This is a genomic window from Caballeronia glathei (assembly GCF_000698595.1).
GTDB classification, from domain to species: Bacteria; Pseudomonadota; Gammaproteobacteria; order Burkholderiales; family Burkholderiaceae; genus Caballeronia; species Caballeronia glathei.
Genome location: NZ_JFHC01000004.1, coordinates 113128 through 207202 on the forward strand (window position 1 = coordinate 113128; position 94075 = coordinate 207202).

The 94075-nt window shown below is 66.6% G+C and carries 88 protein-coding genes and 2 pseudogenes (1 of these 90 cut by a window edge); 38 read left to right on the forward strand and 52 right to left on the reverse strand.

Annotated elements, in window-relative coordinates:
- Nucleotides 1–1067, forward strand: the 3' end of a protein-coding gene (locus BG61_RS04960; protein ID WP_051672283.1) for a TonB-dependent receptor. 1255 nt of this gene lie to the left of the window's left edge; the window shows 1067 of its 2322 coding nt (coding positions 1256–2322); its start codon lies off the left edge, out of view; it ends in the stop codon at nt 1065–1067.
- A gap of 74 nt (nt 1068–1141) precedes the next feature.
- On the opposite strand, the gene BG61_RS04965 is transcribed toward BG61_RS04960, so the two are convergent.
- The 4 genes from BG61_RS04965 to BG61_RS04980 all read right to left on the reverse strand — a co-directional run bounded on the left by BG61_RS04965 (nt 1142) and on the right by BG61_RS04980 (nt 4244).
- The gene (locus BG61_RS04965; protein WP_035927075.1) at nt 1142–2191 is read right to left on the reverse strand and encodes a YVTN family beta-propeller repeat protein; all 1050 of its coding nucleotides are present in this window, start codon (nt 2189–2191) and stop codon (nt 1142–1144) included.
- A gap of 235 nt (nt 2192–2426) precedes the next feature.
- Entirely contained in the window at nt 2427–3014 is a 588-nt protein-coding gene (locus tag BG61_RS04970) for a DUF3280 domain-containing protein (protein ID WP_075584113.1), read from the reverse strand.
- 101 nt (nt 3015–3115) lie between these two features.
- A complete protein-coding gene (locus BG61_RS04975) occupies nt 3116–3883 on the reverse strand; it encodes a hypothetical protein (RefSeq protein WP_063740957.1) in 768 nt (255 codons plus the stop codon).
- A 67-nt stretch (nt 3884–3950) separates the two neighbouring features.
- A complete protein-coding gene (locus BG61_RS04980) occupies nt 3951–4244 on the reverse strand; it encodes a GYD domain-containing protein (protein WP_035927079.1) in 294 nt (97 codons plus the stop codon).
- 238 nt (nt 4245–4482) lie between these two features.
- On the opposite strand from BG61_RS04980, the gene BG61_RS04985 reads away from it, so the two are divergent.
- From BG61_RS04985 to BG61_RS43875, 4 genes are all read left to right on the forward strand, one after another.
- Nucleotides 4483–4962 carry an SRPBCC family protein gene (locus BG61_RS04985; RefSeq protein ID WP_035927082.1) on the forward strand — a complete coding sequence of 160 codons (480 nt, stop codon included), beginning with the start codon at nt 4483–4485 and terminating at the stop codon, nt 4960–4962.
- A 443-nt stretch (nt 4963–5405) separates the two neighbouring features.
- Nucleotides 5406–5726: a hypothetical protein gene (locus BG61_RS04990; protein WP_035927085.1), complete on the forward strand. Its 321-nt coding sequence runs from the start codon at nt 5406–5408 to the stop codon at nt 5724–5726.
- Nucleotides 5723–6088: a VOC family protein gene (locus BG61_RS04995; RefSeq protein WP_035927088.1), complete on the forward strand. Its 366-nt coding sequence runs from the start codon at nt 5723–5725 to the stop codon at nt 6086–6088. Before BG61_RS04990 ends, BG61_RS04995 begins: the two co-directional genes overlap by 4 nt.
- 372 nt (nt 6089–6460) lie before the next feature.
- Nucleotides 6461–6712 (forward strand): hypothetical protein, encoded by a 252-nt coding sequence (locus BG61_RS43875; protein ID WP_075584114.1) that lies wholly within the window; start codon nt 6461–6463, stop codon nt 6710–6712.
- 43 nt (nt 6713–6755) lie between these two features.
- On the opposite strand, the gene BG61_RS05000 is transcribed toward BG61_RS43875, so the two are convergent.
- Together BG61_RS05000 and BG61_RS05005 are read right to left on the reverse strand one after the other, a co-directional pair.
- Entirely contained in the window at nt 6756–7355 is a 600-nt protein-coding gene (locus BG61_RS05000) for a J domain-containing protein (RefSeq protein ID WP_035927239.1), read from the reverse strand.
- Nucleotides 7356–7479: 124 nt separating this feature from the next.
- Nucleotides 7480–7800 (reverse strand): hypothetical protein, encoded by a 321-nt coding sequence (locus BG61_RS05005; protein ID WP_035927091.1) that lies wholly within the window; start codon nt 7798–7800, stop codon nt 7480–7482.
- Nucleotides 7801–7950: 150 nt separating this feature from the next.
- On the opposite strand from BG61_RS05005, the gene BG61_RS05010 reads away from it, so the two are divergent.
- Nucleotides 7951–8508, forward strand: coding sequence for a phosphonate degradation HD-domain oxygenase (locus tag BG61_RS05010; RefSeq protein WP_035927094.1), 558 nt, complete (start codon nt 7951–7953; stop codon nt 8506–8508).
- A gap of 6 nt (nt 8509–8514) precedes the next feature.
- Here the strand turns inward: BG61_RS05010 and BG61_RS05015 are convergent, their stop codons facing one another.
- On the reverse strand, nt 8515–9408 hold the full coding sequence (locus BG61_RS05015; RefSeq protein WP_035927096.1) for a helix-turn-helix domain-containing protein: 894 nt from the start codon (nt 9406–9408) through the stop codon (nt 8515–8517).
- A gap of 137 nt (nt 9409–9545) precedes the next feature.
- On the opposite strand from BG61_RS05015, the gene BG61_RS05020 reads away from it, so the two are divergent.
- The 4 genes from BG61_RS05020 to BG61_RS05035 all read left to right on the forward strand — a co-directional run bounded on the left by BG61_RS05020 (nt 9546) and on the right by BG61_RS05035 (nt 14009).
- Nucleotides 9546–10376: an SDR family NAD(P)-dependent oxidoreductase gene (locus tag BG61_RS05020; protein WP_035927099.1), complete on the forward strand. Its 831-nt coding sequence runs from the start codon at nt 9546–9548 to the stop codon at nt 10374–10376.
- A gap of 65 nt (nt 10377–10441) precedes the next feature.
- Nucleotides 10442–12190, forward strand: a complete 1749-nt coding sequence (locus BG61_RS05025; RefSeq protein ID WP_035927101.1) for an FAD-dependent oxidoreductase — start codon at nt 10442–10444, stop codon at nt 12188–12190.
- Nucleotides 12187–12528, forward strand: a complete 342-nt coding sequence (locus tag BG61_RS05030) for an NIPSNAP family protein (protein WP_035927242.1) — start codon at nt 12187–12189, stop codon at nt 12526–12528. Before BG61_RS05025 ends, BG61_RS05030 begins: the two co-directional genes overlap by 4 nt.
- 113 nt (nt 12529–12641) lie before the next feature.
- The gene (locus tag BG61_RS05035) at nt 12642–14009 is read left to right on the forward strand and encodes an MFS transporter (RefSeq protein ID WP_035927103.1); all 1368 of its coding nucleotides are present in this window, start codon (nt 12642–12644) and stop codon (nt 14007–14009) included.
- Between the two features lie 91 nt (nt 14010–14100).
- Here BG61_RS05035 and BG61_RS05040 read toward each other — a convergent pair whose 3' ends face one another.
- Complete coding sequence (locus BG61_RS05040; protein WP_081867981.1) at nt 14101–15474, reverse strand: MFS transporter; 1374 nt, start codon at nt 15472–15474, stop codon at nt 14101–14103.
- A gap of 1012 nt (nt 15475–16486) precedes the next feature.
- Between BG61_RS05040 and BG61_RS05045 the strand changes: the two genes are divergently transcribed.
- Nucleotides 16487–18598 (forward strand): phosphocholine-specific phospholipase C, encoded by a 2112-nt coding sequence (locus BG61_RS05045; protein ID WP_035927107.1) that lies wholly within the window; start codon nt 16487–16489, stop codon nt 18596–18598.
- A 107-nt stretch (nt 18599–18705) separates the two neighbouring features.
- Here the strand turns inward: BG61_RS05045 and BG61_RS05050 are convergent, their stop codons facing one another.
- The 4 genes from BG61_RS05050 to BG61_RS05065 form a co-directional block, all read right to left on the reverse strand.
- Complete coding sequence (locus BG61_RS05050; protein WP_051672297.1) at nt 18706–19941, reverse strand: YbfB/YjiJ family MFS transporter; 1236 nt, start codon at nt 19939–19941, stop codon at nt 18706–18708.
- A 168-nt stretch (nt 19942–20109) separates the two neighbouring features.
- Nucleotides 20110–21369: a serine hydroxymethyltransferase gene (gene glyA, locus BG61_RS05055; protein ID WP_035927111.1), complete on the reverse strand. Its 1260-nt coding sequence runs from the start codon at nt 21367–21369 to the stop codon at nt 20110–20112.
- A 68-nt stretch (nt 21370–21437) separates the two neighbouring features.
- Complete coding sequence (locus BG61_RS05060) at nt 21438–22649, reverse strand: M24 family metallopeptidase (protein WP_035927113.1); 1212 nt, start codon at nt 22647–22649, stop codon at nt 21438–21440.
- A 138-nt stretch (nt 22650–22787) separates the two neighbouring features.
- Entirely contained in the window at nt 22788–23753 is a 966-nt protein-coding gene (locus BG61_RS05065) for a GlxA family transcriptional regulator (protein WP_035927248.1), read from the reverse strand.
- Between the two features lie 173 nt (nt 23754–23926).
- On the opposite strand from BG61_RS05065, the gene BG61_RS05070 reads away from it, so the two are divergent.
- The gene (locus tag BG61_RS05070) at nt 23927–25348 is read left to right on the forward strand and encodes an MFS transporter (protein WP_035927116.1); all 1422 of its coding nucleotides are present in this window, start codon (nt 23927–23929) and stop codon (nt 25346–25348) included.
- A 27-nt stretch (nt 25349–25375) separates the two neighbouring features.
- Here BG61_RS05070 and BG61_RS43205 read toward each other — a convergent pair whose 3' ends face one another.
- Nucleotides 25376–25645, reverse strand: a complete 270-nt coding sequence (locus BG61_RS43205) for a hypothetical protein (RefSeq protein ID WP_035927117.1) — start codon at nt 25643–25645, stop codon at nt 25376–25378.
- 183 nt (nt 25646–25828) lie between these two features.
- Here BG61_RS43205 and BG61_RS05080 point away from each other — a divergent pair, with 183 nt between their 5' ends.
- Nucleotides 25829–26380 carry a transglycosylase SLT domain-containing protein gene (locus tag BG61_RS05080; protein WP_035927121.1) on the forward strand — a complete coding sequence of 184 codons (552 nt, stop codon included), beginning with the start codon at nt 25829–25831 and terminating at the stop codon, nt 26378–26380.
- Nucleotides 26381–26518: 138 nt separating this feature from the next.
- Here BG61_RS05080 and BG61_RS05085 read toward each other — a convergent pair whose 3' ends face one another.
- The gene (locus BG61_RS05085; RefSeq protein ID WP_035927124.1) at nt 26519–26839 is read right to left on the reverse strand and encodes a hypothetical protein; all 321 of its coding nucleotides are present in this window, start codon (nt 26837–26839) and stop codon (nt 26519–26521) included.
- 205 nt (nt 26840–27044) lie between these two features.
- On the opposite strand from BG61_RS05085, the pseudogene BG61_RS05090 reads away from it, so the two are divergent.
- Nucleotides 27045–27590, forward strand: a pseudogene (locus BG61_RS05090) (flagellar basal body L-ring protein FlgH); the annotation flags it as partial.
- A gap of 15 nt (nt 27591–27605) precedes the next feature.
- Here the strand turns inward: BG61_RS05090 and BG61_RS05095 are convergent.
- A complete protein-coding gene (locus BG61_RS05095; protein WP_035927253.1) occupies nt 27606–28343 on the reverse strand; it encodes a response regulator in 738 nt (245 codons plus the stop codon).
- A 270-nt stretch (nt 28344–28613) separates the two neighbouring features.
- Between BG61_RS05095 and BG61_RS05100 the strand changes: the two genes are divergently transcribed.
- Genes BG61_RS05100 through BG61_RS05110 form a run of 3 tightly spaced genes read left to right on the forward strand, consistent with a single transcriptional unit; the run spans nt 28614 to nt 31056 of the window.
- Nucleotides 28614–29354: a response regulator gene (locus BG61_RS05100; protein WP_035927126.1), complete on the forward strand. Its 741-nt coding sequence runs from the start codon at nt 28614–28616 to the stop codon at nt 29352–29354.
- A complete protein-coding gene (locus tag BG61_RS05105; protein ID WP_035927129.1) occupies nt 29351–30676 on the forward strand; it encodes an ATP-binding protein in 1326 nt (441 codons plus the stop codon). Before BG61_RS05100 ends, BG61_RS05105 begins: the two co-directional genes overlap by 4 nt.
- A 29-nt stretch (nt 30677–30705) precedes the next feature.
- Entirely contained in the window at nt 30706–31056 is a 351-nt protein-coding gene (locus BG61_RS05110; protein ID WP_051672284.1) for a tyrosine-protein phosphatase, read from the forward strand.
- Between the two features lie 154 nt (nt 31057–31210).
- Here BG61_RS05110 and BG61_RS05115 read toward each other — a convergent pair.
- Nucleotides 31211–31531: pseudogene (locus BG61_RS05115) on the reverse strand (hypothetical protein); the annotation flags it as partial.
- Between the two features lie 303 nt (nt 31532–31834).
- On the opposite strand from BG61_RS05115, the gene BG61_RS05120 reads away from it, so the two are divergent.
- Nucleotides 31835–32308 (forward strand): hypothetical protein, encoded by a 474-nt coding sequence (locus BG61_RS05120; RefSeq protein WP_035927133.1) that lies wholly within the window; start codon nt 31835–31837, stop codon nt 32306–32308.
- Nucleotides 32309–32403: 95 nt separating this feature from the next.
- Here BG61_RS05120 and BG61_RS05125 read toward each other — a convergent pair whose 3' ends face one another.
- On the reverse strand, nt 32404–34581 hold the full coding sequence (locus BG61_RS05125) for a response regulator (RefSeq protein ID WP_051672285.1): 2178 nt from the start codon (nt 34579–34581) through the stop codon (nt 32404–32406).
- Nucleotides 34582–34836: 255 nt separating this feature from the next.
- A complete protein-coding gene (gene rarD, locus BG61_RS05130) occupies nt 34837–35811 on the reverse strand; it encodes an EamA family transporter RarD (RefSeq protein WP_035927135.1) in 975 nt (324 codons plus the stop codon).
- Nucleotides 35812–36129: 318 nt separating this feature from the next.
- Between rarD and egtD the strand changes: the two genes are divergently transcribed.
- Nucleotides 36130–37101, forward strand: coding sequence for an L-histidine N(alpha)-methyltransferase (egtD, locus tag BG61_RS05135; RefSeq protein ID WP_035927138.1), 972 nt, complete (start codon nt 36130–36132; stop codon nt 37099–37101).
- On the opposite strand, the gene BG61_RS05140 is transcribed toward egtD, so the two are convergent.
- The 5 genes from BG61_RS05140 to BG61_RS05160 all read right to left on the reverse strand — a co-directional run bounded on the left by BG61_RS05140 (nt 37102) and on the right by BG61_RS05160 (nt 44043).
- Nucleotides 37102–37398 carry an acylphosphatase gene (locus tag BG61_RS05140; protein ID WP_035927142.1) on the reverse strand — a complete coding sequence of 99 codons (297 nt, stop codon included), beginning with the start codon at nt 37396–37398 and terminating at the stop codon, nt 37102–37104.
- Nucleotides 37399–37510: 112 nt separating this feature from the next.
- Nucleotides 37511–38650 (reverse strand): hybrid sensor histidine kinase/response regulator, encoded by a 1140-nt coding sequence (locus BG61_RS05145; RefSeq protein ID WP_035927146.1) that lies wholly within the window; start codon nt 38648–38650, stop codon nt 37511–37513.
- Nucleotides 38650–39270 carry a chemotaxis protein CheB gene (locus BG61_RS05150; RefSeq protein WP_051672286.1) on the reverse strand — a complete coding sequence of 207 codons (621 nt, stop codon included), beginning with the start codon at nt 39268–39270 and terminating at the stop codon, nt 38650–38652. Before BG61_RS05150 ends, BG61_RS05145 begins: the two co-directional genes overlap by 1 nt.
- Before the next feature lie 2 nt (nt 39271–39272).
- On the reverse strand, nt 39273–40109 hold the full coding sequence (locus BG61_RS05155) for a CheR family methyltransferase (protein WP_035927149.1): 837 nt from the start codon (nt 40107–40109) through the stop codon (nt 39273–39275).
- Nucleotides 40110–40851: 742 nt separating this feature from the next.
- Complete coding sequence (locus BG61_RS05160) at nt 40852–44043, reverse strand: hybrid sensor histidine kinase/response regulator (protein WP_035929119.1); 3192 nt, start codon at nt 44041–44043, stop codon at nt 40852–40854.
- A 170-nt stretch (nt 44044–44213) separates the two neighbouring features.
- Here BG61_RS05160 and hpnA point away from each other — a divergent pair, with 170 nt between their 5' ends.
- Entirely contained in the window at nt 44214–45224 is a 1011-nt protein-coding gene (hpnA, locus tag BG61_RS05165) for a hopanoid-associated sugar epimerase (protein WP_035929122.1), read from the forward strand.
- 130 nt (nt 45225–45354) lie between these two features.
- On the forward strand, nt 45355–45834 hold the full coding sequence (locus BG61_RS05170) for a hypothetical protein (RefSeq protein WP_035929125.1): 480 nt from the start codon (nt 45355–45357) through the stop codon (nt 45832–45834).
- Nucleotides 45835–45907: 73 nt separating this feature from the next.
- Here BG61_RS05170 and BG61_RS05175 read toward each other — a convergent pair whose 3' ends face one another.
- The gene (locus tag BG61_RS05175; protein WP_035929127.1) at nt 45908–47110 is read right to left on the reverse strand and encodes a glycosyltransferase; all 1203 of its coding nucleotides are present in this window, start codon (nt 47108–47110) and stop codon (nt 45908–45910) included.
- Nucleotides 47111–47552: 442 nt separating this feature from the next.
- Between BG61_RS05175 and ispH the strand changes: the two genes are divergently transcribed.
- The 3 genes from ispH (at nt 47553) to BG61_RS05190 (ending at nt 50106) form a co-directional block, all read left to right on the forward strand.
- Nucleotides 47553–48524: a 4-hydroxy-3-methylbut-2-enyl diphosphate reductase gene (gene ispH, locus BG61_RS05180; RefSeq protein ID WP_035929130.1), complete on the forward strand. Its 972-nt coding sequence runs from the start codon at nt 47553–47555 to the stop codon at nt 48522–48524.
- A 14-nt stretch (nt 48525–48538) separates the two neighbouring features.
- A complete protein-coding gene (gene hpnH, locus BG61_RS05185; protein ID WP_035929132.1) occupies nt 48539–49699 on the forward strand; it encodes an adenosyl-hopene transferase HpnH in 1161 nt (386 codons plus the stop codon).
- A gap of 155 nt (nt 49700–49854) precedes the next feature.
- Nucleotides 49855–50106: a hypothetical protein gene (locus BG61_RS05190; protein WP_035929135.1), complete on the forward strand. Its 252-nt coding sequence runs from the start codon at nt 49855–49857 to the stop codon at nt 50104–50106.
- A 10-nt stretch (nt 50107–50116) separates the two neighbouring features.
- On the opposite strand, the gene BG61_RS05195 is transcribed toward BG61_RS05190, so the two are convergent.
- The 4 genes from BG61_RS05195 to BG61_RS05210 form a co-directional block, all read right to left on the reverse strand.
- On the reverse strand, nt 50117–50512 hold the full coding sequence (locus tag BG61_RS05195; RefSeq protein WP_035929138.1) for a type II toxin-antitoxin system VapC family toxin: 396 nt from the start codon (nt 50510–50512) through the stop codon (nt 50117–50119).
- A complete protein-coding gene (locus tag BG61_RS05200) occupies nt 50509–50748 on the reverse strand; it encodes a type II toxin-antitoxin system Phd/YefM family antitoxin (RefSeq protein WP_035929141.1) in 240 nt (79 codons plus the stop codon). Before BG61_RS05200 ends, BG61_RS05195 begins: the two co-directional genes overlap by 4 nt.
- Nucleotides 50749–50886: 138 nt before the next feature.
- On the reverse strand, nt 50887–51081 hold the full coding sequence (locus BG61_RS05205; protein ID WP_035929146.1) for a YbdD/YjiX family protein: 195 nt from the start codon (nt 51079–51081) through the stop codon (nt 50887–50889).
- Nucleotides 51082–51100: 19 nt separating this feature from the next.
- Nucleotides 51101–53191 carry a carbon starvation CstA family protein gene (locus BG61_RS05210; RefSeq protein WP_035929148.1) on the reverse strand — a complete coding sequence of 697 codons (2091 nt, stop codon included), beginning with the start codon at nt 53189–53191 and terminating at the stop codon, nt 51101–51103.
- 176 nt (nt 53192–53367) lie between these two features.
- On the opposite strand from BG61_RS05210, the gene BG61_RS05215 reads away from it, so the two are divergent.
- The gene (locus BG61_RS05215) at nt 53368–54786 is read left to right on the forward strand and encodes a cache domain-containing protein (protein WP_035929151.1); all 1419 of its coding nucleotides are present in this window, start codon (nt 53368–53370) and stop codon (nt 54784–54786) included.
- Complete coding sequence (locus BG61_RS05220) at nt 54776–55414, forward strand: response regulator (protein ID WP_035929153.1); 639 nt, start codon at nt 54776–54778, stop codon at nt 55412–55414. Before BG61_RS05215 ends, BG61_RS05220 begins: the two co-directional genes overlap by 11 nt.
- Nucleotides 55415–55417: 3 nt before the next feature.
- Here the strand turns inward: BG61_RS05220 and BG61_RS05225 are convergent, their stop codons facing one another.
- Complete coding sequence (locus BG61_RS05225; RefSeq protein ID WP_035929156.1) at nt 55418–56035, reverse strand: MlaC/ttg2D family ABC transporter substrate-binding protein; 618 nt, start codon at nt 56033–56035, stop codon at nt 55418–55420.
- Between the two features lie 198 nt (nt 56036–56233).
- Between BG61_RS05225 and hpnN the strand changes: the two genes are divergently transcribed.
- Together hpnN and BG61_RS05235 are read left to right on the forward strand one after the other, a co-directional pair.
- Nucleotides 56234–58900, forward strand: coding sequence for a hopanoid transporter HpnN (gene hpnN / locus BG61_RS05230; RefSeq protein ID WP_035929158.1), 2667 nt, complete (start codon nt 56234–56236; stop codon nt 58898–58900).
- A complete protein-coding gene (locus BG61_RS05235) occupies nt 58897–59859 on the forward strand; it encodes an MlaA family lipoprotein (protein WP_035929161.1) in 963 nt (320 codons plus the stop codon). The genes hpnN and BG61_RS05235 overlap by 4 nt, the downstream gene beginning before the upstream one ends.
- A 7-nt stretch (nt 59860–59866) precedes the next feature.
- Here the strand turns inward: BG61_RS05235 and BG61_RS05240 are convergent, their stop codons facing one another.
- The 9 genes from BG61_RS05240 to BG61_RS41755 form a co-directional block, all read right to left on the reverse strand.
- Entirely contained in the window at nt 59867–60577 is a 711-nt protein-coding gene (locus BG61_RS05240) for a phosphorylase (protein WP_035929162.1), read from the reverse strand.
- Entirely contained in the window at nt 60574–62553 is a 1980-nt protein-coding gene (gene shc, locus BG61_RS41745) for a squalene--hopene cyclase (protein ID WP_035929165.1), read from the reverse strand. Before shc ends, BG61_RS05240 begins: the two co-directional genes overlap by 4 nt.
- Nucleotides 62554–63825 (reverse strand): hydroxysqualene dehydroxylase HpnE, encoded by a 1272-nt coding sequence (gene hpnE, locus BG61_RS41750; RefSeq protein ID WP_035929168.1) that lies wholly within the window; start codon nt 63823–63825, stop codon nt 62554–62556.
- Entirely contained in the window at nt 63825–64673 is an 849-nt protein-coding gene (gene hpnD, locus BG61_RS05255; RefSeq protein ID WP_035929171.1) for a presqualene diphosphate synthase HpnD, read from the reverse strand. Before hpnD ends, hpnE begins: the two co-directional genes overlap by 1 nt.
- A gap of 238 nt (nt 64674–64911) precedes the next feature.
- Nucleotides 64912–65853: a sensor domain-containing diguanylate cyclase gene (locus tag BG61_RS05260; protein ID WP_035929174.1), complete on the reverse strand. Its 942-nt coding sequence runs from the start codon at nt 65851–65853 to the stop codon at nt 64912–64914.
- Nucleotides 65850–66473, reverse strand: coding sequence for a chemotaxis protein CheC (locus tag BG61_RS05265; RefSeq protein WP_035929178.1), 624 nt, complete (start codon nt 66471–66473; stop codon nt 65850–65852). The genes BG61_RS05260 and BG61_RS05265 overlap by 4 nt, the downstream gene beginning before the upstream one ends.
- Nucleotides 66466–66834 (reverse strand): response regulator, encoded by a 369-nt coding sequence (locus BG61_RS05270; RefSeq protein WP_035929182.1) that lies wholly within the window; start codon nt 66832–66834, stop codon nt 66466–66468. Before BG61_RS05270 ends, BG61_RS05265 begins: the two co-directional genes overlap by 8 nt.
- A gap of 125 nt (nt 66835–66959) precedes the next feature.
- On the reverse strand, nt 66960–67172 hold the full coding sequence (locus tag BG61_RS05275) for a hypothetical protein (RefSeq protein WP_035929185.1): 213 nt from the start codon (nt 67170–67172) through the stop codon (nt 66960–66962).
- Nucleotides 67173–67385: 213 nt separating this feature from the next.
- Nucleotides 67386–67727 carry a hypothetical protein gene (locus tag BG61_RS41755; RefSeq protein ID WP_129572102.1) on the reverse strand — a complete coding sequence of 114 codons (342 nt, stop codon included), beginning with the start codon at nt 67725–67727 and terminating at the stop codon, nt 67386–67388.
- Between the two features lie 3 nt (nt 67728–67730).
- On the opposite strand from BG61_RS41755, the gene BG61_RS05280 reads away from it, so the two are divergent.
- The gene (locus BG61_RS05280; RefSeq protein ID WP_051672287.1) at nt 67731–70037 is read left to right on the forward strand and encodes a hybrid sensor histidine kinase/response regulator; all 2307 of its coding nucleotides are present in this window, start codon (nt 67731–67733) and stop codon (nt 70035–70037) included.
- 208 nt (nt 70038–70245) lie between these two features.
- Nucleotides 70246–71577, forward strand: a complete 1332-nt coding sequence (locus BG61_RS05285) for a hypothetical protein (protein WP_035929187.1) — start codon at nt 70246–70248, stop codon at nt 71575–71577.
- A gap of 82 nt (nt 71578–71659) precedes the next feature.
- On the opposite strand, the gene BG61_RS05290 is transcribed toward BG61_RS05285, so the two are convergent.
- Nucleotides 71660–72214: an NADPH-dependent FMN reductase gene (locus tag BG61_RS05290; protein ID WP_035929190.1), complete on the reverse strand. Its 555-nt coding sequence runs from the start codon at nt 72212–72214 to the stop codon at nt 71660–71662.
- Between the two features lie 336 nt (nt 72215–72550).
- Nucleotides 72551–72685 carry a hypothetical protein gene (locus BG61_RS44620; RefSeq protein WP_267908556.1) on the reverse strand — a complete coding sequence of 45 codons (135 nt, stop codon included), beginning with the start codon at nt 72683–72685 and terminating at the stop codon, nt 72551–72553.
- A 348-nt stretch (nt 72686–73033) separates the two neighbouring features.
- Here BG61_RS44620 and BG61_RS05295 point away from each other — a divergent pair, with 348 nt between their 5' ends.
- Nucleotides 73034–73345, forward strand: a complete 312-nt coding sequence (locus BG61_RS05295; RefSeq protein ID WP_051672288.1) for a DUF4148 domain-containing protein — start codon at nt 73034–73036, stop codon at nt 73343–73345.
- 162 nt (nt 73346–73507) lie between these two features.
- Here BG61_RS05295 and BG61_RS05300 read toward each other — a convergent pair whose 3' ends face one another.
- Nucleotides 73508–74461 (reverse strand): AEC family transporter, encoded by a 954-nt coding sequence (locus BG61_RS05300; RefSeq protein WP_051672300.1) that lies wholly within the window; start codon nt 74459–74461, stop codon nt 73508–73510.
- A gap of 577 nt (nt 74462–75038) precedes the next feature.
- On the opposite strand from BG61_RS05300, the gene BG61_RS05305 reads away from it, so the two are divergent.
- Nucleotides 75039–75608: a lipocalin family protein gene (locus BG61_RS05305; RefSeq protein WP_035929193.1), complete on the forward strand. Its 570-nt coding sequence runs from the start codon at nt 75039–75041 to the stop codon at nt 75606–75608.
- 7 nt (nt 75609–75615) lie between these two features.
- Here BG61_RS05305 and BG61_RS05310 read toward each other — a convergent pair whose 3' ends face one another.
- From BG61_RS05310 to BG61_RS05325, 4 genes are all read right to left on the reverse strand, one after another.
- Nucleotides 75616–75909 carry an H-NS histone family protein gene (locus tag BG61_RS05310; RefSeq protein ID WP_035929196.1) on the reverse strand — a complete coding sequence of 98 codons (294 nt, stop codon included), beginning with the start codon at nt 75907–75909 and terminating at the stop codon, nt 75616–75618.
- 59 nt (nt 75910–75968) lie between these two features.
- Nucleotides 75969–77192 carry a serine hydrolase domain-containing protein gene (locus BG61_RS05315; protein ID WP_035929199.1) on the reverse strand — a complete coding sequence of 408 codons (1224 nt, stop codon included), beginning with the start codon at nt 77190–77192 and terminating at the stop codon, nt 75969–75971.
- Nucleotides 77193–77354: 162 nt separating this feature from the next.
- Nucleotides 77355–77612 carry a hypothetical protein gene (locus BG61_RS05320; RefSeq protein WP_051672289.1) on the reverse strand — a complete coding sequence of 86 codons (258 nt, stop codon included), beginning with the start codon at nt 77610–77612 and terminating at the stop codon, nt 77355–77357.
- A gap of 100 nt (nt 77613–77712) precedes the next feature.
- Nucleotides 77713–79161: a sigma-54 interaction domain-containing protein gene (locus tag BG61_RS05325; protein WP_035929202.1), complete on the reverse strand. Its 1449-nt coding sequence runs from the start codon at nt 79159–79161 to the stop codon at nt 77713–77715.
- A gap of 320 nt (nt 79162–79481) precedes the next feature.
- Between BG61_RS05325 and BG61_RS05330 the strand changes: the two genes are divergently transcribed.
- From BG61_RS05330 to BG61_RS05345, 4 genes are all read left to right on the forward strand, one after another.
- Entirely contained in the window at nt 79482–80882 is a 1401-nt protein-coding gene (locus tag BG61_RS05330; protein WP_035929204.1) for a GntP family permease, read from the forward strand.
- A 94-nt stretch (nt 80883–80976) separates the two neighbouring features.
- Nucleotides 80977–81768 (forward strand): 3-hydroxybutyrate dehydrogenase, encoded by a 792-nt coding sequence (locus BG61_RS05335; protein ID WP_035929207.1) that lies wholly within the window; start codon nt 80977–80979, stop codon nt 81766–81768.
- 165 nt (nt 81769–81933) lie between these two features.
- On the forward strand, nt 81934–83514 hold the full coding sequence (locus BG61_RS05340; RefSeq protein ID WP_035941589.1) for a methyl-accepting chemotaxis protein: 1581 nt from the start codon (nt 81934–81936) through the stop codon (nt 83512–83514).
- A 55-nt stretch (nt 83515–83569) separates the two neighbouring features.
- Nucleotides 83570–83803 (forward strand): hypothetical protein, encoded by a 234-nt coding sequence (locus tag BG61_RS05345; RefSeq protein ID WP_035929211.1) that lies wholly within the window; start codon nt 83570–83572, stop codon nt 83801–83803.
- 65 nt (nt 83804–83868) lie between these two features.
- Here the strand turns inward: BG61_RS05345 and BG61_RS05350 are convergent, their stop codons facing one another.
- Together BG61_RS05350 and BG61_RS05355 are read right to left on the reverse strand one after the other, a co-directional pair.
- Nucleotides 83869–85881 (reverse strand): AI-2E family transporter, encoded by a 2013-nt coding sequence (locus BG61_RS05350; RefSeq protein ID WP_081867983.1) that lies wholly within the window; start codon nt 85879–85881, stop codon nt 83869–83871.
- A gap of 187 nt (nt 85882–86068) precedes the next feature.
- Nucleotides 86069–88546, reverse strand: a complete 2478-nt coding sequence (locus BG61_RS05355) for a PAS domain-containing protein (RefSeq protein WP_051672290.1) — start codon at nt 88544–88546, stop codon at nt 86069–86071.
- Nucleotides 88547–88765: 219 nt separating this feature from the next.
- On the opposite strand from BG61_RS05355, the gene BG61_RS05360 reads away from it, so the two are divergent.
- Nucleotides 88766–88948 (forward strand): DUF1289 domain-containing protein, encoded by a 183-nt coding sequence (locus tag BG61_RS05360; RefSeq protein ID WP_035929214.1) that lies wholly within the window; start codon nt 88766–88768, stop codon nt 88946–88948.
- Nucleotides 88949–89097: 149 nt separating this feature from the next.
- Nucleotides 89098–89430: a hypothetical protein gene (locus BG61_RS05365; RefSeq protein ID WP_035929216.1), complete on the forward strand. Its 333-nt coding sequence runs from the start codon at nt 89098–89100 to the stop codon at nt 89428–89430.
- A gap of 9 nt (nt 89431–89439) precedes the next feature.
- On the opposite strand, the gene BG61_RS05370 is transcribed toward BG61_RS05365, so the two are convergent.
- The 5 genes from BG61_RS05370 to BG61_RS05390 all read right to left on the reverse strand — a co-directional run.
- Complete coding sequence (locus BG61_RS05370; RefSeq protein ID WP_035929219.1) at nt 89440–90327, reverse strand: LysR family transcriptional regulator; 888 nt, start codon at nt 90325–90327, stop codon at nt 89440–89442.
- A gap of 115 nt (nt 90328–90442) precedes the next feature.
- A complete protein-coding gene (locus tag BG61_RS05375; protein ID WP_035929222.1) occupies nt 90443–91249 on the reverse strand; it encodes an HpcH/HpaI aldolase/citrate lyase family protein in 807 nt (268 codons plus the stop codon).
- A complete protein-coding gene (locus tag BG61_RS05380; protein WP_035929225.1) occupies nt 91246–92619 on the reverse strand; it encodes an MmgE/PrpD family protein in 1374 nt (457 codons plus the stop codon). The genes BG61_RS05375 and BG61_RS05380 overlap by 4 nt, the downstream gene beginning before the upstream one ends.
- 13 nt (nt 92620–92632) lie before the next feature.
- Entirely contained in the window at nt 92633–93826 is a 1194-nt protein-coding gene (locus tag BG61_RS05385) for a CaiB/BaiF CoA transferase family protein (protein ID WP_035929228.1), read from the reverse strand.
- 8 nt (nt 93827–93834) lie between these two features.
- The coding region (locus BG61_RS05390; RefSeq protein WP_035941591.1) for an acyl-CoA dehydrogenase family protein at nt 93835–94075 on the reverse strand (241 nt) is incomplete at its 5' end.

Consider the following 94075-nt stretch of genomic DNA (forward strand, 5'->3'; position numbering starts at 1 on the left):
GCGCCTTCGAGCCTCAGACCGATGCGAAGACGCGCAACGAGAACTACGGCATCTACTTCGAAAACACGTTGTCGTTCAACGAGCAGTGGTCGATGACGCTCGCCGGCCGCTACAACTGGGCGAAGGCCGTGATCGGCGACGAGAGCGGCGTGCAGCCGCTTCTCGACGGCAACCACACCTTCTCGCGCTTCAATCCGGCGATCGGCTTCAACTGGAACCCGACGCCCGCCTTCACGGCCTACGCCACCTACAACGAGGGGATGCGCTCGCCGACCGCCATCGAACTCGCGTGCGCCGACCCGGCGGCGCCCTGCTCGCTGCCGAACGACTTCATCGCGGACCCGGACCTGAAGCCCGTGATCTCGAAGACGTTCGAAGTAGGCGCACGCGGGCGCGTCGGCAACTCCACGACATGGAGCGCCGCCGCCTACAGCACGACGCTCACCGACGACATCCAGTTCGTCAGCAGCCAGGGCGCGGCGAGCACGCTCGGCTACTTCCAGAACGTCGGCAAGACGCGCAGGCAGGGGTTCGAACTCGCCGGGCGCACGCAATACGGCCCGCTCGGCGTCGCTGCGAGCTACAGCTACGTGAACGCGACATACCGCTCGACGTGGACCGAGAGCAGCGCGAGCAACTCGAGCGCGGACGCGGACGGCAACATCACCGTGCATTCCGGCGACCGCATTCCGGGCATTCCGGCGAACACGGTCAAGGTGCGCCTCGACTACGCGGCGACGCCAAAGTGGAACATCGGCACGAACCTGACGTACCGGAGCAGCATCTTTGCCCGCGGCGACGAAGACAACCAGGACGACAACGGCAAGATCCCCGGCTACTTCCTGATCGACCTCGACACCACGTACAACGTGACGAAGCAGCTTCAGGTGTTCGCCACCATCAGGAACCTGCTGAACAAGAAGTACTCGACGTTCGGCATTCTCGGCGAGAACTTCTTCAACGGGCCGAATCACACGTTCAACGGCGCGGCTCCCGTCGACGAGCAGTTTCTGGGTCTGGGCGCGCCGCGCGGAGCGTGGGTAGGCGTGCGGTACGCGTGGAAGTAGCGGGACGGCGCGATGGTGCGATGAGGCCTTCGAAGCGAAGGCCCCCCGCGGTGCAGTCAGTAGCGTCGTTACGGTCAGCGCGCGCCGATCGATCCCGCGCTCGGCGGATAGGTCACGATGCCCCACGCGAGCGGCAAGTCGCCGATCTGCTTGATCGTCTGGTAGTTCGAGGCGTCGAGCACATAGACGGCGTTCGAGCGGCCGCACGCGAGCAACAGCTTCGAGCCGTCGGGCGTGAAGCTGAAGTGCCAGCAGCGCTGGCCGACGGGCACGTCGCTCACGTGCTCGTAGGTCGCGGCATCGAAGACTTGCAGTGTCTTGTCGCGCGAGGCCGCAACCAGCAGCCGCTTGCCGGTCGGATCGAACGCGATGCCATAGGGGCCCGTCTTCGTGTCGACGGTCTTCACCGTCTTCAGGGTGCCGCCGTCGAGCACGACGAACTTGTTCGCGTTCTCGAGCGTGACGACGTACTGCTTGCCGTCGGGCGAGACCTTGATGCCGCGCGGCCGCGACCCCTTCTCCAGCTTCACCGAGCGCACCGGCTTGCCCGTGCCCACGCGGTACACCGACACCGTATCGTCGCCCTCGTTGGTCACGAGCACGAGCTTGCCGTCCGGGGAGAACTCGACGCCTTCCGTCTCCTTCCCGCTCTTCACCGAGTGGATCACCTTGAGCGTCTTCAGGTCGACGATCGCAATCTCCGCAGGCGGCGCGTTCGGGTCCTCCTCTTCTTCCTGCTGTCCCGGCGGGCCGCCGGTTTCGCCCGGCTCGTAGGTCACGTACGCGTAGCCGCGATGCACGCGCACGAACTCCGGGTTCTTGCCGATCTTCGCCCGCCGCACGACCTTGCCGGTTGCGGTGTCGATTTCGGAGAGATCGGCGGTGCCCTTGTTCGCGACGAGCAGCCGCGTGCCGTCGGCGTTCAGGCTCAGGCCGCGCGGCCCGTCCTTGCCAAGCGGTATCGTTTTGACGAGCGTCATCTGGTCGAGGTCGATCACGCCGACGCCCGCTGTTTCGCTCGTCACGTAGGCGGTCGGCGCGGCGGCGTGCGCGGCGCCCGCGCCGAGCGCCGCCGTCAGCGCCGACAAGAGCGCGAGCCGCGCGGCCGTAGGTCTGCAATGCATGGTCGTCTCCAGCGTATTGTTCTCGGTCCTGATACTCCGTTCCGGGTTGCGATGCCCGGCGGGGAGCCGCGTGTTTCCCGGGACAATCGTGCCCCGACAGTCAACTTAGCCCATCAGGCGTTTGCTTGACAATGGAAGACGGCGGGAGAATTTCCCGAATTGGGGATGGGCGTCCAATTCAGACGCGGCTGCTGCGTTGCAGCACGCGGCGCGGGGCGCCATCTGCACGTAGCCTTTACTGGGTCGCAGCGGCGTCGGCGGCCACGAGGTCGACGAGCGAGCTCACGCCGCGGCGCCACGACTGGTCCGTGTTGCCGCGTATGTCGACGGAGCGTTGAAAGAGCGTCCTGCCGGTGCCGACGTCCTCGATGCGCAGGTTGATGTTGAGGATCAGATTGCTGATCTTCTGCACCCAGCACACGCCGACGCGCTCGACGCCCAGTTCGCGGCCGACCTGGCGCTCGCAGCCGTTGCACGCGTTCATGTCCTGCGTGGCCTGAAGCCGCGCGATCAGGCCTTGCGCGGGCGCCGTATCCGCGACACGAAAGAGCTGGCGCGTGCGCAACTGGCCGCGAAGTTCATCGCTGATCATGCCGGCGCGCGCGTTCTGGATGCGCGTCAGGTCGGCATCGTTGTAGGCGGCGTTATCGTCGATCAGCGTGCAGTCCACGACCGCGATCGACGTGTGCGGCGCGTGTCCGTGTGTTTGTGGCTGCGTTTGTTGCTGCGTCTGCGCGTGCACGCCGGCCGCCGCGAGGCAGACAGCAATGCCGCCGACGAACCCGGCAAACAGCCGGCGCTTCGCGATGCGTGTCGTCAGCATGGGCATGCCGTGTCCTTGTGGGTATGGGGCGCTTCGATGCGCGATCGCCTGCTCTGGACTGACAGCCGCTTGCGCCGCGTGGTTCCCTGACCCATGCGGCGTCATGGCGCCGGGGATGCCGGGGATGCATCAGCGTTAGCGCCGCAGAGCTCGCTGCGCGCGGCGTCGCGCGACACCGCCACGCAGAGCGACCGGTAGCTTTGCTGCAGCAGCAACTCGATGTGCCCCCACTCCGACTCCGACATCGCGTCGTGCTCGGCGCGCGCATCACGAATGAGCATGGCGTGCGCGCGCAGGCGCCCGTGCGCGAGCGTCGCCTCCACCGGCACGAGGTACACCGCCGATGCGGCCTCGGCGCACGCGCGGGCGAGCGTGTCCGCCGAATGGCGCTCGTGCTCGCGATGCACGACCCACCACGCGAGTTCGAGCGTCGCGGCGCGATCCGCGTCGAACTTCGGCGCGACCGTGTTGCGGATCATGCGGAAATACGTGCGCAGTTCGGGCAGCGCACGTTCGTAGTCGCTGCGTGATTTGCCGTCCTTGAATGTGAACGCCGCCGACGCCGCAAAATACGCACCCACGTACGAACGCAGGAACGGAAACCCGTACTGCGTGCGCAGCGTCTGGGCAAGGTCCGAGAAGAGCGCCAGCGGCTGGTGGTCGTAATACGAACGCCACATGCCTGCTTCGAGCGTGCCCATCGCGACGGGATCGAACCGGGACGCGTCGCGCTTCAACGGCCAGAAGATATCCGCGGCGGCGTAGGCGACAAGCAGGATGGCCACCAGAACCGCACGCCGCCAGCGCGCGGCTCTGCGTGGCGATGCATCGCTGCGCCCGGCGCCGCTTCCCCTGTTGGCGGTGTTCATGTCGGATGCCCGCGAAAGACGCCTTGTCAACGGCCAGGCCGCACACAACCAATGCCGGCCCCCCGGCTCACTTCAGTCCTCCGATGATGCGCGCCATTTCCTCCTCGCCGAACGCGCGCATGGTGGTCGTGCGAACATTGCCCTGCTGCGCGAGCATCAGCCCCATCCGTGTGACGGTTTCGTCGTCGGGCGCTTCGAGCGTCACGACGAGATCGTAGGTCCCGAGTGTCCATTTCACGCTGCTGACCGTGACGCCCATCGCCTGCGCCGCCTCGGCGAACGCCTTTGCCCGCTTGATCGTGTCCTTCGCGTTGCGCACGCCCTGATCCGTCCAGTTCACCAACTCGATGTACGTAGCCATCCTGTCCTCGTCTCTGGTAGACCTGATCCGTGCCATCGTCGCATGTTGCACGGGGGAAACCGCACTGCTGCGCCACATCCGCATGCGATCGGACCCAGCACCGTTCCTGGCTCGGCAGACTTAAAGTATAGGAAGCGGGCCTGCCGCGCGCTCCGGGATTCTCGCTCATGCTGCGGCGCGGCGCATGTACTGTTTCTGGTCAAGGGCTGGCGCGTCATGCCGGAGGTGGATCGTGCCGATGAGGGAATACCGTTTCTCGACTGTCTGGTGCATCGAGGCGCCCGTCCACGACGTCTGGGACGCGATCCATGATTCGGCGCGCTGGCCCGAGTGGTGGAAAAGCGTCGAGCGTGTGGTCGAACTGGATAGCGGCGACGGCGACGGCCTAGGCGCAGTCGTCCGATACATCTGGAAAGGCGTGCTGCCGTATCGCGTCGTTCTGGACATGCGCATCACGCGCATCGAACCACTGAAAACGCTGGAGGGCGTCGCGAGCGGGATGGTGGAAGGCATCGGGCGCTGGCATTTCTCGGCGCTCGGCGGCGCCACGGAAGTGCGCTACGACTGGCACGTGCGCACGACCCGGCCCTGGATGAACCTGCTCGCGCCCGTCGCGCGCCCGGTGTTCCGCTGGAATCACGATTCGGTCATGCGCGCAGGCGGCCTCGGACTCGCGCGCCTGCTCAATGCGCGGCTCATCCGCAGCGAGCATCGCTAGCGGCGGCGCGCGCTCCAGACGTCAGACGTGCCCTTGCGAGGAAACGATGCGGTCCGTGCGTCCGGTTGTGCTCGCATTGTGCTCGCGTCGCGCTTGGGCAATGCCTCGACATGTGCCCGTCACACTCCATTGCGTGCGCCCTGTGACCTTGCGCGAAGACGCGCACGAAGTCGTGTGGGCATTCGGCGCATGCGCAGCGACCGGCAGTGTGAAACAGAGCACGCCGCCGGAACGCGCCACGCTTTCTTTCGCGGCAAGTGTTGCGCAGCGAGCGCACAAGCGCATCGCGGCAGCGACGCGCGATGGATTCGAAGCCTCAACAGGAGTAACGTTGAATCACGGACAAACTCTCCGCAGCCGCGCGCGAGCGCGTGCGGCGATCGCCCGTCACGCGTTCGACACAGGCGTTGGATCCGCAAAAATCGACACGAAAGGAGGCCGCTATGCCCGACGAACCCGCTCAATGGCACGTGTTCGAATATGAAGGCTTCGAGATCCACGTGCTGCCGCAACTGAAGCCGATTCCGGAACATGCGCCGCCGCGCGCGAGCGACCAGTACGTGTATGTCGGACACGTCTGCCGTCACGGCGCGGATGCCGGCGCGCCGGGCGAAGCCGTGCACTTCCACGCCGACGGCGACGACGCATTCAGGACCGCCGCCGACGCCGTGCAGGATGCCCGGCATATCGGACGCAGCATCATCGACGGCACGCATCCGGATCTTTCCGTGCTGCCGCTCGTTTCGCACCATCATCCCGAATGACGGACGGGCCGACACTCGAAGGCCTCTCGGCCGTCACGTTCTCGACGCACGACATGGCCCGCGCCGTGCGCTTCTATCGAGCGCTCGGCTTCCCGCTGCTGTACGGCGGCGAGAGCGAAGCGTTCACATCATTCGCGCTCGGCGGCTCGTACCTCAACCTCACCACGGAAACACACGGACCGATCGCGTGGTGGGGCCGCGTGGTGATCTACGTTTCGGACGTCGACGCGATGTACCGCAAGGCACTTGCGGCGGGCATCGCGCCATCGTCCGAGCCGCGCGATGCCCCCTGGAACGAACGCTACTTTCACGTCAGCGATCCGGACGGACACGAACTGAGCTTTGCCCGACCGCTTGCCTGAATGCACTCTCCTCGACCTCTTGAAGAAAGGCATCCGAAGCCTCGCGCGCATCGGCACGAGTTTCGCTTGGTTCTCGTTGCCGGCTTCTGTCTCGCAGCGAGTTCAATCATATGAACGTTGGCGTACAGACCCGTAACGCACCAGCGCCGATGCTTGGAACACGCGATGCAAAACGTGCCCTTGCATCCGGGACGAATCCCGCTGCTACCGAAATTGCTGCTGTTGCTATTTCGCAAAGAATGTGCAGCAGGCGGATTCCAGGCGTAGAGTTAAAGTGCTTTCTCAGGATTTTGGTGCGGCACGGCAGGTGGTTCATGCATCGGATGCGGCGCTACGTCGCAGGTGCACGAACTGGTGTGATGGAGAGCAGAAATGAAAAGCACGAATGAGCGGTCCCTTCGTTACCAGGTCGAAAAATGGCTGGCACCGGGTTCCGCAGCGCCGATCCATGTCACCGAGTTCAGTCGTACCCGCAGCGGTCGCAGGCGATATGTGTGCGTTTCGACTTCACAGGGAGCAGATTCCCGCGCGCTCTTTTTCTTCCGTCACGATGACGGCTTCTGGTGTGTATTTCCGCCCGCTCCCGACAGCGCGAGAATGCCCGGCCGGCGGCTTGCCGCATAGCTTCCGGCGCGTCACTGCCACGTCATTTCGAGGTCGGCATCGATCAAAAGCGCAGGCCGTTAAGGAACTGGAACCACAACGTGCCGAGATGATGAGGGGCCGCAGACGCTGATTCGTCGGGCTCCGGGCGCTTCGATCCTTCCTGCACCGTCTCTCCCTTGTCCTCATCCGCGTGCTTCGCCGCTTCCGCCTGACGTGACGCGTGCAGCGCGATCGCGCTGTCGGCGATGTGGCGTGCGGTAGGTTCATCGCACTGCTGTCCGAGCAGCACGCCGAAAACTACATCGCGGTTGTAGCCTTGGGTGGCAAAACGCATCGCGAGTGCGACCCGCTCCACATACAGCGTCTCTGCCGCGGCACGCGCGGCTCCCTCGCGCTCGGCCCGCTCCGCTTCTTCCTGCTTCCTGCGCGCTTCCCAGCGGCGCATCTCCTCGGCAAAGATGGAATCGTAGACATGCCGCTGCGCCGGGTCCGACAGGATGGCGTAGGCCTCCTTGATCTCAAGGAACGCGGCGCGTGCGGCCTCTTCCCGCCCGGCATTGCGGTCCGGGTGGCATCGCATCGCAGCCTTGCGGTAGGCGCGCTTGATTTCTTCGTCGGTGGCGTGCTCGTGCACGCCGAGCGTTTCGTATAGCGTTGCCATCGTGCATTCAGTCCGTATGGGCCAGTCGGTGTTGGCGTCGCGGTCCATCGTAACATGCGAAAAATGCGCTTCTGCGACACGGCCGCGCGATGACGTTTGCCGGCGCGGCGGCATGGCATGACACCTAGCGCCCCGTGATGCCGCGCACTCCTTCGCGCCCGAGCAGATCGAACACCACGCGCGCGGCGCGCAGATAGCGGCCGATGTGCACCCTGATGTTGACGACGGCGATCACGAACAGCACCGCGGTCACGACCAGATAGTCCCGCCCGCCGGGCAGCACCCCGAAGTGCGAATGCGCGAGCGCCACCGCAAGCCACACCACCGCAGGCAGATGCAGCCCCCAGTGCCGTTGAGCGAAATGCCAGGCAAGCCGTCGCACGGCCTGCTGCGCGTCGCGGTCCAGACCGGCCAGTTCGGGGCGGCTGCCCGTTCGGAAATGCATTGCGGCGTCCTCGTCGTCGTTGCGGCCAGCATAGCGGAACGTACGGCCGGTGTATTCAAGAAACCGTCACACTCCGGGCCGCCCTGATGTGGCAAAATCAGGCGATATGCCCGATCTGTTGGCATTTGCATTCGTTTACGGAAACAACACATGTCACTCTCGATTGCCGACATCCGGCATCTTTTCGACCAGTTCGGCGCCCGTGCCTACAGCGGCGAGCCCGTCACGCAACTTCAACACGCGCTGCAGGCGGCGACGCTCGCACAGGACTCGGGCGCGCATCCGGAACTCGTGGCGGCGTCACTGCTGCACGACCTCGGGCATCTGCTGAACCAGCAGGGAGAGACGCCGACCGCGCGCGGCATCGATGATCTGCATCAGTACTACGCCCTTCCGTTCCTGCGGCCGCTGCTCACGGATGCCGTACTGGAGCCGATTCGCCTGCACGTCGACGCCAAGCGCTGCCTGTGCGCGATCGACCCGGACTACCACGCGACGCTGTCGCCGGATTCGGTGCGAAGCCTGCGGCTTCAGGGCGGCGTCTTCAGCGATGAGGCCGCGCAGGCGTTCCTCGCGAAGCCGCATGCCGAAGACGCGCTCGCATTGCGCCGATGGGACGACCAGGCGAAGGTCGCCGGGCGCGTCACTCCTTCGCTCGACCATTTTCTCGGCGTCGTGGCGAGCGTCGCAGTAGCGGGCGCCGCGTGAAGCGCGCTACTCGATTGCGAGCGCCTTGTGCGCCTCGCCCTGGAATTCCGTCGGCGTGACGCCGGTCTGTTTGCGGAAGTAGCGGCTGAAGTACGCGATATCCGAGAAACCCAGCCCATGCGCGATCTGCTTGATCGACATGCCCGAATAGACCAGATCGCGCTGCGCCTCGCGCACGAGATGCTCGTTCACGATCGCAAGCGGCGAACTCGAAAGTTCCTCGCGACAGATCCGCCCGAGCTGCGCCACCGTCATGCCGAGCTTCTGCGCATAGAACTCGACCGGCTGATGCTCGCGAAAGTGAGCAGCCACGAGATTGCGAAATTGCCTGATCTGCAGCGCGCGGCGCTCGGTGCTCGCCACCGCGGGCGCGCTCGCGCGCTCGCTCAACCGCGCGACATGAACGAAAAGTGCAACGAGCAGCGACATGCCCGCTGCGATGTGCCCGCGGTCGCTCATGCGGAATTCCTTTTCGAGCAGGCCGAATAGCGGCATCAGCGCGTTGTCCTCGACCGCCTGCGCCGTCAGGGGAATCACGGCCGCGCGCTGCAGCACGGGGATGAGCCCGGGCGATACGACGCTCGATATCGATTCGAGCGAACGCTGCGCCGCCGTGATGACGAGGCCGTCGACGTCCGGCGAAAAGACGAAGCCATGCACCGTCTGCGCGGGCAGCAGGACGATGCAGGGCGGCTCGATCTGCGTCTTCGTGTTCTCGATCACGACCTGCCCGCTGCCGCTGCAGATGTACAAAAACTGCAACAGCGCGTCGTGCCTGTGCGCGTCGATGTGCCAGTCGTTCGGACGGCTGCGCTCGGGAATCCACTCGAAGTTGAACGCGTCGTACCACGGCGGGCGCGCGGATTCTCCATACAGGCTGTAGTTAGGGATTCTCCTCATGTCCTCTGCCCTCCTGCGTACAAATTGTCCTGTTGTCTGCGGTCTTTGTCCAATTTTTCGCATGACCCCGTCGATATACTTTTTTCACATCGAAGGCCGCCAGAGACCTTCGCATCGACGCAGATCAGGAGACAGGCATGACACACGACAGCACCCATCCTCAATGGCTCGAACTCGAAACGCGCGTCTGCGTGGTGACGGGCGCGGCGGGCGGCATCGGCCGCGCGATCGCTGAAACGCTCGCTCTCGCGGGCGCGCGGCTCGCGCTTCTCGACCGCGACGAAGCAGGCTGCAACGCGCTTTCGCAGACGTTGCGCACACGCGGCGCCGAAGCGCTCGCGCTCGCTTGCGACATCGGCGATCCGGCGAGCGTCAATCACGCGCTCGCGAAAGTCGAGCACAGGTACGGCCCCGCCGACGTGCTCGTCAACAACGCGGGGCTTCTGCGCGCGGGCGGCATCGAGGACATCGGCCTCGATGCCTGGAATGCGATGCTCGCCGTCAACCTCACCGGCTACATGCTCTGCGCGCAGGCGTTCGGCCGCGGCATGCTCGCGCGCGGCTCGGGCAGCATCGTGCACATCGCGTCGGTGGCGGCGCATCATCCGCAGACGTGGAGCGGCGCGTACAGCCCGAGCAAGGCCGCCATCGCGATGCTCTCGCGCCAGATCGCCGCCGAATGGGGCCCGCGCGGCGTGCGCAGCAATACCGTGTGCCCCGGCATGATCCGCACGCCGCTCTCGCAGGCGTTCTATGCGCAGGGCGATGTCGAAGCGCGCCGCAGCGCGATGACGGCGAGCCGCCGCATCGGCCGCCCGGACGATATCGCGAATGTCGTCGCGTTCCTCGCGAGCGGGCGCGCCGGGTACGTGAACGGCGCGGAGCTTGCCGTCGACGGCGGCCTCGAATGCATGCTGATGGATCTCGTGCCGCGGCCCGGATTCGAAGCGCCCGTCAGACCTTCATAAAGCCGCTTCTCTGCGGCAGGCGCGGGCAACGCGCGCCCTCTTCATTCACCCAAAGGATATTGACCATGACTACCGTAACGCGGTCGTCCGATCTCGCTTGCGACGTGCTCGTGATCGGCTCGGGCGCCGGCGGCCTTTCCACGGCCATCACAGCGAAGAAACAGGGGCTCGACGTGATCGTCGTCGAGAAGGAAGCGTGCTTCGGCGGCACCACCGCGTTTTCCGGCGGCGTGCTGTGGATTCCGGGCAACCGGCACGCGAAGGACGCGGGCATCGCCGATACGCGTGCCGCCGCGCGCACCTACATGCGCCACGAAACGGGCGCATTCTTCGACGAAGCCGCCGTCGATGCCTTTCTCGACGCCGGCCCGCGCATGATCGATTTCTTCGAGCGCGAGACAGAGGTCAAATTCCTGCCGACGCTCTACCCCGACTACCATCCGGACGCGCCCGGCGGCGTCGATGCGGGACGCTCCGTCGTCGCGGCGCCATTCGACGCGAGCGCGCTCGGCGCGGACCTCGCGCGCCTGCGCCCGCCGCTCGCGACCATCACGTTCATCGGCATGATGTTCAATTCGTCGAGCGCGGACCTGAAGCACTTCTTCAACGCGACGAAATCGCCCGCCTCCGCGTGGTATGTCGCAAAGCGGCTCGCGAGCCATCTGAAGGAACTCGCGCGCTACAGGCGCGGCGTGCAGGTGACGAGCGGCAACGCCCTCGCCGCGCGGCTCGCGAAGTCGGCGCTCGATCTCGGCATTCCGATCCGCACGAACACAGGCGCGAAGGAACTCATCGTGAAGCAGGGCCGCGTGTACGGCGCCGTGGTTCACGGCGACGAGGGCGAGCAGCGCATCACCGCGCGACGCGGCGTCGTGCTCGCGTGCGGCGGCTTTTCGCACGACGTGGCACGCATCGCAGCGGCGTATCCGCACGTGAAGCGCGCCGGCGCGCATTGCTCGCCGGTCCCCGCGGGCAACACCGGCGACGGCGCGAGAATGGCCGAGCGCGCCGGCGGCCGCGTGCCGATCCGCTATGCGCAGCCCGCCGCGTGGATGCCGGTATCGCGCGTGCCGCTCGGCGACGGCAGGTTCGGCGTGTTTCCGCATCTGCTCGACCGCTACAAGCCCGGCATCATCGGCGTGACGCGCAACGGCAGACGGTTCACCAACGAAGCGAATTCGTATCACGATGTCGGCGCCGCGATGATCGAAGCATGCAAGAGCGAGCGCGAGACGGCGATGTGGCTCGTGTGCGACCACGCGACGATCCGCAAGTACGGCCTCGGCTTCGCGAAGCCCGCGCCGCTGCCGCTCGGCCCGCACCTGAAGAGCGGCTATCTCGCGAAGGGGCGCACGCTCGCCGAGCTCGCGCGCAATGCGGGCATCGACGCCGCCGGGCTCGAACGGACGGTGCGCGAATACAACGCGGGCGCATCGCGCGGCGAAGACTGCGAGTTCGGCCGCGGCACCACGTCGTTCAATCGCTATCTCGGCGACGCGTCGCATGAGGCGAACCCCTGCGTCGCGCCGCTCGGCAACGGACCCTACTACGCGCTGAAGGTCGTGATGGGCGACCTCGGCACCTTCGACGGCATCGCGACGAACACCGTCGGCCAGGTGCTCGGGGGCGCCGACCCGATCCCGGGCCTCTACGCCGTCGGCAATGACCGCGCGAGCGTCATGGGCGGCAACTATCCGGGCGCGGGCATCACGCTCGGTCCGATCATGACCTTCGGCTATCTCACCGGCCTCCACATCGCCGGACAGGGCGAAGCGTGCGCCGGCGCAACCACGGCAATCAGGAGCGCAGCATGAACGCGTCGAAGCCTTTCATCGATCACCGCATCTACACGATCCGCCCGCGCGGCATGGCCGAATTCATCGACGTGTTCGACCGGCTCGCGATGCCGGTCCAGCTCAGGTATCTCGGCGCGCCCGTCGGGTTCTACATGAGCGATATCGGCGCGCTCAACCAGGTCGTGCATCTGTGGGGCTACGAGAGCATCGCGGACTACGACATGCGGCGCACCGCGCGCGACGCCGATCCCGAATGGCCCGCGTATCTGCAGGCGTCGGCGCATCTGATCGTCGCGCAGGAGAGCCGGATCATCCGCCGCGTCGCGTTCAGGAGCCTGTCCGCGGCCGTGCGCTAGACACGGCCCGTCGCACACATACCCATACACATGGAGACAACCGGCATGAAAGAGCACCGCATGGGCCTGACAGACGCATCCGCGCCGAGCGCAAACGCCAAAGGAGGCATGCAATGAGCCATTCGACCCGCACGATCGACGTCCAGCAGTACATCGACGATCAGCGCTTCTCGCCGTATCAGTGGACGATCCTGATCCTCTGTTTCCTCGTGGTCGCCGCCGACGGCTTCGATACCGCCGCGGTCGGCTTCATCGCGCCTTCGCTGATCGGCGACTGGGGGATCAGCCGCGCGGCGCTCGGACCGGTGATGAGCGCGGCGCTCGTCGGGCTCGGCGCCGGCGCGCTCGCGGCAGGGCCGGTCGCCGACCGCTTCGGGCGCAAGACGGTGCTCGTGCTGTCGGTGTTCTTCTTCGGCGCGTGGAGTCTCGCGTCGGCGCATGCGGGGTCGGTCGAATCGCTCACCGTGCTGCGCTTTCTCACCGGGCTCGGCCTCGGCGCGGCGATGCCGAACGCGGTCACGCTGATGTCGGAATATGCGCCCGCGCGCATTCGTTCGATCGCGGTCAACACGATGTTCTGCGGCTTTTCCGTCGGCCTGTCGGTCGGCGGCCTGTGCGCCGCGTGGATGATCCCGCACTTCGGCTGGCCGAGTGTGCTCGTCGCGGGCGGGGTCGGACCGCTCGTGCTGAGCGTGCTCCTGATCCTGCTCCTGCCGGAGTCGGCGCAGTTCATGGTGATCAAGAAGCGCCCGGCCGAGCGCGTGGCGCGCGTGCTGCGCCGTATCGCGGGGGACCGGCTTCCCGACGGCTGCGCGTTCACCGCGACCGATGCGCGCAGCAGCGCGGCCGGCAAGTCCGCGCTCGCCCTCGTGATATCGCGCCCTTACCGGTTCGGCACGGCGATGCTGTGGCTCGCGTACTTCATGGGCCTGATGATCTTCTACCTGCTCACGAACTGGCTGCCGACGCTCTTCAAGGACGCCGGCTTCAGCGCGGAGCGTGCGGCGCTCACGACGTCGCTGTTTCCGCTTGGCGGGATTCTCGGCAACCTGTGTCTCGGCTGGGTGATGGACCGCGCGAACGCGCGGCGCGTCAATGCCATGGCTTACGTGTTCGCGGCTGGGCTCGTGCTGACGATCGGACGCGGCGTCGCGGATCAGTTCTGGCTGAGCGTGCTGATCTTTCTGACGGGTACGGCGGTCACGAGCGCGGTGACGTCGATGTCCGCGCTCGCCGCCGCGTTCTATCCGACGCGCAGCCGGGCCACCGGGGTCGCGTGGATGCTCGGCATCGGGCGGATGGGCGCCGTGGCCGGCGCCATGACGGGCGGGTTGATGATGAGCATGGGGCTGCAGTTCGGCGCGGTGCTCACGCTGCTCGCGGCGCCGGCGTTCGTGGCCGCGTTCGCGCTCGGGGCGTTGAGCACGCGTGACGACGTGAGCCGGGGCCGCGTGGCGGAGGGCGTTTCTTCGGCGGAGTGACGCGGGCGCGCGGGGGGTTACCATCGGCGCCCCGCAGACCGGATTGGCGGCAAGGGCATCGACGGCCGCCAATCATCACCGCCCGAAAACCTCAACCATTATCAAGCGGCCCGCGCGACGTCTCCTTGCTCGCGAGCATCGCCACGAGCGCAACCGCGGATGCCCCCACGAGATACCACGCCGGCGCAAGCTTGTTGCCCGTCACGCTGATCAGCCACGTCGCGATGAACGGCGCCGTCCCGCCGAAGAGCGCGTTCGCCGCGTTGAAGCTGAACGCGAAGCCGCTGTAGCGCACGCGCGTCGGGAAGATCTCGGAGAGAAAGCACGGCAGCGTGCCGTCGTTCATCGTGAGGAGCGCGCCGAATGCAATCTGGATCATCACGATCGTCACGAAGCTCGCGCCGACCAGCCCCTTGAAGAGCGGAACCGTCAGCGCGGCGAAGAGGATGGATGCGCCGATCAGCATCGTCTTTCTGCCGACGCGATCCGACAGCGCGCCCATCACGAACACGAAGCCGATATACGCCGCAAGCGAAATGGTGGCGGCAATGAACGACGCCGTCTCGCTCACGCCCATCTCCGTCGACAGATACGTCGGCATGTAGCTCAGCACGAGGTAGAACGCCACCGCGTTCAGACACGTCACGCCGAACGCAATCAGCATCTTGCCGCGATGCATGCCGAGCAGTTCCCTCACCGGCGCACGGGCCACCTGATGCGAGGTTTCGAGCGCCTTGAACGTGGGCGTGTCTTCGAGACGAACCCGAATGTAGCGGCCGATCAGCCCGAACGGCGCGGCGAGCAGGAACGGCAGGCGCCAGCCGAACGACTGGATCTGGTCCGATGTCAGCACCGCATGCATCACCGCGACGAAGATCGAGCCGAACAGCAGGCCCGCCGCGGTGCTCGCGGGCACGATGCTCGTATAGATGCCGCGCTTGCCCGGCGGCGCGTATTCGGCGAGAAACGCCGACGCACCCGCATATTCGCCCGATGCGGAAAATCCCTGCACCAGCCGCACGACGAGCAGCAGGATCGGAGCGAGGATGCCGACCTGCGCGTAGGTCGGCAGGAACGCGATCAGGAATGTCGAGCACGACATGATGAGGATCGAGAGCGAAAGCGCCGAGCGCCGCCCGATCTTGTCGCCGAAATGCCCCCACACGATGCCGCCGAGCGGCCGCACGATGAACGAGATGGCGAACACGGCATACGCGGCGAGCAGTCCGCTCATCGCATCGGACTGAGGGAAGAAGACTACCGCGATGATCGTCGCAAGATAGCCGTACGACGCATAGTCGAACCACTCGACAAAGTTGCCGATGAAGCTCGCCACCGCCGCGCGCCGGAGCAGCCGCGGATCGGCGGCCGGCTGCGCGGGTGCGCTTGACGACGGCGCGATGCCGTCGTGCGCCACGATGCCAGCGCCCGAGGCGTGGCCGGAAACCGCTTTCGTTGAACTCATTCGTTCTCTCCAAACGTGAATCGTGAGACTGCCGTGCGATCGGCGGCGGCTCTCGGGCCGCTTCACCGGCGGGGTTGTGCGACGAATCAGGCGGCTAGGCACAACAGCCCGCGCCCGATCCTGCGCCGCGAAAACGGGACGCTCCAATGCGTTTCATGTGCTTGCTCCTTTGATGAACTCGACTTCGCTGGAGCAAATAGTAGAAGTTCACAAGATCGGAAAATTTTTGGAATCGACGCAAGACTTGCTGAAATCGTCGTGCCGGGTTTACCACGGGAGGCGCGCGACCAACGTGGGGCGGCGACAAACCGAGGTCGGCAAAAAGCACTGCGGTACGGGCCGCCACCGCGCGCAAGCGCCCGGATCGCGAGGGTTTCGTAGCGCCCTGCGCCCCGGCGTCCCCCGGCGTCCGTTGGGGAAAAAAATGCAGCCCCATTTCTCGCCCCGCTCGCGCGATTCGCATGAAGCGCAGGCGCCAGGTTCTCGAGCAGTCGCCAGCGAACCTCGAGCACGCCCAATGTCGCCGGGCTTCCCGCTGTGGGCGCCGCCCTAAACACATCTGACTCATTCGAGTCACATCCCTTACACATTGCGTACCTATCCTTTCAACCTCTTCAAGGAACGCGCGTCCAGAATGCCTGCCTACTTCTGCCGGAGAACCACCGTATTCCCCGCTCCAGCCACGCCCTCGCGCGCACGGCAGGAAAGGCAGCGCCGCTTGCGGACGCTTCTTTGCGTGGCCGCTTGCGCAATCGTTTGCGCGTGCTCGGATGCAGACCGGAGCGACCCCGCGCCGACACCGTCCGCCCATGCCGAAGACGCTGTGCCGCAGCAGCAGGAAGCCGTCAGCAGCCTGCAGAGCTGGGCGCAGCAAGCAACCGCCGGCGTGGCGCCTTCGCCGCAGCCTCCTGTGCAGTCGTTGGCGCAGCCGGCGTCCGACGCGCTCGCCCCGCCGGTCATCCATACCGTCGAATAGCCCCGTTTCCTCCCACCAGCCTCAAGTGCGAACAACATGACATCAAAAAATCGACGTGAATTCCTGCGCGCAGCCGCTCAGGCAGCAGGTGCTGCCACTGCGCTCAACGTACTGCCCCTTGGCATTCGCAACGCCCTTGCGATTCCCGCGCATAACCGGCATGGATCGATCGAGGACATCGAGCACATCGTCGTGCTCATGCAGGAGAACCGCTCGTTCGACCACTACTTCGGCACCTTGAGGGGTGTGCGGGGTTTCGGCGACACGCGCGCGGTCACCCTGCCGAACGGCAAATCCGTGTTCCACCAGCCGCTCGCCGCGGGAGCGGGCGAAGTGCTGCCGTTCCATCCGGGCGCGCCGAATCTCGGCCTGCAGTTTCTGGAGGACCTGCCGCACGACTGGTCGAGCGGCCTCGGCTCGTTCAACGGCGGACGCTATGACCAGTGGGTGCCGTACAAGAGCGCGACGACGATGGCCTACCTCACGCGCGACGACATCCCGTTCCACTACCAGCTGGCGGACGCCTTCACGATTTGCGACGCGTACCACTGCTCGTCCAATACCTCGACCGACCCGAACCGCTACTACCTGTGGACGGGCTATGTGGGCAACGACGGCACGGGCGGCGGCCCGGTCCTCGACAATGCGGAAGCGGGCTACGGATGGTCCACCTATCCGGAGGTGCTGGAGCGGGCGGGCATCTCGTGGAAGGTGTATCAGGACATCGGCACGGGGCTGGATGCCAAGGGCGGCTGGGGCTGGACGCAGGACCCGTACATCGGCAACTACGGCGACACGTCGCTGCTCTACTTCAAGCAGTACCAGAATGCGCAGCCGGGCAGCGCTCTGTACGAAAAGGCCCGTCGCGGAACCAACGCGGCCGCGGGCGAAGGCTACTTCGACATCCTCAGGCGTGACGTGCAGAACAACACGCTGCCGCAGGTGTCGTGGATCGTCGCGCCGGAAGCCTATTCTGAGCATCCGAACTGGCCCGCCAACTACGGCGCGTGGTACATCGATCAGGTGCTGCAGATCCTCACGTCGAATCCCGAAGTCTGGAGCAAGACGGCGCTCCTCATCAACTACGACGAGAACGACGGCTTCTTCGATCACCTGGTGCCGCCGTTCGCACCGGCGTCGAGCGCGAACGGACTGTCCACGGTCGATACCAGCGATGAGGTCTTCGCAGGCAATGCGAACTTCGCGCCCGGTCCTTATGGACTCGGCGCGCGCGTGCCGATGTTCGTCGTGTCGCCGTGGTCAAAGGGCGGCTGGGTCTGCTCGGAGACCTTCGATCACACGTCGGTGATTCAATTCATCGAGAAGCGTTTCGGTCACAGGAACAACATACGGGAAAAGAACATTTCGCAGTGGCGCCGCGCGATCTGCGGGGACCTCACCTCGGCGTTCAACTTCGCCAACCCCAACGAGGCGTTTCCTTCGCTCCCCTCGACGAGCGGCTACGTCCCGGCCGACAAGAAGCGTCACCCCGACTACGTGCCCCAGCCGCCGGCCTCGCAGGCCGTGCCGAAGCAGGAGCCGGGCGTGCGTCCGGCCCGCGCGCTGCCCTACGAGTTCTTCGTGCGCACGCATGCGGAGGAATCCGGCAAGCGCCTGTCGATCGAGTTCGTCAACACCGGCCGCGCGGGCGCAGTGTTTCTGCTCTACAAGGCGATGAGCACGGACGCGCCGCGCACCTATACCGTTGAAGCGGGCAAGCGTCTCTCGGACCGCCTGATGCTCGACGCCGACGGCACGTTCGATTTCACGATCCACGGTCCGAACGGCTTCTTGCGGCGCATTGCCGGCAAGCATTCCGAACGGCACGGGTGGGGCGCAGACGAGCGCGCCCAGCCGGAAGTCGCGGAAGGCTATGACGTCGCGAACGGCAATCTGCAGTTGCGCCTGAAGAACCTCGGCTCTGCGCGATGCGAGTTCACCGTGGTCGACGCCTACGACCCGCGCACCGTCATCAAGCGCCGTGTGCGGGGCGGCGACACGGTCGATCTGTACCTCGACCTGCGACATGCGCACGGCTGGTACGACGTACAGGTGACGGTGGATTCGGACCACGCCTTCAGCCGACGCCTCGCTGGTCACGTCGAAACGGGCCGCGACAGCAAGAGCGATCCGGCTCTCGGCGCCTGACTCGGCGCCTGAACGCGGAAGGCACGCGGGCAGCGGCTCTTTTCCGGGCTGCTGCCCGTTTTGCATTCGGCGCCCGCTCGGCTTCGGCAAACAAGGCGCTCCCGAGGCTAACCGCGCAAGGGCTTCTGAAGCACGGCGAGCACCGATCCCGCCGCGAGCAGGATGGCGGAGTAGACGAGCCCGCGCGCCAGTCCCGCGCCGTCGGAGACGAAGCCGATCGCCATCGGCCCCACGATCTGGCCGAAGGCGAACACGATCGTGAATGCGCTGATGCCCTGCGCCCAGCGCGCCGCGGGCAGGTTGTGGCGCACGAATGCGGTGGTCGATGCCACCGCCGAGAGGAACGTCGCGCCAAAAAGCGCACCGGAAACAAAAGCGACGGCCGCGGACGCGAACATCACCGGCATCAGCGTGGCAAGCGCGAGCAGCGCGTTGAGCACGGCGAGCGCCTGTCCGCCGCGCATCCGGTTCAGGAGCCCCGACCAGAGCTTCGCCGAGATCACGGTCGCCACGCCGAGCAGCACGTAGAAGCCCGTCACGACAGCCGCGCTCATGCCGGCGTCGCGCAGCAACGCGATGATGAACGTCATGTACCCGATATAGCCCACGCCGAAGAGAAAGTAGCCCCCGAGCATGAAGGCGAAGCGCGACGAGGCCGGCGCATCGGCGGACAGGCCGGATGCGGCGGCGGCTTCGTCCTTTGGCGCCTTCGCCGGTTCGCCGCGCCCGATCCTTCGCGCGGCGACGATGGCCGCGACCGACAGCAGCGCGCAGGCCGCCGCGAGCGCGAGCCACGCGGGCTGCCAGCCGTGCGGGCCGCTTCGTATCGTGAACGGAACGAGCAGCGCGGACGCGGCGATGCCCCATCCCGCGCCGCCGTAGTACAGGCCGAGGACGAGACCCGCATCGCGTGGATGCGAGGACGCGAGACGCGCAGCCAGCACGCCCCCGCCGACGAAGATGAACGCGCTGCTGATGCCAGTCGCGGTCCGCTGCGCTAGTAGCGCATTGGTGTCGGACACCACGCCGCTCACGATCATCAGCAGCGCGGTCGCGATGCAGCCGCCGGCGAAGCACGCGCTTGCCGTCCAGCGCCGCGAGCACAGCGGAAACACGAGCGCCCCGATCAGATAGCCCAGCGCGTTCGCCGTGTTCATCGCACCGGCCTGCGCGAAGTTCCACGCAAGATCGCCTTTCATCGAAGGCAGCAGCAGCGCGTACGAGAAGCGCGTGAGGCCGAGCGCGATCGCGCTGCCAAGCGAAAGACCCGCCGCGAGCGCAAGCGTTTGCGTGCGCGAGGGCGTCGCGCGATCAGGCGGTTCGTCCGCGAGATGACGTTTCATCGTCGCGGGTCGTGCTGCGCTGCTGCCTGTTTCGTGCGTCATCGCTTCCTGGGGTGGCGGTCGTCGGGCCCGCTCGCGTGCGCAAGCGGGACGTCGGCGTATGGTATCGCGCGCGGGCGCCGCCGTTAAGACCGCAGCAACCCTCGCGCGCCGCCCGGCCCGCCTGCCCTATAGTCCGGCGTACACCGGATAGCGCCGGCACAACGCGCCCACCCGCTCGCGCACGCGCGCCTCGACCTGCGCGTTGCCGATGTCGTCGAGCACGTCGCAGACGAGCGTCGCGGTGAGCGCGGCATCCGCTTGCCCGAAGCCGCGCGTCGTGATGGCAGGCGTGCCGATGCGGATGCCGCTCGTCACGAACGGCGACTGCGGATCGTTCGGCACCGCGTTCTTGTTGACCGTGATGTGCGAGCGTCCGAGCGCGGCATCCGCGTCCTTGCCCGTGATGCCGCGCGCGATCAGGCTCACGAGGAACAGATGGTCGTCGGTGCCGCCGGACACCACGTCGTAGCCGCGCTCCCTGAACACCGCGACCATCGCGCGCGCATTCGCCAGGGTCTGCCGCTGATACTCGACGAACTCCGCGCCGAGCGCCTCCCTGAACGCGACCGCCTTCGCCGCGATCACGTGCATGAGCGGCCCGCCCTGCGTGCCCGGGAAGACCATCGAGCTGAGCTTCTTTTCGATCTCCTCGTTCGCCTTCGCGAGAATCAGCCCGCCGCGCGGACCGCGCAGCGTCTTGTGCGTCGTGGTCGTGACGACGTCCGCGAAAGGCAGCGGATTCGGATAGAGCCCCGCTGCCACGAGCCCCGCGACATGCGCCATATCCACGAACAGGTACGCGCCGACGCGGTCCGCGATCGCGCGAAAACGCGCGAAGTCGAGCACGCGCGAATACGCCGAGAAGCCCGCGACGATCATCCTCGGCCGATGTTCGAGCGCGAGGCGCTCGAGTTCGTCGTAGTCGATCAGGCCGCTCGCCGTATCGACGCCATACTGCAACGCGCGATAGAGCTTCCCTGAGAACGACACCTTCGCGCCGTGCGTGAGATGGCCGCCGTGCGCGAGGCTCATGCCGAGAATCGTGTCGCCCGGCGAGAGCAGCGCCATGTAGACGGCCGCGTTCGCCTGCGATCCGCTGTGCGGCTGGACGTTCGCATAGCCGGCGCCAAAGAGGCGCTTCGCGCGTTCGATCGCAAGCGACTCCACCACGTCGACATGCTCGCACCCGCCGTAATAGCGCTTGCCCGGATAGCCTTCCGCGTACTTGTTGGTGAGCACCGAGCCCTGCGCCTCGAGCACGCGCGGGCTCGCATAGTTCTCGGACGCGATCAGCTCGATATGTTCTTCCTGACGCCGGCGCTCGCGACGCATCGCGTCGGCGAGATCCGGATCGAATCCTGCAATGGTTTGCTCCGCTGAAAACACTGGACCTCTCCTGCTTCGTTCATGCCTGATGCGTCGCGCGGCTGCCGCCGCACGACGGGCCGGACCGCTCACGCCGCGATGATGTTCTTCTCGGGGCCGTACGGAAAGCCGGTGATGTTGGTGGCGCCCTTCTCGCCGATCACGAGGATGTCGTGCTCGCGATAGCCGCCCGCGCCCGGCAGCCCTTGCGGGAGCATGATCATCGGTTCCATCGAGACGACCATGTTCGGCTCGAGCACCGTCTCGATGTCCTCGCGCAGTTCGAGCCCCGCTTCGCGCCCGTAGTAGTGCGACAGCACGCCGAACGAATGCCCGTAGCCGAACGTACGGTATTTCAGCAGGCCGTATTCGGCGTAGATCTTGTTCAGTTCATGCGCGATGTCGCAGCAGCGCGCACCCGGCTTGATGAGCGCAAGCCCCGCCTCGTGCACTTCGACGTTGACCTTCCAGAGGCGCAGGTGCTCGTCGGTGCAGTGATCGAAGAACATCGTGCGTTCGAGCGCCGTGTAGTAGCCCGCGATCATCGAAAAGCAGTTCAGGCTCAGGATGTCGCCCTTTTGCACCTTGCGCGTCGTGACCGGGTTGTGCGCGCCGTCCGTGTTGATGCCGGACTGGAACCACGTCCACGTGTCCATCAGTTCGGAATGCGGGTAGCGGCGCGCGATCTCGCGCACCATCGCCTCCGTGGAAGCCAGCGCGACTTCGTGTTCGGGCACGCCTTCATGCACGGCGGCCGCAAGCGCGGCGCCGCCGACGTCGCACACCGCCGCGCCGTTCGTGATGACCTCGATTTCCTCGGCGGACTTGATCATGCGCATGCGCATCGTCTGCGCGCTGATATCGACGAACTGCGCGTCGGGGAGCGCTGCCTTCAGCCTCGCGAGCGTCTCGACCGGCATCTGGTCGAACTCCACGCCCACGCGCCCGCGATTGCCGATCTCGCCCTGCACCGCGCGAAAGAAATTGTCGCGCTGCCAGTCCGTGTAGACGACGTTGTAGTCGCCTACCGTGCGGCGCCACGGCTGTCCGCCGTCGATGTTCGCGCTGATCGACACGACCTTCTTCGGCGTGACGACGAGCCCGTACTTGCGGCCGAACGAGCAGTACAGAAAGTCCGCGTAGTAGTTGATGTTGTGATACGAGGTGAACAGCACCGCATCGATGTTCTCGCGCGCCATCAGCTCGCGCAGCTTCGTCTGGCGGTTTGCGCATTCGGCGTCCGAGAACGTGTGCGGCACTTTCTCGCCGTTCTCGATGCGGATCAGGTTCTCCATTTTCATTCACTCGCTCCTTGGTGACAGGTGATTTCCCGTGAGCCAATGGTAGGAGTTCGGCGATTCTGAACATTTCCGCATTCGACGCCGCCCTTTGCAAATTCGACGGCAAGGGTTTTCACCGACACAGCGGAAAAAGGTCCGCTAGAGCGCGTTCTGATAGCGCCTGCGATCGGCGCTCGGGGAGATCTGGAACTGCGCCTTGTAGCGCGTGGCGAAGTGCGTGGTGGAAGCGAAGCCGGTGCGCGCGCAGACCTCCTCCAGCGGCTTGGACGTCCGGTAGAGCAGCTGGCGCGCGCGCAGCAGGCGAATCTCGATGTACGCCTGCGCGGGCGTCTTGCCGAGCCGCTCGTGAAACCAGCGTTCGAGCTGCCGCTGCGACACCTTGATGTACGCCGCAATCTCCGCCACCGAGAGCGCTTCCTCGACGTTGCTCTCCATGTACTGAAGCGCCTCTTCGAGTTTCGCGTGCTCGGCGCCCATGTACTGGCGCAGCGACGTGCGCTGGCGCTGCTCGTGGCTGCGCCGTTCCGCGACGAGCAGTTCGAGCACGCGCGCGGCAAGCGAGCGGCTGCCGGGCGCGGTGCCGAGCAGATGCACCATCAGGTCGAGCGGCGCGATGCCGCCGCTGCACGTATAGCGGTCGCGATCCACTTCATACAGGCGGTTGGAGACGGTCAGGCGCGGAAACTGCTCGACGAGCGTGTCCTGGTCCTCCCAGTGGATCGTGCATCGATAGCCGTTCAGGAGCCCCGCGCGCGCGAGAAAATAGCTGCCCGTGTCGAGGCCGCCGAGCGCCGTGCCCCGGCGCGCCTGCAGCCGCAGCCAGTCGAGCACCGCGCCGATGCCCTTGCGCGGAATCGGATTGGGACCGACGACGAAGACCGCGTCGAACGCGTCGCTGCCGGCCATCGCCGCATCGGGGACGACGCGGATGCCGTCGCTCGAACGCACGATTTCGCCGCCGGCGCCGAGCAGCTGATAGTCGTACACCCGCCGCCCGACGACCATGTTCGCGATGCGCAGCGGATCGACGGCCGCGCTGAGCGCGATCAGCGAGAAATCGTCGAGCAGCAGGAAGCCGTATTTCGTCACGCGCAGATCGTGCATGCCGTCGGTCGTCTGGATGTCGGGTGACTGTGACACGGTGAAAGCGCGCGAAGCGTGGGCGAAGGGTTCGTGCATTCTAGTACGGAGAAAGTGTAGCCGGCTCGCTCGCTCCAGTAGACTTGGCGGGTCATTCATCCAACGCGTGAAGCAGGGCATCGCCGTTTCGCAATCTCGTGAACTCAACCGGAAACTTTCGCATCACCGCAGCCGTCGTCGCCAGCGCCCTGTTCATGCAGAACATGGACGGCACGATCGTCGCAACCGCGCTTCCCGCGATGGCGCGCGACCTGGGCGTCGACCCCGTGCATCTGAGCAGCGCCATTACCGCGTATCTCGTCGCGCTGACGGTCTTCATTCCGGCGAGCGGCTGGGTAGCCGACCGCTTCGGCGCGCGGCGCGTGTTCATGTGGGCCATCGCCACGTTCACGCTGGCCTCCATCGCGTGCGCGGCCGCGACGAGCCTGCCCGAGCTGATCGCCGCGCGCATCGCGCAGGGACTCGGCGGCGCGATGATGGTGCCGGTCGGGCGCCTGATCCTCTTTCGGGGCGTGAAGCGCGAGGAATTGCTGCAGGCCACCACGTGGCTCACCATGCCCGCGCTGATCGGTCCGCTGCTGGGCCCGCCGCTCGGCGGCTTTCTCACCGACGCGCTCTCGTGGCGCAGCATCTTCTGGGTCAACGTGCCGGTGGGCGTCGCCGGTCTTGTGCTGACATGGCGGCTCCTGCCGCCGTCCCGGCCCGAAGCGCCCGCCCCGCCCGACGTGCGCGGCATGCTGCTCGTCGGCGGGTCGCTCACGCTCTTCATGATCGGCATCGAAAGCGCGGGGCGCGGCGTGCTGCCGGATGCGCTGCCGTGGGTATGCGCCGCGGCGGGCGTGCTGCTCTTCGGCGTCGCCGTGCGGCATTGCCTGCGCGTCGAGAATCCCGCCGTCGACTTCGCGCTGCTGTCGATTCCCACCTTCCACGCGGCGACCATCGCGGGCAGCCTCTTTCGCGCGGGCGCGGGTGCGCTGCCGTTCCTCGTGCCGCTCACGCTGCAGGCGGGGTTCGGCTATAGCGCATCGGCAAGCGGGCTCGTCACGTTCGCGAGCGCGCTCGGCTCGTTCTGCATGCGCCCGATGACGGCCCTCGCCCTGCGGCGCTTCTCCGTGCGAACGGTGCTGTGCGCGGGCAGCGTCTCGTTCGCGGTGGTGCTCGCGATCTGCTCGACGATGTCGCAGGCATGGCCCGCGAGCGCGATCTTCGTGCTGCTGCTCATCGGCGGACTGAGCCGCTCGCTCAGTTTCGCGACGATGGGCGCGCTCGCATTCGCCGACGTGCCCCGGCAGAAGCTGGCCGCGGCGACCTCGTTTCAGGGCACCGCGCAGCAGTTGATGAAGGCGGTCGGCGTCACGGTCGCGGCCGGCACGATCCAGGTCACGATGCTCATGTCCGGCAACGCGCACGCCGAGCGCTGGCAGCTCGCCTGCGCGTTTCTCGTGACCGCGCTGATAGTGATCGCGTCGTGGCCGATGTTCGCGCGGCTTTCGCAGGACGCGGGCGCTGGCATCTCGGCGTCGGGGCGCAAGCCGGCGAGCCATACGGAAGCGCGGTGACGGCTGCGCTGCCTCGTCGCCATCGGCTCAGACGAAGAGCGATTTGATCCCGCCGACCGTCGCCGCAGCCGCGACCCACTTGCCGGCCGTGTAGAAGCCGTCGGTGTTGGCCGCCGCTGCTTCGGGCCGCTCGAGGCCGAGCGTGCCGTAAGCGAACGACTTGAGCGCGGACGGTTCGGCGAATTGTTCGGTTGATTTTTGCGTGCCGCTGCCGCTATCCGGCGACTCCCTGGCCCGCGATGCGCCGTCACGCATCGCCGGTTGGCAGGCGGATGTCGTTGCGTTGCCGATCTGCATTGGACGTTTCCTCACCAGATTCAATCGACGGTAGTACGGCAAGCGCGCCGGCAAGCTTGACGCGCTCCCGCTTACCGAGTCTTGCATCGAGTGGATGCGTGCCGCCCGGAAGCTTACAACCGCATGATTTGCAAGGATTTTTTGTATCGGTATAATGCGAGCGTCTTCAGTTGCCTTATTGCCATGCGCCGATTACTGTTCCTGCTGGTTCTCTCGCTCAGCCTGACGCAAGCCGTCGGCGCGCAGGAGAACGCACAACAGGACCGGAAAGAAAGCACGGATCAACAGGACCAGACGGAACGGCAGGCGAGCCGTCAGATATCGCGGCTCATCTCCGAGAAGTTCGGTATCGCGCGTGTGAAGGCCGAGCAGATTTCAGCGTCCGTGATGTCCGCAGCATCGAAGTATTCCCTTCCTCCCGCGCTCCTCCTCGCGATCATCTCCATCGAGTCCCGCTTCAAGGAAAAAGCGCGAGGTGCGAACGGCGCCACCGGCCTGATGCAGGTCGTGCCGAGCGCGCACAAGCGGCTCGTGAGAAACGTCGATCTCACCGAGGCGGATGCCAACATCGAAGCGGGCTCCGCCATCCTGCACGGTTACATTCAGTCCGCACAGGGCGACGTCGGCGCCGCGCTCAAGAGCTATGGCGGATCGAAGGCCTACGCCGAAAAGGTCAGCCTGCGCGCGAAGAGCTTCGAACCCGCCGCCCCATCCCGCGACGACGCGGGCAAGTAAGCTCCCTCCTTCCTCCGCATCCGCGCCTGGCGCGCGAAGCTACATGCCGCACCCGGCGTCGCAAGCGACGTGCACTGCCGTTTCACATCTCGGCATGACACCGCGGCACGAGAGGCCAGGCCGCCACGCATGCGATGCTTACCACGCCGGCTGCGGATACGCGTACGGCTGAGCCGGACCGCACGGCACATACGCACGGCGGTAGTCATCGAAACAATAGCCCGCCGGCGGCGCGGGCTGCGCGTAGACCGGTTGTGCATACACGGGCTGGGAGTAGACGGGCGCCGCGTAGACCGGCGCCGCGTTCGCGACCGATCCCACCAGCGCACCCAGCACCGCTCCGCCGATCAGCGCACCGGCAATGGCGCCACCATCGCCACCGCCGTAACCGTGCGCGAAGGCCGGTCCCGCTACCGACAAACTGCCGATCATCAAAAAGGCTACTGCTGCGCGTTTCATGAGTTTCTCCAGATCCCGATCGTCGGGACGTGAAGGCATATTAAGTGGCTCGCGAAGAAATAACTGCTGCAGTTGGTAACCATAGATTTCAGCGGAAACATGCGCGGCGCTTCAAGGAGCGTGTATTCGCAAGCGCTCGCGTGCAGCGAGAGCGCGGAAGCACGAAGACACGCGTAACGCGTCGTAAGGACCCGCGGAAAGCGCCGTCAACACGCAAGGCGCGATCTTCCAGGCGGGCAATGCGCTCTCGCTCTACGAACCGCCGCGTGCACAGCGCGTCGGCGACGTGCTCACGATCCGCCTCGCAGAAACCTATCAGGGCAGCGATTCCGCGGACGCCGCCGCGAACCTCGCGAGCAGCATCAGCGCGGAGGCCGCCGACAAGTCGACGGGCGCCGCGGCCCGCCTCGCCCGCCTCTTCAACGTCGGCTCGGCAAGCACGAGCTTCAAGGACGAAGGCAATACGAAGAACGCGAGCGCGATGTCCGGCACGCTCGCGGCATCGGTGATCGGCACGCTTCCTTCGGTCAACCTGATCGTCGCGGGCGACAAGATGATCGCGATGAGCGGCAATCAGGACAGGCTGCGCCTTTCGGGCATCGTGAACCCGAAGGACATCGAGACGGGCAACTACGTGCCGTCGAACAAGGTGGCGAACGCGCGCATCGAACAGGCAGGCGTCGGCATGCTGGCCGACTCCACGACGATGGGCTGGCTGCAACGTCTCTTCATGAGCGTGCTGACTTTCTAGCACGCCCGTGTATTTCTACGCACACCATGCGGCGCGCTCGGCCGCGCCGGTCTCGCCCTGCGGCACGAAGATGTAGCCCTGCCCCCACACCGTCTGCACGTAGCGCGGCTCGGACGGATCGGTTTCGAGCAGCCTGCGCAGGCGCCAGATCGAGACGTCGAGACTGCGGTCGCGATACGTGCCCGCCTGCCCGCGCAGCTTCTCGTTGAGTTGCGAGCGCGTGAGCACCGTCATCTCGTTCTTCACGAAAATCTTGAGCGTAGCGAACTCGCCCGAACGCAGCGGCACGCGCTCGCCGTTGCGGCGCAGCTCGCGCGCGGCGAAATCGACTTCGAACGGACCGAACCGGTACGGCGGACGATTCTCCGGCGCGCCGGGAACGGCCGCGTCGCGCCGCCTGAGCACCGTGCGGATGCGCGCGACGAGTTCGCGCGGATCGAACGGCTTGGCGAGATAGTCGTCGGCGCCGAGGTCGAGGCCGATCACGCGATCGATCACGTCGGAGCGCGCGGTGAGAAAGATCACGGGAATGTCGTCGCCGGTGCCGCGCAGCTCACGCAGCGCGCTGATGCCGTCCTGCTCGGGCATCATCACGTCGAGCACCACGATCGAGGGGCGCTCGGCATCGAGCCGGCGTTTCAGGCTCGCGCCGTCGTGCAGCACGGAGACCGCGTATCCGTGGCCTTGAAGATATTCGCGAACGAGGTCGCGCACTACGGGGTCGTCGTCGACGATCAGGACATGATGAGTCATGCGATCGATTTTAAGATGCAGTGCCACTTTTTCGTGACACCGAATCCTTTCCCTATCTTTCCTTTTTCCACACTGCCGGGATGCATGCCTCCTTACGGCCGCCGCTCTCGCCGGTCATGCAAACCATCGTTTGAGCCTATAAATAAAGGGGCTTTCTGATGCGCCGCCGGGAACAACCGACGTTCGCCGCACAACACTTCGTAAGAAATGGTAACGCACGCGCGAGGGCCTGAAAGGAATAATTTCGCGATGCGCGACTAGAATTTCGGGATGACTACATCGGTACTGATCGTCGACGACGATCCAGTGGTGCGCGATCTGCTGTGCCGCTTTCTCAGAACCCGCGGGCTCGACGTCTCCGTGCTTCACGATGGCAGCGGCCTGCGGCGGCGGCTCGAACTCGAGCGGCCGTCGATCGTCGTGCTCGACATCATGATGCCGGACACGGACGGCCTGCGTGCGCTCGAACAATTGCGCGCGGCGGGCGACGATATCCCGGTGATCTTCGTGACCGCATGCGGCAGCGTGACGGACACGGTGACGGGCCTCGAAGCCGGCGCGGACGACTATCTCGCCAAGCCCTTCGACCCGCGCGAGCTGTTCGCGCGCATCGAAACGGTGCTGCGGCGGCGCGAACCGGCAGCGACGAGCAAACCGGAAGCACGCGCGCGGCAGCGCTTCGGGCGCTTCGAACTCGACTTCGTCACGCGCGCGCTCATCACCGACGACGAGCGCATGCCCTTGCGCGACAGCGAGTTCGCGCTGCTGAAGGTGTTCATCAAGCATCCGTACAAGGTGCTCTCGCGCGTGCTGATTCACGATCTGGTCCATCGCGACGACATCGCGTTCCGGGAGCGCAGTCTCGACGTGCCGATCTGGCGCCTGCGCCGCCTCATCGAAGACGATCCCTCGCATCCGCGCCATGTGCAGACGGTGCGCGGACAGGGCTATGTCTTCGTTCCCGATGCGAATGGCGCTGCCTTCGACGCAGCGGGCGCACAGCACCGATGAAGACGAAGAACGCGCGGCACAATCCGTTCAATTCGCTGTTCGGACGGATGGCGCTGATTTCGATGGCCGTGCTGCTCGTCGTTCAGGCGGGCTGGTTCACGGTGCTGACCATCCAGCGGCCGCATCACGACGCCGACGGCTACGCGCGCGGCCTGCTGCTCGTGATCGAGGCCGCGAACAGCGACGCATCGCACGGGGCGCGTCTCGCGCGCGCGATGCACGTGCATCTCGTGCCCGTCTGGAACATGCCGCCGGCCCTCACGCTGCGCGATCCCGCGAAGACGCGCCTCGGGCGTCTTGCGCGGCAGCTGTCCGAGGTTTTGCCCGCAGGCACGCAACTGGCTGTCGACGGCGAATCCAAGCACGCGCCGCGGCTCTGGGTCCGCTACCCCGCGAGCAGCAACTGGATCGTCACGCCGATCGACCTTCCACCGCCGCCGCCGCTCGTGATGGAATCGGTCGCAATGCTGATCGGCGCGGTGATCCTCTCGCTCGTCGCGGCGTGGCAGTTGCAGCGGCCGCTCTCGCGCGTCGCGCAGGTCGCGCGGCAGTTCGGCGGCGGCGAGCGGCCGGTGCCGGTCGCGGAACAGGGGCCGCGCGAGCTGCGCGACCTGATCGGCGCGTTCAATCAGATGATGCGGAGAATCAACGACGCCGACGACGAAAGGGCCGTGATGCTCGCCGGCATCGCGCACGACCTGAAGGCGCCGCTCACCCGGCTCAAGCTGCGCGCGAGCGTGCTGGTCGACGACGACACCGAGCGCGGCAACTTCATCCGTGACATCGATTCGCTCACGCGCATCGTGCAGCAGTTCCTGGAGTTCGCGGCGCGCGCGCCATCGACGGGACCGGAGGTCGGCGTGGACAGTTTTCTCGCCGAGCAGTTTTCGCTGCCCGAGGATGGCGACACGCCGCTTTTCGCGCTGTCGCTGGAAGCGGGCGACGCGTTTCGCCTGCCGCGCACGCTCATCGACCGGCTGGTGACGAATCTCGTCGACAACGCGCTCGAACACGGCGAACCGCCCGTCGAGATTCGCAGCGCGCGGCGCGGCGGCGAATGGATCGTCGAGGTGCGCGATCACGGCGGCGGCATTCCGGCGGAGCGTATCGAAGACGCGAAGCGGCCGTTCGTGCGGCTCGATCCCGCGCGCAGCGGCGACGGCCATTGCGGCCTCGGGCTCGCGATCGTCGATCGTCTCGCGCGCGACCACGGCGGCCGCTGCGACGTGACGAACGCGCCAGACGGCGGGCTCGTCGTGCGGATCTCGATACCCGCCGGCCAGCAGGCGCCGGCCTCCGCTCACGCGCAGCCGCTCGCTTGAACGCGTCAAGACAAAAACCAGACCACGAGATGTTTGCATCGACCATGCGCGCGGCGTGCCTGACGCGCCGCGCGTTTCTCCACGGCAGCGCACGCGCCGTGATCCTGTCCGGACTCGGTGCGAACCTGCTGTCGGCGTGCGACGTGATCATCGAGGACTATCTTCTGACGAACACCTTGTGCGGCCGCGGCGATCGAGGCGCGCATCGACCGCGCGGGCCAGCCCGCCGCCGCACCGCTCTTTCGCGCGGAAGGGGCACGCTGCAGGCCGCGTTCGATGAGATGCAGCAGCGCTTCGGCACCCTCGCCGACTATCTCGGCAAGGGGCTCGGCGTGATGCAGGACGACGCCGGGATGCTGCGCGCGAAGCTCGTCGCGTAGCCGGGGCGGGACGAAAAAGCGGCCCGCCGTGATGAAAGCGGGCGGGCCGAAGAGGGATCGGTGATCAACTCCGCCTGCAAAATAGCATCGCGCGGCGCTCCATTACGCGATGTGTAAGCGAAGGTAAGGAAGCAGCGCAACACGTACAACCGCGCTATTCGGCGTTCGCGACCACGGTCCGCCCGATCAGCGCGTCCACCTTCTGGCTCGCGCTCGCAAAGCGGTCGGCGTTCAGGCCGCGCGTCTCGTAGCGGGCCGTCACGAGAATGCGTCCGCGCTGCATCAGCGTCAGATCGATGGCGGAAAGATACGCGGTCCATTGGTCGCTGAATGCGCGGTGGTCCCAGTCCGTCGTCGCGCCGTAGACGAGCATCGCCTCGCAGCCGGGCGGCGAAGTGCCCGGGTTGTAGACCATCGAGTTCACGCCGCGCCGCTGCAACGCGAGCTGAAGCGCGGGCACGAAGTCGCCGGACGCACTTGTAGTGGGCTGGCATGGCGGATCAGGGGAGTCGGTAAGAGTGGCTTTCATCGCGCATGAAGCGTTTGCGCATCGCCATGTTCTGCCCGTTGCGCCCCGGCTCAAGCGTCGAAAGACACCGCAATCAGGTAACTCCTTTCCAGGTGTTATCGGGCGCCGGATCTTCTTACCGGCGCCGTTTCATTTGGTCGCCACTCGTTACCGTTTGTCACCCGAAAGCCGTCAACGACGCTCGCCCGCCCCACGTTGTTACGCTCAGCACCGAACGAATCCCGGTGCACTTTCAGAGGAGGTAAAACCATGAAGAAGATTGTCGCCGCTCTCGCATCCGCCCTGCTCGTCACGACCGCGTTCGCACAAACCGCCGCGACCGACGCAGGCAAGGCCCAACTGAAGGCAAACAGCGAAAAGACCGAAGCGCAGGCCACGGCCAACAAGAAGAAGGCCGAGGCACAGCACGATGCCGCGAAGGCGCAGGCATCGGCGAACGAGGACAAGGCATCGGCGCAGGCCGACGCCGACAAGGAAGCCGCGAAGTTAGCGAAGGCGACCACGCCGGAGGAAGCCTCCGACGCACGCGGCGATGCTGCGAAGGCGCAAGCCAAGGCGAACCAGAAGAAGCACACGGCCCAGACGAAGGCCGACAAGAAGAAGCACGAAGCCGCCAAGGATGCCAACGTGGCTCAAGCGAAGGCCGACAAGGAAAAAGTCGAGGCTCAAAGCGACGCGAACAAGGCGGCCGCCGATGCGAAGGTCGACGCAGCGAAAAAATAAAGGGGTGCGTCGCCCGGGCATCGCGCACATGGCGCCGTGATTGGTTCGCGGCGTCGATGTGCACTCGCCAAGGCGAGTCTTCGGACTCGCCTTTTTTATGCGCGCGCGCCCGGCGGGAACACGGCCTTTTCGAGCGCGTCGAGATCGAAGGGCTTCGGCAGCAGCGCGATACCCGTCATGTCCGCGCCCAGCTCCGACGAGATGCCCGCGCCATAGCCCGAGGCGAACACCACGCGCAGGCCCGGCTGCACGCGCCTTGCTTCGCGCGCGAGCTCGATGCCCGACATGCCGGGCATGCGCACGTCGGTCAGCAGCACGTCGAACGCATCGGCCCTGAAAAGCGCGAGCGCGGCGCGCGCGTTCGGCGCGTCGGTCACCTGCGCGCCCAGCAGTTGCAGCAGTTCGCGCGTGGCCTCGCGCGTGTTGACATCATCTTCGACGATGAGCACGCGCAGCGCCTTCGGCGCGTCTGCCTGAGATGGCGCCTTGCCGCGGAACATCGAGCGCACCTTGCGCGCGAGCGCGTCGCGTCGATACGGCTTACCGATCAGCGTGACGCCCGGGTCGAGCCGCCCGTCGTGCATGATGGCGCCCTCCGTGTAGCCCGAGGTGAACAGCACGCCGATGGCGGGCATCATCTCCTTCGCGCGGCGCGCGAGTTCGATGCTGCGCACCGGCCCCGGCATCACGACATCGGTGAACAGCAGGTCGATGTGCGCGCCGCTGTCGAGCACGGTCAGCGCGCTTTGCGCGTCTGCCGCCTTCAGCACGCGATACCCCAGTTGCGCGAGCATGTCGACCACGGTCGCGCGCACATCCGGATCGTCCTCGACGACGAGAATCGTCTCCGTGCCGCCCCTCACGGGCTCGTTCGCGGTGTCCTCGGGCTGCGCCTCTTCGTCCGTCGTGCGCGGCAGATAAAGCGTGACCGTCGTGCCGCGCCCCGCCTCGCTGTCGATGCGGACGTGGCCGCCCGTCTGCCGCAGAAAGCCGTAGGCCATGCTGAGGCCGAGCCCCGTGCCGCGTCCGTCGGACTTGGTCGTGAAGAACGGGTCGAACGCGTGCGCGAGCACGCCGGGCGTCATGCCGCGGCCGGTGTCGGACATCGCGATCGTCACGTACTGGCCGTCCGCGAGGTCTTCGCCAAGGTGCACGCCGCCGTCGACCTGAGCGTTGTCCACGCGGATGCTGAGCTTGCCCGCGCCTTCCATCGCATCGCGGGCATTGATGGCAAGACTCACGATCACGTTCTGCAGGCGATGCCGGTCCGCGAAAGTGTTCCAGAGCCCGCCCGCGATCACCGCTTCCAGCTCGATCGCTTCGCCCATCACGCGCCGCAGCGTCGGCTCGCAGGTGTGCACGAACCGGCCGATGTCGATCGCGACCGGCTCCAGCGGCTGGCGCCGTGCGAACGCGAGCAATTGCGACGCGAGGCCCGCGCCGCGCTCGACCGCTTCGTGCGCGCTTGCGAGGCGGCGCATGAGGACCTCGTCCATCGGCGCGTGCTGCGCCGCGAGCTGCAGATTGCCGCCGATCACCTGAAGCACGTTGTTGAAGTCGTGCGCGACGCCGCCCGTCAGCTTGCCGATCGCCTCCATCTTGTCCGCCCGCGCACTCATCGCCTGCGCCTCGCGCCGCTCGGCCTCGCCCGCGCTGAACGCGCCGGCGGCGTCGGCGATGCGTTCGTCGAAGGCCGCTTGCTGTGCCGCGAGCGCCTCGCGCAGCGCGGCGCCTTCGTGCAGCGCGGCATCGAGCGAGCGTTGCGCGAGCACGCGGCCGGTGACATCGCGCGCAATCGACACCATCCATTCGACGCCGGCGGCGCCCCCCGGCGCATCGGGCACCGGCGACACCGTGACTTCCCAGTGCTTCAGGTTGCCCCTGGCCGTCGGACACGCCGCTTCGAAGCGCGCGTGACTGCCCGCGAGCGCGGCGTCGATTGCGTTCTTCGCCTTCTCGCGCGCTTCGTCGGGCCATATCGACGCCCAGGGCTTGCCGCGCAGCGGCGCGAAGTCGTCGATTTCCAGCAGGCCGATGCCGTGGTCGTTGATGAATTCGCGCGTGCCGTCGCGGCGCAGGATCTCGATGCAGTCCAGGCTGCCGTTCAGCACGCTGCGAAAAAACGGCACTGAAACCGCCACGGATTCGAACGCGGGACCGGGCCTGCGAGCGGGCGCGAGCCCTGCCGCGGAGGACAACGCCGCCGGCACCGCCCCGTCCATGGCCGGCGGTGCGGGATACGCTGGCGAACCTGCGTCGTCGAGACGCGCCATCGCGGGTTCTGAAGTGGACCGGTCGATCATCGATCTTGGCTGACGAGGGTGGGCGACGGACGGTGGGCGGCGCTCGCGTGCCGCGAACGTGATCGGGCATTCAAGCAAACCCTGCGCCAGTGACCCGGCGCGCCCGTCCAGCGGCCTGCGCAGCCGCAGCGGCCCGCTTCCCGGTCCGCTGTCCCGCGCGAATGTCAGGCAAATGAGGGAAAGGAATGTAAAAAGCGCATACGTCGGTGCGCGGCCTCGTGCGCCTCAGTCCACCTTTTCCAGTTGCGCCGCGCCCGTCTCGTGTTCGACGCTCGCATGCTGCTCGGCGATCGGCAGCGCGCGGCGCTTCGCGCGCTCGTCGCGCAACAGGCGCCCGCTGTGCACGGCGGTGAGCGCAACCGCTATCCAGATGGGACCGTAGGTGCCCAGTTGCCCCGTTGAAAACGGCTCGCCGAGCAGCAGCACCGCGACGCCGACGAGCAGCACCGGCTCCACGTAGCCGAGGATGCCGAACAGCGCGAGCGGCAGGTAGCGGCTCGAGCGCAGGTAGGAACCCAGCGCGATCGTACTGAGCGCGCCGAGGCCGGGCAGCAGCAGCCACAGGACCGGCCTGGCCGCGACGACCTCGATCGAGCCGCCCGCCACCAGCATCGCGAAGGCGAACGGCGCGAGCAGCATCATCTCGACGGCAAAGGACACGAGGGGGTCGGCGTTCAGGCGCCGCCTCAGCATGAAGTACGGCGGATAACCGAGCGCCACCACGAGCGTCGGCCACGAAAAGGCCCGGGTCACGAAAAGTTCATGCGCGACACCGACAGTGGCGAAGGCGACGCCCGCCCACTGGAGGCCGTCGAGCGGCTCGCGGTAGTGGAAGCGGCCGATCAGCACCATCACGAGCGGAAGCAGGAAATAACCGAGCGACACTTCCAGCGCACGGCCATGCAGCGGCGCCCACAGAAAGATCCACAGCTGCACGCCGAGCTGCGCCGCGACGAGCATGAAGCCGGCGAGCGTCAGCGGCTCGCGAGCAAGCTTTGCGAGGAGCGCGCACAATTGCGGCCAGCGGTTTCTCAGCGCGACGAGCGCGAGCGCCCCCGGCAGCGTCCACATGATGCGCCACGCGAAGATGTCGAGTCCATTGAGCGGCGCGAGCCACTTCGTGTAGCCCGACATCAGCGCGAAAAGCGCGGACGCGGTCACCGACAACGCGATGCCACGCCCGAGTACATGTTGGTTCATCGGGGACCTGGAGAAAAACCGCAAAGGGCGCTAGGCGCGCAAGTGCGCCATTTTAAACGCTCTCTACACTGGGGCCTTGCAGTCGATACGCCGCGCTCGCGCGCTTCTTGCTTCACTATTTGCTTTTTGCCGCCGCGCAATCGGCTTTTGCCGCGGCGAACCCGGTTCTTACGGACGCTGTCAGCCGGTGTTCCGTACATGCGAGCGGTGCGCGATGGCGCGCCACCGCTTCAGGTCGTATCACCTCGCTTCACCAGCCGCTTCACACCGTGCCCGCCGTTGCGCACGAAAGAACAACGCTGTATCGATGGAGATGTCATGACCCAGCCCGCACTATCCCCGAGATTCGCCAACGCCTTTGCACAAGCCGTCCACGCCGGCCTCACTCACCATCCGCAGAAGGAACTGCCGTCGATGTATCTGTATGACGAAGTCGGCTCCGCGCTCTTCGAAGTCATCACCGCGCTGCCCGAATACGGCGTCACGCGCGCCGAGGAACGCGTGCTGAAGGCGCACGCCACGGACATCGTCGCGGCCCTGCCGAGGCACGTGAAAGTGGCCGAACTGGGCAGCGGCAGCGGCCGCAAGACGCGCCGCATTCTCGAGGCGCTTTGTAAAAAGCAACCCACCGATTACTACCCGATTGAAATTTCTCGCACCGCCTTGCAGCTCTGCCGCCGCGAACTCGGCGACATCGAACGCATTTCGATCGTCGGTTACGAGCGCGATTATCTGGCGGGCCTCTCGGAAGTCAGCGCGAACCGGCGCGACGGCGAAGTGCTGCTCGTGCTCTTTCTCGGCAGCACGATCGGCAATTTTTCGCGGCTCGCAGCCACGAAGTTCCTGCGCGCGATCCGCGGCATGCTCAAGCCCGGCGACGCGCTGCTCCTCGGCACCGACCTCATGAAGCCGCTGCCGACGCTCATCGCCGCCTACGATGACCCGATCGGCGTCACGGCCGCCTTCAACCTGAACCTGCTCGCGCGGATCAACCGCGAACTGGGCGGCGACTTTCCGCTCGATGCGTTCGCGCACGTCGCGCGCTTCAACCCGGACGCGCGCAGCATCGAGATGCATCTGCGCGCGAAGCGCGCGCTGACGGTGAACGTGCGCGCCGCCGGTCTGCGGGTGGAGTTCAGGGAAGGCGAGACGATCTGGACCGAGAGCAGCCACAAGTACGCGGCCGAGGAAGTCGCGCCGATCGCGGCCGATGCGGGCTTCGAGCGCACGCATCAATGGCGCGACGACGAGTGGGGATTCGCGGAAAGCCTGCTGGTGGCGCGCGCGTGATCAGTGCTGCTCGAAGCGCTCGAAGCGCTTTTCGATGAAGCGCTCCTCGCTGAAGAATTCGGTGACGCGGGCATGCGGCGGCCCGCGGCGCAGCCATTCGAGCATCAGATCGACCTGATTCGCCGAACCCTGGATCATCACTTCGACGGAGCCGTCGTCCAGATTCGCGACCCATCCGCGCACGCCGAGCGCGTGCGCGCGCCGCACGGTGTGGTGCCGGAAGCCGACGCCCTGCACGACGCCTCGCACGTGCACGTAGTAGGTTTCGATTCGTGAATCCAGATCGGGGCCGGGCATTTCGCATTCTCCTGAGTCATCGTGCATTCAGGCCGCATTTTAGACAACGTGTGCGCGCCGCGTGCAACCGGCTCGCGATCCCGGCCTCGCTCCGCCTTCGTTTCATCTGCTTTCAGCTGAGCCGGAACGGCTGCGCCGGCTCCGAACGGCCGCTGCCCGGGCGAGCCGTGCGCGGCAGCGTGACGTCGAACACCGTGCCGGCATCGGCGCTCGAACGCACCTGCACGCGGCCGCCGTGCATCTGCGCGATTTCGTGCGTGATGTAGAGCCCGAGGCCGAGCCCGCCCGATTCGTGCTGCGAACGCCCCGAACGGTACGGCGCGAAGATGGTCGGCAGTACGTCCGCGGGAATCTCGCCCGCGTTCTGCACCGTGACGACCACTTCGTGCGGCGCGCCGCCATCGAGCCGGACCTGGATCGCGGAGCCTTCGCGGCCGTGCTGCAGCGCATTTCCGATCAGGTTCGAGAACACCTGCGAGAGCAGGTCGCCGTCGCCCTGCAGCAGCGTGTCGCCCTCGCGCTGGAGGACGATGCGCCCCTTGCCCACGCGCGCCTCGTATTCGTCGACGATATTCTTCGCGAGCGTCATCAGATCCACCGAGCGCGGCTGCAGTGTCACGCGGCCGCCACGCAGGCGCGCGAGGTTCAGAAGCTGGTCGACCATGCGCACCATGCGCATGCCGCTCGACTTGATGCGCGTGCCGATGTTCGCGACGTTCTCGTCCTGCACGAAACGCGACAGATACTCCGCGGACGCGATCACCGCCGAGAGCGGCGTGCGCAGATCGTGGCCGAGCACGGCCATCAGCATTTCGTTGGCGTCGAGAAGCTGCTGCACGGTGGCGAGTTGCGTCGCGAGCTGCTGCTTCTGACGCTCGATCTGGATGAACACGTCCACCTTCGAGTTCAGGATGCGCGAATCGAACGGCTTGTAGAGGAAATCCACCGCGCCCGCTTCGTAGCCGCGGAAGGTACGGCCCGCGTCCTGCGCGGTTGCCGTGAGGAAGATGATCGGCACGTGCGCGGTGCGCGGGCTGCCGCGCATCAGTTCCGCGAGCTCGAAGCCGTCCATGCCAGGCATGTTGACATCGAGAATGGCGAGCGCCACTTCGTGCTTCAGCAGCAGTTCGAGCGCAGCCGGGCCCGATTCGGCCTTCAGCACCGACAGATCCGGCCGCGCGAGCGAGGCTTCGAGCGCGGTGATGTTGTTCCGGATGTCGTCGACGATCAGCACATGAATGGGTTGCGTCATCAGTTGGCTCCTTGTGCCTTGCTGCCGATGCCGGCGAAGAGGCGCGCCGCCATTTCATCGAGTGTCAGAATGTCGTGCGCCGCGCCGTTCGCGATCGCGGCGAGCGGCATCGCCGTCGCGCTCGCCGTCGCCGGGTCCTGCACCCAGCAGTGGCCGCCCGCCTCGCGGATCGCCTGCGCGCCGCGCGCGCCGTCGTCGTTCGCACCGGAGAGCACGATCGCGAGCAGTGCGTCGCCGTATGCATACGCGGCCGATTCGAACAGCACGTCCACCGACGGCCGCGAAAAACGCACGGGCGGATCGACCGAGAGCGCGATCGTGCGATCCGGCTCGACCAGCATGTGATACCCCGGCGGCGCGATGTAGATCGTGCCTCGCGCGATCTCGTCCTTGTCGTTCGGCTCGATCACGGGCAGCCGGCAGCGCGCCGCGAAGAGGTTCGGCAAGAGGCTCGGCATGTCCGGCCGCACGTGCACCACGACGAGCACGGCGGGCGCAAAACCGGCGGGCAGGCCGGGGAGCAGCCGGTTGAGCGCATCGATGCCGCCCGCGGACGCGCCGATCACGATCGCCTCGATCGCGGCCGGCTCGACAATGGCGGGTCCGGGTATGGAACTCATCGCTACACCTTCTGATAGAGACGTTCGCGCGGATTGAAGTCCGCGAAGCTGTCGGCGTGTTTCGAAAAGCGCAGGCTCTCCTTGCTGCCGAGCCCGAGAAAGCCGCGCCGCACGAGCGAGTCGCTGAAGAGCCCGAGCGCGCGGTCCTGCAGGGCACGGTCGAAGTAGATCAGCACGTTGCGGCACGACACCAGATGCGCTTCGAGAAACACGCTGTCGGTGGCGAGGCTGTGATCCGCGAACACCACGCGCGACTTGAGCGTCTGCGAGAACTTGGCGGCGCCGTAAGCCGCGTGATAGTAGTCGGACAACGAGCGCTTGCCGCCTGCCGCCAGATAGTTCTGGCTGAAGCTCGCCAGGCGTTCGAGCGAATAGATGCCGTTCTCGGCCTGGCGCAGCGCGTCGGCGTTGATGTCGGTTGCGTAGAGCACCGTGCGATCGGCGATCTTTTCTTCGGCGAACAGCACAGCGAGCGACCACAGTTCCTCGCCGCTGCTGCATCCGGCGACCCACACCTTGATCGACGGATATGTCTGCAGAATCGGCACGATTTCCTCGCGGATTGCGCGGAAGTACTGCGGATCGCGGAACATTTCGCTCACCTGTACCGTGAGGTACTGGAACAGGCGCGCAAAGAGCGCCGGATCGCGCAGGATGCGCTCCTGCAGTTGCGAGAGCGTCGCGAAGCCGAGATCGCTGAGCGCCTGCGTGAGCCGGCGCCGCAGCGAGCTTACCGAGTAATGCCGGAAGTCGTGCTGGTATCTAAGGTAGATCGCTTCCAGCACGAGCTTCAGTTCGATGTCGAACGCGGCCTCGTCGGGGGGGGTTCGTACGTTCATTTGCTTTTTGCTGGCGCTTGGATTAATCGTGGGCGGGTGGGTGGGTTGGGTTTACACCGTTTGATGCGCTTCGGCCTCTATGAAATTTGCTTGGTTCGCGGTCTATTAGCTCGCCCCTGTGCGGGGCGGCAGTCACTTTCTTTGCTGCTGCAAAGAAAGTAACCAAAGAAAGCAGCCGTTTCGCCCGCAATTCCTTTTGATCCCACCCACCAAGCTGGCACAGCCCCTAAGTGTCACCCCCACAAAACCACCCGGCTTGGCCCGCGGACCCACTGAGACAACGCACCCTCCAACTAAGCGGTAAGCACTTCGTTCCGCTCCCTCCTCGCTGCGCTCGGACTTCGGGTACATCACAAACCAGCGCTTCGCTCCAGTCTCGCGTTTAGCAACGCGCCACCGATTGCACCTGTCGTCAGAGCGAAGCGAAGACGGATGAATGACTGCCTTACCACTTCGTTCGAGGGTGCGGGGGCGCGGTGGGTCCGCGGACCTGTCCGCTCGACGGACCGAGGTGGACACTCCTGCGGTCGGGCCACTCTGAAAAACTCGAACGTGGTCACGTCCTAACGCCGCTGAGCCCATAGCTGCTTTCTTTGGTTACTTTCTTTGCAGCAGCAAAGAAAGTGACTGCCGCCCCGCACAGGGGCGAAGCTAATAAACCAATAGCAAAGCAAGTTTCATAGGAGCGCAAGCGTATCAAACGGTGTAAACAGCCCGTCCCCACAAGTGCGAGCAAAAAAAATCAGCGCTGCCGCAACCAAACCCGACATAAAGAAACAAGCTTGTCCACATCGATCGGCTTCGAAATATAGTCATCGGCGCCGGCCTCGAGACACTTCTGCCGATCCGAAGGCATTGCCTTCGCCGTCAGCGCGATGATCGGAAGCCGCGCATGCTCGGGCCGCTTGCGAATCTCCACCATCGCCGTAAGTCCGTCCATCTCCGGCATCATCACGTCCATCAGCACGAGATCGACGTCCGGATGGCGAGCGAGAGAATCGAGCGCCTCCCGTCCGTTGCGCGCGATCTCGAGCTTCGCCCCGAGCGGCTCGATCACATGCGACAGCGCGAAGATGTTGCGCACATCGTCCTCGGCGAGAAGAATCGTGCGGCCCTCGAACACGTCGTCGCGCTGGCGCGCCGCGCGCAGCATGCGCTGCTGCTCCGGCGGCAACGCGCTCTCGACGCTGTGCAGAAAAAGCGTCACTTCGTCGAGCAGCCGCTCCGGCGACTTCGCCCCCTTGATGATGATCGATTTCGAATAGCGCCGCAGACGCTGCTCCTCCTCCTGCGACAGCATCCTTCCGGTATAGACGATCACCGGCGGCGACGCGTGCTCGCCGCCCGTCGACACCCGCTCGAGCAATTCGTATCCCGAGCCGTCGGGCAGCGCGAGATCCATCACGATGCAGTCGAACGTGGCACGCGACATTTCATCCAGCGCGCCCGCGATCGTGCCCGCCTCGACGATCTCCACCGTCTCGCTCGCAAGCAGGGCGTGGATGCTCTCGCGCAGCACGGGGTCGTCCTCGACCACCAGCACCCGCCGCATGCCCTGCGCCGAACGCGCTTCGAGCTTGCGGATCGCGCCGGCCAGCGTCTCGCGCGCGCTCGGCTTGAGCGTGTAGCCGATCGCGCCGAGATGCAGCGCGACGTCGGCATGATCGGTCGACGACACGATGTGGATCGGAATGTGACGCGTGAGCGGGTCATGCTTCAGCCATTCGAGCACCGTCAGGCCCGACTGGTCCGGCAAGCCGATGTCGAGCAGGATGCCGTTCGGCTGAAGGTCGCGGGCAAGTTCGACGCCCTGCGTGGCCGTCGTCGCATGCACGAAGTCGAAGTCGAGTTCGTGCGCGAGATCGTAGAGGATATGAGCGAACGGCACGTCGTCCTCGATCGCCAGAATCAGGCGGTTCGGGCGCTTGCGCTCGATACGGTCGTCGGCGATCGGCGGCGGCACGGGCATGTTCGGCGCGGGCGGCACGGATCGCGCGGGCGGCGCGGAAGACGTCGTAACCGGTACTTGCGGTGCCTGCCGTACTTGCCGCGCGGCGGCCGCCGGCGCGGGCGTCTGCCCGGCGGCGGGCCGCGCCTCGCTCGCGCGGCCGGTCACGTCGATGTTCGACGTGACGGTGCCTTCGCGCGCGGCGAGCGGCAGCGTCACCGAAAACACGCTGCCCTTGCCGACTTCGCTCGACACGCTCACCGAGCCGCCCAGCAGCCGCGAGAATTCGCGCGAGATCGAAAGGCCGAGGCCGCTGCCGCCGTATTTGCGGCTCGTCGTGCCGTCGGCCTGCTGGAAAGCCTGGAAGATCAGGTCCTGCTTGTCGGGCGCGATGCCGATGCCGGTGTCGCGCACATCGAAGCGCAGCGCGTGCTCGCCCGCCGTCTGCACCGCCACCGTCACCCGCCCGCGCTCCGTGAACTTGAACGCATTCGACACCAGATTGCGCAGCACCTGCAGCAAACGCTGGTTGTCGGTGACGAAATACTGCGGCACGCCCTCACCATGCTCGGTGACGAGTTCCACACCCTTGCTCTGCGCGACCGGCATGAACGACTGCCGCAGCGACTGCAGGACCGAATCGACGGCGACCGGTGCGAACTGCACGTCCATTTGTCCGGCCTCGACCTTCGACAGATCCAGAATGTCGTTGATCAGTGCGAGCAGGTCGCTGTTCGACGAATGAATGGTCGCGGCATAGCGCACCTGTTCATCGGTGAGATTGCCGTGCTTGTTGTCCTGCAGGAGCTTGGCGAGGATCAGCGAGCTGTTGAGCGGCGTGCGCAGTTCGTGCGACATGTTCGCGAGGAACTCCGACTTGTACTGGCTCGCGCGTTCGAGCGACAGCGCGTTCGCCGCGAGTTCCTGCTGCGCGCGCAGCAATTCCGCCTTCTGGCGCTCGAGGTTCTGCGTGTGCTCCTCGAGCTGCACGTTGGTCTGCTCGAGCTCGGCCTGCTGCGTTTCGAGCCGCGCCTGCGAATCCATCAGCGCGCGGCCGCGCTCCTCCAGCTCCTCGTTCGACACGCGCAGCTCCTCCTGCTGCACCTGCAATTCCTCGCTCTGACGCTGCGTCTCTTCGAGCAGTTCGACGAGCCGGGTCCGGTAGCGCGCCGAGCGCAGCGCCATGCCCATGCCTTCGGAGGCGATGTCGAGCAGTTCGCGCGTGTCGTCGAAACGCCCCTCGCCGCCGACGAAGCCCACCTCGATCGCGCCCGCCAGATCGCCGTCCGCGAAGAGCGGCGCGATCACGACCTTCGACGCCACCGCCGAGCCGAGCGCCGACCCGGCTTTCAGATAGTGCGCCGGAGCGTCGCGCAGCTGGATCGGGCGCTTGTCCGCCAGCACTTGCCCGACGAGCCCCTCGCCCTCGCGGATCACGCGCGGCGCGACGTCTTCGCCGGGCAGCGCCCAGCTCGCGATGCGCGCGAACGCGTCGCCTTCGAGCGCGTAGACCACGCCGACTTTCGCGCTCACGTAGGGCACGAGTGAACGCAGGATGCTCGCGCCGATCGAAGCAGGCGACTGTTCGCCGCGCATCTGCAGGCCGATCTGCGCGACGCCCTGTTGCAGCCACGCGTTCCGTTGTACGTTCAGCCGCGATTTGATATACAGATGCGCCACGCCCGCGAGCACGAGCAGGACGAAAATGCCCATCGCCCGGTTGACCTGGAGCACGTCCTGGTTCACTGCGGAATCGGCGTTCGACAGGAAGTAGCCCGCAATCATCAGTATCGACGCCGTGACCGCCGTGACGACCGGAACGGCGGGCCGGTCGACCCAGAGGCAGAGCACCACCGGCAGCACGTAGAAGATCCAGATCGCAAGGCGCATCGGCTGCAGCACGTCGACGGCGAACACGGTGGCAAGCGAGATCGCGATGGCGAAGTACAGCCACGTGGAGAGATTCCGGGAGTCTTCTCTGGGCATTTGCGGATGTCTTTTGTTGGAATTTCGCAAGCCGCGCGAGCGCGGCAGGCACGGACCTTAGCACGACCCGCAAGTCCTTGTCACACATAGGTTAGCGGCCGGTTCAAGCCGCGCTTCGCGCGAGGCACAAGTTACCCGCGGCGACCCCGCAAGGCGTAAAAGAGGAAAAAATGACTGATTTTTCAAGTGGCCGGGTGCTCGTCACCGGGGCATCCGGTTTCGTCGGATCGGCGGTGGCGCGCATCGCGCTGGAACGCGGCTTCGACGTGCGCCTGCTCATGCGCGCGACGAGTTCACGCCGCAACATCGAGGCGCTCGACGCCGAAGTCGTGATCGGCGACATGCGCGACGAAGCGTCGATGCGCGCGGCGCTCAAGGGCGTGCGATTCCTGTTCCACGTCGCCGCCGACTACCGCATCTGGGCGCCGGACCCCGGCGAGATCGAGCGCTCGAACCTGCAGGGCACCGAGGCGACGATGCGCGCGGCGCTCGCCGAGGGCGTCGAGCGGATCGTCTACACGAGCAGCGTCGCCACGCTGAAGGTGACGAGCGCGGGCACGGTGGTCGACGAGACGAAGCCCGCCGATCCCGCCCAGACCATCGGCGCCTACAAGCGCAGCAAGGTGCTGGCCGAGCGTGCCGTCGAGCGGATGGTGGCGAACGACCGGCTGCCCGCGGTCATCGTGAATCCGTCGACGCCGATCGGACCGCGCGACGTCAAGCCGACGCCGACGGGGCGCATCATCGTCGAGGCGGCGACGGGCAAGATCCCGGCGTTCGTCGATACGGGCCTCAACCTGGTGCACGTCGACGACGTCGCCGCCGGCCATTTCCTCGCGCTCGAACGCGGCGCGATCGGCGAGCGCTACATCCTCGGCGGCGAGAACCTGCCGCTGCAGCAGATGCTCGCCGACATCGCCCTGCTGAGCGGCCGCAAGCCGCCCACCATCCGTCTTCCGCGCGGCCCGCTCTACCCGCTCGCGATCGGCGCGGAGTGGTTCGCGAAGTTCAGCGGACGCGAGCCGTTCGTCACCGTCGATGCCTTGCGGATGTCGAAGAACAAGATGTACTTCACCTCCGCGAAGGCCGAGCGGGAACTCGGGTACCGGGCGCGGCCGTATCGCGAGGGACTGCGCGATGCGCTCGACTGGTTCCGTGCCAACGGGTACCTGACGAAGTAGCGGCCGTGCACTGACGATTCAGCGCCCTGCACGCATTTTGTTACAACGTGTGCGGGCGACGCCGGAGTGCAGCGGGTAAAATCGCGGCCTCGATGCAAGGCGAGCAAGACGCAAGACACAGGGCAACCGCATGAACCTACAAGACCAGCTTGGCGCGCTGGAGTTGAGCCTCGACGAGCTCCTCCACGCCGCGCCCGAAAACGTGAGCGCCGGATCCGCCGCGGCCCCGGATGCAAGCGGCGACGCAACGCAGCCGTCCGCTCAGGCGGCCGCGCCCGAGGACGAAAAGCCCATGCTGAACGTATCGCGTCCCGGGCGCGACGCGATCGAAATGACGATCGGCGGGAAATCGGTGCTGCTCAATCCGCAGGGCGTGTCGCAGCTGATCGAGGAATTGTCGAATGCGCGGGCGTCGATGACGGCGGAACAGCCGGGCGGCCTGCCGCCGGGCTGGCGCTTCGCCGCGACGCGCAACCCGATGATGGCGACGCAGAAGCAATCGAACGGCGACCGCCTGCTCGTGCTGCGCCATACCGGGCACGGATGGGTGCCGTTCACGTTCTCGCCCGACACGGTGATCGAGATGTACGCGATGCTCACGCAGCGCTAGATGAACTGCGCGAGCTGCGCGAACTGAACGGCTGAGTCTCGTTCGAAACCCGGCCGTTCAGGAACCCGCCGTCCTACGATCCTTCCTGCGTCGGCGCCTGCACGCGCGCCTTCCACTGTCCGCCCTTCCCGCGCCAGTACCTCACCGCCGAACCGATCGTCGCGCTGACATAGAACAATGCGACCACCGGCAGGACCGGCGCCCAGAGGAGCGACCTGCGGTAGTAGCGCAGCATCGGCGCATAGGCGATGCACGTGAGCGCCCACGCAGCGCACGCCGGCCAGGCGCGGGCGCCGAAGCCGAGCGCGAACACCGGCGGCACGATATAGATCAGCAGCATCCCGACGAGCGTGCCCGCCAGCAGCAGCGGCGAGTAGCGCAGCTGCGTGAAGGCGGTGCGCGCGATCATGTTCCAGACGTCGCGCCAGTCCTCGTAAGGGCGCAGCGACTCGCTGCGCTCCGCCAGATCGAGCCGGATCGGCCGGGTGTGATTCCCTCCGTTGCGATGCTTGAGCCGCGCCGCGAGGCTGCAATCGTCGATCAGTTCGCCGCGGATCGACTCGATCCCGCCCGCCTCGACGAGCGCCGAGCGGCGCACCATCATGCAGCCGCCCGCCGCGCCCGCGGTCGGCTTCTTCACGTCGTTCACCCACGCGAACGGATACAGCTTCGCGAAAAAGAACACGAACGCCGGGATCAGCGCCTTCTCCCACGTCGAATCGCAGCGCAGGCGCACCATCAGCGAGACCAGGTCGCGATCTTCCAGAATCGCGCGCGCGACGAGCTGCGACGCGGCATCGGCGGGGTGGTGGATGTCGGCGTCGGTGAGAAAGAGGAAGTCGGCGGGCAGCCCGAGCGAATCGACGGCTCCGATCCCCTGCGACTGCGCCCACACCTTGCCCGACCAGCCGGACGGCAGCGGCGCGGCCGTGAGCACGGTCAGGCGGTCTTCGAGGCCGAGTTCCCGGGCGGCCGCCTGGGCGGCGTCGGCGGTGCCGTCGGTGCTGTGGTCGTCGACGACGATCACGTGGAACGCGCCGGCGTAGTCCTGCTTGAGCAGGGAACCCACGGCGCGGCCGATCACGTCCACTTCGTTGCGCGCCGGAACGACGGCCACGAGCGCCGGCCACGCGCCGCGCCGCGCGATTTCGGCGTTGCCGACGGCGTGCAGTGTCGTCGCGCTGAGGGAGGGAGCGGGCACGGCGCGCCAGAAGCCGCCGCGCGCGAAAAACAGGACCAGCCAGATGACAAGGGACAGCCAGGCAATCAGTAGCATAGATGGACTCGGGAATTCGAGGGTCGGGCACGATGCGACCTGCGCAACGGTCACGCCAATGCACGCCCATGCACGCCGCCGCTCCGTGGCGCGGGCTCACGGGGAGCCCGCGCGCGATGCGGTGAGGCTTCGCGCCGCGCATGAACAAAAGCAGACCGGCCGCAGCCGGAAGACCCGACAGTTTACTGGCTTACCGGTCTCGCCGTATTTGCACCCGTTTCTCCTTCGCCGGCGGGCTTTCCTGTACAACGAGCATCGAAAAAGCGAACGCGCTAGAATACGCGGTCAACTTCGACGCGAAGTTCAAGCGAAACGTTCCTTTTTACCGATCGTTTAAAAACTGGGTCCGCCAATCAGCATACAAATTGATCACGTGGACCCGACGCCAGGACCTTCGCGTCGGTTCCATTCGAAACCCGCGTCAGTCGGAGTTCGCCCGAATATGCGTATCATCCTTGCTCAACCCCGCGGCTTTTGTGCGGGTGTGGTCCGCGCGATCGAGATCGTCGATCGGGCCCTCGAACGACACGGCGCGCCCGTCTACGTGCGCCATGAGATCGTTCACAACCGGCACGTCGTCGACAACCTTCGCAGCAAGGGCGCGCGCTTCGTCGAGGAGCTCGACGAAGTGCCGCACGGCGCGGTCGCGATTTTCAGCGCGCACGGCGTCGCCCAGACCGTCGAAGCGGACGCGCAGGCGCGCGGCCTCGACGTGCTCGACGCCACCTGCCCGCTCGTCACGAAGGTTCACGTGCAGGGCCGGCAGTACGTCGCGCAGGGGCGCACGCTGATCCTGATCGGCCATGCGGGGCATCCGGAAGTGGAAGGCACGATCGGCCAGATTCCGGGCACCGTCGTCTTGGTGCAGAGCGAAGCGGAAGTCGCGACGCTCAATCTGCCCGTCGATACGCCGATGGCCTACGTGACGCAGACCACGTTGTCGGTGGACGACACACGCGGCATCATCGACGCGCTGCAGCGCCGCTTCACCGATATCGTCGGCCCCGACACGCGCGATATCTGCTACGCGACGCAGAACCGGCAGGCCGCCGTGCGTGAGCTGTCCACGCAGGTGGACGTGCTGCTCGTGGTGGGCGCCACCAATAGTTCGAACTCGAACCGCCTGCGCGAGATCGGTGCCGAAAGCGGCGTGCCGAGCTACCTCGTCGCGGACGGGTCGGAAGTGAAGCCGGAGTGGTTTGCGAATGCGCAGGCCGTCGGCATCACGGCGGGCGCCTCGGCGCCCGAGGAAATGGTCAGACACGTAATTGACGCGCTGCGCGCGCTCGGCCACGTCGAGGTTTCGACAATGGACGGCCGCGAAGAGAAAGTCGAATTCAAACTCCCCGCGAAGCTGACGCAACCGCTTGCCGCGGTCGCCGCGACGGCCACTCGTGAAGACTACGAAGATTAAGGAGAGGACGCAAATTGTCTATTCCGATGCTGCAAAAAGTCCGGGTTGGCGCGTACATCGCGCGCCAGCACTTCATGCGCAACAAGCGCTATCCGCTCGCGCTCATGCTCGAGCCGCTCTTTCGCTGCAATCTCGCCTGTAACGGCTGCGGCAAGATCGACTATCCGGACCCTATCCTGAACCAGCGCCTGTCGCTCGAAGAGTGCCTCGGCGCCGTCGACGAATGCGGCGCACCGGTCGTTTCCATCGCGGGCGGCGAGCCGCTGCTGCACAAGGAAATGCCGCAGGTCGTGAAGGGCATCATCGCGCGCAAGAAGTTCGTGTATCTCTGCACGAACGCGCTCCTGATGGAAAAGAAGATGGACGACTACGAGCCGAGCCCGTACTTCGTGTGGTCCGTCCACCTCGACGGCGACCAGGCGATGCACGATCACTCGGTGTCGCAGGACGGCGTCTACGACAAGGCCGTCAAGGCGATCAGGGAAGCGAAGCGCCGCGGCTTTCGCGTGAACATCAACTGCACGCTCTTCAACGACGCGAGCCCGGAACGCGTCGCCGCGTTCTTCGACACGCTCGGGCCGATGGGCGTGGACGGCATCACCGTGTCGCCGGGCTACGCGTACGAGCGCGCGCCGGACCAGCAGCACTTCCTGAACCGCGACAAGACCAAGACGCTGTTCCGCGAAATCTTCAGGCGCGGCAACAACGGCAAGAACTGGTCGTTCAGCCAGTCGGCGATGTTCCTCGATTTCCTGGCGGGCAACCAGACGTACCAGTGCACGCCCTGGGGCAACCCGGCGCGCACGGTGTTCGGCTGGCAGCGTCCGTGCTATCTGCTCGGCGAAGGGTATGCGAAGACCTTCAAGGAACTGATGGAAACCACCGAGTGGGAAAAGTACGGCACGGGCAACTATGAGAAGTGCGCGGACTGCATGGTCCACAGCGGCTTCGAAGCGACCGCGGTGATGGATACCGTCGCGCACCCGCTGAAGGCGCTGGGCGTGTCCTTGCGCGGCCCGCGTACGGAAGGCGCGTACGCGAAGGATCTGCCGATCGACAAGCAGCGTCCGGCGGAATACGTGTTCTCGAGGCACGTCGAGATCAAGCTGGAAGAGATCGGCCGCGCTAAGAAGAGCGTCAAGAAGGAATCGAAGCAGGCTGCGGCAGCTCACTAACGATCCGGCCACGCGGTGAACATGACGGGCAGATGAGGTCGCTTTTCGGGCGATTTCATCTGCCCGTCTGCTTTGGCGTTTTTTGTCGCCGCGCGCGAGTGGCGCGCGCCGGCCGCAGTACGATCGTCGCTCTTTGAAAGGACGCGCTGGAAGTCATGACCCAATACAACGTTTTGATCAACCTCGGCAAGGCCGATCTGGACGACTACACCCTGCTCGGACGAACGCTGCGCAAGCTCGGATTCGACGAGATGAAGGCCGCGCAGGTCGGCGGCGATTTCCGGCTCATGCCGGCGAGCTACCGGTATTCCAGCGATGTCGAGGATATGACGGCCGTGCGGGACAAGGCGTTGAGGTCCGCGAAGAGCGTGTCGGCGGGGGCGGTGGTGCTGGTTTCGAAGGTTTGAGGGTTTCGGGCTACCAGATCGTCTTGACGTGGGGATAAGCGCGAATTTTCTGGTCCTTCGTGATCAGCGGGGCCGCGAACATCCGCGCCGTGGCGACGATCATTCGGTCCGCCGGATCCTTGTGGAAGTCGCCGGGAAGTTTCACGGAACTGGTAGCGATCTCGTTGTCGACCGGCACGAACCTCACGGCTTCAACTTCATTGACGGCGGAAAGCCAAGCCGCCACATCCATCGAGAACGTCAGCTTCCCCCGCTCGACGAGTTGTGAAATCTCCCACACGCTGATCGACGAAACGATGATTTCGCCGCCGTCATGCTCGCGATCGATCGCAGCCCTGGCCTTTTTCCCCAGCAGGTCGTCGCCGTTGACCCACCACACCAGCGCGTGCGTATCCAGAACAATCACTGGCCCGCCTCCCATTCATCCTCGCCGACGGGCTCCAACGGATCGTCATAGCGCAGCACGGAACCGCGCAGCACATTCAGCGGATCACGCTTCGCCTCCGGCCGATACGGCCGCACCTCCAGGGTCGGCTTTCCGTGGTCGGTCACGATCAGACTTTCACCTGATGATTCGACTAGCCGGAAATATTCAAGCGCCTTCGCCTTGAATTCCGATTTGGAAACCTGCTTGTTCGGCATACTGCGCCCCTGGTCACATGACTATGGTCATTTTAACACCTGAAAGGGCCGGCTACGGATGAGTCAAAAACAAAAAAACGCGACGGCCTTCGCCGTCGCGCTTCTTCAAAACCATCCGCCCGAAGCCGGATCAGGCCGTCAGCAGCATTTCCCCGCGCCCGATCCGTACCGCGCTTCCTGCCGTTCGCGGAAAAACTCCTCATACGTCATGACCGGGCGGTCCGGATGCGTCGCCTGCATGTGCGAGACGTACACGTCGTAGTCGGGCAGCCCGACCATCAGGCGCATCGCCTGGCCGAGATAGCGCCCGGCCTGTCGAAGATCGGTGAACATGCTGTTCTCCAGTTGGACCTCAATGGCCGGAACGAACCGACGCGCCCACAGCCGTTGCCGCCGGCATCGCCTCGAACGGCGTTTCGCGCACCGTCGGCCTCGCTTCGCCGCGCGCGCGCATCACGGCCAGCACGCCGTAGATCACGATGCTCACCACCACGAAGATGAAGAGGCCCGCAAGCGCCGCATCGATGTAGTCGTTGAAGATGATCCGGCGCATCTCGTCGAGCGACTTCGCCGGCGCCATGACCTTGCCCGCCTCGAGCGCCTCGTTCAGCCGCGAGGCGTGCGCGAGGAAGCCCACCTTCGGGCTGGGGTCGAAAATCTTCTGCCAGCCGGCCGTCAGCGTGCAGATCAGCAGCCAGACCGTCGGCACGACCGTCACCCATGCGTAGCGCTCGCGCTTCATCTTGAACAGCACGACCGTACCGAGCGTGAGCGCGATACCGGCGAGCATCTGGTTCGAGATGCCGAAGAGCGGCCACAGCGTGTTGATGCCGCCGAACGGATCGACCACGCCCTGATACAGGAAGTAGCCCCATGCGGCGACGCACAGCGCGGTCGCGGTCAGGTTCGCCGGCAGCGAATCCGTGCGGCGCAGCGCCGGCGCGAACGTCCCGAGCAGATCCTGCAGCATGAAGCGTCCGGCGCGCGTGCCGGCGTCGACCGCGGTCAGGATGAAGAGGGCTTCGAACAGGATCGCGAAGTGGTACCAGAACGCCATCATCGCCGGGCCGCCGATCACCTGATGCAGGATCTGCGCCATGCCCACCGCGAGTGTCGGCGCACCGCCCGCACGCGCGACGATCGTCGTTTCGCCGACCGCCTTCGCCGTGGACGTCAGCATGTCAGGCGTGAGCGCGAAGCCCCAGCCGCTCACCGTGGCCGCGACCGCTTCGGGCGTCGTGCCGAGCAGCGCCGCCGGGCTGTTCATCGCGAAATAGATGCCCGGCTCGATCACGCAGGCGGCGACGAGCGCCATGATCGCGACGAACGATTCCATCAGCATCGCGCCGTAGCCGATGAGGCGCATGTTGACTTCGTTGTCGATCATCTTCGGCGTCGTGCCCGACGAGATCAGCGCGTGGAAGCCCGACACCGCGCCGCACGCGATCGTGATGAAGAGAAACGGGAACAGGTTGCCCGCCCAGACGGGGCCGGAGCCGTCGACGAACTTCGTGAACGCCGGCATCTTCAGCTCGGGCGCAACGATCAAAATGCCGATCGCAAGGCCGAGAATCGTGCCGATCTTGAGGAACGTCGAGAGATAGTCGCGCGGCGCGAGCAGGAGCCACACCGGCAGCACCGACGCGATGAAGCCGTAGCCGATCAGGATCCAGGTGAGCTGCGTGCCGGTGAACGTGAACATCGGCGCGAGCGTCGCGGATTCGCTGACGTGCTGGCCGTACACGATCGCGAACATCAGGCCGAGGAAGCCGATGATCGACACCTCGCCGATCTTGCCCGGACGGATGTAGCGCGTGTACACGCCCATGAAGATCGCGATCGGTATCGTCGCGGCGACGGTGAACGTACCCCACGGCGAGCCGGTCAGCGCCTTCACGACGATCAGCGCGAGCACCGCGAGAATGATCACCATGATGAGGAACGCGCCGAACAGCGCGATCACGCCGGGCACGAGGCCGAGCTCCATCTTGATCAGGTCGCCGAGCGAACGGCCGTCGCGGCGCGTCGAGATGAAAAGCACGATGAAGTCCTGCACCGCGCCCGCGAACACGACGCCCGCGAGAATCCACAGCATGCCGGGCGTGTAGCCCATCTGCGCGGCGAGCACCGGGCCGACGAGCGGCCCCGCGCCTGCGATCGCAGCGAAGTGGTGCCCGAACAGCACGTACTTGTTGGTCGGCACGTAGTCGAGGCCGTCGTTGTGCCGCACGGCCGGGGTCATGCGCAGCCCGTCGAGCTGCAGCACCTTGCTGGCGATAAAGCGTGAGTAGAAGCGGTACGCGATCAAGTACACGCAGACCGCGGCGATCACGATCCAGAGCGCGCTGATCCGCTCACCGTGCGCCAAGGCGATAGTGCCGAATGCGAACGCGCCCAATAGCGCGAGCGCGATCCAGACCAGGAATCCGGATGCCCGATTCATGGCGTCTCCTGTTTTTTAGTTTGAAATGCCCGATTTGTCTGATGGACACTTCGGGCGCACCGCGCCGGTGGGCGCTTTGGCCGTGTAGTATTCGCCTTCGCCGCATCCCTTACAAGCGGACAACTACGTAAGCCATCTACGTAAAATTACGTAGCACAACGCGGTTTTTGCCCGTCATGAATCTCAAAGCGAAGATCTTTCTACTGGCGATCGTCCCGTTCGCGGTTGCGATCGGGGGCATCGAATATGGCGTGCGCCAGCAGGCGACGACGCTCGCCGAGTCGCAGCACGCGACGATGCAGGCCGCCTACATGTCGAGCAAGGAAATCGAGCTGAGGCACTACGTCGAGCTCGCGCAAAGCGCGATCGCGCCGTATTACGACGTGCCCCCCGGCACGCCGCGCGAGGAAGCCGAGCGGCAGAAGCTCGCGCTCGACGCACTGCAGCAACTCGACTTCGGCACCGACGGCTATTTCTTCGTCTACACGATGCACGGCACCTCGCTGATGCACCCGCGCCAGCCGGATCTCGTCGGCCGCGACCTCTGGACGATGCGCGACCCCGCGGGAGAACTCACGATCCAGCAGCTCATCCGCGAAGCCTCGCGCGGCGGCGGCTATGTGCGCTACGTGTGGCGCCGTCCGTCGACGGGCCAGCTCGCGCCGAAGCTCGGCTATGTCGTGCCGCTCGAACGCTGGGGCTGGATGATCGGCACGGGCATCTATCTCGAGGACGTCGAAACGACGCTCGCGCGCATCGACGAGCGCGCCTCCGCGAACATCGACCGCACCGTGATGTGGATCGGCGCAATCGCGCTCGCGGCGCTCGCCGTCATCGCCGCGTGCGCAGCCGTGCTGAACATCAGCGAGCATCGCAGCGCCGACGCCAAGCTGAAGCGCCTCGCGCGGCAGGTGGTGGATTCGCAGGAGCAGGAACGCGCGCGGCTCTCGCGCGAACTGCACGACGGCATCAGCCAGATGCTCGTCTCGGTAAAGCTGCTGCTCGAATCCGCGCTCGCGCGCTTCGAGCGCGGCGAGACGCGCGTGCCCGCCGCGGAAGCCGCGCTCGCCACCGGCCTCGGCAGGCTTTCCGGCACGTTGCGCGAAGTGCGGCGCATCTCGCACGCGCTGCGCCCCGCCATGCTCGACGACCTCGGCCTCGCCGCGGCGCTCGAACAGCTCGCGCGCGAACTGGACGAACAGGGCGCGATCGAAGTGCGCTTCGAGTCCGTGACGGCGCGTTCGGGCGCGCGCGCGGCGCTACCCGACCCCGTCAATACGGTATTCTTTCGGATCGCTCAGGAAGCGTTGACCAACATCGTGCAGCATTCGAAGGCGACGCGCGCCGCGCTCACGCTAGAACTCGCGCCGGGCGGCGTGACGCTCACCATCGCGGACAACGGCGAAGGCTTCGACGTCGACGCGGCGCTTGCCGATCTGCGCGGCGGCGTCGGCCTGCGCAACATGCGCGAGCGGCTCGATGCGCTCGGCGGCACGCTCGAAATCGAATCGCAGATTGGCCGGACGGTGATCGCCGCGACGGTCCCGCTGCCGCTCGCCGCCCCGACCATGCAAGGATTTTCCGATGACCTCTAGACCCGCGCGGCTCGTTCTGATCGACGACCATCCGCTCGTGCGCGACGGCCTGCGCGCGAGGCTCGAGGCGGCGCCGCACCTGACCGTGATCGGCGAGGCGGGCAACGCCGACGAAGCGCTGAAACTCGCCGCCGACGAGGCGAATCCCCCCGACCTCGCGCTGATGGACGTCGGCATGGCGGGCATGAGCGGCATCCAGCTCGCCGCGCTCTTTCACGAGCGCTTTCCGGGCATCCGCGTGCTGATGCTGTCGATGCACGACAACATCGAATACGTGACGCAGGCGGTTCGGGCGGGCGCGGGCGGCTATGTGCTGAAGGATTCGCCGGCGACGGAAATCATCCACGCAATCGACGCGGTGCTCGCGGGCAAGACGTTTTTCAGCGCGGGGCTCGCCGCGCGCATGATCCAGGCACAGTCGATGCAGACGCCGCTGGAACGCCTGACGCCGCGCGAGCGCGACATTCTCGACGCGCTCGCGCTCGGCCTGTCGAGCAAGCAGATCGCGCAGCAGCACGGGTTGTCGGTGCGCACGGTGGAGACGCACCGGCTGAACCTGAAGCGCAAACTCGATATCGACGGGCAGGCCGAGCTGATCAAGTTCGCGGTGGAGCACCGCCGGATCTAGCCGTCAGCCGGCCGTGCGGGCATTGTGTTCGGTGAGGAACTTGATGAGGCCGTCGACGCCGCCCTTTTCGAGCTGTCCCGAGAACTGCTGCTGGTAGACCTGGATGAGCCACGCGCCCATCATGTCGATGTCGTAGATTTTCCAGCCCTGCGGCGTCTTCTGGAGGCGGTAGCGCACGGGATTGTCGCCGCCCGTGGAAATGACGTGGGACTCGACGACGGCGTCCTTCGCGTTGCTGTCGATTTTCGGCGCGTCGAAGATGAACTTGACGTCCTGGTCCCGCAACTGCGACATCGACGACGCGTAGGTGCGCACGAGCAGCGTCTGGAACTGGTCGTAGAGCAGTTTTTGCTGCTCCGGCGTGGCCGTGGCCCACGCCTTGCCGACCGCGATGCGCGTGGTGCGCTGGAAGTCGGTGGCGGGCACGAAGCGTGTCTGCACGAGTTGTGTGATCTTCGCCATGTCGCCGCCGCGCGCCTGCGGGTCGGCCTTCATCGCGTTGACCGTGCCCTCGACGGCCGCCTTGACGACCACTTCAGGACTGGACTGCGCGAGGGCCTCGCCCGAAAAGGACATCGCGGCAAGGAGGAAAGCGAAGCAAACAGATAAATAGCGTTTCATAAGGACCCGTTCTCTATTGGAAGTTGACGGCGCGGGCTTCGATGGCACTCGGCGCTGCGGCAAGCCAGTATATCGACTCGTCCGCGGCCCGACAGTTCACGGAAGCGAGCCGCTCCCGCCCGGTATACTTGCGCGACTCGCTGTCGGATTCGGCTAGTGCAGTTTGCACCCAAAAAGCATCCCGAGGTACCTGTCTTCATGCTGACGTCCCACATTACACGCTTCGTTACATTGGCCATCCGCCGCCCGGTGTGGGTCATCGCCGTTTCGCTGCTGCTCGGCGTGCTGAGCTCTATCTATGTCGTCCATAATTTCAAGATCAGCACCGATGTCAGCCAGCTGATCGAATCCGAGCCGGAATGGGCCGAGCGAAGTCATGCGCTCGACGAGGCCTTTCCGCAGCGCGGCGCGACGCTGCTCATCGTGGTCGAGGCGCCGGCGCCCGAATTCGCCGATGCCGCCGCAAACGAGCTAGCGGGCGCGCTCGCCAAGCGCACGGACATGTTCAAGTCGGTGGCGGAACCGTCCGGCGGCGACTTCTTCGAGCACAACGGGCTGCTCTACCTGCCGGCCGACAAGGTCGCGCAAACCACGCAGGAACTCGTCCAGGCACGGCCGCTCATCAACACCCTCGCGCACGATCCGACGCTCACCGGCCTCGCCCAGACGCTCAACACGAGCCTCAACCTGCCGCTGCAACTCGGCCAGGTGAGCCTCGGCCAGATGTCGAAGCTGCTCAACCAGAGCGCGACCGTCCTCGACCGCGTGCTCGCGAATCAGCCGGCGGCGTTCTCGTGGCGCAATCTCGCCGACTCCGCCCCCGCGAACGGGCCGGGACGCGCATTCGTCACCGTGCTGCCGATGCTCGACTTCAACGCGCTCGAAGCGGGCGCCAGCGCCTACGACGCGATCCGCGCGAGCGCCGAGGAACTCGGCCTCGCGCAGAAATACGGCGCGACGATCCGGCTGACGGGCGCGCAGCCGCTCGCCGACGACGAATTCGCCTCGGTCAAGGACGGCGCCGTGCTGAACGGCGTGCTCACGCTGCTCGTCGTGCTGATGATCCTCTGGGTCGCGCTGCGCTCGGGCAAGATGATCGGCGCGGTGCTGATCACGCTGTTGGTCGGGCTCGCGATCACCGCCGCGCTCGGCCTGATGATGGTCCACGCGCTCAACATGATCTCGGTCGCGTTCATGGTGCTGTTCGTCGGGCTCGGCGTCGATTTCGGCATCCAGTTCGGCGTGCGGTACCGCGAGGAGCGCTTCCGCCACCGGCGGCTCGACGTCGCGCTCGCCGAGACCGCGCGGCACGTCGCCGTGCCGCTCACGCTCGCCGCCGCCGCGACCGCCGCGAGCTTCTTCTCGTTCCTGCCGACCGCCTATCGCGGCGTCTCGGAGCTCGGCCTGATCGCGGGCGTCGGCATGTTCGTCGCGTACATCACCAACATGACGCTGCTGCCCGCGCTGCTGAAGGTCTTCGCGCCGGCGGGCGAAGCGGGCACGCCGGGCTTTCCGATGCTCGCGCCCCTCGACGATTTCCTCGACCGCAACCGCAAGCCGGTGCTGATCGCCACGCTGATCGTCGTGATCGGCGCGCTGCCGCTGCTCCTGAACCTGCGCTTCGACTTCAATCCGCTGCACCTGAAGGACCCGCACACCGAATCGATGGCGACGCTCCTCTCGCTGAAGGACTCGCCCGAAGCGGCCGTGAACGACGTCGCCGTGCTGGCGCCGACGCTCGCGGACGCCGAGCGCGCCGCGCAGAAGCTCGCCAGGCTGCCGGAAGTGGGCCGCGTGACGACCCTCGGCACGCTCATTCCCGACGATCAGCCGAAGAAGCTCGAACTGATCGCCGCCGCCGCCGCGCAACTGCTGCCCGCGCTCAACCAGCGGATCGCGTCGCCGGTGAGCGACGAAGTGCGCGTGGCGGCCCTGAAGCGCCTGTCGAACCAGCTGTCGCTCGCCGCCGACGAGCATCCCGGCCCCGGCGCGGCGGAGGCGAAGCATCTGTCGGAAACGCTCGCGAAGCTGGCCCGGGCCGACGCCGCCACGCGCGACCGCGCCGAGCACGCAATGTCCGATCCGCTGCGCATCGCGCTCGCGCAACTGCGCTCGCTGCTCCAGCCGTCGGAGATCACGCGCTACACGCTGCCGCAATCGATGGTGGACAACTGGCTGACGGCGGACGGCAAGGCGCTCGTCGAGGTGTCGCCGAAAGCGGCGCCGAACGGGGACGAAAACGACGACGACATGCTCGCCCGCTTCGCCGACGCCGTCCAGAAGGCCGAGCCCGGCGCGATCGGCGGCCCGATCTCGGTGCGGCATTCGGCGCAGACCATCATCACCGCGTTCGAGCACGCGGCCGTGTGGTCGCTGCTCGCCATCGCGGTGCTGCTGTGGATCACGCTGCGCCGTTTCGGCGACGTTCTCAGAACTTTGATACCTTTGCTCGTCTCCGCGATCGTCACGCTGGAACTGTGCGTCGTCTTCGACATGCCGCTCAACTTTGCGAACATCATCGCGCTGCCGCTGATGCTCGGGGTCGGCGTGGCGTTCAAGATCTATTTCGTGATGGCGTGGCGCTCGGGACAGACGGGGCTCCTGCAGTCGAGCCTCACGCACGCCGTCATGTTCAGCGCCGCGACGACCGCCACCGCATTCGGCAGCCTGTGGTTTTCGCATCATCCGGGAACATCCAGCATGGGGCGCCTGCTCGCGTTGTCCCTGCTGTGCACGCTGATCGGCGCGGTGGTTTTCCAGCCGGTGCTGATGGGCAAGCCGCGCCTGAAGAAGGCTCGCGCGGCGACGAGAGAGGGGCTGAAGGCGAGCCGCCGACACGACAACCTAAGAGGAATTGAAGAATGAAAACGGCTTTGGCTGCCGGTAACTTCCGGACGCTCGGGGTAAGCGTCGCGATGGCAGGCCTCCTGGCAACCGCCGGTTGCGCAACCGGCCCGGACCGCCGGCCCGGCGATCCGCTGGAACCGATGAACCGGGCGATCTTTTCGTTCAACGACGGCCTCGACAAGTACATCGCCCGTCCGGTCGCGCAGGCCTACGTGAACGTGACGCCAAGCCCGTTCCGCACGGCGGTCAGCAACTTCTTCTCCAATCTCGGCGACATCGGCAACTTCGCGAACAACCTGCTGCAGCTGAAGATCACCGATGCGACGCAGGATCTCGTGCGTTTCGCGTTCAATTCGACGTTCGGCATCGGCGGGCTGATCGACATCGCGTCGCAGGCGGGCCTGCCGAAGCACCATCAGGACTTCGGGCTGACGCTCGGGCACTACGGCGTGCCGTCGGGGCCGTATCTGGTCCTGCCGGTGTTCGGCCCGAGTTCCTTCCGCGACGCCACCAACTGGCTCGTCGCATTCCGTCTCGATCCGATCACCTACATGGATCCGGCCGTGCGCAACATCCTGTTCGGCGTGAATTTCGTCAGCGCACGGGCGGACCTGATCGGCGCGACGGACATCCTTTCGCAGGCGGCGCTCGACAAGTACGCGTTCGTGCGCGACGCCTACACGCAGCGCCGGCAATACCTGCTGACGGGCGGCACCGGCACGAGCCTGCCCGACTACGGCGACGACACCGGCGACGGCGCAGCCGCGCCGGAAGGCGCGAGCGCGCCGGGCGGCACGGGCGGCGGCAGCCAGGAGCAGGGCCTGCCGACCTACGACGATCCGGGTGCCGCGCCGTCCGGTCCGGCGCCTGCCACGCCGCCGGCGCCGGGCGCATCGCCCGGTGCGGCGCCGTCGCCCAGTTCGAGCGAGGGTGCGGGTTTGCCGAAGTACGAGGACCCGGCGCCTGCCGGGAAATAAGGGGGCGTCAGTCGAACGCCAGTGCCCGCGCCGTTCCGAGCGCGTGGCGCGCCTGAACGAGCGAGGTACGCGCGGCGCGGGCATCCGAGGCGAGCCGCAGCATCGCGGGCAGTTGCGAGGGCTCGCGCATCAGTTCACGCAGGATCGGCCCGATGGCCGTGTGGCCGTCGTCGCGCAGGCCCGCCGTCGCGGCGCTCGGCAGCGTGCGCCACGCCGGATCGACGATCGAGCGGCACACCGCGAACGGCAGCCCGCGTGCCGTCGCGATGGCGCCGGCAATATGCGATTCCATGTCGACGGCGAGCGCGCCCGTCGACGAATACAGCGAGCGCTTCTCCTGCTCGCTCGTCACCGGCGCGGTGACGCCGGCCATCGTGCCGCGGCGCGTGATGGCCGCGAGCGGCGTGCCGGCGAAGGCATCGACGATGCGGTTCGACCAGCCCGGGTCCGTCACGAGGCGGCCGAACGGCCCCGACACCGCGTCCGCGACGATCAGCGTGCCCGGCTCAAGCTCCGGCGCAAGCCCGCCCGCCGTCCCGAAACTCACGATGCCCGCGCAGCCGCGCGCCACCGCCTCGGAGAGCGCGCGCTCGAGCCAGTCGGCGCGCGCCGCGAACACGACAACCACGCCGCGCCCGCGCACGATCTTCGCCTCGAACGCCATGCCGGTGACGGCCACCACGGGCACACCCGCGGCACGGACGTCGCGGCCGTTCACATGCCCACCGTCACGCGCGAAACGTCGTCGCGCGTCATGTTGCGATAGCGCGTGAGCGCCCACAGCGGGAAGAACTTGCGATACCCGTGGTAGCGCAGATAGAAGACGCGCGGAAAGCCGGTCGCGGTGAAGCGGGCTTCGTCCCAGAGGCCGTGCGCGCGCTGGGTCGCCTGCAGGTAGGCGACGCCCCGCGCGACGGCCGGATGGTCGATCACGCCCGCCGCCATGAGCCCGAGCAGCGCCCAGGACGTCTGCGACGCCGTGCTCGGCGCCTGCTCGTAGCCGCGATAGTCGAGCTTGTAGCTCTCGCCGCCCTCGCCCCAGCCGCCGTCTTCGTTCTGGATGCTGATGAGCCATTCCGCCGCGCGGCGCACGCGCGCGTCGCTGGCAGGCAGCCCCGCCGCGTTCAGCGCACACAGCGCCGACCACGTGCCGTACACGTAATTCATGCCCCAGCGGCCGTACCAGCTTCCGTCGCGTTCCTGCGCGCGCAGGATGTAGTCGAGCGCGCGGCGGGCCGGCTCGCTGTTCGCGGGCGTCTCGCCGAGTTCCGCGAGCATCGAGAGACAGCGCGCCGAGACGTCGACGGTCGGCGGATCGAGCAGCGCGCCGTGGTCGGAGAACGGGATGCTGTTCAGGTGGTAATGCGTGTTTTCCGGCTCGAATGCGCCCCAGCCGCCGTCGCTGCTCTGCATGCCGACGACCCATTCGCGCGCCCGCGCGATCGCTTCCGTGTAGATCGCCGTGCCGTTTTCGCGGTCGGCGCGCTCCATCGCCATCGCGACCACCGCCGTATCGTCGACGTCCGGATAGTGCGGATTCGCGAACTGGAACGCCCAGCCGCCCGGCCGCACGTTAGGGCGGCGCGAGACCCAGTCGCCGCGCACATCCAGAATCTGCAGCGGACGCAGCCATTCCAGCCCGCGCGACACCGCCGCCCGCGCCTTCGGAAGGCCCGTTTCGAGCAGCGCGTGCGCCACGAGCGACGTATCCCACACCGGCGACAGGCACGGCTGGCAATATGCCTCGCCTTCCGGCGATTCGTCGATAACGAGCAGTTTCTCCAGCGAACGTCTTGCAATTGCACGGTTCGGGTGATCGGCGGGATAGCCGAGCACGTCGTACATCATCACGGAGTTCGCCATCGCCGGATAGATCGCGCCGAGACCGTCCTCGCCGTTCAGCCGCTCGTCGACGAAGCGCACCGCCTCGCGGATCGCGCGCTCGCGGCTGCGGCGCGGAAAGAGCCCGTCGACCGTGCGCAGCACCGAATCGACGCCGCGGAAGAACGCGAACCAGCCCTTGCTCTGATGCCCGGCGCGCGGCAGCAGCTCGGTGTTGACCGGCGCTTCGTTGAACAGCTCGTCGATGCGCACGCCGCGCGGGTTGCGCGCGATCGGGCGCTTCGCATTGAGCACGAGCATCGGCACGATGACCGTGCGCGCCCAGTACGACACCTTCGTGAGATGGAACGGGAACCACATCGGCAGCAGCATCATCTCGACGGGCATCATCGGCACCGCGCGCCACGGCATCGCGCCGAAGAGCGCGAGCTGCAGCCGCGTGAAGACGTTCGACTGCTCCGCGCCGCCCGCGGCGAGAATCGCGCGGCGGGCGCGCTGCATGTGCTCGGCGTCGGGAGAGTCGCCGATCATCTTCAGCGCGAAATACGCCTTGACGCTCGCGCTCACGTTCATCGCGCCTTCGGTGAAGAGCGGCCATCCGCCGTCTTCCAGCTGGATGCGGCGCAGATAGCGGCCGATCTTCGCTTCGAGCGTCAGGTCGGGCGTCTCGCCGAGGTAATGCACGAGCAGCACGTATTCGGCGGGAATCGTGGCGTCGGCTTCGAGTTCGTAGAGCCAGTAGCCGTCTGCGTGCTGCGCGGCGAGCAGCGCGTCGGCGGCTTTCGCGACCGAGGCGTCGAGCGCGGCGGCGGGCACCGGCCGGAAAAGGCCCGGGAGGGATGTATCGTTCATTCAGCGTTCCATCGATCGGTTCATCAGCTTGTCCGCGGCCTTCTGGCCGGAGCGGATCGAGCCCTCAATTGTCGCGGGCAGACCGGTGGCGGTCCAGTCGCCTGCAAGCATGAGATTCGGCCAGCGCGTGCGCGTGGCGGGGCGCAGGCTCTCCTGGCCTGGCAGGGCGGCAAACGTCGCACGTTGCTCGACGACGGTCTGCCACGTCGGCATGGCGCCGGCGGGCAGGCCCGTCACCCTTGCCACGTCCTGCCAGATAGTGTGCGCGAGTTCTTCCGGCGGCGCTCCGACGAAGCGGTCGGCGCCGCTCACCGTGGCCGACAGGCGGCCGTCGGAGGCGAACAGCCAGTCGGCGGTGCCGTAGAGAAGCCCCGTCATCGGCTCGAAACCGAGCGGCGGCTCCACGGCGAAATGCGCGGTCGCGACCGCGCGGAATTCGGTCGGCGCGACGAGCCCGGGCACAAGCGCGCGGGCGACGTCCGGCGGCACCGCAAGCACGACGCCGTCGCCCGGTGCGAGCGCGACAGGCCCGTCGCCGAAATCGAGCGAACTGACGCGCGCCTGCGAGTCCGTGCCCGACAGGCCGATGCCGCGAAGACGCGCCGCCAGCCGGATTTCCGCGCCGCCGTATTGCAGGAGCCGCAGCGCCGGCTCGACGAACGCGCGGCCGAGCCCGCTTTTCGCGATGAGCGGCCGGCACGCCTGGCCGCCCGCCACGAGCGTCTCGCGCAGCACATTGCCGGCAAGCACCGCCGAGCCCTCGGCCGGCTCGACGTTCAGCACCGTGCGCAGGAACGGGCGCGCGAGCGCGTCCCACACCCGGCCCTGCGCGCGCATCGTTTCGCCGACCGTGCGGCCGGGCTTCGCCCAGAGCAGCGGCGCGAGCGACAGATAATCGGCCGGCTGCGTGCCGGGCACGCGCGCGGCGGGATCGAAGATCCATTTCGGCAGCCGGCCCGATGACAGCCGCACGGTCCAGCGCGCGCTGTCTTTCAGGTCGAAGAACGGGTAATCGGGGAGCGTCGGGCCCGCCAGCTCGTCGGCGGCGCCGATCGCGCGGGCGTACCCGAGCGCGGCGTGGCTGCCGGAAAAGAGGACGTGATTGCCGTTGTCGATGGTCGCGTTGAGCTTGCTGTCGAAATACGAGCGGCAGCGCCCGCCCGCGTGCGGCTCGGCTTCGTGCAACACGACGCGCGCACCGCGCCGCTGCAGTTGAACCGCCGCGGCGAGTCCGGACAGGCCCGCGCCGACGACATGAACAAGCCGCGACATCAGAAAATGTTGCGCGCGACGATCCACAGCAGACGCGAGCGCGGCGTGCGGACCTTCGTGCGGGGCATATCGAAGCCGCGCCTGAGGTTCGCTTCGAGCACGCAGCGATAGGCGCCCGCCATGATGCGCGGCGCGCGCACCTGGGCGCGCGGCGACGCGGCCATGATCGCGTCGGACTGCGCGAAATGCCCTTTCGCACGCTCGGCGAGGACCGCGCACACGCGCGGCAGCCGTGCGTCCGCGACGATCGAGGCGGGATCGGTGGTGGAGATGCCTTCGCGCGACAGCAGCTCACGCGGCAGGTAGACGCGGCCGATGGCGGCGTCCTCGTCGATGTCGCGCAGGATGTTGGTCAGCTGCAGCGCGCGGCCCAGATGGTGCGCGAGGCGCCGTCCGGCGTCCTCGTGCATCCCGAATATCCTCACCGACAGCCGGCCGACCGCGCTCGCGACGCGGTCGCAATACGTGTCGAGCGTGGCTTCGTCGGGCGCGACGATATCGGCGGCGGCGTCCATTGCCATGCCGTCGATGACCGCGTGAAAGTCGTCGCGCGAGAGCTGGAACGCGTGGATATGGCGCGTCAGCGCTTCGAGCGACTTCTTCGGCGCCCCGGCGTAGCAGGCGTCGATGTCGGCGCGCCACTGCTCGAGCGCGACCGCGCGCTCGCGGCGCGGCAGCGTGCCTTCGTCGGCGATGTCGTCGACCGCGCGGCAGAACGCGTAGATCTGGTACATCGCGTCCCGCTGCGCAACCGGCAGGATGCGCATGGCGAGATAGAACGAGCTGCCCGACGTGACCTTGGCGGCATCGGGGGCGGGATCGCCGACGGTGAGATTGGAAACGGCCAAGACGGACTCCGCTGTGGCGCCCCCAAAGGGCAGATTAAGGGATCGGACGCTGGCTGTTACGACACGCAATCAACGAGGGGGCGAGGGAGAAGTTGCCTGGCAAACCAGCGCGCACCGGCCGAAACAGCGCCGGAAGCGGCGAAAAGTATATCAATGTTTGGCCGGACCTGCGCTTGAGCGCCGCGGCTGGCGGCTTTGGGGCCACATCCGCGCGGCGCGGCGGGCGGGCTCGCGGGCGTCAGACGAAGCCGATCGAGCGGTTTCTGCCCTGCCGTTTCGCGCTGTAGAGCGCGGCGTCGGCTTCGTTGATCAGCGCCTCGTACGACGACGTCAGGCCCTTGCGCGCCTGCGCGCCGCCGAAACTCGCGGTCACCGGCACGCGCGTGCCCTGCACGTCGATCGGCGTCTCGCAGATCGCGCGGCGCACCTTTTCGGCGACGATCATCGCGTCGGAGAAGCCCGTGCACGGCAGGAGCAGCGCGAATTCCTCGCCGCCGAAGCGCCCGAACACGTCCTGCACGCGCACGCCGCGCGCGACGCGCTCCGCCATCACGCGCAGCACCGTATCGCCGACCAGATGGCCGAATTCGTCGTTGATGCGCTTGAAATGGTCGAGATCGAACAAGAGCATCGACAGTTCGCCGCCGTAGCGCTGCCAGCGCGCGAATTCGTCGGCGAGCCGCAACTCGAAATAACGGCGGTTCGCGATGCCCGTCAGGCCGTCGCGGTCCGCGTATTCCTGCAGCTTTGCCACCGCTTCGTCGCGGGCGCGCTGCATCATGCTCGCGTGCGTGACGTCGGAAATCGTGACGCAGACGGCCATGACCTCGCGCTCGCGCGTGAGCGGCATGAACGTGCAGTCCTGCTGCATGAAGTCGACGCCGCCCGTGATCGGCCGGTCGTGGTCGAACTTGAAGAGGTACGGGCGCTGCTCCCACGAGCTGAACGCGAAGCTGCCCAGCTGGAACACGCTCTCGACCTTGCGCGTGAGCCACACGCGCGGCAGTTCCGGAAAGCTCATGAAAATCGGCTTGCCGATCACCTGTTCGGCCGTCTTGCCGCTGTGGTCCTGCATGAAACGGTTCCACATCACGACATTGAGGTCGCGGTCCAGCACGAAAATGCCGAAGCCGACCCGCTCGACGACCAGCTCGCTCAGAACATGCCGAAGCTCGTTCATAGACGGGAGAGCAGCGCGTCGAGCGCTTCGTTCATGTGCAGGATCGACTCCTCCGCCATCAGCATGACGAGGTGGGCGCGAAAACTGTGGTCCTCCAGCGCGAAATTCACTTCCAGCAGCAGCGCGGTCTTCCACGCGAGCGTGGCCGGCTGGAACACGTCGCCAAGCGGCATGCTCATGCCGAGCATGCCCGGCGGCGAAAAGATCGGCGCGCGGCCGAGACAGTCGAAGATGCACGAGACGCACGCGCCCATCAGCACGGTGGCGACGTCGAAGATGAGCTCGGTCTGGGTGGTCGTCTCGTAGGTGGACTTGGTATACGGATCGTTGACGAGCGCGCACAGCTGGCCGACGCTGCCGCTTCGGCACAGCACGATGGCCTCGCCCTTGATGTCGGAGCGAAAGCCCTGGCGCACGGCCGTGACCGTCTCGGTGATGCCGGTCATCGCGCGCAGCGTCTCGGACGCCTCGGCGACGCCCACCACCTTCACGCGCGGCACCGAGAGCTCGATGAACGTGCCGAGCAGTTTGGAAAGGCGCGTGGCCGCCTGGCCCATTGCCATGTTGGCGACTTCCTGCAGCGCATCGCGCTGGTCTTCGTTCAGGGCTGGCTCAGACATGGAGACCGAACTCCTTCAGGACAGGCCGCACCGCCTCGGGCGTGATGGGCTTCGGCAGGAAGGCAACGGCGCCGAGCGCGCGCACGCGTTCCTGCGCCATCGGCTGGACGTCCGCCGACACCACGATCACAAACGTATTCAGGTCCTCGTGCTGGAGGGCGTCGAGCACCTGGTAGCCGTTCATGTCCGGCATCGTGAGGTCGAGGAACATGACGGCCGCGCGGCCCGCCCGGTAGAGCTCGAGCGCCTCGCGGCCGTTGGTCGCATATGAGATCTCGACGTCCCAGTCCTCGGGCAGCGCGCGCGTCAGCACCTTGCGCGCGAGCAGGGAATCGTCGGCAATAACAATCGGCAGAGGCATGGTCGGCGGGATCGATAAACGGTTTTATCTGACTCGGGCGTTCCAGCGTCCTCCTTGCGAAGGCGCAAACCGCACACGAGCCGCATTTCTTTACTTGATCGATTGAAAACGCGTCGATCGCTCGCCTAAAAATGCACCGGAAACGCGGATAAAGGCCGGCCCGGCCGAGGAGGCACCACCTGCGACGGCACGAGCGGCTCCTGCCGGCCGTGCGGATTGACGCGCCCCTGCGCGACGTACAACGCGGACCGCCGCATGCGCGCGTAGGCGCGCCATGCGGCGGGCGTGCGCGGCGTGGTCGGCGCGCGCGCAGCAATGACGGTTTCGTTCGGCATCATGGAAGCCAGTCCCGTGCAGAATCCGGCCATTCGGCCCGGATCATTTCTAGTTTTCCTTTACGCTCTCGCGTGGCCTGGCGGCTTGTCGCCGCTTCTCGCCGTACTTCCCCGGAAACGAAGCGCAAGGTCTCTAATGCTCTCCGGCTACGCCTCTTCGGGCACATGCCATCAGACGATTCAATTGTCCGGCCAAAAGGATGTCAAAGCAACTCATCAAAACGGCTTCATCACGCCAAACTCATCAAAAATATGCATCGATGAGTGGTTTTCGCTCAGGCCCTTCATCCTGCAAATCGCTCGTTCTTTTGTGTACGTTTGCGCTTCCGGAATTCTCGCTGTTTTTGCCTTTTTAATCGGATATTCGAAAGCCGGTCGATTAAAGCTTCGATTTTTTCGGCACGTTTTGTGCGTAAAGTTATTGTTTTGAACGAATAAGGGTTTTTGTTTCAAAATCGCCGCGCCCAAACGTTTGCCGCAGTTCGCGGCGTTTTGCCACGCGCGCCGATAAATTCCGTTTAAGATGATTCGCCGCACTCCCAAGGTTTTCTTATTCATTCGATGACGCCGCAACGTGACGAGGCCGACGCCGGGCCTGCCACCGAAGAGTGGCAGGACGATCCGCCGTTTCCGGTGGTGCCCGAGCGCAACTTCGCGGCCCAGCGGCTGACGCTTTACGCGCTGCTGATTGCGGCCATCGTGCTGCCTTGCGTCTACGTCGTCGTCACGGGCTTCACCGATTTCCACGCCCGCGAAGCCGACGCCACCGCGGTCGCCACCCGCAACGCGCGGGTCGCCGAGGAGCACGCGCTCAAGGTCTTCGACATGAACGTGACGCTCATCGAGCGCGTGGTCGATCTGCTCGACGGCTTCGACGACGACGCCATCCGCGGCGACGACGCCGCAATTCACCACAAGCTGAAGGCGATGGGCGGCGGCTATCCGCAAGTGGCGTCGGTGTCGGTGTTCGGCGCCGACGGCCGGCTCGTCGCGACGAGCCGCGCCTTTCCGACCCCCGACCTGTCGGTCGCGACCCGCGAGGACTTCGCCGGGCTGCGCGGGGGCCAGTCGATCGAACAGGTGTCGCGGGTGATGCAGGGCCGCATCGCGGGCGAGACGGTCTTCAACACCGCGGTCGCGCGGCGCGCGCCGGACGGCGAGTTCGCCGGCATGGTGTCGATCGCGCTGCGCCCCGCCTACTTCGGCGCGTTCTACCGCGAACTGCTCGGCGACCAGCCGACCGTCTCGCTCGGCCTCACGCGCGCCGACGGCGAAGTGCTTGCGTGGTATCCGCCGCGCCCCGCCGGACGCCCGGCGCTCGCCGCCAGTTCGCCGCTGCGCGCGGTGTACCGCGAAGGCGCGCGCAGCGGCGTGGTGCAGATGCGCTCCGGCCTCGACGACGAGATGAAGATCGTCGCGTACCGGCGCATCGGCAACTATCCGGTGTACGTGTCGAGCGGCTATCCGATCTCGACGATCTGGGCCGCGTGGTACCGGCACATGGGCGTGCTCGCGCTCTCGCTGTTCGCGCCGTGCGTCGTGTTGTGGGGCGTGATCTGGCTGTCGCTGCGGCGCCTCGCCACCGAAGAGGAGGCGTGGGAACGCTGGCAGGCGGAAGCGTCGATGCGGCGCTCGATCGAATCCGCCTACCGGCAGGCGCGCAAGATGGAGGCGCTCGGCAATCTCGTCGGCAGCGTCGCGCACGATTTCAACAACCTGCTGATGATCGTCTCGGCCAACGTGCAGATCGCGCGGCGGCGCGGCGCGCTCGGCCTCGACCGCGAACTCGCCGCGATGGAGCGCGCGTTGAAGAGCGGCCAGTCGCTCACGCGCCAGCTGCTCGGCGTCGCGCGCAAACAGCCGCTGCGCAGCGAGACCATCGCGATCGGCAAATGGGTGCCGGCCGGGCGCGAGTTGCTGCGGGCGTCGCTTGGCGCCAAGGTGGCGCTCAACCTGGAAGTCGCGCTCGACGTGTGGCCGGTCCGCGTGGACCCGGCCGAACTGGAACTCGCGCTCATCAACGTCGCCGTGAACGCGCGCGACGCGATGCCGAACGGCGGCACGTTCACGGTCAGCGCGGACAACATCCGCTTTCGCCACGAAGACGGCTTCCCGATCACCGGCGACTTCGTGCAGCTCACGCTGGAGGACACCGGCGCCGGCATGAGTTCCGACGTCCTTGGCCGCGCGTTCGAGCCGCTTTTTACGACCAAGCCGAAAGGCATGGGCACCGGTCTCGGCCTGCCGCAGGTCTTCGCGTTCTGCGAGCGCGCGGGCGGGCTCGCGACCATCGACAGCGCGATCGGCGCGGGGACATCGGTGCGGCTCTATCTGCCGCGCGCGGGTGCGGCGGACCTGCCGGGCGCGGCCGTCGCGAGCGAACCGGCCGCGCCGTGCGAGTCGCAGGGACTGCGCGTGCTGCTCGTCGAAGACAACGAGGAAGTCGCGGCGGGCACCGAAGCGCTGCTCACGATGATGGGCCACCGCGTCACCTACGTCTTCAACGCCGACGCCGCGATCACGGTGCTGGAGGCCGCCCGCGACGCCCTGCCCGCGCACGGCGCCGGTTTCCCTTTCGATGTCGTGCTCTCGGACATCCACATGCCCGGGCGGCTGAACGGCATCGATCTGGCGGAAGTGCTCCAGACTTTCGAGCCGCACGTGCCGGTGATTCTCGTCACCGGCTACGCGGAGGAACTGGACCGTGCGCGCCACGTCGACGCGCGGGTGCTCTCGAAGCCGTTCGACATCGCGCTGCTCGACTCGCTGCTCCAGGCGATCCGCAAGGACGCGAAGGCCGTGATGGCGGCGGACAGCAGCCGCGACGCGACGCGTCCGGCCGGCCGCGAGACCGGCAGCCCCGCTTGACTGAACGTCCGGCCCTGTTCTCCTCTGCCCGCCCTTTTCTACCGGTTTTGTAAAACCGCGCATTTTTCGCATACCCGCGCACGCCGTTTCACGCACCCGACGGCGCGCTGCGCGCACCCGGCACGCGAGTTGCGTATGCCTTCCGGCATGCGCCGCACCACTTCGAGCGTGCTGCGCCCCGACATCGGACCATCGGCAGGAGGCACACATGCGACACACCGTCATCGGAATTTTCGATACCTTTTCACAGGCCGAGGGCGCGCGCACCGCACTCGTCGCCGCCGGATTCCTGCATTCCGCGATCGAGCTGCAGGCGAATCCGAAACGCGACGACGCCGCAGAACCGGTCTCAGCCCCCGACGACCCCGCGCACGCCGAGCCGGGCATCCTCGCGAATATCGAGCGGTTCTTCAGCATGCTCTTCGGCGGCCGCGAGCCGCCGCCCGAAGTGGCGCATTACTCCGAAGCCGTGAGGCGCGGCGCCGTGCTGGTCGCCGTGGACACGGACACCGAAGCCCAGGCCGACGTCGCGCGCACGACGCTCACCAGCCAGGGCGCGATCGACATCGACGAACGCGCGGCGAGCTGGGGCACGCTCGGGCTTTCGACCTCGCGGTCGGCGTCCGACAATCGCGATCATTCGATTCTCGACGAACTGGGCCTTGGCCGGGGCAGCGGCGTGCCGGGAACCGGTCCGGTGAATGCGCCCGCGCAGGACGTGAGCCGCGCCCGTGCGTATCCACGGGCCGATGTCGGCGATCCGGCGCTCGACCCGCTTGCGCCGCGCGATCCCGCGACGGTGGCGCCGCGCGACACCTTCACCGGCAATCCCGCCGACCCGCTCTCCCGCGATCCGCTGATGGAGCGCGATGTTCCGGGCACACGCGCCGCGGCCATGCCGCCTGACACGTTCGAGCGTAGCGCGCTGTCGGAACGCGACGCCCTCGCAGGCCGCGATCCGCTCGCGCCGCTCGACGAGCCGCCAGCCCCGCACATGGACGTGAAGCCGGATACCCTCGTGCGCGATCCGCTCGCAGGCCGCGACCCGGTCACGGGCCGCGATCCGCTCGCCGAACGCGGCCGGCCCGCCGAGGACGACCCGCTCGCGCCGCATGATCCGCTGCCGGACATGCGAACGGATTCGGCGCGCGGCTGGCGCCCGGTCGATCCTCTCGCCTCGCTTGCGGATTCCGAAGCCGCGTCCGACGCGTCGCGCGTGGCGGCATCCGGTTCGCAGCCCGCAGGCCCGCAGTCGATCCCGGACGAGTACATGGAATATGAAGATGATTTCCGCAGCGACTATCAGTCGAACTATTCCGCGACCGGATTGCCGTACGAGGACTACGAAGGCGCGTACCGATACGGCGCGACGCTCGGCAACGACGACCGGTATCGCAGCCGCAAGTGGGACGAACAGATGGAATATGAACTGCGCCGCGAATGGCAGGGCCGGCATCCCGAAGGACTCGACACCTGGGACCGCTTCAAGGCCGCGATACGTCACGGCTGGGATCGCGTGACGGGCCACCACCACGTCTGATGCATCGCTGACCGGTGCATCGCTCAAGGCCAACGGCCCGCGAAAGCGGGCCGTTGGCTTTTCTGTCCGGACAATCCTGCGCCTACACCGCCGCGTGGTCCTTCACCCAGGCGACGTACTTGTCCATGAAGCCTTGCAGATATTTACGGGTGTCTTCGCTGACGATCTTGCCGCTCGAATCGATGCGCGATTCGTCGTGCTTGATGAACATTTCCGGCTGGCCGAGCAGCGGAATGTCGAGATAGGCGCACACGCCGCGCAGATGCGACTGCGCGATGGCCGTGCCGATCGCGCCCACCGACGTTCCGATCACGGCGCCCGGCTTGCCGCCCCATGCGCTTTGTCCCCACGGCCGCGAACCCCAGTCGATCGCGTTCTTCAGCACGCCGGGCATCGAGCGGTTGTACTCGGGGGTGACGAAAAGCAGCGCGTTGGCCTCGGACAGCTTTTGCTTCAGCGTGCGTGCAGATTCGGGGAAGTCCGCATCGTAGTCCTGGCTGTAGAGCGGCAGGTTGCCGATCTCCAGAAACTCGAACGAGAAATCGCTAGGTGCGAGCGAAATGAGCGCATGCGCGAGTTGCTTGTTGAAAGAGTCACGACGCAGGCTCCCGACGACAACCGCAACTTTGTAGGCCATGGTTTGTTCCCGTGAAGAAATATATCGATGAGTGAAACAGGGCACGACAACGACTGCTGGGACATTCAACCGCACATCATAGGCCGTTGCCGCAGACGCTGCCACGCACGGCGCGCCGCCCTTTGCGCAGCGCAGGCCCGACTTTGCGCAGCGCAGGCCCGACCCGGCGCGGGGCGCCGCCCCGCGCCATTCGGCCGGCTGTTTCCACATGGTTGTCCACAGAAATTGTGGATAACTTGGCGAGATTTCGGCGTCGAGTTTAGTTGGCCGCCGATAAACAAAGAGGGCGCCGGATGGCGCCCTCTTTTGTGATCGAATTCCGATCGGTGCTGCCGCTTACTGGCCGAAGAACACGTTGCATTGCGACGGCGGGCCCTGGCACGTCGACGTCTGCGATTCGGCGGCTTGAGCGCCACCGACCACGGCGAAGAAGGCAACCGATGCGATCAGTGCGGAAAGAATGCGTTTCATGGGGCGGCTCCGTAATGTTTGCGCGATCACGTTTGATCGATGAAGCAAGCTTAACTATGGAGCGTTCGCAGAAACATCCCACTACCAGGAATTAATTCTTACCGGGAGCGCAATAATACCCGCCATCGAAATCCAGACTCGCCCATCAGCGCCGATTCAGGACATTTTATTTCCGCATTAACCCTTAACTTAATGCTGGATACCCGCGTGGGCATGCCAGCATTAGTCCACCATCAGCAACAATCAATTAGCCCAATCACTATCAATCTCTCATAGTTTATCTCCTAAACTGCACTCATCAGCGGTCAACGTCGCCGCTTTCGAAATGCAGCAACAGGAGGTTTTCAAATGAAAAATGCACTCATCAGCGGCCTGATCGTGTCGGCGGTCGTGGCAGCCGCGCCCGCTTTCGCGGACGACGCCGCACCCTATTCCGCCCCGCAGACGCAGAGCGTCGCGCAAGCCGCGCCGTATGGCGCCAAGACACGCGCCGAGGTCAGGGCGGAACTGGCCGAGGCGCGCCGCAACGGCGATCTGGAGCCGGTCAACGAGCTGACGTATCCGCAACTGCTGCCGTATCAGGCGCGTCATGCGGAACTGGCGGCGAGTCGCGCGACGCTATCGCGCGTCGCGGCGAACGGCGCAGAAACGGCCGACTAACTAGCCAATACGCGGCGCAACAGCTTTCCCCGACAGGCTTCCCGCATTCAGCCCGACATTTGCGAAGGCAAGTCAAGCAGGCCTCCTCCACCCTCGACCGAAGGTGGCTTCACCCGGCGCTTCAGGCCGGGTTTTTTTCGTCTGCCGCTTTCATGATCCGCGTCACAGCAGCACCGCGAGACAGAACGTCACCGTGACGAGCGAGACCAGCGTGGAGAAGAGAATCGCTGCCGACGTCACCGCCGCCTCCCGCCGATAAAACTCCGCCAACATGAACGGGCCGGTGCCCGTCGGCAGCGCGCTCAGGATGACCGCCGTCTTCGCCCACAACGGCGGCAGGTCGAACACATGAAACGCAAGCCACCACGTGAGCAACGGCTGCACGACGAGCTTAAGCGCGACCAGCGCGCTCGCCGTCCTCGCGTCGCGTGCCTTCGCCTTCTCGCCGAGAAAGAGACCGAGCGCGACCAGCGCGCAGGGGCTCGCCGCGCCGCCGAGCAGCTTGAGGAACACCTCCGCGCCGCCGGACACATGCAGTCCCGCGCCGCTCCATAACGCGCCGGCAAGCGGCGCGATGAGCAGCGGATTCGTGATCAGCGACTTCGCGACCCTGCCCATCGTCGCGCCGATGTGCTTCTCCGTTTGCAGGCCGAGTTCGATCACCACGATCGCCATCGCGAACAGAACGCATACGGTCATGATCGTCGCGATGACGGCGGGCGCGAGACTCGCCTGGCCGAACGCGAGCAGGCAGAGCGGCAAGCCCACGAAGCCCGTGTTCGGATAGGCGGCGTTGAGTCCGTCGATGCTGGCATCGGCGAGATGGCGCGACTGCCAGAGCCGCACGAGAAGCGTCGCAAGATAGACCGCGCCCGAGCCGATGCCGAACACCGCGATGAACCCGGGCTGGTCGAGCATGCTCCATGGCGTCTTCGCCATGATGTCGAAGAGAAGCGCGGGCAGCGCGAGATAGACGACGAAGCGGTTCAGTTCCGACGACGCGTTCGGCCCGAGCTTGTTCGTCTTGCGGCCCGCATAGCCCGCGAAGATCAGACCGAAGACGGGCAGGATGATGGTGAGAAGCGGCGTGAAAATCGACGAGACCAGCGATGACATGAGAAGCGGGAGCGAGAGGGATTCGTACGAGCAGGTGCGCAAGGATACCGCCTGAAGTCGTTCGCGGCAGTCAGCCAAACGCAAAGGTGAGACGTTTCGGGACGCGCGGCAGGGTGAGCGGCGATGCGCGTCGAAAGCTCACGATTCATGGATGACCAGTATGGCTAAGCTTTCTTGCAGGGCGTGAACAGTATCGTGCAAGCCTTTGTTCCATAAGGGTTTGTGCCGAATCGACAGGCGTGCGGCCTGGCACGCAGACGCACCGCATCGTGTTCGTCGCGATGCAGGCATGCGCATGCGCAATGCCACGAAAACGCTTCAGGTGAGGGAATACGGGACCGGTGAAATGCACGCCTCGAACGGCACGTTCGCATGCGCTAGAGCATGCGCCGCTACTTCGGCCGATGTCCGCAAACCCAGTCGCATCAAGGGTTTGCGCGATTGATGAAGCACCGCGAGATCAACCGTGAGCGCGATCGCGCATGCGCCGGGCAAGCGCAAAGGTGAGGGTTTGCGGGATCGCGCGGAACGGCGCTTGCTGGGTTCACGTCTTCCGCCACCACGCAAGAGCGCAACGATGAACATCAAACGATCCTGGACATATGGCGCCGCCGCGCTTGTCGTCGCCGGCGGGCTTGGGGTGCTTGCCGCGTGCGCATCGCAAGGCAGCGGACGAAGCGGCAACGCGAAGGTGCCGCAGCCGGCAAAGGCCGTCGATCTCGATCGCTACATGGGCCGCTGGTATGAGCTTGCGCGTTACGAGAACCGCTTCGAGCGCGGCTGCGAAGCCGTGAGCGCCGACTACGCGATTCGCGGCGACGGCCTTGTCTCGGTGGTCAACGCGTGCAGGGAAGGCGGATTGTCCGGACCGTTCAGGTCATCGGAAGGACGCGCGAAGATCGTTCCCGATTCGGGCAACGCGAAGCTGAAGGTGTCGTTCTTCGGGCCGTTCTATATCGGCGACTACTGGGTGCTCGATCGTGCCGACGACTACACGTGGTCGATCGTCGGGGAGCCGGGCGGCCGCTATCTGTGGATCCTGACGCGCGACGCGAAGCCGTCGGCCGATGAACGCAAGGCACTCTTCGAGCGCGCGCGCAGCCTGGGCTACGACGTCACGATGCTGCGCGAAACGCAGCACGAGTGAGCGCCGGTCACCCTTCGATCAGGAAGCGCTCCTTGTTCTTGCCTGCGAGCCAGGCCGGTGTTCGTCCGCGGCCGCTCCACGTTTCGCCGGTCTTCGGATTGCGATATTTCGCCGGGAGCGCAGCCTTCTTCGCCGCCTTCGGGCGCACCGTGCGAAAGCCGAGTTCCTCGGCGGTCAGCCCGTACTCCGCGATCTTCGCCTTGATCTCGGCGATCGCATCGGCAACTTCCTTCTCGCGCGCCGCCGCGACTTCGGACTGGAGTTTTTCGAGTTGCGCGGTCAGTTGCTTGTAGGTCGCCATGAACGTGCTCCGTAAAATTCGCTTGCGGTAAAAGACCGTTCGCGCGGTGAAAAGTGCCTTCAATCGTCGATGGCGTCGTACAGAATGCGCTCGTATTCCCGAGCGAGCGGGAACGGATCTTCCGAGCGCCGCTGGATCATCAAGAGGCCGATCATGTCTTCGACGGGATCGGCAAACCAGCTCGTGCCGAGCGCGCCGGGCCAGCCGAACGAACCCGCCGACCGGTAGCCGGCGGACTGCTGCCGCGCGGGGTCGTCGATGATCGCAAGGCCGAGTCCGAAGCCCTGGCTCTCCCAGACCGGATAGCCGAAGGCGGGAATGCGGCGTTCCTCGGCGGTGAGGAAGTTAGAGCGCATCAGGTCGACCGACTTGTGCGACAGAAGACGCGGACCCTGCGTGCGCTCGGCCGCGTCGCCCTGCAGACGGCCGCGGCCGAGCAGGAGGCGCGCGAAGCGCAGGTAGTCGTCGGCGGTGGAGACGAGGCCGCCCCCGCCGCTCTGAAAGCGCGCGGCATTGATCCAGCGGCTCGACGCCGGATGATCCTCGACGACCAGCTGCCGGTTCGCCGCATCGAACGCGTAGGAGGTCGAGAGGCGCCCGGTCTTGTCGGCGGTCACGATGAAGCCCGTGTCGTGCATGCCGAGCGGCTCGAAGATGCGCGTGCGGAAAAACTCGCCGAGCGGCATGCCCGCTACACGCTGGATCAGCGCGCCGAGCACGTCGGTCGCAATGCCGTAATGCCAGCGCGTGCGCGGCTGGAACATCAGCGGAAGCTCGGCGACGTGTTCGAGCCAGCGGCCGGGGTCGACCATCATGTCGAAGCCGTTGAACACGCGTTCGTAGGCGTCGGCCAGCGCGCCCTCCGCCGTGAAGTGATAGGCGAAACCCGCGCGGTGCGTGAGCAGGTCGAGAAGCGTGATCGGCGCGCGCAGCGGCTCGGTGTGCTCGAGGGGAGCGTCGGGGCTCGTCAGCACGGCGACGTTCGCAAGCTCCGGCAGCCACGCCGACACCGGGCTCTGAAAGTCGAGCAGGCCGTCTTCCACGAGCATCAGCGCGGCGGCGCTCGTCACCGGCTTGGTCATCGACGCGATGCGAAAGAGCGTGTCGCGGGTCATCGGGCTGAGCGTTTCGAGATCGCGCCAGCCGAGCGCATCGGCCTGCGCGATCTCGCCGCGGCGCCAGGTCAGCGTGACGATGCCGGCGACGTCGCCCGATTCGACGAAGCGCTGCATCGCGCCGGTTACGCGGGCGAGCCGCTCTGGATCAAAGCCGGTTTGCTGCATGAATTCTCCTGTTCTTCAGACGCTGAAGCCTTCGAAAGCCCTTGCGGGCTTTCGTTCCTTCGTCCTGGTGAACGGAATGTACCCCGGCCATCGGGCGCGGCGGTGCTGTCGCGCACACAATGCCACACCGCAAGCCGTGCCGCGCGCCGGGCATCAGGCGGGCTACTGCGCCTTGCAGGCGATCAGGAGGCCGTTCTGGCCGTTGTCGGTGGATTGTTCGAGCACGTCGTAGCTCGCGCCCTGGCAGGTGGCGCGCGCGTTCTGCTGACAGAGGGTCCAGCCGCCGTATGCGGGGCACTGGATCAGGGTGGTCGGGCGGCCGTCGGCGGAAAAAAGCGGCGGGGCGCTGCTGCACCCGGTGAGCGCCGAAACCATCGCGAGGAGCGAAACAGTTACGCCGGTTCGTTTGCCGAGATTCATCCCAACCCCTTGTGAACGCTGTTTTTTTTGATTTCGCGAGTATGCCACGCAAAGCTTTCTGCCCAATTGCGGCGATGCGTGTTCACCCCGCGCGTTGCCGCTAAACCTCGATGCCGAGCGCGACGATCTTCTTGTACAGCGTCGCCCGGCCGATGCCGATGCGCTGCGCGGCCTCCGTCACCCGGCCGCCGCTCGCGCGCAACGCATCGGAGAGAAAGCCTTTTTCGAACTGCGCCATCGCGTCGGCGTAGGACGTGAGCGGCTCGGCGCTGCGCGGCTCGTCCTGCGCCGGCGTCTGCGTCTGCACGCCCGCCGATCCGATGAAGGGCGCAAGCGCGCGGGCATCGATGTGCTCGCTGTCCGACAGCATCAGCGCGCGCTCGAGCGTGTTGCGCAGCTCGCGCACGTTGCCGGGCCACGGGCAGGCGCACAGGACCCGCAGCGCGTCGTCCTGCAGCACGAAGTGGCCCGCGTGCCCGGGGCGCGCCTGCGCGGACAGCTCTTCGAGGATCGCGTACGCGAGCGCCTCGATGTCGCCGAGCCGGTCGCGCAGCGGCGGCGCGTGAATCGTCAGCACGTTCAGCCGATAGAAGAGGTCCGCGCGAAAACGGCCCGCGGCGACGAGCGCGGGCAAATCGGCGGACGTCGCCGCGATGATGCGCACGTCCGCGCGCACGATGCGGTTCGAGCCGAGCGGCTCGAACTCCTTGTCCTGCAGCACGCGCAGGAGCTTGCCCTGAAGCGGCAGCGGCATGTCGCCGATCTCGTCGAGAAAGAGCGTGCCGCCGTCCGCCAGCTCGAACTTGCCGACGCGCCCCTTGCGGTCCGCGCCCGTATAGGCGCCCGCCGCCGCGCCGAAGAACTCCACTTCCAGCAGCGTGTCGGGGATCGCCGCGACGTTCACGGTGACGAGCGGGCGCGCGGCGCGCGTGGAGGCGCCGTGGATCGCATGGGCGAGCAGCTCCTTGCCCGTGCCGGTTTCGCCGAGCAGCAGCACCGGCGATTCGACCTGCGCCGCGCGCCGCGCCTGGCGCTTCACTTCGAGGCTCGCCGCGCTCGTGCCGACGAAGCTCGCGAACGTGTATTTCGCGCGCCGGGCCTGCGCGAGCGACTGGCGCGCCGCGATCAGTTCCTGCTGGACGCGCGAGTAATGCGTGAAGAGCGGCGTGAGCGCCTTCATTTCATCGAAGAGCGCGAAGCCGATCGCCCCCACCGTCTGGCCGAGGTCGTCCTTGAGCGGCAGGCGCGTGACGACGAGCGGCTCGCGGTCCGTCTCCAGCACGTCGAGCAGGATCGGCTTGCCGGTCATGACGACTTCGCGCATCAGGCTGTTCGGAATCACCGATTCGCAGTCGCGGCCGATGGCCTGTTCCGGGTCGGAAAAGCCGAAGCGCGCCGCATAACGCTTGTTGATCCACACGACGCGCGCGTCGGCGTCGACGATGAAAGTGCCTTCGCTGAAGTTTTCGAAGGTCTTGAACAGCGACTCCATCGCCCGCCGCAGCACGTCGCTGTAATTGGCGGGCACGTTGGTCCAGTCGTTGTGCATGGGGAGCACGTCTCCGTTAGTCTCTTTATCGAGACAGCATATCTCACCATCGAGACACGCTGCAAGGACTTGCACCACAAACGATCGCGGGCTTCATGACGAAATCCCGATCAGTTCGTTCGTCTCGAATCGTGGACTTTCGGTACAATTTCGCGTCGATCCGCGCCTGCGCGCCCGCGGATTCCGCTTCCGGCCCGGCGCACGGGATATGGCACAAAACCTGCTTTAGGGCACGCCCGGCGCGTCACCTGCCGCGCATCGGGGTTTCCACAAGAAACCCATCCGGCGGCGTCCCCAGAAAAATCATCAACGGAGACTCAATGTCCTTCATCGTCGTGCTCGCCGCCCTGGCGTTTCTCATGCTGGCCGCCTATCGCGGCTACAGCGTCATTCTGTTCGCGCCGATCGCCGCGCTCGGCGCGGTGCTGCTCACCGACCCCTCCGCCGTCGCGCCCGTGTTTTCGGGCATCTTCATGGAGAAGATGGTCGGCTTCGTGAAGCTCTACTTCCCCGTCTTCATGCTCGGCGCGGTGTTCGGCAAGGTGATCGAACTCTCGGGCTTCTCCGAGTCGATCGTCGCCGCGGCGATCCGCTACATCGGCAAGTCGCGGGTGAATGCGGTGATCGTCGCGGTGTGCGCGCTGCTCACCTATGGCGGCGTGTCGCTGTTCGTGGTGGTGTTCGCGGTCTATCCGTTCGCGGCCGAAATGTACCGCCAGAGCAATATTCCGAAGCGCCTGATGCCCGGCGCGATCGCGCTCGGCGCGTTCTCGTTCACGATGGATTCGCTGCCCGGCACGCCGCAGATCCAGAACATCATCCCGACGACGTTCTTCAAGACCACCGGCTGGGCCGCGCCCTGGCTGGGCGTGATCGGCTCGGCGTTCATCATCGTGGTCGGGCTGACGTTCCTCGAATGGCGCCGCCGCTCGGCGATGGCGAAGGGCGAAGGCTACGGCACGTCGCTCGTGAACGAGCCGGAGCGCGTGGAGGCGACGTCGCTGCCGAATCCGCTGCTCGCGATCGCGCCGCTCGTCCTTGTCGGCGTCGCGAACTTCGCGCTGACGAAGCTGATCCCGACCTGGTACGGCACGAGCTACACCGTCCCGCCCGAGGTGCTGCCGGGCGTGCACGCGCCGGTCACGACGTCCGTGAAAACCGTGGTCGCGATCTGGGCTGTCGAGGGCGCGCTGCTGCTCGGCATCGTGCTCGTGCTGCTGACGGCGTTCAACCGCGTGCGCGAGCGTTTCGCCAACGGCACGCGGGCCGCGGTCGCGGGCGCGCTGCTCGCGTCGATGAACACGGCGTCGGAATATGGCTTCGGCGGCGTCATCGCGGCGCTGCCGGGCTTCATCGTGGTGAGCGATGCACTCAAGAGCATTCCGAATCCGCTCGTGAATGCGGCGGTGTCGGTCAGTTCGCTTGCCGGCATCACCGGTTCGGCGTCGGGCGGCATGAGCATCGCGCTCGCGGCGATGTCCGACACCTTCATCAAGGGCGCGGAAGCCGCGCACATCCCGCTGGAAGTGCTGCACCGCGTGGTCGCGATGGCAAGCGGCGGCATGGACACGCTGCCGCACAACGGCGCGGTCATCACGCTGCTCGCGGTCACGGGCCTCACGCACCGCGAGTCGTACCGCGACATCTTCGCCGTCACGATCATCAAGACACTTGCCGTTTTCTTCGTGATTGCGGTCTATTACATGACCGGCCTCGTCTGACGAAACGAACGAAGGCCGCCGGACCTGCCGATCGACAAGACAGGCCGGCGGGCAGCGCTGCCCGCCGGCCGCCAACAACAGGAGACACCGCCTCATGACATCACCCGCATCGAAGCCGCTCGCCGGCAAGACCGCCCTCGTCACCGGCTCGACGAGCGGCATCGGACTCGGCATCGCGACCGCGCTCGCACAGGCGGGCGCCAATCTCGTGCTGAACGGCTTCGGCGACTCGCAGGGCGCGCTCGCGCAGATCGAAGCGATCGGCGTGAAAGCGGCTTACCACGGCGCGGACATGTCGAAGCCCGCCGAAATCGAAGCGATGATCGCCTTCGCAGCCGACACCTTCGGCGCCGTCGACGTGCTCGTGAACAACGCGGGCATCCAGCATGTCGCGACCGTCGATACGTTCCCGGTCGAGCGCTGGGACGCGATCATCGCGATCAACCTGAGCTCCGCATTCCACACGATGCGCGTCGCGCTGCCCGCGATGCGCGAGCGCGGCTGGGGCCGCGTGATCAACATCGCGTCGGTGCACGGGCTCGTCGGATCGGCGGGGAAATCGGCGTACGTGGCGGCAAAGCACGGCATCGTCGGGCTCACGAAGGTCGCGGCGCTGGAAAACGCGCGCACCGGCGTGACCGTCAACGCGATCTGCCCCGGCTTCGTGCTGACGCCGCTCGTGCAGAAACAGATCGACGACCTCGCCGCGCGCGAGTCGCTTTCGCCCGATGCGGCACGCGCGAAGCTGCTGGGGGACAAGCAGCCGTCGGCGCAATTCGTGACGCCGCAGCAGATCGGCGACATGGCCGTGTTCCTCTGCTCGGACGGTGCGGCGGAAATGCGCGGCTCGGCGTTGACCATCGACGGCGGGTGGAGCGCGCAATAAGAAACGTGAAATGAAGCGTGAAATCGGGCTAAAGCCGCTCGTTTACCCGAGCGCTTTAGTCGGATTCCCCTAAAGAATGTGGGGTTAATGTCCGTTATGCCCTTGTGATTCAGGAAAAGCGCGCCGGCCTTCCGGCGCGCCCGAACGAGAAGCAAGGACATACGAATGCGCAATAACCAGCCCGTCACGCAGCACGAATACGCTTTCCCGCCGACGGAGATGCTCGTCTCCGCCACCGATCTCTCCGGCAACATCCAGTATTGCAATCCGGCGTTCATCGCGGTGTCCGGCTTTTCGAAGGACGAACTCGTCGGCCAGCCGCACAATCTCATCCGCCATCCCGACATGCCGCGCGAAGCGTTCGCCGACCTCTGGTCGACGATCCGCGCGGGCCGTTCGTGGACGGCGCTCGTCAAGAACCGCCGCAAGAACGGCGACTACTACTGGGTGCGCGCAAACGTGACGCCCGTGATCGAGCACGGCAAGGCGGTCGGCTTTCTCAGCGTGCGCGTGAAGCCCGAACGCGGCGAAGTGCGCGCGGCCGAGGCGCTCTACGCGCAGATGCGCGCAGGCACGCTGCGCTCGCACCGGCTGCAGCAGGGCGCGCTCGTGCGCACGGGCATCGCGCGCAGGCTCGCGGCGCTCGGACGCATGCCGCTCGCCGCGCGCATTGCCGCCGGCTATGCGGCCGGGCCGCTCGCGCTTTGCGTTGCGGGCCTCGCCGCCTGGCGCGGCGCGCCGCCGCTGCCATTCTGGATCGCGGCCGGTGCGAGCGTCGCGGCCGGCGCGTGCGCCTGGGCGTCGCTCGCGCGCCGGATCGAGACGCCGGTGCGCGCGATGTCGGGCTTCGCCGCGCGCATGGCCGCGGGCGACCTCTCCGTCGAGATGCCGCCCGGCCACCACGACGATCTCGGCGACGTGCAGCGCGCGCTCAACCAGCTGAAGGCAAATCTCGCGGCGATCGTCTTCGATGTACGCGGCCAGATCGGCGGAGTGCTCGACGCGGCCCGCGAAATTTCCAGCGGCAACACGGACCTGTCGCGGCGCACCGAATTGCAGGCGGCGTCGCTCGAAGAGACCGCCGCCACGATGGACCAGCTCACCACCACCGTGCAGGGCAACGCCGAAGCGAGCGAGCGGGCGCTCGAACTCGTGCGCGAAGCGCAAGCCGCAGCCGGCGACGGCGGCCGCATCGCGAGCCAGGTCGAGCAGACGATGGCGGGCATCACGGCGGCGTCGCGGCGCATTGCGGACATCACGGACGTGATCGACGGCATTGCGTTCCAGACCAACATCCTCGCGCTCAACGCCGCCGTCGAAGCCGCGCGGGCCGGCGAGGCCGGGCGCTCGTTCGCCGTCGTCGCGAGCGAGGTGCGCAATCTGGCGCAGCGCTCGGCGGCGTCGGCGAAGGAAATCGAAGGCGTCGTGGCGGCCAGCGTCGCGCAGATCACGGAAGGCACGCACCTCGTTGCGCGCACGACGAGCCAGATGCGCACGATCGACGCGGCGGTCCACCGCGTGTCGGAGATCATCCTCGAAGTGGCGAAGGCGAGCAGCGAGCAGGCCGAGGGCATCCGGCAGGTGAACCAGGCGGTCGCCCATCTCGACGACTCCACGCAGCAGAACGCCGCGCTCGTCGAGCAGGCGGCAGCCACGGCGCAGCGTCTCGAAGAGCAGGCGGGCGTGCTGGACGAGGCCGTGCGACTTTTCACGGTGGCCGCGCCCCGGTCCGCGACAGCGACGTGACGCCGGCGCCATCGCCGCTTGGTACTATCGGAGCATTGCCACAGAGGAGCCTTCGATGAGCGCCGAAAATAATCGCGTGGAAGAAGCGCGAGCGATGGAACGGATCGTCAATGCAACGCGGCAGGTGCAGACCGCCTTCACGGCGCTCCAGGCGCACTTCCCGCCGCAGGGCGACGGCCGGCCGTCGCAGATCGCGCTGCAGACCTTCGACACCGCGCTGCAGGAACTCGAAGAAGCGCAGGCCGCCTTCGACACCATGCTGAACGACCTCTTCGACGGCAACCGCTGACCGGCGTTTTCACGTGCGCTTGCGTGGCGCCAAAGCTTGCGTGCGTTTGCGCGCCGTTTGCGCGGTCAGGCGTTTCGCAGTTCGGCGACCGCGGTCGCGTCGTCCAGCTTGCCGCCCTCGACGGCCTCGCCGTCCGGCGGATTGAGCCCGGTCCACGACACGCCGTCGTTCGACTGGCGGCGCGCGGCGCCGACGCAGGCGTCGACGAGTTCCCTGAACGTCGTCGCTCCCGACATGGTCTGCACGAGCGCCTCGCCTTGCAGCGTCGCGTCGCGGTCGACGAGCCCGGCGATCAGGTCGGCCGCCGGCGCGCGCTGGTGCAGGCGTCGCAGCAGGTTGCGCAGATAAGGCGGCAGCTCAGCGGCGTCGAATGAAACGACGCAGATGATCGACACGCCCGCCAGATCGACTTCGCCGATACGGTGGCGCGAAAAGCGCGCGTAAGGCGCGAAATCGGCCGCGAGGCCGTGCTTCCTGAACAGCTGGACCGCGATGGCGGCGGCGAGGTCGTCGAGTTCGGCGCGCCCCGCGATGCACAGCACCGACGCCGTATGGCCTTCCGCGGCGGCATCGAAGCGCGCGGGCGGCAACTCGTGGAAGACGCCCGCCTGATCGTCCGTCATGTCGAGCGCCGCGGGCGGCGCCTCGTGGGGCCCGGGAGCCTCGGCCAGATCCTCGGCGTCCTCGAGCCCCTCGACGATATCCAGCGCCGCCTCGTTGATCCGCCGCAACTGGTCCGCCGTCACGACCCCGCGCAGCACGTCGCTGTGCGCGAGCCGCAGGCCTTCGAGCGCCACTTCGTCGTAGTAAGCGGTGAGCGAGCGGTCCTTCAGCAGCGTTTCCGCCTGTACGAGCGCCTCGTCGGGATCGTTCGCCAGAAGCCGCTGGTAGAAGTTCTCCGCCGGCGTGAGCGCCGGACGGTCGCCGAACAGCACGTCGAGGAATTCGAGCCGGTCCACGTGGCGGCCCAGGATCACGAGGCACAGCGTGAGCGGCGTCGAGAGCACGAGGCCGATCGGCCCCCAGATCCAGCTCCAGAAGATCGCCGCGACGATCACCGCGAACGGCGAGAGCCCCGTGCTGTGGCCGTAGAGCAGCGGTTCGACGACCTGCCCCGCGAGCACGTCGGTCACGGCGAAGAGCGCGGCCGTCCAGATCAGCATGGTCCAGCCGGGGCCGACGGCGGCGGCGAACACCACCACGATCAGCGCGGCGATCCACGTGCCGACGTATGGCACGAAGCGCAAGAGCGCGGTCAGCACGCCGAACAGCAGCGCGCCCGGCACGCCGATGATCGCGAGCCCGATCGATATCACGATCCCCACGCCGGCGTTGATCGCGAGCTGCGCGAGAAAGTAGCGCGAAAGCCGCCGCGCGGCCTCGTCCATCGCCGTGGTGGCGCGGTGCAGGTCGCGCGAGCCGAACAGGCGGATCAGCCGGTCGCGCAGGTCCTCGCGCTGCAGCAGGATGAAGATGGCGACCACGAGCACGATGCCGGTGGTTTCCAGCGGACTGATGACGGGCGACAGGAACCGCTGCGCAAGCTCCAGCGGCGACGGCGACGGCTCGTGCACCTCGACGGGCATCGGCGTGTCGATGGGCGACACGGTCTGGTCGTTCTCGTCCTTGCGCGCTTCCTGCTCGCGCGCGGGCGACAGGCGCTTCAACGCCCGCGATGCCTTGCCGAGATATTCGTCCGCGCGGCCGATCGTCACTTTCTGCACGCTTTCGATCTTGCGCTCGACCGCCACCTGGTACTTCGGCAGGTCGCCGGCCAGTTGCGCGACCTGCGCGCCGATCAGCGCGCCGGTGGCCGTGAGCACCGACAGCGCGACCAGCACCGCCACGATCACCGAGGGCACCTGGCCGAACCTGAACCGCCGCAGGAAATCGACGAACGGCGCGAGCAGGAAGCTCAGCAGCACGGCGAGGATGATCGGAATCATCACGGCGCGGCCGAAATAGAGCGCGCAGATCACCACGACGCCGGTAATCAGCGACGTGAGCGCCCGCAAGCCGGGCGCGTCGGGCGGCAGAACCTTGGGCGTCGGCCTGCGGGGGCCGGTCTGTTGCGGCATGGAAGCGGTTCTCTCAGAGGAGGCACGGGCGGGTCGCCCGAGGGATGGAGCAAGGCGTGTGCCATCGGCACGCGAATGGCAACGGATTCACGATCTGGCGGCGCATCCCGTGCACCGGATGCGCGTGCGCCAGCCTTGAGGTGAGTGTATGCGGGAGCCGAACGGTGAGGCAATACGGGAAGCGATGCTAACCGGGCCAGCGTGCGGCAACGATGCTGCGAATCCGGCTCGCCATCGATTCCAGCGTGAACGGCTTCGTGATCATTTCCATGCCGGTATCGAGAAATCCGTTGCCGCGCGCCGCCGCTTCCGCGTAGCCGGTCATGAACAGCACCTTGAGCCCGGGGCGCGTGGCGCGTGCCGCGTCGGCGAGCTGGCGGCCATTCAGGCCCGGCAGGCCGACATCGGTGACGAGCAGGTCGATGCGCGCCGGCGAATTGAGCACGGCGAGCCCCGACGGGCCGTCGACGGCTTCCATCACCTCGTAGTCCAGATCGCGCAGGATCTCGCACACGAGTTCGCGCACCGCGGGATCGTCTTCCACGACCAGAATCGCCTGCCGCCCGGACGCGCGGTGCGCCTCCGTCAGCTCGCCGGCGATTTCCAGCACCTGCGCGCCACCCTGATGGCGCGGCAGGTAGAGCCGCACCGTCGTGCCGAGGCCGGGTTCGCTTTCGATCGTCGCGACCCCGCCCGACTGCTTCGCGAACCCGTACGCCATCGAAAGGCCGAGCCCCGTGCCCTGCCCGAGCGGCTTGGTGGTATAGAACGGGTCGAAGGCGCGCTCCTTTACGTCGTCGGTCATGCCGCCGCCCGTATCCGACACCGACACGACCACATACGACCCCGGCACCACGTCCGGATGACGCGCGGCGAAATCCGCGCCGAGTTCGGCGTTGTCGGTTTCGAGCGTGAGCTGCCCGCCGTCGGGCATCGCGTCGCGGGCGTTGATCGCGAAATTGAGCAGCGCGTTTTCGAGCTGATTGGTGTCGCAACGGGTGAGCCATAGATGATCGTTGCGGATCACCTTCACTTCGATCGCCTCGCCCATGGTCCGGCGCAGCAGGTCGTCTATCGAGTGCAGCAGTTCGTCGGCGTTGACGGGCCTGGGGTCGAGCGGCTGGCGGCGCGAAAACGCCAGCAGCCGGTGGGTGAGCGACGCCGCGCGATTGGCCGCACCCATCGCCATCGTGACGAAACGGTCGATTTCGTCGGTGCGGCCAAGCTGCACGAAGCGGCGAATCAGTTCGAGCGGCCCGGTGATGCCTTGCAGCAGATTGTTGAAATCGTGCGCGATGCCGCCCGTCAGCTGCCCGAGCGCTTCCATCTTCTGCGCCTGCCTCAGTGCTTCCTCGGTCTGCCGCAACGCGCGCTGCGTCTCCCTCTCCCGCGTGACGTCCCGGCCGCTGCCGTAGAGCGCGTCGCCTTCGGGTGACGCCACCCACGACACCCAGCGGTACGACCCGTCCTTGTGCCGGTTGCGGTTCTCGAAGCGCGTGAGACCCGCATCGACCGCCGCGTGGAGCGCCGCGCGCGTCGCCTCGGCGTCCTCGGGATGCACGATGTCCTCGAACGAGCGGCCGATCAGCTCGTCCTCGCGGAAGCCGAGAATCGACGTCCACGCCGGATTGACCGCGCGCAGCACGCCGTCTTCGCTCGTCACGATGAACAGGTCGCGCGAATTGCGCCAGATGCTGTCACGCTCGCGCGTGCGCGCCTCGACTTCGGCGGCGAGCGAATCGTTCAGACGCCTGAGTTCGGTTTCGCTCACGCGCAACCGCGCCTCGACGCGCTTGTGGTCCGTAATGTCATACGACACGCCGAGATAGCGCGTGCCGAGCGTGCCGCCGTCGATCGCCTCGCCGCGGCGGCCCATCCAGCGCTCCTCGCCGTTGTCCGGACGGCGAATCCGGTATTCGAAGTATTCGAGCGCGCCGTTCGGGATCTCCCGGTTGCCCGTGAGCAGGCGGGTGCGGTCCTGCGGATGAATCAGCGCCATCAGGTCGGCGATGTCGAACTCGGGCTGCGTCGGCAGGCCCCACTGGTGGCAGAACTCCTCCGACACCGCGATGCGCCCGCGCTCCGGGAAAATCTCGAACGTGCCGATGCGTCCCGCCTGCTGCGCAATGCGCAGCCGCTCCTCGCTTTCGCGCAGCGCGCGGTCGCTCTTGTAGCGCTCGATGGCGAGCGCCGTCACGCTCGCGACGAACGCGATTTCCTCCAGGTCGTCGTTCGACGGGCTCTTCGGGATCGGATAGTAGTTGGCGAAGGTCCCGAGCACGCTGCCGTCGGCGGCGCGAATCGGCATCGACCAGCAGGCGCGCAGCCCGTGGCCGAGGGCGAGATCGCGAAACGGTTCCCAGAGCGGATCGGTCTCGATGTCGTCGACGATCACGGGCACCGCGTTGTATGCCGCCGCGCCGCAGGAACCGGCCATCGGGCCGAACTCGACGCCGTCGATCGCGTCGTTGTAGCTCGCGGGCAGGCTCGGGGCGGCGCCGTGAACGAGGCATTTGCCGCTCGGGTCGACGAGCAGGATCGACGCATACATGCGCTCGTCCGAGAGCGCCTCGACGCGATGAATGACGTGTTCGAGCACTTCGTGAAGCGGCATGCCTGCCACGACGCGGCCGAGCACCGCGCGCTCGAATTCGAGCTGGCTCAACGTTGAAAAAACGAGTGGTCGCCGCATGTTATGGAAGACGAGGACGCGCAGCCGGCGCGCGGCAGTTCGAATGCGCAACGAGATGCGGGCATCTTAGCATCCGGCAAAACGCGCGCCTCTATCGCTGCAATTGAAAGAATCAGTTTGATGCGCGGGCACGCGCCGTGCGAGATTGGAAGCCCCGGAGCGCGCCGCCGCCCATGTTTTCCTGGAATTGCCATGTCCGTTGAATCGCCGTGTATCAGCATCTGCAAGTTCGACGAGAAGACGGGCCTGTGCATCGGGTGTCTGCGCACGAAAGACGAATGCAAGCAATGGAAGAAGCTGAAGGACAAGCACCGTAGACGGATCATCGACGAACGACCGAAACGCAAGGCGAAGCTGAAGAAACACGGGAAATAGGACGCGCACGCGGGACAAAGGCTCGACTTGCCGCAGCAGCGGGCGCTGATCGCCTAGACTGGTTCTATGCGCCCGTGTCGCGGCCGCATCGAAGACAACGACGCGCGCGTGGATGGACACGATACTCGAACCACTCCGGGAGTTCAGACATGAACGCTATCGTCCGCGCGGGCGTTGCCGTATCGATGGGCGCCGCGCTCTGGATCGTGTCGGAAGCCGCCGCGGCGCAGCCGGCGCGCCCGAGCGCCGAAACCGACATGTATGCGCCCGCCAACAGCACGAAGCTGATGCCGGACGCGGCGCTCGGCAGCCAGTACCCGACGCACGGCAACCAGCAGGCCGGCGAACTGAACCTCAATCCGAGCGACCCGCGCGCCCAGCTGGTGAACGGCCTGCCGAACAACGCGCTGAGCGGCGGCTACGGCTCGCCGCTCGCGGGAAACAAGGCCAACGTGAAACAGGCCGTGCCGCCGGGCGAGTGACGCCGCGCGTCACTCGCTGCCGGTCAGGCGGTCGACGAGCGCGCGCGCGAACGGCGGCAGGTCCTTCAGGCTGCGCACGCAGATTTTCAGCTTGCGCTCGGCCCAGGCGTCGTTGAGTCCGACGATCGCGATCTTCAGCGTCTTCGCATGCCGCACCGCGACCGATTCGGGAACGATGCCGATGCCGACACCCGATTCGATCATCCGGCACGCCGCCTCGAAATTGCCTACCTGGATGCGCAGCTTGAGGCGCGCGCCGAGCGCGTCGGCGGCGCTCGTCACGAATGCGTGGATCGCACTCGACGTCGGCAGGCCGACGAAGTTGTCGGCGAGCGTCTGCGCGAAATCCACCGACTTCCCGGCCGCCAGCCGGTGATCCTGCGACGTGACGAGCACGAGGCGGTCGTCGCGGTACGGCAGCATCTCCAGATGATCGGCGTGCACGTTGCCGGCCACGATACCGATATCCGTCGCGCTTTCCGCCACGCCCCTGACGATCTCGCCGCTCAGCACTTCGCGCAGGTCGATGTTGATGTCGGGATGATCGCGCAGGAAGCCGCTCAGCACGGCGGGCAGGAATTCGCTGATCGCGGTGGTGTTCGCCCAGATGCGCACGTGGCCCTTGATGCCGTCGCCGTATTCCTGCATGTCGCCCGCGAGATGCTCGACGCGTTCGAGCACGAGCCGCGCGTGGTGCACGAACGCTTCGCCCGCGGGCGTGAGAGTCATGCCCTGGCTCGTGCGGTAGAGGAGCTTGAAGCCGAGGCCCTCTTCGAGATTCTTCACGCGATTGCTCGCCGCCGGCGCGGACAGATGGCAGCGTTCGGCGGCGCGCGCGAGGTTTTTCGTGTCCGAGAGGGTGACCATGAGCGTCAGGTCGACGAAATCGAAATGCATGGCGAGAACGGGTGGGATTCGGGGATGCTCGGACCACAATCTTAACGGCCCGTGAAGCAGATCACCGAAAAGCCCGCGGCTCGCGGGTCCCGCCGCGCCCGTCATGGTCGCCGCGTCACGTATTGCCCGCGCCACCCGCGATGCGCCGGGCCTTGAGGATGACCGGCATGTCGACCATCTTTCCGTCGACGGCGACCGCCGCGCCGCCGCTTTGCGCGACCGCGGCGAGCACGCGCGCCGCCCACGCCTCGTCCGCCTCGCTCCACGCATACGCGCGATGCACCGCGTCGATCTGCTTCGGATGGATGCAGAGCTTCGCGCCGAAGCCCAGGCGGCGGGCGCGCCGGGCGTCGGCTTCGATCGCGGCGGGGTCGTCGATCACGGTCGAAACGCCGTCCACCGGCGCGGCGATGCCCGCAAGCCGCGACGCAAGCACGATCTGCGAGCGGAACATCAGCAGTTCCTCGCCGTCGCCTTCGATGTTCAGGTCGATCTGGAAGTCGAGCGTGCCGAACACGATGCGCTCCACGCGCGGCGCGGCGGCAAGCGCATCGAGCCCGGCAAAGCCGCGCGCCGTCTCGACGATCGGCAGCACCGTGAGCCCCGCGTGCGCGCGCGCGAGCACCGCGTCGACCTGCTCGCGCGTCTCGGCCTTCGGCAGCACGATCCCCGCGACGCCGGGATGCGCGGCGAGCGCGGCGATGTCGTCGGCGAACCAGGGCGTGTCCGCGCTGTTGATGCGCACGAACGCGGGCCGCGACGCGTGCGCGTGCGCCAGCACGGCATCGCGCGCCGCGGGTTTCTGAGCCGGCTGCACGGCGTCTTCGAGATCGAGGATCACCGCGTCCGCACCGGCTGCGCGCGCCTTCTCGAAGCGTTCCGCGCGATTGCCCGGCACGAAGAGATAGGAGCGCGGGCTCATGCGAACTGCGCCGCCCGGAAGACCGATCCCACGCGCTCCTGCGAGGCGATCTGCCATGCCTCGTCGATGAGCGCCGAGGCTTCTTCCCCGGACGCCGCGCCCGAGAACGCCGCGAGCCTGCGCAGCTTGGTCGCGATCTCGTCGCGCGAGAGCGTGTTGCCCGGATCGCCCTTCGGCTCGTCCACGCGGCCCGACAGCACGCGGCCGTCGCGCGTCGTGACCGTCACCTTGCCGATCCAGCGCGCGGGGTACGCGCGGTCGACTTCATCGTCGAGCGCCATCTCCACCCGGTCGCGGAACGCCACGATCGGCTCGCTCGCGAAGTACTGCTCGAACTCGGTCACGCCCGCGTAGCCGTAATGCGCGACCAGGCCGAGCACCGTGCCCATGTTGAACTTCGCCTGATGAACCGTCACCGGATTCGTGACGGCGCCGAGCACGTCAATCGCGCCCTGATGCACCTGCGCCGTCACATGCCCGATGTCCTCCGGCGCGAGCCGGTGCTGCGCGACGACGGCAAGCAGCGCGTCCGCGGCGGGGTGCGTGTGGCGGCACGCCGCGTGGTACTTGAACGAGGTCTCGACGGTCGCCCAGCGCTCGCCCAGCCGGTCGACGAGCCGCGCCGGGTCGGCATCGCTCGACATGCCCGCCGCCATCCCCTTCGCGCCTTCGAGGATGTGCGTCGCGCCCTTGAAGCCGTCGGCGGCGAGTTGCGCCGCCATCAGGCCGTTCGCGGCGGCCATCGCGGTGTGCAGCTGCTTCGAATCGGCGGCGTCGCGCAGGAACTCCCACAGGCCGCTCGCCTGCGTGCCCGCCGAGCCGAACGCGTCGAGCATCTGCAGCGGCGAGAGGCCGAGCAGACGGCCCGCCGTCGCGGCGGCGGCGACCGTGCCGGCCGTGCCCGTCGTGTGAAAGACCTTGTAGTGCGAGCGGCCGAGAAACTCGCCGATGCGGATGCCCGTTTCGTAGCCCGCCACGGCGGCCGCGATGAAGTCGCGGCCCGACGCGCCCGTGGCCTGCGCGAGCGCGAGCGCGACCGGGAACACGACCGCCGCCGGATGGAACACGGCGCCGTTGTGCACGTCGTCCTGCTCGACGAAGTGCGACGCCGCGCCGTTCACCATCGCGGCGAAATAGGGCGTCGCGCGCGAGCGGTCGGTCAGGATCTCGGCGTCGCCGCCGCCGGGCGCGCCCGCATTGCGCGCGAAGCGCGCGATGCTCTCGACGGGCCGCGCGCCCTTGCCCGCGAGCGCGGAGCCGAGCCAGTCGACGTACAGGTTGACGGTGCGCTCGACGACCGCGCCCGGAATGTCGGAGAACCGCAGTTGCGAGGCGAAGGTGGCAAGGGTCTGGCTGGGATGATCGGTCATGATGATGGAGGGTTCAGATGGTTCCGGCCGCGCGCAGCGCGGCGATATGCGTCGGCTCGTAGCCGAGCTCCTGAAGGATCGCGTCGGTGTGCTCCCCGAGCGCGGGCACCGGGTCCATGCGCGGCTCGACGCCCGACGGCATGCCCGGCGGCAGCAGCGAGGGCACCGTGCCCGCGGACGTGCCCATCGAGATGCCCACCTCGCGCCAGCGCTCGCGCGCCGCAAGCTGCGGGTGCGCCCATACGTCGGCAAGCGTATTCATCTGCGCATTGGCGATGCCGGCCTTGTCCAGCCGCTCGATCACCTGCGCCGCGCTCATGCCCGCGAACGCGCCGACGATCACGTCGCGCAACGCATCGCGTGCCTCGCTTCGCTTCGAATTCGACGCGAAGCGCGGATCGCTCGCGAGCCCCGGCTGCTCCAGCACGGTTTCACAAAAGAGCTTCCATTCGCGTTCGTTCTGCAGGCCGAGCATCACGACCTTGCCATCGCCGGCGGGAAACGGGCCGTACGGATAGATGGTGGCGTGCGATGCGCCGGCAAGCGGGGGCGGGTTCTGGCCGTCGATGGCGTAGTACATCGGATAGCCCATCCACTCGACCATGCTCTCCAGCATCGACACGTCGATGCGGCTGCCCCGGCCCGTACGCCCGCGCAGCAGCAATGCGCTGAGGATGCTCGAATACGCGTACATGCCCGCGGCGATATCCGCGATCGAGCAGCCCGCCTTGGCGGGCGCGCCGGGCGAACCCGTGATCGAGAGAAAGCCCGATTCGCTCTGGATCAGCAGGTCGTAGGCCTTCTTGTCGCGATACGGGCCGTTCGCGCCGTAGCCGGAAATGTCGCAGACGATCAGCTTCGGGTGCGTCGCGCTCAGCGCGTCGTAGCCGAGCCCGAGCCGCTCGGCCGCGCCCGGCGCGAGATTCTGCACGAGCACGTCCGCGTCGGCGAGCAACGCGTCGAGGATCTTCGCGGCCTCGGGCTGCTTCACGTCGAGCGATAGGCTCTCCTTCGAACGGTTCGTCCACACGAAATGCGACGCGAGCCCGTGCACGCGCTCGTCGTATCCGCGCGCGAAGTCGCCGCTGCCGGGACGCTCCACCTTGATGACGCGCGCACCGAGATCGGCGAGCTGGCGCGTGCAGAAAGGCGCCGCGATCGCGTGTTCGAGCGTGATGACCTTGATGCCGTCGAGTGGTCTCGTCATGGCTCGCCTCAGAACGAACGCGGCAAACCGAGGATGTGCTCGGCCACGTAGGACAGGATCAGGTTGGTCGAGATCGGCGCCACCTGATACAGACGCGTCTCGCGGAACTTGCGCTCGACGTCGTATTCCGAAGCGAACCCAAAGCCGCCGTGAAACTGCAGGCACGCGTTCGCCGCTTCCCACGACGCATCCGCGGCCAGAAGCTTCGCCATGTTCGCCTGGGCGCCGCACGGCTCGTGCGCGTCGAAG

Coding starts and splice junctions, on each gene's coding strand:
- BG61_RS04965 (WP_035927075.1), bottom strand. CDS start 2,191: ATGCATTGCAGACCTACGGCCGCGCGGCTCGCGCTCTTGTCGGCGCTG.
- BG61_RS04970 (WP_075584113.1), bottom strand. CDS start 3,014: ATGCTGACGACACGCATCGCGAAGCGCCGGCTGTTTGCCGGGTTCGTC.
- BG61_RS04975 (WP_063740957.1), bottom strand. CDS start 3,883: ATGAACACCGCCAACAGGGGAAGCGGCGCCGGGCGCAGCGATGCATCG.
- BG61_RS04980 (WP_035927079.1), bottom strand. CDS start 4,244: ATGGCTACGTACATCGAGTTGGTGAACTGGACGGATCAGGGCGTGCGC.
- BG61_RS04985 (WP_035927082.1), top strand. CDS start 4,483: ATGAGGGAATACCGTTTCTCGACTGTCTGGTGCATCGAGGCGCCCGTC.
- BG61_RS04990 (WP_035927085.1), top strand. CDS start 5,406: ATGCCCGACGAACCCGCTCAATGGCACGTGTTCGAATATGAAGGCTTC.
- BG61_RS04995 (WP_035927088.1), top strand. CDS start 5,723: ATGACGGACGGGCCGACACTCGAAGGCCTCTCGGCCGTCACGTTCTCG.
- BG61_RS43875 (WP_075584114.1), top strand. CDS start 6,461: ATGAAAAGCACGAATGAGCGGTCCCTTCGTTACCAGGTCGAAAAATGG.
- BG61_RS05000 (WP_035927239.1), bottom strand. CDS start 7,355: ATGGCAACGCTATACGAAACGCTCGGCGTGCACGAGCACGCCACCGAC.
- BG61_RS05005 (WP_035927091.1), bottom strand. CDS start 7,800: ATGCATTTCCGAACGGGCAGCCGCCCCGAACTGGCCGGTCTGGACCGC.
- BG61_RS05010 (WP_035927094.1), top strand. CDS start 7,951: ATGTCACTCTCGATTGCCGACATCCGGCATCTTTTCGACCAGTTCGGC.
- BG61_RS05015 (WP_035927096.1), bottom strand. CDS start 9,408: ATGAGGAGAATCCCTAACTACAGCCTGTATGGAGAATCCGCGCGCCCG.
- BG61_RS05020 (WP_035927099.1), top strand. CDS start 9,546: ATGACACACGACAGCACCCATCCTCAATGGCTCGAACTCGAAACGCGC.
- BG61_RS05025 (WP_035927101.1), top strand. CDS start 10,442: ATGACTACCGTAACGCGGTCGTCCGATCTCGCTTGCGACGTGCTCGTG.
- BG61_RS05030 (WP_035927242.1), top strand. CDS start 12,187: ATGAACGCGTCGAAGCCTTTCATCGATCACCGCATCTACACGATCCGC.
- BG61_RS05035 (WP_035927103.1), top strand. CDS start 12,642: ATGAGCCATTCGACCCGCACGATCGACGTCCAGCAGTACATCGACGAT.
- BG61_RS05040 (WP_081867981.1), bottom strand. CDS start 15,474: ATGAGTTCAACGAAAGCGGTTTCCGGCCACGCCTCGGGCGCTGGCATC.
- BG61_RS05045 (WP_035927107.1), top strand. CDS start 16,487: ATGACATCAAAAAATCGACGTGAATTCCTGCGCGCAGCCGCTCAGGCA.
- BG61_RS05050 (WP_051672297.1), bottom strand. CDS start 19,941: ATGAAACGTCATCTCGCGGACGAACCGCCTGATCGCGCGACGCCCTCG.
- BG61_RS05060 (WP_035927113.1), bottom strand. CDS start 22,649: ATGAAAATGGAGAACCTGATCCGCATCGAGAACGGCGAGAAAGTGCCG.
- BG61_RS05065 (WP_035927248.1), bottom strand. CDS start 23,753: ATGCACGATCTGCGCGTGACGAAATACGGCTTCCTGCTGCTCGACGAT.
- BG61_RS43205 (WP_035927117.1), bottom strand. CDS start 25,645: ATGCAGATCGGCAACGCAACGACATCCGCCTGCCAACCGGCGATGCGT.
- BG61_RS05080 (WP_035927121.1), top strand. CDS start 25,829: ATGCGCCGATTACTGTTCCTGCTGGTTCTCTCGCTCAGCCTGACGCAA.
- BG61_RS05085 (WP_035927124.1), bottom strand. CDS start 26,839: ATGAAACGCGCAGCAGTAGCCTTTTTGATGATCGGCAGTTTGTCGGTA.
- BG61_RS05095 (WP_035927253.1), bottom strand. CDS start 28,343: ATGACTCATCATGTCCTGATCGTCGACGACGACCCCGTAGTGCGCGAC.
- BG61_RS05100 (WP_035927126.1), top strand. CDS start 28,614: ATGACTACATCGGTACTGATCGTCGACGACGATCCAGTGGTGCGCGAT.
- BG61_RS05105 (WP_035927129.1), top strand. CDS start 29,351: ATGAAGACGAAGAACGCGCGGCACAATCCGTTCAATTCGCTGTTCGGA.
- BG61_RS05110 (WP_051672284.1), top strand. CDS start 30,706: ATGTTTGCATCGACCATGCGCGCGGCGTGCCTGACGCGCCGCGCGTTT.
- BG61_RS05120 (WP_035927133.1), top strand. CDS start 31,835: ATGAAGAAGATTGTCGCCGCTCTCGCATCCGCCCTGCTCGTCACGACC.
- BG61_RS05125 (WP_051672285.1), bottom strand. CDS start 34,581: ATGGCGCGTCTCGACGACGCAGGTTCGCCAGCGTATCCCGCACCGCCG.
- rarD (WP_035927135.1), bottom strand. CDS start 35,811: ATGAACCAACATGTACTCGGGCGTGGCATCGCGTTGTCGGTGACCGCG.
- egtD (WP_035927138.1), top strand. CDS start 36,130: ATGACCCAGCCCGCACTATCCCCGAGATTCGCCAACGCCTTTGCACAA.
- BG61_RS05140 (WP_035927142.1), bottom strand. CDS start 37,398: ATGCCCGGCCCCGATCTGGATTCACGAATCGAAACCTACTACGTGCAC.
- BG61_RS05145 (WP_035927146.1), bottom strand. CDS start 38,650: ATGACGCAACCCATTCATGTGCTGATCGTCGACGACATCCGGAACAAC.
- BG61_RS05150 (WP_051672286.1), bottom strand. CDS start 39,270: ATGAGTTCCATACCCGGACCCGCCATTGTCGAGCCGGCCGCGATCGAG.
- BG61_RS05155 (WP_035927149.1), bottom strand. CDS start 40,109: ATGAACGTACGAACCCCCCCCGACGAGGCCGCGTTCGACATCGAACTG.
- BG61_RS05160 (WP_035929119.1), bottom strand. CDS start 44,043: ATGCCCAGAGAAGACTCCCGGAATCTCTCCACGTGGCTGTACTTCGCC.
- hpnA (WP_035929122.1), top strand. CDS start 44,214: ATGACTGATTTTTCAAGTGGCCGGGTGCTCGTCACCGGGGCATCCGGT.
- BG61_RS05170 (WP_035929125.1), top strand. CDS start 45,355: ATGAACCTACAAGACCAGCTTGGCGCGCTGGAGTTGAGCCTCGACGAG.
- BG61_RS05175 (WP_035929127.1), bottom strand. CDS start 47,110: ATGCTACTGATTGCCTGGCTGTCCCTTGTCATCTGGCTGGTCCTGTTT.
- ispH (WP_035929130.1), top strand. CDS start 47,553: ATGCGTATCATCCTTGCTCAACCCCGCGGCTTTTGTGCGGGTGTGGTC.
- BG61_RS05190 (WP_035929135.1), top strand. CDS start 49,855: ATGACCCAATACAACGTTTTGATCAACCTCGGCAAGGCCGATCTGGAC.
- BG61_RS05200 (WP_035929141.1), bottom strand. CDS start 50,748: ATGCCGAACAAGCAGGTTTCCAAATCGGAATTCAAGGCGAAGGCGCTT.
- BG61_RS05205 (WP_035929146.1), bottom strand. CDS start 51,081: ATGTTCACCGATCTTCGACAGGCCGGGCGCTATCTCGGCCAGGCGATG.
- BG61_RS05210 (WP_035929148.1), bottom strand. CDS start 53,191: ATGAATCGGGCATCCGGATTCCTGGTCTGGATCGCGCTCGCGCTATTG.
- BG61_RS05215 (WP_035929151.1), top strand. CDS start 53,368: ATGAATCTCAAAGCGAAGATCTTTCTACTGGCGATCGTCCCGTTCGCG.
- BG61_RS05220 (WP_035929153.1), top strand. CDS start 54,776: ATGACCTCTAGACCCGCGCGGCTCGTTCTGATCGACGACCATCCGCTC.
- BG61_RS05225 (WP_035929156.1), bottom strand. CDS start 56,035: ATGAAACGCTATTTATCTGTTTGCTTCGCTTTCCTCCTTGCCGCGATG.
- hpnN (WP_035929158.1), top strand. CDS start 56,234: ATGCTGACGTCCCACATTACACGCTTCGTTACATTGGCCATCCGCCGC.
- BG61_RS05235 (WP_035929161.1), top strand. CDS start 58,897: ATGAAAACGGCTTTGGCTGCCGGTAACTTCCGGACGCTCGGGGTAAGC.
- shc (WP_035929165.1), bottom strand. CDS start 62,553: ATGAACGATACATCCCTCCCGGGCCTTTTCCGGCCGGTGCCCGCCGCC.
- hpnE (WP_035929168.1), bottom strand. CDS start 63,825: ATGTCGCGGCTTGTTCATGTCGTCGGCGCGGGCCTGTCCGGACTCGCC.
- BG61_RS05260 (WP_035929174.1), bottom strand. CDS start 65,853: ATGAACGAGCTTCGGCATGTTCTGAGCGAGCTGGTCGTCGAGCGGGTC.
- BG61_RS05265 (WP_035929178.1), bottom strand. CDS start 66,473: ATGTCTGAGCCAGCCCTGAACGAAGACCAGCGCGATGCGCTGCAGGAA.
- BG61_RS05270 (WP_035929182.1), bottom strand. CDS start 66,834: ATGCCTCTGCCGATTGTTATTGCCGACGATTCCCTGCTCGCGCGCAAG.
- BG61_RS05275 (WP_035929185.1), bottom strand. CDS start 67,172: ATGATGCCGAACGAAACCGTCATTGCTGCGCGCGCGCCGACCACGCCG.
- BG61_RS41755 (WP_129572102.1), bottom strand. CDS start 67,727: ATGAATAAGAAAACCTTGGGAGTGCGGCGAATCATCTTAAACGGAATT.
- BG61_RS05280 (WP_051672287.1), top strand. CDS start 67,731: ATGACGCCGCAACGTGACGAGGCCGACGCCGGGCCTGCCACCGAAGAG.
- BG61_RS05285 (WP_035929187.1), top strand. CDS start 70,246: ATGCGACACACCGTCATCGGAATTTTCGATACCTTTTCACAGGCCGAG.
- BG61_RS05290 (WP_035929190.1), bottom strand. CDS start 72,214: ATGGCCTACAAAGTTGCGGTTGTCGTCGGGAGCCTGCGTCGTGACTCT.
- BG61_RS44620 (WP_267908556.1), bottom strand. CDS start 72,685: ATGAAACGCATTCTTTCCGCACTGATCGCATCGGTTGCCTTCTTCGCC.
- BG61_RS05295 (WP_051672288.1), top strand. CDS start 73,034: ATGAAAAATGCACTCATCAGCGGCCTGATCGTGTCGGCGGTCGTGGCA.
- BG61_RS05300 (WP_051672300.1), bottom strand. CDS start 74,461: ATGTCATCGCTGGTCTCGTCGATTTTCACGCCGCTTCTCACCATCATC.
- BG61_RS05305 (WP_035929193.1), top strand. CDS start 75,039: ATGAACATCAAACGATCCTGGACATATGGCGCCGCCGCGCTTGTCGTC.
- BG61_RS05310 (WP_035929196.1), bottom strand. CDS start 75,909: ATGGCGACCTACAAGCAACTGACCGCGCAACTCGAAAAACTCCAGTCC.
- BG61_RS05315 (WP_035929199.1), bottom strand. CDS start 77,192: ATGCAGCAAACCGGCTTTGATCCAGAGCGGCTCGCCCGCGTAACCGGC.
- BG61_RS05320 (WP_051672289.1), bottom strand. CDS start 77,612: ATGAATCTCGGCAAACGAACCGGCGTAACTGTTTCGCTCCTCGCGATG.
- BG61_RS05325 (WP_035929202.1), bottom strand. CDS start 79,161: ATGCACAACGACTGGACCAACGTGCCCGCCAATTACAGCGACGTGCTG.
- BG61_RS05330 (WP_035929204.1), top strand. CDS start 79,482: ATGTCCTTCATCGTCGTGCTCGCCGCCCTGGCGTTTCTCATGCTGGCC.
- BG61_RS05335 (WP_035929207.1), top strand. CDS start 80,977: ATGACATCACCCGCATCGAAGCCGCTCGCCGGCAAGACCGCCCTCGTC.
- BG61_RS05340 (WP_035941589.1), top strand. CDS start 81,934: ATGCGCAATAACCAGCCCGTCACGCAGCACGAATACGCTTTCCCGCCG.
- BG61_RS05345 (WP_035929211.1), top strand. CDS start 83,570: ATGAGCGCCGAAAATAATCGCGTGGAAGAAGCGCGAGCGATGGAACGG.
- BG61_RS05350 (WP_081867983.1), bottom strand. CDS start 85,881: ATGCCGCAACAGACCGGCCCCCGCAGGCCGACGCCCAAGGTTCTGCCG.
- BG61_RS05360 (WP_035929214.1), top strand. CDS start 88,766: ATGTCCGTTGAATCGCCGTGTATCAGCATCTGCAAGTTCGACGAGAAG.
- BG61_RS05365 (WP_035929216.1), top strand. CDS start 89,098: ATGAACGCTATCGTCCGCGCGGGCGTTGCCGTATCGATGGGCGCCGCG.
- BG61_RS05370 (WP_035929219.1), bottom strand. CDS start 90,327: ATGCATTTCGATTTCGTCGACCTGACGCTCATGGTCACCCTCTCGGAC.
- BG61_RS05375 (WP_035929222.1), bottom strand. CDS start 91,249: ATGAGCCCGCGCTCCTATCTCTTCGTGCCGGGCAATCGCGCGGAACGC.
- BG61_RS05380 (WP_035929225.1), bottom strand. CDS start 92,619: ATGACCGATCATCCCAGCCAGACCCTTGCCACCTTCGCCTCGCAACTG.
- BG61_RS05385 (WP_035929228.1), bottom strand. CDS start 93,826: ATGACGAGACCACTCGACGGCATCAAGGTCATCACGCTCGAACACGCG.